79 protein-coding genes, 1 tRNA gene and 3 rRNA genes (1 of these 83 only partly in view) are annotated in these 102,075 nt (G+C 60.2%); 59 read left to right on the plus strand and 24 right to left on the minus strand.

All coding sequences use genetic code 11. From position 1 onward, the window contains the following. Both DWV58_RS02470 and DWV58_RS02475 read right to left on the minus strand, forming a co-directional pair. Window positions 1-798, minus strand: partial view of a tRNA (guanosine(46)-N(7))-methyltransferase TrmB gene (locus DWV58_RS02470; protein ID WP_117776066.1) — the 5' portion only. 42 nt of this gene lie to the left of the window's left edge; only the first 798 of its 840 coding nucleotides appear in the window; its start codon is at window positions 796-798; the stop codon falls past the left edge of the window. A 118-nt stretch (window positions 799-916) separates the two neighbouring features. Continuing rightward, window positions 917-1,837, minus strand: a complete 921-nt coding sequence (locus tag DWV58_RS02475; RefSeq protein WP_158564507.1) for a hypothetical protein — start codon at window positions 1,835-1,837, stop codon at window positions 917-919. A 220-nt stretch (window positions 1,838-2,057) separates the two neighbouring features. Between DWV58_RS02475 and DWV58_RS02480 the strand changes: the two genes are divergently transcribed. The 4 genes from DWV58_RS02480 (at window position 2,058) to DWV58_RS02495 (ending at window position 6,554) form a co-directional block, all read left to right on the plus strand. After that, on the plus strand, window positions 2,058-2,774 hold the full coding sequence (locus tag DWV58_RS02480) for a helix-turn-helix domain-containing protein (RefSeq protein WP_117776068.1): 717 nt from the start codon (window positions 2,058-2,060) through the stop codon (window positions 2,772-2,774). Continuing rightward, window positions 2,771-3,670 (plus strand): DUF4097 family beta strand repeat-containing protein, encoded by a 900-nt coding sequence (locus DWV58_RS02485; protein ID WP_117776069.1) that lies wholly within the window; start codon window positions 2,771-2,773, stop codon window positions 3,668-3,670. Before DWV58_RS02480 ends, DWV58_RS02485 begins: the two co-directional genes overlap by 4 nt. Before the next feature lie 97 nt (window positions 3,671-3,767). After that, window positions 3,768-5,675 (plus strand): elongator complex protein 3, encoded by a 1,908-nt coding sequence (locus DWV58_RS02490; RefSeq protein WP_117776070.1) that lies wholly within the window; start codon window positions 3,768-3,770, stop codon window positions 5,673-5,675. Further along, window positions 5,676-6,554 carry a spermidine synthase gene (locus DWV58_RS02495; protein WP_117776071.1) on the plus strand — a complete coding sequence of 293 codons (879 nt, stop codon included), beginning with the start codon at window positions 5,676-5,678 and terminating at the stop codon, window positions 6,552-6,554. It abuts the gene before it with no gap. A gap of 27 nt (window positions 6,555-6,581) precedes the next feature. Here DWV58_RS02495 and DWV58_RS02500 read toward each other — a convergent pair whose 3' ends face one another. The 9 genes from DWV58_RS02500 to DWV58_RS02540 form a co-directional block, all read right to left on the minus strand. Then, entirely contained in the window at window positions 6,582-9,026 is a 2,445-nt protein-coding gene (locus DWV58_RS02500; protein WP_117776072.1) for a DEAD/DEAH box helicase, read from the minus strand. Window positions 9,027-9,142: 116 nt separating this feature from the next. Then, on the minus strand, window positions 9,143-10,447 hold the full coding sequence (locus tag DWV58_RS02505; RefSeq protein ID WP_117776073.1) for an ATP-binding protein: 1,305 nt from the start codon (window positions 10,445-10,447) through the stop codon (window positions 9,143-9,145). Further along, complete coding sequence (locus DWV58_RS02510; RefSeq protein WP_233540483.1) at window positions 10,440-12,200, minus strand: TerB N-terminal domain-containing protein; 1,761 nt, start codon at window positions 12,198-12,200, stop codon at window positions 10,440-10,442. Before DWV58_RS02510 ends, DWV58_RS02505 begins: the two co-directional genes overlap by 8 nt. An 87-nt stretch (window positions 12,201-12,287) precedes the next feature. Beyond that, on the minus strand, window positions 12,288-13,004 hold the full coding sequence (locus tag DWV58_RS02515; RefSeq protein ID WP_172622415.1) for a DUF554 domain-containing protein: 717 nt from the start codon (window positions 13,002-13,004) through the stop codon (window positions 12,288-12,290). A 118-nt stretch (window positions 13,005-13,122) separates the two neighbouring features. Beyond that, window positions 13,123-14,553: a hypothetical protein gene (locus DWV58_RS02520; RefSeq protein WP_117776074.1), complete on the minus strand. Its 1,431-nt coding sequence runs from the start codon at window positions 14,551-14,553 to the stop codon at window positions 13,123-13,125. Between the two features lie 19 nt (window positions 14,554-14,572). Beyond that, on the minus strand, window positions 14,573-14,851 hold the full coding sequence (locus DWV58_RS02525) for a hypothetical protein (RefSeq protein WP_117629647.1): 279 nt from the start codon (window positions 14,849-14,851) through the stop codon (window positions 14,573-14,575). After that, complete coding sequence (locus DWV58_RS02530; RefSeq protein ID WP_089573324.1) at window positions 14,835-15,434, minus strand: hypothetical protein; 600 nt, start codon at window positions 15,432-15,434, stop codon at window positions 14,835-14,837. Before DWV58_RS02530 ends, DWV58_RS02525 begins: the two co-directional genes overlap by 17 nt. 90 nt (window positions 15,435-15,524) lie before the next feature. Continuing rightward, a complete protein-coding gene (locus DWV58_RS02535) occupies window positions 15,525-16,034 on the minus strand; it encodes a hypothetical protein (protein WP_117629648.1) in 510 nt (169 codons plus the stop codon). After that, window positions 16,031-16,327: a hypothetical protein gene (locus DWV58_RS02540; RefSeq protein ID WP_089573322.1), complete on the minus strand. Its 297-nt coding sequence runs from the start codon at window positions 16,325-16,327 to the stop codon at window positions 16,031-16,033. Before DWV58_RS02540 ends, DWV58_RS02535 begins: the two co-directional genes overlap by 4 nt. 345 nt (window positions 16,328-16,672) lie before the next feature. Between DWV58_RS02540 and DWV58_RS02550 the strand changes: the two genes are divergently transcribed. From DWV58_RS02550 to DWV58_RS02560, 3 genes are read left to right on the plus strand one after another with little or no spacing between them, the layout of a single operon-like run. Next, window positions 16,673-18,274: an FAD-binding oxidoreductase gene (locus DWV58_RS02550; protein ID WP_117776075.1), complete on the plus strand. Its 1,602-nt coding sequence runs from the start codon at window positions 16,673-16,675 to the stop codon at window positions 18,272-18,274. A gap of 2 nt (window positions 18,275-18,276) precedes the next feature. Further along, complete coding sequence (locus DWV58_RS02555; protein WP_089573320.1) at window positions 18,277-19,092, plus strand: electron transfer flavoprotein subunit beta/FixA family protein; 816 nt, start codon at window positions 18,277-18,279, stop codon at window positions 19,090-19,092. After that, a complete protein-coding gene (locus DWV58_RS02560; RefSeq protein ID WP_117776076.1) occupies window positions 19,093-20,298 on the plus strand; it encodes an electron transfer flavoprotein subunit alpha in 1,206 nt (401 codons plus the stop codon). On the opposite strand, the gene DWV58_RS02565 is transcribed toward DWV58_RS02560, so the two are convergent. Further along, window positions 20,295-21,107 carry an HD domain-containing protein gene (locus tag DWV58_RS02565; protein ID WP_117776077.1) on the minus strand — a complete coding sequence of 271 codons (813 nt, stop codon included), beginning with the start codon at window positions 21,105-21,107 and terminating at the stop codon, window positions 20,295-20,297. The two genes, DWV58_RS02560 and DWV58_RS02565, sit on opposite strands and share 4 nt — an antisense overlap. Before the next feature lie 162 nt (window positions 21,108-21,269). Between DWV58_RS02565 and DWV58_RS02570 the strand changes: the two genes are divergently transcribed. From DWV58_RS02570 to DWV58_RS02585, 4 genes are all read left to right on the plus strand, one after another. Next, a complete protein-coding gene (locus DWV58_RS02570) occupies window positions 21,270-21,926 on the plus strand; it encodes an AzlC family ABC transporter permease (RefSeq protein WP_255413157.1) in 657 nt (218 codons plus the stop codon). Beyond that, on the plus strand, window positions 21,916-22,239 hold the full coding sequence (locus DWV58_RS02575) for an AzlD domain-containing protein (protein WP_035137063.1): 324 nt from the start codon (window positions 21,916-21,918) through the stop codon (window positions 22,237-22,239). The genes DWV58_RS02570 and DWV58_RS02575 overlap by 11 nt, the downstream gene beginning before the upstream one ends. Window positions 22,240-22,389: 150 nt before the next feature. Then, window positions 22,390-23,412 (plus strand): 2-keto-3-deoxygluconate permease, encoded by a 1,023-nt coding sequence (locus tag DWV58_RS02580; RefSeq protein ID WP_117776079.1) that lies wholly within the window; start codon window positions 22,390-22,392, stop codon window positions 23,410-23,412. Window positions 23,413-23,600: 188 nt separating this feature from the next. Further along, window positions 23,601-24,743 carry a diguanylate cyclase gene (locus tag DWV58_RS02585; protein WP_117776080.1) on the plus strand — a complete coding sequence of 381 codons (1,143 nt, stop codon included), beginning with the start codon at window positions 23,601-23,603 and terminating at the stop codon, window positions 24,741-24,743. 62 nt (window positions 24,744-24,805) lie between these two features. On the opposite strand, the gene DWV58_RS02590 is transcribed toward DWV58_RS02585, so the two are convergent. Then, window positions 24,806-25,741, minus strand: coding sequence for a DMT family transporter (locus tag DWV58_RS02590; RefSeq protein ID WP_117776081.1), 936 nt, complete (start codon window positions 25,739-25,741; stop codon window positions 24,806-24,808). Window positions 25,742-25,840: 99 nt separating this feature from the next. Beyond that, the gene (locus tag DWV58_RS02595; protein WP_117776082.1) at window positions 25,841-29,587 is read right to left on the minus strand and encodes a phosphoribosylformylglycinamidine synthase; all 3,747 of its coding nucleotides are present in this window, start codon (window positions 29,585-29,587) and stop codon (window positions 25,841-25,843) included. Between the two features lie 184 nt (window positions 29,588-29,771). Between DWV58_RS02595 and DWV58_RS02600 the strand changes: the two genes are divergently transcribed. Continuing rightward, on the plus strand, window positions 29,772-31,334 hold the full coding sequence (locus DWV58_RS02600; protein WP_117776083.1) for a cation:proton antiporter: 1,563 nt from the start codon (window positions 29,772-29,774) through the stop codon (window positions 31,332-31,334). Window positions 31,335-31,614: 280 nt separating this feature from the next. Here DWV58_RS02600 and DWV58_RS02605 read toward each other — a convergent pair whose 3' ends face one another. Next, the gene (locus tag DWV58_RS02605; protein WP_117776084.1) at window positions 31,615-32,364 is read right to left on the minus strand and encodes an SDR family NAD(P)-dependent oxidoreductase; all 750 of its coding nucleotides are present in this window, start codon (window positions 32,362-32,364) and stop codon (window positions 31,615-31,617) included. A gap of 221 nt (window positions 32,365-32,585) precedes the next feature. Next, on the minus strand, window positions 32,586-33,929 hold the full coding sequence (locus DWV58_RS02610; RefSeq protein ID WP_117776085.1) for a homoserine dehydrogenase: 1,344 nt from the start codon (window positions 33,927-33,929) through the stop codon (window positions 32,586-32,588). 497 nt (window positions 33,930-34,426) lie between these two features. Between DWV58_RS02610 and DWV58_RS02615 the strand changes: the two genes are divergently transcribed. The 5 genes from DWV58_RS02615 (at window position 34,427) to DWV58_RS02635 (ending at window position 39,288) form a co-directional block, all read left to right on the plus strand. Beyond that, window positions 34,427-35,614, plus strand: coding sequence for an ABC transporter substrate-binding protein (locus DWV58_RS02615; RefSeq protein ID WP_117776086.1), 1,188 nt, complete (start codon window positions 34,427-34,429; stop codon window positions 35,612-35,614). Between the two features lie 139 nt (window positions 35,615-35,753). Further along, window positions 35,754-36,635: a branched-chain amino acid ABC transporter permease gene (locus DWV58_RS02620; protein ID WP_117776087.1), complete on the plus strand. Its 882-nt coding sequence runs from the start codon at window positions 35,754-35,756 to the stop codon at window positions 36,633-36,635. 9 nt (window positions 36,636-36,644) lie between these two features. Further along, entirely contained in the window at window positions 36,645-37,724 is a 1,080-nt protein-coding gene (locus DWV58_RS02625; protein WP_117776088.1) for a branched-chain amino acid ABC transporter permease, read from the plus strand. Beyond that, on the plus strand, window positions 37,714-38,574 hold the full coding sequence (locus DWV58_RS02630; protein WP_117776089.1) for an ABC transporter ATP-binding protein: 861 nt from the start codon (window positions 37,714-37,716) through the stop codon (window positions 38,572-38,574). The genes DWV58_RS02625 and DWV58_RS02630 overlap by 11 nt, the downstream gene beginning before the upstream one ends. 12 nt (window positions 38,575-38,586) lie before the next feature. Beyond that, complete coding sequence (locus DWV58_RS02635) at window positions 38,587-39,288, plus strand: ABC transporter ATP-binding protein (RefSeq protein WP_035137222.1); 702 nt, start codon at window positions 38,587-38,589, stop codon at window positions 39,286-39,288. A 325-nt stretch (window positions 39,289-39,613) separates the two neighbouring features. Here DWV58_RS02635 and DWV58_RS02640 read toward each other — a convergent pair whose 3' ends face one another. Genes DWV58_RS02640 through DWV58_RS02650 form a run of 3 tightly spaced genes read right to left on the minus strand, consistent with a single transcriptional unit; the run spans window position 39,614 to window position 40,831 of the window. Then, on the minus strand, window positions 39,614-39,877 hold the full coding sequence (locus tag DWV58_RS02640; RefSeq protein ID WP_117776090.1) for a hypothetical protein: 264 nt from the start codon (window positions 39,875-39,877) through the stop codon (window positions 39,614-39,616). A gap of 14 nt (window positions 39,878-39,891) precedes the next feature. Further along, entirely contained in the window at window positions 39,892-40,524 is a 633-nt protein-coding gene (locus DWV58_RS02645; RefSeq protein WP_117776091.1) for a DUF1700 domain-containing protein, read from the minus strand. Next, window positions 40,511-40,831 (minus strand): PadR family transcriptional regulator, encoded by a 321-nt coding sequence (locus tag DWV58_RS02650; RefSeq protein WP_187361915.1) that lies wholly within the window; start codon window positions 40,829-40,831, stop codon window positions 40,511-40,513. Before DWV58_RS02650 ends, DWV58_RS02645 begins: the two co-directional genes overlap by 14 nt. A gap of 283 nt (window positions 40,832-41,114) precedes the next feature. Between DWV58_RS02650 and DWV58_RS02655 the strand changes: the two genes are divergently transcribed. Both DWV58_RS02655 and DWV58_RS02660 read left to right on the plus strand, forming a co-directional pair. Beyond that, the gene (locus tag DWV58_RS02655) at window positions 41,115-41,792 is read left to right on the plus strand and encodes a copper homeostasis protein CutC (protein WP_117776092.1); all 678 of its coding nucleotides are present in this window, start codon (window positions 41,115-41,117) and stop codon (window positions 41,790-41,792) included. 3 nt (window positions 41,793-41,795) lie between these two features. After that, window positions 41,796-42,596 (plus strand): DUF4931 domain-containing protein, encoded by an 801-nt coding sequence (locus DWV58_RS02660; RefSeq protein ID WP_117776093.1) that lies wholly within the window; start codon window positions 41,796-41,798, stop codon window positions 42,594-42,596. Window positions 42,597-42,623: 27 nt separating this feature from the next. Here DWV58_RS02660 and DWV58_RS02665 read toward each other — a convergent pair whose 3' ends face one another. Continuing rightward, a complete protein-coding gene (locus DWV58_RS02665) occupies window positions 42,624-43,622 on the minus strand; it encodes a bile acid:sodium symporter family protein (protein WP_117776094.1) in 999 nt (332 codons plus the stop codon). 274 nt (window positions 43,623-43,896) lie between these two features. Between DWV58_RS02665 and recJ the strand changes: the two genes are divergently transcribed. From recJ to uvrB, 15 genes are all read left to right on the plus strand, one after another. Beyond that, window positions 43,897-47,184 carry a single-stranded-DNA-specific exonuclease RecJ gene (gene recJ, locus DWV58_RS02670; RefSeq protein ID WP_117776095.1) on the plus strand — a complete coding sequence of 1,096 codons (3,288 nt, stop codon included), beginning with the start codon at window positions 43,897-43,899 and terminating at the stop codon, window positions 47,182-47,184. A 15-nt stretch (window positions 47,185-47,199) separates the two neighbouring features. Then, a complete protein-coding gene (locus DWV58_RS02675) occupies window positions 47,200-49,560 on the plus strand; it encodes a bifunctional (p)ppGpp synthetase/guanosine-3',5'-bis(diphosphate) 3'-pyrophosphohydrolase (protein ID WP_117776096.1) in 2,361 nt (786 codons plus the stop codon). Window positions 49,561-49,644: 84 nt separating this feature from the next. Further along, window positions 49,645-50,328: an MBL fold metallo-hydrolase gene (locus DWV58_RS02680; RefSeq protein ID WP_117776097.1), complete on the plus strand. Its 684-nt coding sequence runs from the start codon at window positions 49,645-49,647 to the stop codon at window positions 50,326-50,328. 194 nt (window positions 50,329-50,522) lie between these two features. After that, window positions 50,523-51,389: a class II fructose-1,6-bisphosphate aldolase gene (fba, locus tag DWV58_RS02685; protein WP_035137086.1), complete on the plus strand. Its 867-nt coding sequence runs from the start codon at window positions 50,523-50,525 to the stop codon at window positions 51,387-51,389. Between the two features lie 256 nt (window positions 51,390-51,645). Further along, the gene (locus tag DWV58_RS02690) at window positions 51,646-53,079 is read left to right on the plus strand and encodes a transglutaminase-like domain-containing protein (RefSeq protein WP_117776098.1); all 1,434 of its coding nucleotides are present in this window, start codon (window positions 51,646-51,648) and stop codon (window positions 53,077-53,079) included. A 39-nt stretch (window positions 53,080-53,118) separates the two neighbouring features. Beyond that, window positions 53,119-53,205 (plus strand) — tRNA-Leu (locus tag DWV58_RS02695). Window positions 53,206-53,636: 431 nt separating this feature from the next. After that, window positions 53,637-54,206, plus strand: coding sequence for a translation initiation factor IF-3 (infC, locus tag DWV58_RS02700; RefSeq protein ID WP_089573296.1), 570 nt, complete (start codon window positions 53,637-53,639; stop codon window positions 54,204-54,206). 32 nt (window positions 54,207-54,238) lie between these two features. Further along, the gene (gene rpmI, locus DWV58_RS02705; protein ID WP_006234422.1) at window positions 54,239-54,430 is read left to right on the plus strand and encodes a 50S ribosomal protein L35; all 192 of its coding nucleotides are present in this window, start codon (window positions 54,239-54,241) and stop codon (window positions 54,428-54,430) included. A 46-nt stretch (window positions 54,431-54,476) separates the two neighbouring features. Continuing rightward, complete coding sequence (gene rplT / locus DWV58_RS02710) at window positions 54,477-54,836, plus strand: 50S ribosomal protein L20 (protein ID WP_022094123.1); 360 nt, start codon at window positions 54,477-54,479, stop codon at window positions 54,834-54,836. A 538-nt stretch (window positions 54,837-55,374) separates the two neighbouring features. Next, window positions 55,375-56,880 (plus strand): 16S ribosomal RNA (locus DWV58_RS02715). Between the two features lie 400 nt (window positions 56,881-57,280). Further along, window positions 57,281-60,254, plus strand: a 23S ribosomal RNA gene (locus DWV58_RS02720). A gap of 146 nt (window positions 60,255-60,400) precedes the next feature. Continuing rightward, a 5S ribosomal RNA gene (gene rrf / locus DWV58_RS02725) occupies window positions 60,401-60,516 on the plus strand. Together the 16S, 23S and 5S rRNA genes form the textbook arrangement of a ribosomal RNA operon. A gap of 194 nt (window positions 60,517-60,710) precedes the next feature. Next, a complete protein-coding gene (gene coaE / locus DWV58_RS02730) occupies window positions 60,711-61,352 on the plus strand; it encodes a dephospho-CoA kinase (protein ID WP_117776099.1) in 642 nt (213 codons plus the stop codon). Beyond that, complete coding sequence (locus tag DWV58_RS02735) at window positions 61,345-61,926, plus strand: lytic transglycosylase domain-containing protein (RefSeq protein ID WP_117776100.1); 582 nt, start codon at window positions 61,345-61,347, stop codon at window positions 61,924-61,926. The genes coaE and DWV58_RS02735 overlap by 8 nt, the downstream gene beginning before the upstream one ends. Before the next feature lie 51 nt (window positions 61,927-61,977). Further along, on the plus strand, window positions 61,978-64,218 hold the full coding sequence (gene uvrB, locus DWV58_RS02740) for an excinuclease ABC subunit UvrB (protein ID WP_117776101.1): 2,241 nt from the start codon (window positions 61,978-61,980) through the stop codon (window positions 64,216-64,218). 65 nt (window positions 64,219-64,283) lie between these two features. Here uvrB and DWV58_RS02745 read toward each other — a convergent pair whose 3' ends face one another. From DWV58_RS02745 to DWV58_RS02760, 4 genes are all read right to left on the minus strand, one after another. Then, window positions 64,284-65,924, minus strand: a complete 1,641-nt coding sequence (locus tag DWV58_RS02745) for an NAD(P)/FAD-dependent oxidoreductase (protein ID WP_117776102.1) — start codon at window positions 65,922-65,924, stop codon at window positions 64,284-64,286. An 80-nt stretch (window positions 65,925-66,004) separates the two neighbouring features. Continuing rightward, the gene (locus DWV58_RS02750; protein ID WP_117776103.1) at window positions 66,005-67,276 is read right to left on the minus strand and encodes an NAD(P)/FAD-dependent oxidoreductase; all 1,272 of its coding nucleotides are present in this window, start codon (window positions 67,274-67,276) and stop codon (window positions 66,005-66,007) included. Then, window positions 67,277-68,107 carry an Mrp/NBP35 family ATP-binding protein gene (locus tag DWV58_RS02755; protein ID WP_022094864.1) on the minus strand — a complete coding sequence of 277 codons (831 nt, stop codon included), beginning with the start codon at window positions 68,105-68,107 and terminating at the stop codon, window positions 67,277-67,279. 145 nt (window positions 68,108-68,252) lie between these two features. Next, window positions 68,253-70,406 (minus strand): LTA synthase family protein, encoded by a 2,154-nt coding sequence (locus DWV58_RS02760; RefSeq protein WP_158564508.1) that lies wholly within the window; start codon window positions 70,404-70,406, stop codon window positions 68,253-68,255. Window positions 70,407-70,599: 193 nt separating this feature from the next. Between DWV58_RS02760 and uvrA the strand changes: the two genes are divergently transcribed. The 25 genes from uvrA to DWV58_RS02885 all read left to right on the plus strand — a co-directional run bounded on the left by uvrA (window position 70,600) and on the right by DWV58_RS02885 (window position 101,951). Continuing rightward, the gene (uvrA, locus tag DWV58_RS02765; RefSeq protein ID WP_117776105.1) at window positions 70,600-73,479 is read left to right on the plus strand and encodes an excinuclease ABC subunit UvrA; all 2,880 of its coding nucleotides are present in this window, start codon (window positions 70,600-70,602) and stop codon (window positions 73,477-73,479) included. Between the two features lie 132 nt (window positions 73,480-73,611). After that, complete coding sequence (gene ybaK, locus DWV58_RS02770) at window positions 73,612-74,112, plus strand: Cys-tRNA(Pro) deacylase (RefSeq protein ID WP_006236166.1); 501 nt, start codon at window positions 73,612-73,614, stop codon at window positions 74,110-74,112. 3 nt (window positions 74,113-74,115) lie between these two features. Continuing rightward, window positions 74,116-75,798, plus strand: coding sequence for a murein biosynthesis integral membrane protein MurJ (gene murJ / locus DWV58_RS02775; protein WP_233540484.1), 1,683 nt, complete (start codon window positions 74,116-74,118; stop codon window positions 75,796-75,798). A gap of 6 nt (window positions 75,799-75,804) precedes the next feature. Then, window positions 75,805-77,745: an excinuclease ABC subunit UvrC gene (uvrC, locus tag DWV58_RS02780; protein WP_324249369.1), complete on the plus strand. Its 1,941-nt coding sequence runs from the start codon at window positions 75,805-75,807 to the stop codon at window positions 77,743-77,745. A 365-nt stretch (window positions 77,746-78,110) separates the two neighbouring features. After that, entirely contained in the window at window positions 78,111-79,724 is a 1,614-nt protein-coding gene (locus DWV58_RS02785) for an ABC transporter substrate-binding protein (protein WP_035138897.1), read from the plus strand. A gap of 157 nt (window positions 79,725-79,881) precedes the next feature. Continuing rightward, window positions 79,882-80,838, plus strand: coding sequence for an ABC transporter permease (locus DWV58_RS02790; protein ID WP_055251823.1), 957 nt, complete (start codon window positions 79,882-79,884; stop codon window positions 80,836-80,838). Between the two features lie 3 nt (window positions 80,839-80,841). After that, entirely contained in the window at window positions 80,842-82,857 is a 2,016-nt protein-coding gene (locus DWV58_RS02795; protein WP_035138893.1) for a dipeptide/oligopeptide/nickel ABC transporter permease/ATP-binding protein, read from the plus strand. Further along, complete coding sequence (locus DWV58_RS02800; protein WP_089573612.1) at window positions 82,858-83,685, plus strand: ABC transporter ATP-binding protein; 828 nt, start codon at window positions 82,858-82,860, stop codon at window positions 83,683-83,685. It abuts the gene before it with no gap. Between the two features lie 80 nt (window positions 83,686-83,765). Beyond that, window positions 83,766-84,743, plus strand: a complete 978-nt coding sequence (locus tag DWV58_RS02805; protein WP_117776106.1) for an acetylxylan esterase — start codon at window positions 83,766-83,768, stop codon at window positions 84,741-84,743. Next, window positions 84,736-85,587, plus strand: coding sequence for an acetylxylan esterase (locus tag DWV58_RS02810; RefSeq protein ID WP_117776107.1), 852 nt, complete (start codon window positions 84,736-84,738; stop codon window positions 85,585-85,587). The genes DWV58_RS02805 and DWV58_RS02810 overlap by 8 nt, the downstream gene beginning before the upstream one ends. A gap of 68 nt (window positions 85,588-85,655) precedes the next feature. After that, window positions 85,656-86,576, plus strand: a complete 921-nt coding sequence (locus DWV58_RS02815) for a dihydrodipicolinate synthase family protein (protein ID WP_117647503.1) — start codon at window positions 85,656-85,658, stop codon at window positions 86,574-86,576. A gap of 171 nt (window positions 86,577-86,747) precedes the next feature. Further along, complete coding sequence (locus tag DWV58_RS02820; RefSeq protein ID WP_117776108.1) at window positions 86,748-87,713, plus strand: ROK family protein; 966 nt, start codon at window positions 86,748-86,750, stop codon at window positions 87,711-87,713. Window positions 87,714-87,783: 70 nt separating this feature from the next. Beyond that, window positions 87,784-88,470: an N-acetylmannosamine-6-phosphate 2-epimerase gene (locus DWV58_RS02825; protein ID WP_117776109.1), complete on the plus strand. Its 687-nt coding sequence runs from the start codon at window positions 87,784-87,786 to the stop codon at window positions 88,468-88,470. A 101-nt stretch (window positions 88,471-88,571) separates the two neighbouring features. Next, window positions 88,572-89,492, plus strand: a complete 921-nt coding sequence (rapZ, locus tag DWV58_RS02830; RefSeq protein ID WP_022094878.1) for an RNase adapter RapZ — start codon at window positions 88,572-88,574, stop codon at window positions 89,490-89,492. A 6-nt stretch (window positions 89,493-89,498) separates the two neighbouring features. Continuing rightward, the gene (whiA, locus tag DWV58_RS02835; RefSeq protein WP_117770486.1) at window positions 89,499-90,428 is read left to right on the plus strand and encodes a DNA-binding protein WhiA; all 930 of its coding nucleotides are present in this window, start codon (window positions 89,499-89,501) and stop codon (window positions 90,426-90,428) included. A gap of 193 nt (window positions 90,429-90,621) precedes the next feature. Then, the gene (gene gap, locus DWV58_RS02840) at window positions 90,622-91,647 is read left to right on the plus strand and encodes a type I glyceraldehyde-3-phosphate dehydrogenase (RefSeq protein WP_022094880.1); all 1,026 of its coding nucleotides are present in this window, start codon (window positions 90,622-90,624) and stop codon (window positions 91,645-91,647) included. A gap of 140 nt (window positions 91,648-91,787) precedes the next feature. Then, window positions 91,788-92,978, plus strand: coding sequence for a phosphoglycerate kinase (gene pgk / locus DWV58_RS02845; RefSeq protein ID WP_099431437.1), 1,191 nt, complete (start codon window positions 91,788-91,790; stop codon window positions 92,976-92,978). Then, the gene (gene tpiA, locus DWV58_RS02850; protein ID WP_022094882.1) at window positions 92,971-93,738 is read left to right on the plus strand and encodes a triose-phosphate isomerase; all 768 of its coding nucleotides are present in this window, start codon (window positions 92,971-92,973) and stop codon (window positions 93,736-93,738) included. The genes pgk and tpiA overlap by 8 nt, the downstream gene beginning before the upstream one ends. A 5-nt stretch (window positions 93,739-93,743) precedes the next feature. Beyond that, window positions 93,744-95,297, plus strand: coding sequence for a 2,3-bisphosphoglycerate-independent phosphoglycerate mutase (gene gpmI / locus DWV58_RS02855; protein ID WP_117776110.1), 1,554 nt, complete (start codon window positions 93,744-93,746; stop codon window positions 95,295-95,297). 164 nt (window positions 95,298-95,461) lie between these two features. Then, a complete protein-coding gene (gene secG / locus DWV58_RS02860; protein ID WP_117776111.1) occupies window positions 95,462-95,716 on the plus strand; it encodes a preprotein translocase subunit SecG in 255 nt (84 codons plus the stop codon). 290 nt (window positions 95,717-96,006) lie between these two features. Next, complete coding sequence (locus tag DWV58_RS02865) at window positions 96,007-97,683, plus strand: ABC transporter substrate-binding protein (RefSeq protein WP_117776112.1); 1,677 nt, start codon at window positions 96,007-96,009, stop codon at window positions 97,681-97,683. A 157-nt stretch (window positions 97,684-97,840) separates the two neighbouring features. After that, entirely contained in the window at window positions 97,841-98,878 is a 1,038-nt protein-coding gene (locus tag DWV58_RS02870; RefSeq protein ID WP_117635931.1) for an ABC transporter permease, read from the plus strand. 14 nt (window positions 98,879-98,892) lie between these two features. Next, window positions 98,893-99,828, plus strand: coding sequence for an ABC transporter permease (locus DWV58_RS02875; RefSeq protein ID WP_117776113.1), 936 nt, complete (start codon window positions 98,893-98,895; stop codon window positions 99,826-99,828). 2 nt (window positions 99,829-99,830) lie between these two features. Beyond that, window positions 99,831-100,922 (plus strand): ABC transporter ATP-binding protein, encoded by a 1,092-nt coding sequence (locus DWV58_RS02880; protein WP_022094887.1) that lies wholly within the window; start codon window positions 99,831-99,833, stop codon window positions 100,920-100,922. Then, a complete protein-coding gene (locus DWV58_RS02885) occupies window positions 100,923-101,951 on the plus strand; it encodes an ABC transporter ATP-binding protein (RefSeq protein WP_006236139.1) in 1,029 nt (342 codons plus the stop codon). The last annotated feature ends 124 nt before the right edge of the window (window positions 101,952-102,075 follow it).

The raw sequence follows: 102,075 nt of genomic DNA on the forward strand, positions 1-102,075 counted from the left end.
GTTTCTAAAGTTCTCGACGGCCTCTTCCATGCCCAGAGGTACATAGGTGAGCTCATCGAGGTTTTCGGGCAGGTAGCAGGCAAGGCTTTGCTCCTGCGCGCGGCCCGCCGCGAGCTGTTCATTGCTGGGCTGCGCGCCGGGTGTGGCGCAAATGCCATAGACGACGGCACCCATCTCGCGCGTGCGGCATTCGTACTCGGTCTCGGGATGCTCGGGATAGTCGCGGCGGACGTCGTCGCTTACCCAAAGCGTGTCGTAGCCGGCCGCGGCAAACTGCCCCAGGGCGTAGTCGCGCAATGGCTTACTGTCGGTTCGCAGTGTGACGGTGGCGCCGGCTGAAAAGAGCGGGCGGTAGAGCATCAGATGGTCGACATGGACGAGTCGTTTTTTGGCGTACTTGGCCTTGGGCTGCGGCGTGGGAAAGTTGATGGTTATGGCGTCGAGCTCGCCTGCGGCAAACAGCTGCGGCAACGTTGCGGCGCCTCGGGGCAGGACGAGTGCGTTGGATAGCTCCTGCTCGCAGATTTTCTGTGCGGCATAGGCGATGCAGATGGGCTCCTGGTCCATACCGATAAAGAGCGTGTCGGGCTCACGGCGAGCTTGCTCAACCAGATAGGTGCCTTTGCCGCAGCCCAGATCCAGATGAAGGCGGGTGAAGGGTGCGCCGCCGGCTGGCGCGCAGGCTTCGCACCAATTCCCGGCATAGGACTCGGGGTTCGTCTCAATCGCATCGGCGTAGCGCTCCAGGCGCTCCTCGAGCACAAAGTTCTTAGGCGTGCGAACGTGGACGGCTCCCATGAGGCTCCTTGGTCATACGTATGGAACGCATGGCTGCGCGTTCCGTCAATGGGTTGGAAAAGGGTGGGCATAGTTTGCCCGAAGGTTACGGTGCGGCTCGGCGGCGAGTCGTTGATGCCTACAGGCGCTTGAGGATTACATAGCGGTTGAGCTCGCCGCTACGGCCGTCGGCGTGGAAACGCTCGAGCTCGCGCACGGGGGCCTCGCCGCTTTTGTAGAACGTGCGGACGCCGCGCACCAGGTCGGTGATCTGCTGATCGTCAAAGTGATGGCAATAGCGGTAGGCGTGGCGGTCGTTTTGCCAGCCGATGAGGTGATCGCCGGCCTCGAACTGTGCGGAATCGTATCCCTCAAACGGCGGGGTGAGCTCGGCGCGGGCCTCGGCGCGAACGGCCTTGCGCGCCATGCGCTCGTCGTTCATAAACTCCCAAAAGCTGATAGCGATGATGCCGCCCGGGCGCGTCTGGCGCACCAGGGCGTCGAGCACGCGCACGCGGTACTCGCATGACGGCACGTGGTGCATAAAGCCAAAGCAGACCGAGATATCGGCGAGCGGGGCATCGAAAAGCACATCGGGCGTCTCGGCGGGGTTGAGCTTCATGAGGGCGTCGAGCGCATCGAGTTCCTGGAAGTGCAGGTTGGGAATGCGCAGGGCGTGGCCGTGGGCGTCTATTGCCAGATCTTGGCACGAGTCGACACCATAGAACTCAAACGGGCAGCTGGCATCTGCCGAGGGGTTTGCGCCGTCGACGCCCTTGGCGGCAAGTGCCCCGCCGGCGGCAAAGTTCTCGAATCGCATATTGCCGCAGGCAAGGTCGAAGACGCGGACGGGATGCTCGATCGTGGCCACATCGAGCTGCTCAAGCGCGATGTCCATGGTGCGCACCCAGCCGGGCCACGGGGCTTGGCGCGTATCGGAAAAGGAAGCGGAGTGCTCGCGATAGAACGTATTGTTGAGCTGGATGAGCGATGATGCGAAATCGCGGTTCACGGCGCGGAACTCCCTCCGATGGCGGTGCGGAATAAACAGTACGACCATACTACCGTTAACGCCGCAACGGGGACAACCGAGCTGTGGGTCATTGCTTTGTTTGGACACATTTCCGCAGCTCATATGTGCCCGCAACCGCCGGTTGTCAAAAATCTCACTAGAATAGGTAGCATGATTTTGGCGGTGGCGGATAGATTTTTAACTGTGCAAGGCGCCTTAAGAACAAAAACGGTCCGGCGGCACGGCTGGCAAAAGCATAGGAGGAACCATGAATGTAGAAACTGCTCAGCGGCTCGCCGACCTTCGCCGCAGCAAGGGCTTTAGCCAAGAAGGATTGGCGCGAAAGCTGGGACTGTCACGCCAAGCGGTCAGTAAATGGGAGCGCGCGGAGAGCTCGCCCGATACCGAGAACCTGATTTCGCTCGCCAAGCTCTATGGTGTGAGTCTGGATGAGCTGCTCAATCCGAGCGATGAGATCGAGGACGATATCGAGTTTGAGAACGAGGACCGCGCCCGTCAGCGCGAGGCCGAGGCGGCGGAGCGTGCCCGTACCCACGAGGCGGCGGCACGCGCTACCGAGGCGGCAACGCAGGCGAGTGATGCCGCCGCCAAGGCGGCGCAAGCGGCAAGCTGGAGTGCACAGGCCGCCAATGCCGCTACGGCGCAGGCGACGAGTGGCGGTGCGGTTGGCTCGACTCCGGTGAAGGGCCCGTTCCAGTCGTTCCCGTATTGGGCTGTGTGTTGGCTGCTGTTCTTTTTGCTGATGTTCCCGTTTGGTGCCGGCCCCTTTGCCGCGCTGATCTTCTTTACGATTCCCATCTATCACTGGGTGGCGCGTGCACTCGATGGTGATTGGGCGCGCGGGGATATTCAGGTTGGTCCGGCGCCGGTGGCAGCCAGGGCTCAGGATGCTTCCGCTGCGGCTGATACTGATGCGGCCGCTACGACCGCCGCTGAGCCGAGTGCCAAAGAAGGTGATGAATGATGAAGCTCTCGCATGAATCGAAGGTGCGCCTGGGTGTTGGTATCGGAGCGTTTGTGCTCATCATCGGACTTGTCTTTGGCACTTCGCGGCTATTGGCTCATTCCGATACTGTGCGTACGACCGGTATTCTATCTGGCAATTTGTCTGATTTTGACGATATGTTTGACGACGATGATCTCTTGGATAGCGGTAACTATTCCGCTCGGCCTCAACAACTTTCGAGCGAAACGTTTGATGCCGACGCGTTCACATCGCTTGACTTGGACGTGACGTCGGGCACGGTCGAGGTCAAACACGTCTCCGGTGGCCCGGTGCGTGTTATCGAAAGCGGCCGCGTTGCGAAGGGAACGTCTGCTTCTGATGCGGCTACCCGGAACCTTGCTGAGGTCAAGGGCTCTACGCTCAAGATCGGTCAGTTCGACTACGATGATAAGCGCGCGATTGACCGCACAATTACCATTGAGCTGCCGCGAGATGTTGCGGATAGCCTGGTGGGCATTACGGCGAATGTAGGGTCGGGCGACCTGGCGGTCGCGGACATTGTGTGCCATGATCTGGATATAACGTTGAATTCGGGAGACGTTGAGTTTACGGGCACCGTGACCGACACCCTGAATGCCAAGGTCGGTTCGGGCGACATGACGTTCGAGCTCTACCAGGCGCCCGCGAAGTCGATGGACGTGAGCGTGGGCTCGGGCGACGTGGAGATGACGGTTCCGAACTCTACGGGCTTTAAGGCGAGCCTCACCTTGGGCAGTGGCGACTTCGAGAGCGATTTCCTTCCGCTTGGCTACGATGGGGAGACTATTTTGAATCTTGAATTCGATAACGGTGACAAGTCTGCTACGTATCGATTTGAGATTGGTTCGGGCGACATGTCGTTTGATTCGGAGTGACGGGTGGTTTTAGGAGACCCGCAAACGTAGACGCGCTGTTTGATGGAGGCGCCGGAACCGTGACGGACTCCGGCGCCTTTGCCTTTACAATGGGGGCATGGAACAGATTATCTTGAACATACTCGAGGCTCTGCGCCGCGGCGAGACCGTGGACGACAAGGCGCTCGTCAAACTGATACATGCCGAGGCGCGCCGCGAGGGCGCCGACAAACGCGACCTGGCTAAGCGCCGTCTGCTGCCGTTCTACCAGCGGGTTAAACGTGAGGAGCCGGCTCGGTGGGCTGCGTGGAATGTCGATGCCGAGTTGGAGCGTCAACTGCTGCAGGTGCTGCGCATGAAGCCGCGCCGCACGGCTTCGGGCGTGGCGACCATTGCCGTCATCACCAAGCCCTGGCCGTGCTCGGGCGATTGCCTGTTTTGCCCCAACGACCTGCGCATGCCCAAGAGCTATCTGCACGCTGAACCGGCGTGCGCCCGTGCGGAGCAAAACTGCTTCGATCCGTATCTGCAGGTGAGCGCTCGCCTGACGGCGCTTTCGCAGATGGGTCATGCGACCGACAAGATTGAGCTCATCGTGCTCGGCGGCACCTGGAGCGACTATCCGCAAGGGTATCAGGCATGGTTTATGTCGGAGCTTTTCCGTGCGCTCAATGACGATGCCGTGGCCGGCGTGGCGGCCAACCCCATGCTGGCGCGTCCGGGCATCAGCCGTGCCGAGGCGGGACGCCTGCTCGATGACGCTCCTGCCGATGCCCTGCCGGCGGTGGTGGCGGAGCGTCGCGAGCGCTATCGGGCAGCGGGCATTACGACCGACGAGGTCGAGCTCGCTGCCGGCGTTGCCGACGAGCAGGGGCGTGTGGATGCTGCCGTGGGCGGCTATAACCGCGCAGTGCGTCGTCTGTACGGCCCCGGCACGCCGTGGGGCGAGGTCGCCGAGTGGCAGACGGCGACGATGGAAGAGCTTGAGCGGCAGCAGCGCATCAACGAGACAGCGAAGCATCGCGTGGTGGGGCTCGTTATCGAGACGCGCCCCGATGCCGTAACGCCGCAGGCGCTCACGCTCATCCGTCGTCTGGGCTGTACCAAGATTCAGATGGGCATCCAGAGCCTCGACCAGCATCTGCTCGATATCAACGAGCGTCGCATTTCGGTGGCGCAGATCGAGCGCGCGTTTTCGCTTGCGCGCCTGTTTGGCTTTAAGATCCATGCGCATTTTATGCTCAATTTGCTGGGCGCCACGCCCGAGGGTGACAAGCGCGACTACGAGCGCTTTATGACCGAGGGCGCCTTTATGCCCGACGAGGTCAAGGTCTACCCGTGTGCGCTCATCGAGGGTTCGCGCCTGGTGGGCTGTTACGAGCGTGGCGAGTGGCGCCCCTATACCGAGGAAGAGCTGCTCGATGTGTTGGCCGACGATATCGTGGTGACGCCGGCGTTCTGCCGCATCAGCCGCATGATTCGCGACTTTAGCTCCGACGACATTATGGTGGGCAACAAGAAGCCCAACCTGCGTCAGCTCGTTGAGAACCGCCTGGCTGCTCGGGGTGACGGTGCGACGGTGCGTGAGGTTCGCTATCGCGAGATCAGCACGGCGGGTGCCGACCTGGGCGAGTTGACCCTTGACGAAGAAGTGACGTACGAGACGCCGGTGACGCACGAGCGCTTTTTGCAGTGGGTGACGCCGCAGGGCAAGATTGCGGGCTTTTTGCGGCTGTCGCTGCCCGATCGCGCATTTGTTGCCGCGCATGCGGACGAGTTGCCGACGACGCCGGACGAGGCGATGATTCGCGAGGTGCACGTGTATGGCATGGCGGCACGCGTGGGCGACCAGGGACAGGCGGCGCAGCATCACGGGTTGGGGCGTTTGCTCGTAGAGCGTGCATGCGAGATTGCCCGGGATGCGGGTTATGCGCGTATCAACGTGATTAGCGCGATTGGCACACGCGAGTACTATCGCCATCTTGGATTTTATGACCATGGTCTCTATCTGCAAAAGGAGCTCTAGATGAACAAGCCGAGTGTTTCCGCTGGCGTTGTTGCCGGCGTTGCCCTGGGAGCCGCGGCGCTTGGTGCGGCCGCCGTCGCTGTTCGTGCTGCCTGTTTGCAGGTCGCACGTACCCGCAACGGGTTGGCACGTGTGAAGCGTGTGCACGACGAGAGCGGTGACGAGGTCCGCGTGCTCGTACAGGGCGGCGTCTACCAAAGCGCGAGCTATGTTGGCGATCGTTGGGCGGAGCCAGTCTTTGCGTACTATCGTGCATTTGACGATGTGTTTGAGGCCGAGGACGCAATGCGTGATGCTTACGGGCATGGTATCGACCGTATGCTCATGCTGGGCGGCGGCGGGTTTGCCTATCCAAAGTTTGCGCTGATGTCGCACGAGAGTTTGCGCATGGACGTCATTGAGTACGATGCCGAGATTACGCGCCTGGCGCGCCGTTGGTTCTACCTGGACGAGCTGGAGCGCGCGGTGGGTGACCGCCTGCGGGTGATTACCGCCGAGGCTCGCTCGTATCTGGGTGTGACGAGCGTGGGCCATCGTCGCTACGACGTGGTCGTGAGCGATTGCTTTGGCGGTGCCGAGCCCGTGCGCGAGCTGGCGACCGTTGAGGCGCTGCGCCTGGTGCGGGGCAGCCTGAACCCCGGGGGTATCTACGTTGCCAATATCGTGAGCGCAAACGAGGGGAGCGATGTGACGTTCCTGCGCGATTGCGTTGCCACGGCACTTGAGGTGTTCAACCGCGCTTGGGTGGCGCCTTGTGGCGATACGGAGTTCGGCGGCGAGGAGAACTACCTGCTCATCGCCAGCGACGGCGACTACGCCTTTGCCGAAGCCGTGCCCTTCGACACCGACTTCCTCGGCACCGTCCTTCACGACAAGTAAGTCTCCCCGTCCCAAAAAAGACTGGTCTTAGGCGTGGTCGCGCCAGCCGAGAACGCGCTGCTTCATACCCTCGATGTCGAGCACGCCTTCGGCAAAGCCCTTGCGCACGAGCTCTTCGGGAACAAACTCGTCGTAGCGGTCAAAGTAAGGCACCTCGCCAGGATAGACGAGCTCGATGGGATCGAAGTCCTTCTCGGCCTCGGCGGCGAGCACCTCAAAGAACGTCTCCTCATCGGCCTTCATCTTAAACTGCATAAAGTACGGGCGTGACGGATCGAGCCCGCGAAGGCCCAGCTCCGCGGCACATTTAATCTTGAGCATGCGCTCGAGCGCCAAAAAGGCGTAGCTGCCCAGCCAGGGGAAGAGCACCCAGGTATCGCCGCCCAGGTTAATGAGCGGCTTGGTTCCCGCCCCCGAAATCTCGGTCGTATGACGAGCCTGCGCCAAGCGGGCCCGTGCGTTACCCATAAGGTACGGATATGTCGCGTGCTCGTTGAGCGCCTTGCGCATGCGCTCGAGCACATGCGTGTTAATGTCGCCGGGGCAGTCGCCAAAGTAGGCCGGCACCCGGCCCTTGACCTGCGTGGCAAAGACAGTGTGGCGCTTCCAGTCCACTTCCTCGACAATCCAGCAGTGTCCGGCGATGGCGATGCGCTCACCGGGCGGGGGCGGATTAACGATCGTGCCCAGCTCGGCCGATTCGCTCCGGACGGTAAACTCCTCGTTTTCCTGGAACACGGCGTAGAACTTAAAGTTGTTGATGATGCGCTCGCCCGCGAGACCCACGATGAGCCCGCCACCTTCGGTGACCTGGATATGGTCGATCTTAATGAGGTGACGTAGCAGCACGCGGTAATCGTCTGCCGAGACACGGTGGAAATAGCTGAGCGTGAGCACGCGCTGGGCAAGTTCGGCCGGCGTGAGCTCGCCGGTGCTGGCGAGGGTCGACATAGTCTGGTGATAGAGCAGGCTGTAGGGGAGACGATCGAGCTCGGGTGGCTCGACCCACTTTTCCTCGCGATAGAGTTGTACGAGCGCGATACCCTGCAGGAGCTTCCAGGGAATGGTTTCGGGCATCATCGTGCGCGGCTCGGGCTCTTCCTCGCGCATGACAAACCACATCTCGGGCGGAAGATCGCGACGGCCCGTGCGCCCCATGCGCTGCAAAAAGGAGCTAACGGTAAACGGCGCGTCAATCTGGAAGGCGCGCTCCAGGCGGCCGATATCGATACCGAGCTCCAACGTAGAGGTGGTGACGGTTGTCTGCGTCTGCTCCTCGTCGCGCATGAGCTCCTCGGCCGTCTCGCGTAGCGATGCCGAAAGATTGCCGTGATGGATGAGAAAACGGTCGGGCTCGTGCCGGCTCTCGCAGTAGCTGCGCAGCATGGAGCACACGGCCTCTGCCTCCTCGCGCGAGTTGGCAAAGACCAGGCACTTGCGGCCGCGCGTATGCTCAAAGATATAGCCCATACCGGGGTCGACGTTGTCGGGTGCCGTGTCGGTGGGGTTGAGAAGCGCCTGCTCGGTCGCACGTGGGATGTCGACTTCGCCCTCGGGGGCCGAGGAAGTGCGACGGTCTTTGGGAGCGGCCTTGCCCCGCGCCTGCTCACGACGTTGACGGTGTTCTTCCTGTGTAAGCTGTCCGCTGTGGCACATGTCTTGTCCGGATGCGGGCAGCGCCGCGGGCGCCGCCGTCTCAATACGCTCGCAAGCAAGCACCTCGGCTTCCTGCGGACCTGTGCCTACGAATCCCCGCTGCTGTGCCTGGGGGCCCGAGTTGTAGAAGTGCTCCATGGAGATGCGCCACACGCGGCGCGGTTCTTCAAAGCGGGGGATAACGCAGTCGCGCCCCGTTCCCTGTGAGAGAAAAGCGCCCGTGCGCTCGGGGTCGCCGATGGTAGCGGAAAGGCCAATGCGTCGAGGCTGCACGCCGGCCATGCGCGAGAGTCGCTCGACAAGGCAGAGCGTCTGCCCGCCACGGTCGCCGCGCATGAGCGAGTGAACCTCGTCGATGACCACGTAGCGCAGGTCGCAAAACATGCGCGGGATCGCCATGTGCTTATGGATCAGGAGCGCCTCGAGTGATTCGGGCGTAATCTGCAAGATGCCGCTCGGTTTTTTGATGAGCTTGGCCTTGTGCGACTGCGAGACATCGCCGTGCCAGTGCCAGACAGGGATATCGGCCTCTTCGCAGAGGTCGTTGAGGCGAACGAACTGGTCGTTGATGAGTGCTTTGAGGGGGCCAATGTAGAGGGCGCCCACGCTCGCGGGCGGGTTCTCCCAAAACTCGGTCAGGATGGGAAAGAAGGCCGCCTCAGTTTTGCCAGATGCCGTGGATGCCGTCAGGAGCACATTGTCTTGCGTGTTGAAGATGGCATCTGCCGCCGCAACCTGGATGGAGTGCAGGCTCTCCCAATCGTGGGAGTAGATGAAGTCTTGGATAAACGGGGCGTAGCGGTCAAAGGCGTTCACGGGGCCTCCTCTCAAAAACGAATTTCTCAACGCTGCCGACAACGGCTTGCTGCATTACAGTCTCAACGTTTGCCCAGATAAAACCTGCCAAAATAAACCTGTCCCTTATTGGCAGGTTAGATGGTGAATTCGGCGAAGTTACGGTCGCCGCCTGCGGTATCGGTGTCGCCTGTTGCGGTTGCCGGCGCCAACGCGTCGCCGCCGACGCTTTGCAGCAGCTCGGCCACGTTGGCGTCGGGGTTTTGGCATAGGATGTCGAGCAGCTCGATAAAGTCACGAATGACTTCACGCGGCGTCAGATGCGTGTCGGCTCCCACGCGACCGAACTCGATCTTGAGGAAGTCCACCAAGTCGTTCTCGGCAAGCGTGGGCGTCCAGCCAAAGTAGCCGGCATGGATCTGCATGAGTTTTTCGATGAGCACCAGCAGCTCCTCGTAGGTGAGTGGCTGCAGGCGGATGATGGGCGCGAGCATGTCCTTAAAGTCTTCGCGCGCAAAGCGGCCCTGAGCGAGTCGGCTGCGCAGGGCCTCGTAGGAGAACACGCCGCGGCGGCGGTCCTCGATGGAGGTCGGCGTGCCGCCCATGATCATGCCCAGGTACTGCGCCTTGCCTTGGAGCGTGTCGTTGTACATGGTCAGGATCTTCTCGTAGTTGTATTGGCGCGTGATGGCGTTGGGAATCTTATACAGATTCACGAGTTCGTCGATGAGCACCAGCATGCCCTTGTAGCCGCTGCAGACCAAAAAGCGCGCAATGAGCTTAACGTAGTCGTACCAGTCGTCATCGCTGATGATGGTCGAGGAGCCCAGCTCGGCGCGTGCCTCGCTCTTGGTGCGGTATTCGCCGCGAATCCATTTGGTCACGCGGCTCATGGCCTCTTCGTCGCCCCCGGATGCGGCCATGCGATAGCGGCGGAGCATGCGGGTGAAGTCGAAGCCGTGGACCATCTCCTCGAGCGGGGCCAGTTGGGCATTGACGATCGACTCGTCGACGTCGGCACACGAGGCGACCCAGCGATCCAGAATAAGGTTGAGCGCACCGCCCTCGGGGCGCGTCTTGGTCGATATATTGCGGATGAGCTCGCGGTAGGTGGCAAGGCCCTGTCCCTGACCGCCCTGCAGGCGGCGCTCGGGCGACAGGTCGGCATCAGCGACGACGAATCCCTCGCCCATGGCGTGCGTGCGGATAGTCTGGAGCAAAAAGCTCTTGCCGGCGCCGTAACGACCGACCAGAAAGCGGAAGCTCGCGCCACCGTCGGCGATGAGACTCAGGTCGGTGAGCAGGGCGCGGATCTCGACCTCGCGCCCTACGGTGATGTAAGGAAGGCCGATGCGCGGGACCACACCGCCCTTGAGCGAGTTGAGAATGACGGCAGCGACGCGCTTGGGCACGCGAGGTGCTGCGGATGCGGTATCACTCATGGTCTAGGTATCCTCTCACGTCTGCTTCGTAGTCCTCGATAATCTGCGGCCCTGCCGCGCTAAATTCAATTACGGTGTCGCCCACCAGGTCAAAGAGCGCCTCGTTGATGGTATCGACGAGCATGTCCTCGCTCTGCTCCGATTGCACTACCGCCGATTCCGCCTGTACTGCGTTGTGCTCGAGCAGCGCGCGGAGATAGGCGTCTGCGGCGGGCGCGAGTTCGTTCGTGGCGTCAGCGGGCGCAGCAGCTGCGAACGCGGGCGTCGGTGCGAGAAGCGGTGCTACGACACCAAACTGTTCGGTGGATATGGTCGGCTCGTCGGACTCGTCCTGCCCTGCGGCCGCCGCGACCGCCTCGACCGTCGCGGCGGCCGCAGGCTCGGCTTCCGGTTGCCCTGAGTCCGCTGCCTCGGCTTCTGCGGACGCGCCGTCCTCGCGTTCCTCGTCGATCAAAAGCGCTTCGCGCGTTTGTGCGGCAGCGCTCCGAATGTGCCCCAGCTGGCTCAAATCGATATCGATCTTGACGGGCTGGTGTGCGGCGTCCCACGAAAGCCATGCCACAATCTCGTCATCGATAATCTTGGCCAGATATTTGGGGACCTTTTCTTCCTTAAGGGGATGGGCGGGGTCCAGCGCCAGGCGCAGGCGTTGGTCGCAGGCGCGCATCATTTCACCGAGCTTGCTGCTCTTTTGCCTGCTACCGTGAATCCGCATGCATTCCCAAAAACCGTTTTGGCAACGGTAGATATGGATGGGGTCCAGACGGTATTCGCAGTCCTCGTGGCGCTCGGGCGCAAAGAATACGGCCGAGGCAAACATGGTGTAGGGCATGGCCGTCTCCTCCCCAAATAAACTTGCCACGATGCCGGTCTTTCGGTGCGTGTCATAGTAGCGCGCCATGCGGACATACACGGCGCACGCCACGTGGCGCAGATCGCGGTGGTGGCTGCGGTCGAGCCGCGAGTTACTTAGGTTGTACGTGGAGAGGGCGTTGATGGCGGCCATGAGTCGCTCCTCGCGCACCTCATCGGGCGGAAGGGGGAGCGTGGGCTCGGAGGTTTTGCGACGCTTGGGTGCCGGGTCAGACGGCGTCGGTGCTGGTACAAGGTCTCGTGCCGCGCGCCGCAGCTCGATAAGGGCGTTATCGAATATGACGGTTTTAGAGTCGCGAAGCAGCTTGGGGTCGAGCCCGTGGAACACGGCGTAATCTTGCAGCCACACGCGCGCAAACCGGTCGATGCCGGGCTCGAAGGCGCGATAGACATCCCAAAAAGCCTTGATCTTGTTAAAACCATCGAGTGGATTATCTACGCCAATGCCGCAGATCAGCTCATAAAGATACAGAAAGGCAAAGGACGTAGACGTTTCCTCGACGGTTCCGCGGCGCACTTGGGCACGCCAGGTAAAGTAGCCGCGCAGCTGCCGGTCGCTCATGGCGTTGTAGGTGGGAAAGTACGACTTAAAGGTGCCGTTGTAGGGACAGTCGTCCTCAAAGTCGGCCATCAGCAGGCCCTGGCGGTAAAAAAGCTCGGCTTCCGAAAGCCAGCGGCCCGCACCGCCCTTGGGGTCATCCTGCCAGCGCGATATCTCGCGCATTTTACGGTACTGGTCGGGGAGGAAATTCTGCATCTGTCGGCCGGTTTTGAGAATCGGCTCGTCTGCGTAGGTTTCGTTTGAGAAGCGGGCGGACTGATGGGTCCGGGCCTCGGCCATGATGCGCTCGATGAGCATCTTGATGTCCTGGTCGGCCACCGCTCCTCCTCTCGAACACAGCTACGGTGACCTCATATCATAGCACAGCATCAAACAGATGTTCGAGATACCGCTGCGTTGATAGATTTAGAACAGGAGGGCGTAGATGACGGCGATGACGACGGAGGGAAGCATATTGGCCGTGCGGAAGGTCTGAGGACGGATGAGGTTGACGCCGACGCAGAAGATGAGCATGGAGCCTACGAGCGAAAGGCTGTTGAGGGCAGCTGTGGTCATGATGGGGGAGAGCGCGCCGGCAAACAACGTGATCGTCCCCTGGAACACGGCGACGGGCAGGGCGGAGAAGATGCAGCCGCGGCCAAGCGAGGCCGTCATGGTGCAGACGATGATGCAGTCCAGTGCGCCCTTGAGGGCAAGCGTTGACCAGTCGCCGAGCAGGCCGTCCTGGATCGATCCCACAATGGCCATGGCGCCGATGCACACGGTGAGTGAAGTCGAGACAAAAGCGTTGGTGAACTCGTTATCGCCCTCACTGCCAGTCTTGCGCTTGAGCCATTCGCCAAGGTTCTCGATGGCGGCCTCCAAGTTGATGGCCTCGCCGATGAGCGAACCGAGCGCAAATGAGACGATGAGCATGGTGGTACCGGTGGTCGCTAGCGCCTTTCCATCGATGATGAGCATCTTTTGCATGGTGCCGCCCAGGCCGATAAACAGGACGCACAGCCCCGATGCTTTCATGAGCGTGTCTTGGATGCGCGGTGTAATGAAGCGGCCGCCCGCTAATCCCAAAAGACCGCCCGCAACTAAAAGCGCAACGTTGATGATTGTTCCCAAGCCCGGCATGAGCCCTCCTGTATTGATGCCAACGTGGCAATCGTAGCAGAACGAAATGCGAGGCACATCGCGACTCATCTAATACGTTATATAAGTGGTATTAGGAATGATGCGCAGCATTTAAGCCTCAGGTGGTTGTCGGGACATAGGGGTAGTAGTCAAAGCGCAGTGTCATAAGCCGCTGCGGGGATTCAATAGCCGCGGCGATGATATTGGCATCGCGGGCACGATCAAACCCTTCGAGTTCGATCTGATACGAGACGTCTTGCATAATGTCCAGACGTCGCCAGGCTAGAAGTGTGTCGCCATCGAATTCCAAGGTCTTGCCTCCGTCTGGGGCAACGGCGTATAGACGCAGTTTAGCGGTGGTTGCAGGGTCGACAACCGTGACCTTTTTAATTTCGTTTCGAGTATTCTTGGCGCCCAACAAGGTGAGCAGTGTTGGGGCCACGACCTCGCCCGATGGCAAAAAGACGACTTCGATGGATTCGGGAAATGCGATGATGGCCGACTTGCGGACGGGCTGATTGACGGCGGCAACTTCGATGTTTGCAGCATCGATGACCTCTGTGTGGTCGAGGGCGGCAAGCACGCAGCAGTTACCTTCATCGATCTCCTGAGGATCAGCAAGCCCCAGACTGCCCGCGAGCTCTGGATCGTTTGGACCGGTAGCGGGCTCATTCGGTGCTTCGAAAGAAGCTGGGACGCTGTTTGTCGGCGACGGCGTGTCGCCCGCACCTGCTTCTTTGTCCGTGCTCTCTTCTTGTATGGTTGCGTTGATGGGTTCGTCGTTTGAGGGGAGCGTCTTGGCGTCAAGCGCGGAGGGGACAATCCCGACGGCTCCGGATCCGTTCCACTCCATCTCGAGAAGCGCCGGGTCGGCAAGAATGCGTTGCCTGCCTAGCGTGTGGGTATCGATCGCAATAGGGCCTGCCTCCGTCCCGCGCGTAAGGCCGAGCGATCCGGCCGGCTTCTCGAAATGAATGTCTGTGTCCTCGGTACTGGCGGCGTAGAACAGCAGGGATGCTTCTCCCGCCGCGATGGCATCGGTGCCCGCCTTGGTCAGCCGCAGCGATGCCGTGAATGAGAGGGTGGGCTGCACATCGTCTGCATTCGCGGCGGCGCAGCCCAGACATATACCGCCTCCTTTCTCGAAAAACGCACCGTCGAAGGCGACCTTCGCTCCGTTCGCCGAGTCATCGACCGAAGCGATATCGATGCGCAACCCCAAATCGCACGGATCGCCATCTGCATCGAGCACAATCGAGCGCCATGTGCAGACGGCGCACCCCGCCTGGGAGCCGTTTGCCTTGTTCGAACGATTGATATCCACGACTATCGAGCCGTCCGTATTACGACGAAGGCATCCCGAGGTTGAGATTGCGGCCTGTGCGAACGAAAAACGCTTGCACGCAATGGCGCTCGACGGATTTGGTGCGGAGCTTAGGGCTGCTGGTAAGGAGTCTGCCATGACGGGAGTCGCCCAAGCGGCGACAGGCGTTCCGGTTGCGAGCGCGCCGCAGAGTGCGACGACGGGCAAAAGGTTCTTCGATGCCATGGGGTCTCCTTAGCTAAATTTAGTGCGGCCTGTCCGTGTTTCGTTTCTGGCTGCGTTTGATGTGCAGACCGAGGCCGGCGGTTCCCGCACCTGCTGCCGTGGCGCCTGCTGCCAAGAGCCATCGTCTGTCGTCTGTCTGTGCCAACGGTTCCTTGCAGTTGCCGCGGTCGAGCTCCGAGAGGTCGACCGTCACTTGCGTGGCGGCCTGCGCCTGTTCTTGCTGGGCAAAGGCCATGGCTGGCCCAAACGCTAGGATACTGACGGCGGCCAGGGCGACGGCCTTATGCCGTGTGCGCACCGGGCTCGACCGTCCAGGTGATCGTTGCAACCTGATCGCCTTCGCCGGTTACGCGGAAGATGTCGCGCGTGACGCGGGCGACGTTTCCGCTTGTCTTGAGCTTAATTTTGTCCGTGCCGCCGGCAATGCCCTGGTAGCCCATGTCGAAGGCTGCATTCTTGGAAAGATCGAGGCCCGTCTCCTGCATTGCGGCGCTGGCGTTCTGGAGTGCGCCGTCGGGGCCGACCTTAAAGTCGATGGAATTCTGCGCGGTTCCGGCCTTGGCGTCGGCGGCAATGGTCCAGGTGTTCATGGCGTCGATCTTCATGTTGGTGACATGGATGCCGTAGGCCGAATGATTGTCGATGGTGGTCGCGTCTTCTGAGGGGCCCTGAAGCGTGCCGTCGGCCTTGGCGACGAAGGGAATAACCGTCGGAACTTTGAACTCTACGTTGTCGATCTCGGTCCTGACCATTACTTTCGTGGTTCCAACGCGCCCGGCTGCCAGAGCTGGCGTCGGGGCGGCGCCCATTGCGAGCGCGAGCGCGAGCCCTGCGCCCACGACGAGCGCTCTGGCTCCGTTCATGTTCCTGGTGATGTCCATGGTCGTTCCTTTCTATTCGCCGCGGGCCGTCCCCGCGATGATTGGACGAATGCTGGTGAATTGCGTGCGGTGTCGCGTCGGCCGAAAAAGCTAGTTCTCGGCTTGCTCAACCCGTACCTTGACACGTGTCGGATTGCCGTGGCTGTCGAGGGTCTTGGCATCGAGTGCCTGGATCTCGATGTATGCCTCTCCTTCTTTGATGTCGCCGGCGGGGCACGTCTCGATTGTCTTGCCGGTCTCGACCACACCGGATTCGTACATGGTCTCGTCGTTTTGGATGACGCGGAATCGCTGGGGAAATTTATTGTCTTGGACGTTTTGCACGTTGACGCGCAGCTTGCCGTCCTCCTGTAGCTGAGCGACCGGCGCGACCGAAATCGTCATCATGTTGTCGCGGACGATGGCATCGAGCTCATCTTGGATTTCTTGTCGCGATTTACCCTCTGCCGTCGTGACTGAGGCGCCCGCTTCGGGCACGGGCTGCGACTGCCAGGCGTATAGCCCTACGGCGATGAGGGCGCAGGCGATAGCCAGGCAGACAACGACGAGTTTCTTGCGACGCCCCAGTCCTGCGAGGCGGGGCGGCTTCTTCGCACTCATGCGGCGTCCTTGGTGGTGTAGACACGTGCGAACGTGGACGGGTCCGCTCCAAAGAGCATGTGAAGCATCAGGCGGCGCGAGTAGATGAGCTCGTCAAAGTCGTGAGGGAGCTCGATGTCGTGGATACGCGCGATGTGGTGGGCGAGCGCCGAGAACGACTCGGGGTCGCAGATAACATCGGTGGTGACGTGGTAGACCGCCGTATCGGGGAACGCCTCTTCGTCGAAAGGCAGGAGATAGGGATCGTCGTCGACCTCGATGGCGACGCCGTACTGGGGCCAGTAATATGCCATGGGAACCTCCCTGCTTCTGGGGCCAAAACTTCTATCGGTTTTGGCTGTCGACGCCGACCGTATCAGCCGCTACTTGACCAATTTCTGACCAAATGCTTGACGGATTGACATCTCCGCAGGTAAAAGGTGGAAAAATTACTTCAACTTTTTTCGAGCGACAATCGAGCGGTCGGCGACGGCGGGGCGATATGTGTCAAAAGCATCGTCTGCCGAGGAAGCCTTGCCGTTCGCCGAATTGCACAAACGTAAAAATCGCCAATTATGGAGACGGTCTCGAACACGTCGACGAAACGATGCGGTAACATCTCCCTGCAAACACTGTAGTTAGCTAAAGGGGGAGTTCGCGTGTCTGCAACCATTAAACCCTTCACCGATGAGTTCGAAGAGTATGGCCGCGATGAATCTCGTGCATCGGGCGAAGCATCGAGCATCTCGTTTCCGACAACGGAAGACGAGGTCCGTGCCATTTTGGAAACGCTCCATGCCGAGCGTGTCCCGGTAACGGTTCAGGGCGCCCGAACCGGCCTTGCCGCCGGTGCCGTGCCCCACGGTGGGCATATCCTCAATACTTCCCGTATGAATCGCTACTTGGGCCTTCGCCGCGATGAACAAGGCCAATTTCTGCTGCGCGTGGAGCCGGGCGTTGTGCTCTCGGAGCTGCGTAAGCAGCTGAGCAAGAAGGTACTGCCGACCGCTGGTTGGGACCAGGCATCGCTTGAGGCCTACGAGGAGTTCCAAGAGTCCCCCGAGCAGTTCTTTCCCACCGATCCCACCGAGGCATCTGCCTGTCTGGGTGGCATGGCGGCATGCAACGCCTCCGGCGCCCGCAGCTACGCTTACGGCCCCATGCGCCCGCATATCACGGGACTCCACGTCGCGCTGGCTGATGGCGATTTGCTTGAGCTTCAGCGCGGCGAGGCTTTTGCCCAGGGCCGCCACCTGTCGCTCGTGACGGCAGAGGGTCATACATTCGAGCTTGATCTTCCTGACTACACCATGCCCAAGACCAAAAATGCCTCGGGGTATTTTGTTGCGGACGATATGGACGCCATCGATCTTTTTATCGGTGCGTGCGGCACGCTCGGCGTCATTACCGAGCTCGAGATCGCCCTGCAGGCGGCACCTTCGGTCGTATGGGGTGTGAGTTGCTTTTTCGATAGCGAAGACAAGGCCGTGTCCTTTACCGATTCCGTGCGTCCCGTGCTGTCCCATGCCGCCGCTATTGAGTATTTCGATGCTGGCGCCCTGGATATCCTGCGTCGCCAGCGCGAGCAGTCGACAGCGTTTGCCTCGCTGCCGGCGCTCGACGACGAGGCAAAGGTCTGTGTCTACGTGGAGCTCGACTGCGATGACGAGGCGCAGGCGACCGAGGAGCTGTACCACCTTGGATGGGTGCTGGAGTTTGCGGGCGGCCGCGACGATGCGACATGGGTCGCCCGCACCGAAGTCGATCGCGAGTGCCAGCGGTTCTTCCGCCGCGCGGTGCCCGAGAGCGTCAACATGCTCATTGACGAGCGTCGCCGCACCGACCCCACCATTACCAAGCTGGGATCGGATATGTCGGTGCCCAATGCACGCCTTGCCGATGTCATGGCCCTCTATCGCCGCACGCTGGCCGAAAGCGGGCTTGAGTCTGCTGCCTGGGGACACATCGGGAACAACCATCTGCATGTGAACATCCTGCCGCGCGATGCGCAAGACTACCGTCGTGGTGGAGAGCTCTTTGCCCAGTGGGCTTCCGAGGTCACGGCCATGGGCGGTGCCGTTTCTGCCGAACACGGCGTCGGCAAGATCAAGGCGGGCTTCTTGGAGACGATGTACGGCCACGAGGCCATGGTCGAGTCGGCGCGCCTCAAACTCCAGCTCGATCCTGCCGGCCAGTTGGGTCGCGGCAACCTGTTTACGGAGAAGCTCTTGGATGAACTCGTCCAGAAAGGGGGCGCGTGAAGATGAGTGATTTCCATATGGTGGTGTGCGTCAAGGCGGTGCCCGGAAGCACCGAGGTCAAGATGGACCCCAAGACCAATACTATCGTGCGTGATGGCAAGCAGGCGGTCATTAATCCCTTCGATGCAAGTGCCCTCGAATGTGCGCTAGCGCTGAAGGACGACTTTATCGGCTTTGGCATGGACGTGCGTGTGACGGTGGTGTCGATGGGCATCCCCGCGACCGAATCGCTGCTGCGCGACTGCATCGCCCGCGGTGCCGACGACGCGCTGCTGCTGACCGATCGCGCCTTTGCGGGCGCCGATACCCTAGCCACCACCTATGCCCTCAAATGCGGCATCGAGGCACTCGATGAGGACTTTGACCTGCTCATCTGCGGCAAGATGGCGGTGGACGGCGATACGGCCCAGATCGGCCCCGAGCTGGCCGGCGCCTTTGGGGTCCCCTGCGTGACCGACGTGAGCTGTGTGCAGAGCGCGGGATTTACGACGTGTGGCTCGCTGGCGCTCGTTCACGGCTGCGATGCCGGCGAGGAGACGGTGTACCTGGAGATGCCGTGTGCGATGACGACTGCCAAGGAGATTGGCCAGCTGCGCATGCCGAGTATTGCCGGTATTCGCGCGGCCGAGGATGCAGACGTGCGCGTGGCCAGCGCTGCCGACGTAAACGCCGACCCCTCGCGTTGCGGCCTTGCCGGATCACCGACGCAAGTCGTGCGCTCGTTTGTGCCCGACCGTGACCAAACGTGCGAGGCCGTCGAGGGAACGGCGTCCGAGCAGGCGGTAAAACTTGCCAAGATTATCGAGGGGATGGCATAGATGAGCGGGCTGATTATCGATAGCGAAGCCTGTATCGGCTGCGGTCGCTGCGTTCGCGCCTGCGCCTCGGGCGGCATTGTGGTGGAGGGTGAGCGCCCCAATCGCTGTGCCCGCGTAACCGACGGCTGTATCCTGTGCGGTGGGTGCGTCGACGCCTGCCCCGTCAACGCCATCTCGATTGAGCGCGACGGGGCCGCCGGCGCGGCAGACCTTGACGCATATCGAGACATCTGGATCTTCGTGCAGACTGACGAGCACGATGCCGTTGCATCCGTGGCCTTCGAGCTCATGGGCAAGGGGCGCGAGCTTGCCGATGCCCGCGGCTGCCGTCTGGTGGCACTGGTCGGCATGAGCCCCGAGGGCTCACTCGGGGACCTGGAGCATCTGATTTGCGCCGGTGCGGACGAAGTTCTGGTCTGTCGTGACGAGCGCCTGCGTCAGAACGACGCGGAGGTCTACGCCCGCTTGATCTGCGATTTGGTAGCCGAGCGCAAGCCCGAGGCCATTCTGTACGGCGCGACCGCCTTTGGTCGCGAGCTGGCGCCCAGTGTGGCCGTGCGCTTGCAGACGGGCCTTACGGCCGATTGCACGGTGCTTTCGATGGATACGGAGACGGGTCTGCTGCAGCAGACGCGCCCGGCGTTTGGCGGCAACCTGATGGCCACCATTATCTGCCCCAACCACCGTCCTCAGATGGCAACGGTGCGCCCCGGCATCTTTAAGGCGCCCGAGTTTGACTATAGCCGCTCCGGCACGATTGCCCAGGTAGTGCTAGCGGATGACGTTAAGGCCCGTGTCGAGATCTCGATTCCCGCCGAGGAGTGGGGACAGCAGGCCTCAATTGCCGATGCCGAGCGTCTAGTCGTGGTGGGCCGCGGCATCGGCTCCAAGAAAAACCTACCGCTGATGCGAAAGCTTGCCGAGGCTCTGGGTGCCGAGCTTGGCTGCACGCGCCCCGTGGTGGAGGCCGGCTGGCTGGAGTATCGCCACCAAATTGGCCAGACGGGTGTATCGGTCTCGCCCAAGCTCCTCGTGAGCATCGGTGTCTCGGGCGCTATCCAGCATCTCGCCGGCATCGGTGGGGCGGAGTGCATTGTCGCCATCAATGAGGACCCGGATGCCCCCATCTTCGGTGCCGCCCGGTACAAGGTCGTCGGCGATGCCGTTGAGATCGTTGAGGAACTGCTGGCTCAGCTTGAGCGCTAAGCGCGCGTCAGCCAGTCGCGCATCTCGTCCTTTAGGCGGCTCCAGGTTGCCTGCGTGGCGGGGTCGGTAAAGGGCCGCGTAATGCCAAAGGGCGCGTCGAGCAGGCGGTGGATATCGCCCTGTTTGCGCGCCAGCGCGCGGCTCGCTGGATAGACGAGCTCAAACATAAAGCAGATGAGTCCCACCAGGTAGTCTGCGGGCTCATCGCGCTCATCGCGTGCGACGCAGCGGTGCTCGTCAAAGGCGGTAAGCGCCGGTGTCGAGAAGTGGCTGGCGAGAAACGTGTCCTCATCCACCTTGAGGATGGTGTCGACGGTGCTGTCGGCGATGGTGCGCATAATGTCGATCTTGTCGCCATCGCGCACGATCTCGCAGAAGCTCCGTGTACGGGTGTCGAGTTCCGTGGGCAGGCGAAAATCACTGTGGTGGGCGATGCTCGCGCGGATCAGTTCGTCCTCTGCCGGGTCATCGATAAAGTCGCGGATGCTCGTTACGGCGGGTGCATCGGCGGGATTCTCGCCAAAGAGGACCTCGATGCCCAGCGCTGCATGGCTCATGCTCTCGGCGTCCTTAAAGGTGTCCCAGTGCCGCAACTGCTCAAAGCGGCCCATATCGTGTAGCAGGCCGCAAAGCCATGCCAGGTCAATATCTTCTGACGACCAGCCCTGCTCGCGCGCTACGGCATCGCATGCCTCGGCCACGTGGTACGTATGCTCGATTTTGAGCGCGATGCGTGGGTTGGTGGCGTCGTAGGCATCGGTGTAGCTTTTGAAGGCCGCGCGCGCCCGGTCTCGATCGATAGCTGTCATAATGACTTCCTAAAAAGTTGTGTCTTTCGATCCGGTGGCAATTGTAGGTGAACTTTATTGCCACCGGTTGATATTTCTGCTGCGTTGCAAGGCGCGCTGCAGACGACTTACCAGAATGGGAGTGGCATGGTCCTTAGGATCTTTAAAATCGTCTGGCCAGTGATGCTTACCTATATTGCAATAGGCGCGCCGTGCGGAATGATCATGGGGCAGACGGGAATGGAGCCCTGGATGGTCTTTGCTCTGAGCAGCACGTTTGTGACGGGCAGCGGCCAGTTTATGATCTGCAATCTTTGGCTGGCGGGCGTGCCTGCAGCATCGATCGTCGCGAGCGTTGCTGCCATCTCCTCGCGCTTTGCGCTTTACTCGGCATCGATCGCGCCGCATCTGACGGGTGCCTCGAAGCGTCAGACGCTGGCTGTTGCCGCGACACTTACCGAGGAGGCATATGGCATCTCGCTTGCCAAGTTGGTTGAAGGGGAGGATTGGGGCCCGCGCGAGTCCTTCGTGCTCAACGTGATCCTTATCGCAACATGGGGCGTTTCGTGTACGATGGGCGCCATCGTCGGCGCCGTTGTCGATGTTCCCACCGCCATTGCAGCCTTTGTCTGCACCTCGCTCTTTATCTGCCTGCTCTTTTCGCAGCGGCTGTCGCGCGGCAACGTTGTCGCGGCGGTTTCGGGCGCGGTGTCCGTCGCCGTATGCAAGTTCTTGGGCCTCACGAATATTGCCGTGCCGGCAAGCGTCGTGGCCGGCATTGCCATTGCGTTGGCGTGCGATGCTGTATTTGACGGAAGAGGTGCCCGCGATGCCCGTTAACGAGTTCTTGGTTCTGTGGCTGTCGTCGTGGGCTGCTATCGCGTTCTTTCGCATCGCGCCGGCGTTTGCCTTGCGCGGGAGAACGCTGTCGCCCCGCATTACCGAGGCCCTGGGTTATATCCCGCCCGCTGCCTTTGCCGCGCTGGTCGCCAACGACTTGGTGAGCCCCGGCGCGTTCGACGCGGGGCTCTGGCCTGCCTTGGTTCCCTGGATTGCGGCCGCCGGCGTCGTGGTCGTGGCGGTCAAGACAAAATCGATGCTGTGGTGCTGCGTCTCGGGCATCGTACTCTATATCGTCTTGAGCCTTATATAGGGGTGGCGTCGCGGGCGCCGAATCTCGTTCCATCCCAACTTGTCGAGTTTTTCACCGAGCTGGTCTATTTCTTCTGGTACCATGGTCAAACTTTACTGTAGCAAAGCGTGACGTGGGCTTTTGTACCCCGTCAGCGGAAATGGGGGTTTCATGGCACAGGAAGCGACTGCCAACGAGCAAAAGAAATTCAAGGTCCCGCGCATCCCGGGCGACATCATGATCTATCCGATGATCGTCGGTCTTTTGCTCAACACCTTCTGCCCGCAGGTTTTTGAGATCGGCGGCTTCTTTACGGCTGCCTGCCGCGGTGGCTCCAATGCCATCGTCGCCGCGATCCTGCTGTTTGTGGGCGCCGGCATCAGCTTTAAGTCCACGCCGGGTGCCATCAAGACCGGTATCGTCGTGCTGATCCCCAAGCTGGTCGTCGCAGCGGCTCTCGGCCTGGGCGTGGCATATTTCTTTAACGACAACTTCCTGGGTCTGAGCTCCGTGTCTATCATCGGCGGCATCACGTTTTGCAACATGGCGCTCTATACGGGCATCATGGGCGAGTTCGGTGATGAGTCTGAGCAGGGCGCCGTCGGTATCCTGTTCTTTACGGCTGGCCCCGCCGTCACGATGATCATCCTCGGTGTTTCCGGCCTCGCCAACATTCCCATTGGCACCATTATCGGCTCCATCTTGCCACTCGTTATTGGCATGGTTCTGGGCAACCTGTTCCCGTTTATCAAGAACCTGCTGGTTCCCGGTGCCAATCCCGCGATTGCCGTCATCGGATTTCAGCTCGGTGCGTCCATGAGCCTGTCGAGCTTTATCACCGGCGGTATTTCCGGCATCTTGCTGGGCCTTGTCACGCTGTTTGTCGTCGGTCCCATCACCTTTGCGTTCGAGCGTCTGTGCGGCGGCAATGGCAAGGCCGCTGTGGCTTGCTCCACCATTGCCGGCACGGCTATGACCACACCGGTTGCCCTCGCCGAGGTCGCACCGCGCTACGCCGAGCTTGCGCCCATCGCGTACGCTCAGATCGCCACCGCCGTTATCATCACGGCGATCATGGCTCCGATTCTGACTGGCTGGGTCGACAAGAAGTTCTGCCAAGGCAAGGAGGATCTGTCGCCTGTCGGTGTCGAGGCCATAGAGGAGGCCGTCGCAACCGATATCGACGGTGAGTAACGGCCGTTGCCGATAATAGATTCCGGCGTGCAATTCGCGCCGTTCGAGCGCCCGAACGAAAGCTGTCTTGCGGTAACGTTCGGGCGCTCTGCTATTATTCCCATTACCCCTGCGGAGTAGGGGGTGTTTGTTGCCCAGACACGAATCGGACGATTCTGACCACTTGGATATTGAAGGGATGGCGTCTAGTGGTTAAGGCACTCAAGATCGAGATATTCCTGCTGTGCATGATTGTTCTTATCGGGCTTGCCGCGCGAAGCCGTCGCTCCCTGTTCTCGAGCACCCAGCAGCTCTTGTTTAGCATGCTCGGCTATACGTCTGCGGCGTACGTTTTCTTCGATATGATCTGGACGCTTTCGGACGGTTTGGACGGCACGTTGGGCATTGCTGTCAACTGGATTTCCAACGCGGTTTCGTTTTCGCTCTTTGCCATCGCGTGTCTCATTTGGTTTATCTATTCCGAGATGGTGCAGGGCTCTCGCCTTTTGACCGCGCGCTCTAGAGTGGCGCTTGTAACATTGCCTACGGTCTTGGTGGTCGCGCTGGCGTTTACCAGTTACTGGACCCATGCCTTGTTCTACATCGATGCGCAGGGCGTATATCGTCGCGGAGCGCTTTATATGATTCAGCCTATCGTTAGCTACTGCTACGTCATATATACGTCCTTGCACGCTTTTGTGCATTCCCTACGGGTTGAAAGCCTGCAAAAGAAGGCCATTTATCGTACACTGGCATTCTTCGCTATTCCCGCTCTGGTGGGTGGCACCTTTCAGGTCGCGTTCTCGGTGCCCGGCCTTTGCGTCGGCATAATGATTAGCATGTTGCTGCTCTACATCGTCTACCAGGAGCAGCTAATCTCGACCGACCCATTGACTGGCCTCAACAATCGCAACCGTTTTGAGACCTATATGCTGTCGCTCTTCTCAAATGTGGATCAGGCCGAAGATGTGTATCTGCTCACGATGGACGCTGACGGCTTTAAGCAGATTAACGATCGCTATGGACATGTGGAGGGCGACCATGCCCTCCAGGTCGTATCTGCTACGCTCAAAGAGGTCTGCTCGGCGTCTGGTGGCTTTATCGCACGTTATGGCGGCGATGAGTTCGTGGTGCTTCAAAAGGCAGCGGCGGAGCAGGACATCATGGACCTGTGTTCGGCGATTAACGACGAGCTCGCTCGTGCCGAGGTGCCGTATGCATTGCGGATGTCCATTGGTTACGCGCGGGTCGGCGATAGTGTTGATACCTGGCAAGACTTACTTCGCGCTGCCGATGCGGAGCTCTACCGCGTAAAGCATGAAAAGAAGAAAGCCGGCATCCAGATTCGCTAGAAAATGAGGGGCGACCACGCGAACGCCCGTTGCGAGCGCGACATACGCAAAGGCCTGGTTTGTCAGGCCTTTTTAGGTTTGTTGACGATGATGATGCCGCCGCAGACCAACAGCAGGGCAACAAGTACGGTAACAGGGCTCGTGCCAGCGCCCTCGCCGAGCAGCAGCGCGCTCAACAGTACGCCAAAGACTGGATTCATAAAGCCAAAGACCGACACACGGCTGACGGGGTTGAGGGCAAGCAGACGCGACCATAGCGAGTACGCGACGGCGGAAATGAGTGCCATATAGATAATGAGCGTGATGGCGGGGATGATCGCGGTGGGGGAGAGCGCGCCGCCCATCAAAAACCCGATGGCGGTAAGGACCAAACCTCCGACTAAAAACTGCCAGCCGGCGAGCAAGACGCCGTCATGCTCGCGCGAGAATATGCCAATGAAGCAGGTCGATAGGGCACCCGCAACGGTGGAAGCCAAGATAAATCCCTCGCCGCCGAGTGTAAAACCAAAGGTGCCGTCCGCGCCCGAAAGGTTGACGAGCGCGACACCGGCAAAGCCCAGTACGCAGCCGAGCACCTTGGCTGCATCGAGCTTTTCGGTGCGAAACGCCAAGGCGGCAAAGAGGATTGCGAGGAAGTTGGCGCTGGCCTCGATGATAGAGCTCGACATAGCGCTTGCACGGGAGAGACCAAGGTAGAAAAAGAAGTACTGGCCGATGGTCTGGAAGAGCGACAAGATGCAGATGGGCTTGATATCACGCGCTTGCGGAACGAGCGGTCGGCGCTGGGCCACGCTCATGCCAACAATGACCAGCATGCCGGCAAGGGTGAAGCGCAGACCCGCGAAGAGCAGCTGCGAGGCGCTGTCGTGCGCGGGAATGCCAAAGAGGCCGTAGCCGATCTTGATGCAGGGGAAGGCGGAGCCCCAGAGCGCGCAGCAGACGAGGCAGCCCAGGATGAGTCCGGGCAGGGTGGCGAGATATGGCTTGCGGCTTTCCATGATGTCCTTCCTACATGCGCGAAGCAAAAAAGAACCCGCCACCGGGTGTGCCGGTGGCGGGTGTTGTTACCCGAGGGGATTGTACCCGATGGGAAAGGTTTAGGCGAAGTAGGCTACGCCGCTCTCAAAGATCGGCATGAACTTGTCGCCGGGGACATGCTCGGGCACGTTGCGGTACAGGTTGTCGCCGCGACGCTCGGCATGGCCCATCTTGCCCAGGACGCGGCCGTCGGGGCTCGTGATGCCCTCGATGGCGAGTGCGGAGCCGTTGGGGTTGACGGAAAGGTCCATGCTGGGCTTGCCGTCCTCGCCCACGTACTGCGTGGCGACCTGGCCGTTGGCGATCAGCTGGGCGAGCACCACGTCGTTGGCGACAAAGCGGCCCTCGCCGTGGCTGATGGCGACGGTGTAGGGGTCGTCCAGGCTGCACTGCGACAGCCACGGGGACAGGTTGGACGAGATGCGGGTGCGCACCAGGCGGCTCTGATGGCGGCCGATGGTGTTGAACGTCAGCGTGGGTGCATCGGGCGTGGCGTCGACGATGTCACCGTAGGGCACCAGGCCGAGCTTGACCAGAGCCTGGAAGCCGTTGCAGATGCCCAGCATCAGGCCGTCGCGGGCCTTGAGCAGGTCGCGGACTGCCTCGGTGACCTCGGGAGCGCGGAAGAACGCCGTGATGAACTTGGCGGAGCCGTCGGGCTCGTCACCGCCCGAGAAGCCACCGGGGATCATGACGATCTGGCTTGCACGGATGCGGCGGGCAAGCTCGTGGGTGCTCTCGGCGACGGCCTCGGGCGTGAGGTTGTTGATCACGAAGGTGTCGGCCTCGGCACCGGCGGCACGGAAGGCGCGGGCGCTGTCGTACTCGCAGTTGTTGCCGGGGAACACCGGGATAATCACGCGCGGACGGGCGATCTTGGCGCCGCCGTACACGTGGATATCCTTGGCGCGATAGTCGATGGTCTCGACCTCGGGGGTCTCGCCGGTGCTGCGGTAGGCAAAGACACCCTCGATGCCGCTCTCCCAGGCCTCCTGGAGCTCGGAGAGCTCGATGACCTCGGAGCCGGTATCGATGACATAGCCCTCGACGGTGGTGCCCAGGGGCTCGACGACAACGCCGTCGGCGACCTCAGGCAGCTCGGCGTCATCGGCGAGCTCGACGATAAAGCTGCCGTAGAGCGGGGTGAAGAAGCTCTCCACGTCCACATCCTCGGCAAGCTCGATACCGATCTGGTTGCCGACGCACATCTTAAAGAGGCTCTCGGCGCCGCAGCCGTAGCCGGGCGTGGAGACGGCCAGGGCGTCGCCGGTAGCAGTGAGCGCCTCGACGGCGTCAAACGCGGCGAGCAGCTGCTGGGCGTCGGGGCGGTAGTCTTCGCCATAGGTGGCGGGGGCGATACGGACGACGCGGTGCGTCAGACCCTTGAACTCGGGCGAGACGGCACGGGCGGCCTTGCCCACGGCCACAGCGAAGCTGATCAGGGTCGGTGGAACGTTGAGCTCGCCGGCCTCGTCCTCAAACGAGCCGCTCATGGAGTCCTTGCCGCCGATGGCGCCGGCACCCAGGTCGACTTGGGCCATGAGGGCGCCCAGGACGGCTGCCGTGGGCTTGCCCCAGCGCTCGGCCTCGGTGCGCAGGCGCTCGAAGTACTCCTGGAAGGAGAGATAGGCGCGCTTGTGCTCAAAGCCGGCAGCCACGAGCTTGGCGATGGACTCGACCACGGACAGGTAAGCGCCCGCAAACTGGTCGGCTTCCATCAGGTAGGGGTTGAAGCCCCATGCCATGGCGCTTGCCGTGGTGGTCTCGCCGTCCACGGGGAACTTGGCGACCATGGCAGAGCTCGGAGTGAGCTGCGTCTTGCCGCCAAAGGGCATGAGCACGGTCGCGGCGCCGATGGTGGAGTCGAAGCGCTCGGAAAGTCCCTTGTTGGAGGCGACGTTAAGGTCGGTGACAAGCGAGGTCATGCGCTCGGCAAGCGTGGTGCCGGCCCAGCTGGGCTGCCACACGCTGCGGGCGCACACGTGGGCGACCTGGTGCTTGGGCGCGCCGTTGGAGTTGAGGAACTCGCGGGATAGGTCGACGATGGCGACGCCGTTCCAGGCCATACGCATGCGCGGCTCGGCGGTAACCTCGGCGATAACGGTCGCCTCCAGGTTCTCCTCGGCGGCGTAGCTCATGAACTCCTCGACGTCACTGTCGGCGACGGCGCAGGCCATACGCTCCTGGGACTCGGAGATGGCGAGCTCGGTGCCGTCCAGGCCGTCATACTTCTTGGTTACGGTATCAAGGTCGACATACAGGCCGTCGGCAAGCTCGCCCACAGCGACCGAGACGCCGCCGGCGCCAAAGTCATTGCAGCGCTTGATCAGACGGCAGGCGTCGCCGCGGCGGAACAGACGCTGCAGCTTGCGCTCAACCGGAGCGTTGCCCTTCTGGACCTCGGCGCCCGAGGTCTCGATGGACTCGGTGTTCTGGGTCTTGGAGGAGCCGGTGGCACCGCCGATGCCGTCACGGCCGGTGCGGCCGCCCAACAGGATGATCTTGTCGGTGGGGGCGGGGCACTCGCGGCGCACGTGGTTTGCCGGGGTAGCGCCCACGACGGCGCCGACCTCCATGCGCTTGGCCACGTAGCCGGGGTGATAGAGTTCGTTGACCTGACCGGTGGCAAGGCCGATCTGGTTGCCGTAGCTGGAGTAGCCGGCGGCAGCGGTGGTTACGAGCTTACGCTGCGGCAGCTTGCCCTCGAGCGTCTCGGAAACCGGGACGGTGGGGTCGCCGGCGCCGGTGACGCGCATGGCCTGGTATACATAGCTGCGGCCCGAGAGCGGGTCACGGATGGCGCCGCCCACGCAGGTGGCAGCACCGCCGAAGGGCTCGATCTCGGTCGGGTGGTTGTGGGTCTCGTTCTTAAACAGGAACAGCCAGTCCTGGTCCTCGCCATCGACATCGACCTTCACCTTGACGGTACAGGCGTTGATCTCCTCGGACTCATCGACATCGGTCATGACGCCGGTCTTCTTAAGGTACTTGGCGCCGATGGTGCCCATGTCCATGAGGCAGACGGGCTTGGCGTCGCGACCGAGTTCGTGGCGCATCTCCATGTAGCGGTCGAAGGCCTGCTGCACCACGGCGTCATCGATCGTCACATCATCCAGGACGGTGCCGAAGGTGGTGTGGCGGCAGTGGTCGGACCAATAGGTGTCGATCACGCGAATCTCGGTGATGGTGGGGTCGCGATCCTCATCGCGGAAGTACTGCTGGCAGAAGGCGATGTCCGCCTCGTCCATGGCAAGACCGCGATCGGAGATAAAGGCGGCAAGACCGGCCTCGTCGAGCTCGCGGAAGCCGTCAAGCACCTCGACGGGCGCAGGCTCGGGGGTCTCCATGTGCAGCGTCTCGGGTAGGTCGAGCGAGGCGATGCGGGCCTCGACGGGGTTCACCACGTAGTGCTTGATGGCCTCGATGGCGGCCTCGTCCAGGGCGCCCGAGATTATATAGACCTTGGCGGAACGCACGACAGGGCGCTCGCCCTGGCTGATGAGCTGCACGCACTCGCTGGCGGAGTCGGCGCGCTGGTCAAACTGGCCAGGCAGGAATTCGACGGCAAAGACGGCGCCATCGCTTGCGGGGAGCTCGTCGTAGGTCACATCGACCTGGGGCTCGCTAAAGACGGTCGGCACGCAGGAGCGGAACAGCTCCTCATCGATGCCCTCGACGTCGTAGCGGTTGATGATCCTCAGGGCCTCGATGCCCTTGATGCCGAGAATCTCGGTCAGCTCGCCCTTGAGCTGCTGAGCCTCGACGTCGAACCCGGGTTTCTTCTCCACGTAGATACAAGAGACCATTGGTTCCTGCCTTCCTGATCGGTTGGGCGTACGGTGCGGTATGCGGCAGCGGTCGGTTTGCGGGGCAAGCCTCGCGGTCGCCTTGAGCCGCATACTTTTAAACCTCACTATGATACGACAGCTCGTGGCGCGTTGAGGACGGCGAGGGTGCTACAGTGGAGCGCAAACAAGAGAAAGGCATCACATGGCATTTGTTTCGCTCGCCATCATCGCACTCGTGGCCTTTGCAAGCCCCTTCATCGCCTCGGCGATTCCCGGAAAACCCGTTCCCGAGACGGTCTTTTTGCTCGTGTTCGGCGCGGTGCTGGGGCCTCATATGCTCGGCATTATCCATGTGGATGCCGAGGTCTCGCTCGTGTCCGAGCTCGGCCTGGCCTTTTTGTTTCTGCTTGCCGGCTTTGAGATCGATCCCAAGAACATCACGGGCACCGAGGGGCGTTACGGCATGGCGACGTGGGTCGTCACGTTTGGCATCGCCTGGCTTGCCGTGCGCTTTACCCCGTGGTTTTCGGTCAGTCATTTTGATGGCATCGCCGTGACGCTGGCGTTGACCTCGACGGCGCTTGGGGCGCTTATGCCCATCTTGCGCGAGCGGTCGCTTGCCGGGACGCGCGTCGGCGATTCGATTCTTGCCTATGGTACGTGGGGCGAGCTCGGGCCCGTGCTCGCCATGTCGGTGCTGCTGTCCGCCCGTACGGGTGTCGAGACGCTGTTGATCTTGGGCCTGTTCGCCGTGGTGTGCGTGCTGCTTGCCGTGGTCCCCAGCCGCTCCAAGCGTATCGGCAGCCGCTTCTTTGCCTTTATTCAGGAGCGCGCCGATACGACTTCTCAGACGTTCGTGCGCCTCACAGTGCTCATCCTGGTCACGCTCGTGGCGTTTTCCGCCATTTTTAGCCTCGATATCGTGTTGGGCGCTTTTGCCGCGGGCTTTGTCCTGCGCTATATCATCCCCGAGGGCAACCATACGCTCGAGCTTAAACTCGATGGCCTTGCCTATGGCTTTTTAATCCCGGTGTTCTTTACCGTGTCGGGTGCCAAGATCGACCTGACGGCTGTAGCATCGCGCCCTGGCCTGCTCGTGGGCTTTATCGTGGCGTTGCTGGTTATCCGCGCCGTGCCCATTGTCGTCTCCATGAGCATCTGCCCTAAGACGCGCGATGTTTCTGCCCACGGCCGCATTACCGTAGCGCTCTACTGCACCACGGCGCTGCCGATTATCGTCGCCGTGACGAGCGTTGCTGTCAACGCCGGCGCATTATCGCAGGGCGTCGCTTCGGTTATGGTGGCAGCCGGCGCCATCACGGTGTTCCTGATGCCACTGCTCGCGCAGCTCTTCTACCGCGTGGTCGATGCCGCGCCGGTCGCCGCCGTGGCGGAGGTTGCCGAGCATCCTTCCGATGCGCTCAATATCCTGCGCGCCCATCACGACCTGGCAAGTCTTCTCGCCCGCGAGCACGAGCTGTTGACGTCGCATGGACATGGTCGTGTATTCGAGGGCCTGCCTACGCTCGATACGATTGCCGAGCGTCTTTCCGCCGAGGCGGCGAGCGGCCACATCGATGCCCGCATCGTGGACGCGGCGCATCTTCTTGCCGATAAGACCTATGGCGACGAGATAGATCCGTCCGAGCTCACCCCGCGTGAGCGTCGCCGCCTAGAGCGCGCCAAGCTCGCCGTGCATGAGTACCGCCGTCGCATGCTGGAGCTCTACGCCCGCGATGAAGCCCAGGACGACGACGGCAGGTAGCCAACGTCGCCGCGGAAAATGCATCCCGGAATTGGCGCCCAGAGTGGGATGCGGTTTCCGTGAGGGGACCGTTTCGGAAAGCGTGTCCCAGAATCCGCGCCCAGAATGGGACGTAGTTTCCGAAAGATGGGCCTGAGGGAAACTGCGCCCCGTTCTGAGCTGAAATATCGGGACGCAGTTTCCCCTATAAACAGAGCAAGGCGCGCTGCCTGCGGCTGATGCAGGCAGCGCGCCTTTTGCGTTGGGCCTCGTTGAGGTTTGAAGTCGTGGCTTGCGACCTTTAGGAGCGGGCGGCTCCGTCGACGGGGAGCACGGCACCCGTAACATAGGAGGACATGTCGCTCGCCAGGAAAACAAAGGCGTTGGCGACATCCTCGGGCTCGCCCATGCGACCCAGCGGAATGGTGGCGATGATGGGCTTAATAACCTCTTCGGGCAGGTTGGCGACCATGTCGGTCTTGGTCACGCCGGGTGCGACGGCATTGACGCGAATGCCCATGGGGGCGAGTTCGCGCGAGAGCGACTGGACCATGCCGTTGACGGCAAACTTGGACGTGGGATAGCCGACGCCGGAGGGCTGGCCATACTTGGCGACCATCGAGCTCGTGGTGGTGATGGTGCCGCCGTGGCCGGCCTCGGTCATGATCTTGGCGGCAGCCTGGTGGCCGTTAAAGACGGCGACGACGTTGAGGTCCATGACCTTTGCAAACTCCTCGGCCGTGTAGTCCAAAAGGGGAGAACGCTGGGAGATGCCGGCATTGTTGACGACCGTGTCCAGGCCGCCCATATCGGCGGCAGCCTGGGTAAAGGCCTCGGTTACGGCCTCGAGCGAGGTGAGGTCGCAGGAGCGGCCCCAAACCTTGGCCTCGGGATAAGCGGTCGTCAGTTTCTCAACGGCAGCGTCGGCAGTCTCCTGGCGCGAGCCAAAGACGGTGACGGCAGCACCTTCCTCGATAAAACGGCAGGCGATGGCATAGCCGATACCGCGCGTGCCTCCGGTGATGATCGCTTTCTTGCCCTCGAGCAACATGGTGCTTCCTCTCTTTGCGGGCGGATATACGCAGCACAGCGTAGCGGTAGCCGGAATCGGTCGCGTTTGCATATCGGTGAACGGTAGCCCCGGCTGTCAGGAGCGGCCAAGTCGTTCAAATGCGGATTGCGCCAATACGTCCCGTGTGCGCAAGCAAAGGGGCTCTCGTCCACTGCTGGACGAGAGCCCCTCACGCAATATGCCGTAAAGCGAAGACCGAATTAGTTGGCCATGACGCCTTCGGTCCAAACCTCGACGTCCTCGATGCGCAGGACGTTGGCGACCTCGGCCACGCAGTCGACGCTGGCAAGCTCGGCGGCGGCAGCCTGGACGTCCTTCTCGAGCGCGCGGTGCGTCAGGAAGATAACCGAGCAGGCATCGCTGACGCCCGACTTGCCATCCTCGACCTGATTGATGAGCGAGATCGAGATGTTGTGCTTGGCAAAGATGTCGACCGTCTCGGACAGGGCGCCCACGCGGTCGGCGACCTTCAGGCGCACGTAGTACTTGGTCTGGAGCTCGTTCATGGGCTTAAAGGCGAGGTTGTGGCCATAGGGCTCAATCTCGGGCAGCGGGGCTACGCCACGGCTGATCTGCTCGGAGAGCGACAGAATATCGCCCACGACGGCGCTCGCGGTGGGGAAGGAGCCTGCGCCCGCGCCGTAGAACATGGTCTCGCCCACGGCGTCGCCTACCACGTAGACAGCGTTCATGGCACCGTTGACCTTGGCAAGCATGTGGTCGGCGGGGATCAGCGTGGGATGCACGCGGACGTCGACGCCGGCGTCGGTGTTGCGGGCGATGCCGAGCAGCTTAATGGTGTAGCCGAGCTCGCGGGCCTGGGCGATGTCCTCGGCGCCGATGGTACGGATACCCTGCTGGTACACATCATCGGTGGTAACGCGGGTGCCAAAGCCGATGGAGGCGAGGATGGCCGTCTTGCTGGCGGCATCGAAGCCGTCGACGTCGGCGGACGGGTCGGCCTCGGCATAGCCCTTGGCCTGCGCGTCGGCAAGCACGTCGGCGTAATCGGCGCCCTCGGCGTCCATGCGCGACAGGATGTAGTTGGTGGTACCGTTGAGAATGCCGGCGATGGTCAGGATCTTGTTGCCCACCAGGTCGTGCTCGAGCGTGCTGACGATGGGGATGCCGCCACCGCAGCTGGCCTCGCACTTAATCTGCACGCCGCACTCACGCGCCTTCTCGGCAAGCGTCTCGACATGGCGGCCCAGCAGAGCCTTGTTGGCGGAGACGACATGCTTGCCGTTCTCGAAGGCAGTGGTAAAGATCTCGGTCGCGGGGTGCTCGCCTCCGATGAGCTCGACGACGATGTCGACGGCGGGGTCGGTGACGACGTCGTGCCAGTCACTCGTAAAGGCCTCGCGCTCAATGCCTGCCGCCTCGGCCTGCTCCCAAGCAAGCGCGCAGGCGCGGGTCAGCTTAAGGTCGATGCCGTAGGCTGCCAGGTACTCATCGTGGTGGCTCTTGATCAGACGGGCCACGCCGCCGCCGACGGTTCCCAGACCGATCAGACCGACGTTCACGGTGCGCAGGGGTTCGCTCATAGATAGCTCCTTCGTGCATCTTATGGATGGATTAACCGCTTAAAGGTTGAGTGCATTCTAGCGTGAACCGAGGGCGCGTGCTCGCCGGGCAACAGGAGTCGCACAAAACGGCACCCCCGAAACGCTGCGGAAACATTGGAAACACGCTCGCTACAAACGGAACTCCGTAACAAACTGTCAACGTTTGCACCATAAGGTTTGCCCCGTACCGCAAGACGGACGCGTCGCGGCCAGCGAAAAAAAGGGGGACACCATGTTTATTCAGAGCGGGAACGCTTGCAACAGAATGGAAACATTACTTTTACACAATAAAGTGGCATTACTGCATAAAATAATAGAAATACGCAGAAAAATGGATAAATGAACAAATCCAAAGAAAAGTTGAAATAATCGCCACTTTTCCTAACTAAAGCGTCTACTATTTTGCGAACGCCGAACACGGCGAAGGATGGCCTGTCGGGCAACCAAAACCCGACGAGATTTGAGAGGAGAGCCGCATGTCGAGCCTCACCGGTAAGTCATTGAACCCTGTTATGAATCGCAGGAGCGTTATCGCGAGCGCAGCAGGTCTGGGGGCGATGTCCATTCTAGCGGGCTGCTCCTCCAACGGCGGCGACGGTGGTTCCGCTTCGGGCGACGCTTCGTTTAAAATCGGCACCATCGGCCCGCTGACCGGCGCCGCCGCGTCCTACGGCAAGTCCGTTACCCAGGGCGTCGAGCTTGGCTGCAAGGATTTCTCGACCAAGGAGCTGCCGCTTGCCAGCAAGGCCGAGGACGACCAGGCCGACGGCGAGAAGGCCGTCAACGCCTTTAACACCCTGCTCGACTGGGGCATGCAGGCCCTTGTCGGCCCGACCACCACGGGTGCGTCGGTTGCCGTTGCCGCAGAGTGCGGTAACGACCCCAAGACGTTCATGATCACCCCGTCCGCGTCCTCCGAGGACGTCACTGACGGCAAGGATTGCGTCTTCCAGGTTTGCTTTACCGACCCCAACCAGGGCGTCAACGCTGCCAAGTTCCTGGCAGAGAAGTATGCGGACGAGAAGTTTATGCTGTTCTATAACGCTGCCGACGCCTATTCTTCGGGTGTCGCGGATGCCTTTAAGGCCCAGGCTGCTGAGTCCAAGCTCGAGATCGTCGTCGAGAAGACCTTTAAGGACGACTCCGCCACGAGTTTTACCAACCAGCTGACCAATGCTAAGGAGGCCGGCGCCACCATGATCTTCGCGCCGATCTACTACACCCCGGCCTCCGTCCTGCTCAAGAACGCCAAGGACATGGGCTACGACGTCAAGATGATGGGCTGCGATGGCATGGACGGCATCCTGGGCGTGGAGGGCTTCGATACCTCTCTTGCCGAGGGCCTGCTGCTTATGACCCCGTTCTCCGCCGACGACGAGAAGAACGCCGACTTCGTCAACGCCTACAAGGATAAGTACGGCGATACCCCCGACCAGTTTGCCGCCGACGCCTACGACGGCGTGCATGCTGTGGCCGAGGCCCTCAAGGAGGCCGGTCTTGGCGTCGACGCCGATCCGACCGAAGTCGCCGAGAAGCTGTCCAAGGCTATGCTCAAGATTACCGTTGACGGTCTGACCGGCAAGCTCACCTGGAACGATAAGGGCCAGGTCCAGAAGGACCCGACTGCGTACGTCATCACCGACGGCAAGTACGTACAGGCCTAATTTGCCGCCTTATATAGAGCGGTATTGATCCCAAGCAGGGGAGGTTTTGGCCTTCCCTGCTTGCTTGGTATCTAGGGACAACGTAACGTCCCTGTTTCATACATCAACTGGAAACCTATTCGAAAGGGGGATGTGGAACATGACGGTCTTTATCCAATACCTGGTCAACGGCCTGTCCATGGGCAGCGTCTACGCCATCATCGCGTTGGGCTACACCATGGTCTACGGTATCGCCAAGATGCTGAATTTCGCTCACGGCGACGTCATCATGGTCGGTGCCTATGTCTCGTTCTGCGCCACGTCGTATCTCGGCCTCCCGGGCTGGGCATCTGTAGTTCTCTCTTGCGTGGTCTGCACGGTTCTTGGTGTTCTCATTGAGGGTCTGGCCTATAAGCCGCTGCGCCAAGCAGGCCCGCTGGCCGTTCTGATCACGGCCATTGGCGTGTCCTACTTCCTGCAGAACGCCGCGCAGCTCCTGTGGGGCGCCACGCCCAAGAACTTCACTTCGCTCGTCACCTTCCCGGTGCCGGAGTTCTTGGCCAAGTTCAACGTAAGCGCCGTCTCGCTCGTCACCATCGTCGCCTGCCTGGTTATCATGGCCGGCCTGATGTTCTTTACAGGTAAGACCAAGATGGGCAAAGCTATGCGCGCCGTGTCCGAGGACAAGGCCGCCGCTCAGCTCATGGGCATCAACGTCAACCGCACCATCTCGATGACGTTTGCCATCGGCTCCGCCCTTGCCGTTATCGCCGGCGTGCTGCTGTGCTCCTACTCGCCGGTGCTGCAGCCCACGACGGGTGCCATGCCCGGCATCAAGGCTTTCGATGCAGCCGTCTTCGGCGGCATCGGCTCCATTCCCGGTGCCTTTGTCGGCGGCATTCTCATCGGCATCATCGAGGCGATGGCCCAGGCCTACATTTCCACGAGCCTTGCCAACTCCATCGTCTTTGGTGTTTTGATTATCGTCCTGCTCGTCAAGCCTGCCGGCCTCTTGGGCAAGTACGTCCCCGAGAAGGTGTAGGTGAGCGTTATGAAGTTCCTTAAAGACAAGCAGACGCGTCACGACTTTGTCACGTACGCCATGTGCATCGTGGCATTCGCCATCGTGTTCTTTATGCAGTCCAACCATATGATTCCGCGCATGATCGCCGGTCAGTTGGTTCCCATCACGGCCTACATCGTTATGGCCATCTCGCTCAACCTCGTCGTCGGCATCGCGGGCGATCTGTCGCTGGGCCACGCGGGCTTTATGAGCGTCGGCGCCTATACGGGCATCGTTACCGCGGTTGCCCTCGAGAGCGCCGTCCCCTCCGATCCAATACGTCTTGTCATCAGCATTGTGGTCGGCGCTATCGCCGCTGCCATTCTGGGCTTCCTGATTGGTATCCCGGTTCTTCGCCTGAGCGGCGACTACCTGGCCATCGTGACCTTGGCCTTTGGCGAGATTATCAAAGAGATCGTCACCTGCCTTATCGTGGGCGTCGATTCCCGCGGCCTGCACGTTATCTTTAACATCACGGGCAATTCTACGATCGACGACCTGCACCTGCTCGAAGACGGCACCGCCATCATCAAGGGCGCGCAGGGCGCATCGGGTGTGTCGACGTACTCGACCTTCCTCGCCGGTGCCATCCTGGTCATGGTCGCACTCGTGATCGTGCTCAACCTGGTTCGCAGCCGTACCGGCCGCGCCATTATGGCCGTGCGCGATAACAAGATTGCAGCCGAGTCCGTAGGCATCTCCGTCACCGAGTACCGCATGATCGCCTTCGTGGTTTCCGCTGCCCTCGCCGGTGCTGCCGGAGCCCTGTTCGGCGGTAACTTCTCGCAGCTCTCCGCCACCAAGTTTGACTTCAACACGTCCATCCTCATCCTGGTGTTCGTGGTCCTGGGCGGCCTGGGCAACATGCGCGGTTCCGTCATTGCGGCCGCGCTGCTCACGGTGCTCCCCGAGCTGCTCCGTCAGTTCTCGGACTACCGCATGCTCATCTACGCCATCGTGCTGATCCTGGTCATGATCTTTACCAACAACCCGCAGCTTAAGGCGTTCTTCGCACGCATCAAGGATCGCCTTGCTCCCAAGAAGGAGGTGGCAGCCGATGCCCAGTAAGTTTGAGTTCAACAAGGGCAAGATGGTCCCCTATCCTTCTGGCGCCATCGTTCCCGATCGCGACCTGGGCCTGCGCCCGGCGCTCGAGTGCATCCACCTGGGCATTGAGTTTGGCGGCCTCAAGGCGGTCGACGACTTTAGCCTGACCATCGGCAAGACCGAGATCGCCGGTCTGATCGGCCCCAACGGCGCCGGTAAGACCACGGTATTCAACCTGCTTACCAAGGTGTACCAGCCCACGCACGGCACCATCCTGCTCGACGGTGAGGACACCTCGGGCAAGTCGGTCTATCAGGTCAACCGCATGGGCATCGCCCGTACTTTCCAAAACATCCGCTTGTTCAACACTATGACGGTGGAGGACAACGTTAAGGTCGGTCTGCACAACCAGGAGCGCTACTCCGGTTTTGAGGGCGTGCTGCGTCTGCCGACGTATTGGAAGCACGAGAAGGCCGCCCATGAGCGCGCCATGGAGCTGCTCTCCATCTTTGATATGGAGCATCTGGCAAATGAGCAGGCCGGTTCGCTGCCTTATGGCGCCCAGCGTCGTCTGGAGATTGTCCGCGCGCTTGCCACCAACCCCAAGCTACTGCTGCTCGACGAGCCTGCCGCCGGCATGAATCCGTCCGAGACCGCGGAGCTCATGGCGAACATCGTTAAGATTCGCGACACCTTTGGCATTGCCATCATGCTTATCGAGCACGACATGTCGCTCGTCATGAATATCTGCGAGGGCATCTGCGTGCTCAACTTTGGTAAGGTCATCGCCAAGGGCACGGCAGAGGAAATCCAGAACAACGACGCTGTTATCGAGGCATATCTGGGCAAGCAGGATAAGGGGGAGAACTAAATGGCAGAGCCGATGCTTTCCGTCTACAACATCAACGTCTGGTACGGCGCCATCCACGCCATCAAGGACATCTCCTTTAACGTCAACGAGGGCGAGATCGTGGCCTTGATCGGCGCGAACGGCGCCGGCAAGTCTACAACGCTTAAGACTGTCTCGGGCCTGCTGCGTTCCAAGACCGGCTCCATCAAGTTTATGGGCGAGGACATTACCCATACGCCTGCCGACAAGCTGGTGGGCAAGGGCTTGGCCCAGGTGCCCGAGGGCCGTCGCGCCTTTTTGCAGATGACGGTCGAGGAGAACCTGGAGATGGGCGCCTATACACAGCCCAAGTCCACGGTGGCTCCGGGCCTGGAGCGCGTCTATGAGCAGTTCCCGCGCCTGAAGGAGCGCCGTCGCCAGGTCGCCGGCACCCTTTCGGGCGGCGAGCAGCAGATGCTCGTTATGGGGCGCGCCCTTATGAGTAACCCCAAGCTGCTCATGCTCGACGAGCCTTCCATGGGCCTGGCGCCGATTCTGATTGAGCAGATCTTCCAGATCGTCGAGGACCTGCATAAAGCCGGTACCACGGTGCTCCTGGTCGAGCAGAACGCGCAGATGGCGCTCTCGATCGCCACGCGCGGCTACGTGCTCGAGACCGGCAAGATCACCATGACCGGCACCGGCCAAGAGCTGCTCCACGACGATAACGTGCGTAAAGCATATCTTGGTGGCTAGGAGGTTCCGCCGTTCTACCGAACGGCGGACCGGCCGACGCTGCGCGGGCACCAGAGCGACAACTAGTCATTCAAAGAGGACGGCATGACCAGAAGGTCTATGCCGTCCTCTTTTCATGCCAATTTGTTCGCTCTGGTGCCCGCTCGCTGTCCGTCCTCTGCTTGCGGCGCTGCTTTGGTTCTGGCATTTGGGGTAGTTGCTGGGGACGTTCTTGAAAGACTAGTCGTTTAAGAACGTCCCCAGCAACTAGGTCAAAAGGCTTCGAGGGCGGCGTGCTTACGCCCGTCGTGGTGCGCCCGAAGGGGGATGGCTGCTACGAGCTCGATCATTTGCGAGGAGAAGACGAACCAGCCGTTGCAGATCCAATATGGATCTCGCCAACCTCGGCAAGCTGCTCGATGAGTGGAAGCCCTGTCGGGTCGTCTATTTCAACACCACCCAGAATGATGGTGTCATCGCGCAGGTCGATCTGTGTGTTGAACACAGCGAGGTTAAAGCCGGAGGCCACAAATCCGATAGCAGCCAGGACGAGCCCCGTGGCAACAAGCCCACCCGCTACGGCAAGGTAAATCTTTTTTACGCTGGACATGTTTGCACTCCTTCCTATGCCGTAAGCGGCGCCGCTTCAGCGCCCCTGCGGGTCTTACTGCCTCGATCTTTCCAGAAGGGCGAAACGGCTTTCTTCGCCCAAAGGGCAGAGAGGCGCGCGATCTGCTTGGACGCCGTCCAGGCACCGGCTCCCGCGAGGAGCGCCACACCGATGGAAGCGAATCCCATTCCCATCGAGGTTAAAACGTACGGAACATGCCCGATAATGATGCCGTCCACGGTGAACAGGAGCCCCACCACGCCCGCGCCCCCGAATGCCGCGGCCACGATCCACACGCAGAGCGCAAGAACCCAAATGCAGATGTAGACTGTAGCGGCAACGGCGACGAACGCGAACAGCAGCGGAATCCATACCGGAGAGCCCACGATGGCGAGCGCCCATAGAAGCGCCGTGCTCTTGCGCTTGGTCCTCGCAATTGCGCGCGGCACGGCGGGCAGTTCGTCGAGCGTTGCCTCGGCGACCTCACCGAGCGTGCCCATGGCGGCCACAGCCTCGGCCTCCGTCATGCCGTCCTCCATACGGTCGGCGATGGCCTCCGCGTAGAACTCCTGCGTTTCCTTTACCTGATCTGCCGGCAGACAGGCCAGAAGCTCGCCCAGCCGGTTCAAGAACTCATCGCGCGTCATGGTGCGCTCCCTTCACGTAACTGTAGATTTCCTGCACGGATGGCCATTCGGCGAGGAACTCGGCGATACGCTCATGCCCGGTGTCCGTGATGCGGTAGTACCTTCGCAGCCGCCCGTTGTGCTCGGCGGAGCGCGCCGTGATGCACCCTGCCTTCTCCAGGCGCTTGAGCAACGGATAGAGCGTGGACTCCGTGAGCCCCATGCTCGCGGGCACGTCCTTCACGATCTGATAGCCGTAGGATTCCTCGCCCGAGACGGCCGCGAGCACGCAGGCCTCGAGGAAGCCGCGCTTCATCTGTGCCTCCATCCGCACACCTCCTTTCGTAGTATACTGTGTAACACCTACTATATGACACATAGTATATGATGTCAACAGTTGTCGTATAGGGAGCCCGGTCTGTCTGTCCCCTGCGGGTACTCATTGGGGACGTACTTAAATGAGTATCCATCGCTCAAGGTGGCACCTGGGGACGTTCCTTATGTGCCGGCACTTTGGGACACTCCTTGTCAAGGTTTTGTTCCATCGTGCGGGTTGCTATTTAACGTGCGACAATGCCGTGTGGAAATCGAAATGTCTCCGGGGGCTATCTATGCTATACGAATTTTGCGCCGAGAACTTTGAGCGGGTACCGGTGGCCATCAAGGCCGGTGCGGGGCGTATTGAGCTGTGTGACAACCTCGCCGTTGGCGGCACCACGCCTTCCGCCGGCGTTATCAGCGCTACGGTCAGCTACGCTCACGAGCATGACGCGCGAGTGATGTGCATGATTCGCCCGCGTGGCGGTGACTTTCACTACAACCAGGACGAGCTGCGCATGATGGAGATGGACTTGGGTCTTGCCGTGAGCGCCGGCGTTGACGGCCTGGTCTTTGGCTGCTGCAAGCCCTGTGCCGGCGGCTGGGCGCTCGACGAACTCACCCTCGGCGCCCTCGTTATGGCTACGGGCTGCGCGACCGAGGAGTGCAAACGTGAGCCCATCGACATCACCTTCCACATGGCATTTGACCAGCTCTCGCCCGAGGCTCAGCTCGATGCGATTGATACACTTGCCGACTGTGGCGTTACGCGCATCCTCACGCATGGCGGCGCTGCCGGTACGTCGATCGAGGATAATTTCGATCACCTGGATCGTTTAATCGAGTATGCGGGCGATCGTTTGACCATCCTTCCCGGCGGCGGCATCACTACGGCAAATCGCGACGCGGTCGCGGCAGCGCTCGGCGTCTCCGAGCTCCATGGCACCAAGATCGTGCCGCTGGAGGTATAACCCGTGGCGCTGGTATTTGACGTTCAGCAGGCGAGCGGCAAGCCCGATGACAACCGTCGCCCTGGCACCGCGTGCCCCTTTTGCGACACGGAGGGACTCGCCAACATCATCCAGCGCGATGGTGACTGCATCTGGCTCGAGAATAAGTTCAAAACCTTGCGCGCCACCCGTCAGACCGTATTGATCGAGTCGGCCAATCACGACGCCGACCTGGTGACCTACGAACCGGATGAGCTGCATCATGTGATGCGGTTTGCCCTGGGCTGTTGGCAGCAGATGATCGATTCCCAACAGTACCGCAGTGTGCTCATGTACAAGAACAAAGGCCCGCTTTCGGGCGGCAGCCTGGTCCATCCGCACATGCAGATTGTGGGCTTGGAACAGGAGGACGGCTATGCGGCGCTGACTTCCGCCAATTTCGAAGGCATCAATGTCTGGCAGCAGGGGAGAATCTCGGTCAACATCTCAACCGAGCCCATCATGGGATTCTTTGAGCTCAACGTCTCGGCTCCACAGGGAATCGCCGCCAGCGACGACGCCCACGACCAAGCCGAAACGGACCTGTTTGCCGATGCGATTCAGGTGGCCCTGCGCTATATCCTGCACGAGCACCACGGCGGTCGCGCGGAGTCGTACAACTTGTTCTTCTACCACATGGGTGGTCGGACCATTGCCAAGGCGCTGCCGCGTTGGGTGGTTTCGCCCTACTTTGTGGGCTATCGTCTGGCCCAGGTCAATGCCGAAACCACGCTCGATGGCGATGCGGAGCGCCTGCGCATGCATTTGGAAACGTTCACGTTGTAATGCGAACATCCGCGTAATGCGGACAGCCTAGCGTGCCATGGCGTCGCGGCCGGCCTCGACCCGCTTGCGCTGGGCGGCGCGCTCCTCGCCGGTCAGACGCTCAAAGAGATGTCCGATAAGCGAGGCGAGTATCTGCTGAAACAGCGTTCCGCACATGACGGGAAACACGACTTCGCCCGGGAAGTACTGCGTGGCGATGACGGCGCCCGAAGAGATGTTACGCATGCCGCAGGTAAAGCACATGGTAGTCGTCTCGCTATATGGCAGATGGAGCGCACGGGCGACCAGAAAACCGACGACAAAGCCGCTGATGGCGAAGGTCAAAATAAAGAGGGCGACTTCTAGGCGCACCGCGTTCATGTGCAGCACGTACTCGCTCATGGCGGTGGAGTTGGACGCGATGACGCCCATCATCATGAACTTGCAGGCGGGCGAGAGCGCGGGGGAGAGTTTCTCGTGTCCCCATCCGCGCGTGAGCTCGTTGATCACGATGCCGAGCACGGCGGGGATGGCGATCATAAAAGCCATGTTCTGCATCATACTCGGCACGTCAATCGAGACGGTGGCGCCCAGCAGGAGCTTAAGCGTGAGCGGAATCGTCACAGGCGAGATAACCGAGGACGTCAGGATGATGGTGAGCGCGAGCGGGCCGTTGCCGCCGAACATGCTGATCCACATAAAAGCGGTGACGGCCACGGGCACGCTGTACTCGAGCACGATGCCGCAGACAAGGTTGGGGTTGGAGCCAAAGAAGAGTGACCCTATGGCATACGCCGCGATGGGAATAAGCACTGCCGAGACCAGCAGCGCCAGAATCAGGTGCAGCGGACGGTGGAACACCTCGGTTACCTGGTGGAAGGTGTTGCTGAGCGCACCCTGAAACGTCATAAAGGCAAACAGGGCGGGAACGATGGGCTTGAGCACGCCGATCTGCTGGGGAAAGAGCACGCCGAGCGCCACGCAAATCGGAACGATGATCTGCATATGCCCCGCGAGGAACTTTCCCAGTCCAGCCCATTGCTTCATATGTCCCGTGACTCCCTTTATCGGCGAACTCGTTTGTATGGATATGCTAGACGCTCGTATGCGTCCGTGCGGCTGAAACGCTCGATTATTTCGAGGCCATTGCCGCCATCGTTTGCCGAAACCGCGGCGTACCGCGGCGTTTTGCGTCCGCGCTGCACGGTATAATAAATCCGTTCAACAGATCTGCCTGCCGAAGCGGGCATACACAGAGGACTCATCGCTATGAACCGTGAGAGGTATCGCGGCGACCTGCCCCTATCAGGGGTGGGTGCCTATGTCATCGCTTAAGACGACGCATCGCTGGGCGGTCGCTCAGCAAAACCCCGAGCTCGAAAAGGAGCTTTCGGCTGGTCTGGGCATTCCCGGGCTGGTGGCGCGCATTATGGTCGCGCACGGCATTGGCTCCATCAAAGAGGGCCAATTGTTTTTGACGCCTTCGCTCGATCGCGACTGGGCCGATCCACTTATTATCCCGGGCATGTCGGTCGTTGCCGACCGCGTCGAGCGTGCTATTCGCAACCACGAGCACATTGCAGTCTTTGGCGATTTTGACGTTGACGGTATTACGTCGACCTGTCTGTTGACCGAGGCGCTGCGCACGTTTGGCGCCGATGTCACGCCGTTTATTCCGCATCGCTTTGATGAGGGCTACGGTCTTTCGCGCGCGGCACTCGACCGCGTTAACGAGCTCGCTCGCCCCCAGCTGATCGTGACCGTCGATAACGGCATTGCCGCCAAGGAAGAGGTTTCCTATCTGGAGAGCCTGGGGATCGATTTGGTGGTCACGGACCATCACGAGCCCTCCGACCAGGTGCCGCAGGGTGTGCCCCTGACCGACCCCAAGCTCGAAGACGAGGGCCCCTCGCGCGAGCTTGCCGGTGCTGGTGTGGCGCTCAAGCTGGTGCAAGTCCTGGGTGAGCGCCTGGGCAAGCCGTCGTATTGGCGTTCGCTAATCGAGGTCGCGGCGCTGGGCACCGTGTCCGACATGATGCCGCTCACGCCCGAGAACCGCGCACTGGTCGCCGAGGGCATCCAGCAGATGCGCGTGACGGCTCGTCCCGGCTACATCGCACTGGCAGCGCTCGCCAAGGCCGACCTCTCTAGCATTACGGCGGATGGCCTGTCATTCTCGCTCATTCCCCGCTTAAACGCTGCCGGTCGCATGGCCGATCCCAAGCTGGCGCTCGACCTGCTGCTTGCCCACAATCCCATCGAAGCAAGCGCGCTGGCGGCTGAGCTCGAGGAAATCAACCGCCAGCGCCGTGAGATCGAGGCGGAGCTCACGCGCGATGCCATGGCAAAGGTCGAGGAGACCTATGACGGCGGACGCGCGATCGTCGTGGGCGGCGAAGGCTGGCACGAGGGTGTCAAGGGCATCGTGGCAAGCCGTCTGACCAACCGCTATCACGTACCGGCGCTGCTGTTCTCGATCGAGGACGGTATCGCGCGCGGCTCTGGTCGCTCGGTGGGCAAAGTTAACCTGTTTGACGCCGTCGAGCGTTGTTCCGACCTGCTGATTCGTCGCGGCGGACATGCCGGTGCGGTGGGTGTGACCATCGAGGCATCCAAGCTCGATGAGTTCCGCCGCCGCCTTTCCGCCGTGCTATCGGAGCTTTCCGCCGAGGACTTTGAAGACACCGACGAGGTCGCCGCCACCGTCGACCTTTCCGAGCTGAATATCGAGACCATCGAGCAGATCTCCCGTCTTGAGCCGTTTGGCCAGGGCAACAAGGTGCCGCTGCTGGCTGCCGAGGGCGTGACGATGTGCGACCGCGCCGTGGTGGGCAAAACCGGCGAGCACATGCGCTTTGTGGCGACCGATGGCGCCGCGAGTGTGCCGGCCATTATGTTCCGCGTGCCGCAAATCGATAAGCTCATCAACTGCGATAGCGCTGTCGACTTGGTGTTCGAGGCCGTTGCCGAGCATTGGCAGGGGCGTGTGAAGCCCAAGCTCATGATCAAGGATGTTCTGGTTCGCGATACCACGCTGCCCAGCGTCGATGATCCGGCATGCGAGCTTCGTCGTGGCGTGCAGCCGGCGGATTCCGGCCTGCGCCTGGAGTCGCGTAAGCGCGAGACGCTCGCCCAGCTTTCCTATACCGAGCTCACGCGCTCGCTTATCCATAGCTTTATCGGATCGAACCAGCCGCACCGCGCGCAGGTTGAGGCGCTCGATGCCTTGGCCGACCACCAGAGCGTCTTGGCCGTTATGGGAACGGGCCGCGGCAAGTCTCTCATCTTCCATGTACATGCTGCGCGCGAGGCTGTCCTTCGCGGACGTGCGAGCATCTTTGTCTATCCGCTGCGCGCGCTTGTTGCCGACCAGGCCTATCACCTCTCGTCGACGATGGCAGCGCTTGGCATTGGCGTTGGCGTGCTGACCGGCGAGACCGTGGAGGCCGCACGCGATGATGTGTTCGCCGGCCTAGCTTCGGGCCGCACCGGTATCGTGCTCACGACGCCCGAGTTCCTATCTATCCACCGTGACCGCTTCGCGCGTTCGGGCCGCATCGGCTTTGTCGTTATCGATGAGGCGCACCACGCCGGCCTTGCCAAGGGCGGCGACCGCAGCGCCTATCTCGACATGCCCGATATCCTCAAAGCCCTGGGCGACCCGGTTGTTATGGCTGCGACGGCCACCGCGACGGCTCCGGTCGTGGCCGAGCTTGCCCGCATGCTGCCGATTACTCGCACGGTGGTCGACGAGACGGTGCGCGAGAACCTGCAGCTCGAGGACGACCGCGACCTTGCGAGCCGCGAGAACCGTTTGGTGTCGATCGTGGCGACGGGGGAGAAGACCGTCATTTACGTCAATTCGCGCGACCAGTCCGTGGCGCTCGCCAAGACGTTGCGCAAGCGTGTGCCCGATTGCGCAACCCATATCGCGTTCTATAACGCGGGGCTTGCGCGCTCCGATCGCCGCCGCGTGGAGGAAGCATTCCGAGACGGAAGCCTCAGCTGCATCGTCTCGACCTCTGCCTTTGGCGAGGGTGTCAATCTGCCCGATATCCGCCATGTCGTGCTGTACCACATGCCGTTTGGCGCCATTGAGTTCAACCAGATGAGCGGGCGTGCCGGTCGTGACGGACAGCCCGCCGTGATCCACCTGCTCTATTCGTCGCGCGACGCCCGCATCAACGAGCGCCTGCTCGACTGCTACGCACCCGAGCGCGACGAACTCGTCACACTCTATCGTGCGTTGCAGACCATGTGGCGCTCCAACCGCGGTAAGACCGGGGATGATTCATTCTGCGCAAGCGATATCGACATCGCGCAGATGTGCCTTGCCATCGATGCTCGCACGCCGGTCGACGAGCGCTCGGTGGAAAGTGGCCTGGGAATCTTCGAAGAGCTTGGTTTCTGTCGCGTTTCGGGGTTTGACGACACCCGTCGCATCGCGATGGCCGAAAACCCCGGCCGTGTGCAATTGAGCAGGTCAATTCGCTATTTGGAGGGCTTGCGCTCGCGCATGGAGTTCTCGGCTTTCCGGAGTTGGGCGCTCGATTCGTGCGCTTCTGATATGCTAGCCAAAGTTAACCGCCCGATCGTACCGCGGGCCTAGGGGAAGGGGACCTCGATGGATGCCGCAGCCCGTACCGCCCATGATTCCACCCTCCAGCCGTTCTCGGAGATGGAGCACTATAAGCATGCCGATGAGCTGCCGCCCGAGATTATGGCGGACAGCTACGACAAACTGGAGCGCCTGTGCCTCAAATATATGAATGAGGACGACTTTTCTAAGGTGGAGCAGGCCTATTGCTTTGCTGCCGAGAAGCACTGCAACCAAAAGCGCCGCTCGGGTGAGATGTACATCAACCATCCCGTCGAGGTGGCCATCATTTTGGCCGATCTCAAGATGGACTGCGATGTAGTGTGCGCCGCGCTGCTGCACGATACCGTCGAGGATACCGAGACCTCGCTTGCCGATGTTTCCGGCCTGTTTGGCGATACGGTGGCCGAGCTCGTCGATGGCGTGACCAAGCTCACCAACATCGAAGTCGACAGTATGGACGAGAAACAGGCGCTCACGCTGCGAAAGATGTTCCTCGCCATGTCCAAGGACATCCGCGTCATCATCGTTAAGCTTGCCGACCGTCTGCACAACATGCGCACCCTTGCAGCCCTGCGTGAGGACCGTCGCCTGTTTAAGGCTCGCGAGACCATGGACGTGTATGCGCCCCTGGCCGACCGTCTGGGCATGAGCTCCATTAAATGGGAGCTCGAGGACCTGTCCTTCTTCTACCTGGAGCCCGATGCCTACCAGCGCATCGCACGCATGGTGGCGGAGTCGCGCGAGGTCCGTGAGCGCTATCTGGCCGAGACCATCAAGACGCTCACCGACGAGCTCAACCGCATTGGCCTGGAAGACTTCCAGATCAACGGCCGTTCCAAGCACTATTGGTCCATCTACCAAAAGATGAAGCGCAAGGGCAAGGAATTCTCCGAGATCTACGACCTGGTGGCACTGCGCGTCATCACGCATTCGGTGCGCGATTGCTACTCCACGCTCGGCGCGGTGCACACGCTGTGGCACCCCATGCCCGGCCGCTTTAAAGACTATATCGCCATGCCCAAGGTCAATAACTACCAGTCGCTCCACACGACGGTCATCGGCCCCACGGCTCGCCCGCTCGAGATTCAGATTCGAACCTATGAGATGCATGAGCAGGCCGAGTACGGCATTGCCGCCCACTGGCTATATAAGAAGTCGGGCGGATCGTCTGCTTCCAAGACCAATGACGCTCAACGTTTGGACGACCAGATCAACTGGCTCAAGCATTCGCTCGATTGGGCGGCTTCCGACGAGATCACCGATGCCAAGGAATACCTGCATTCGCTGAAGGTCGACCTCTTCGATCAGGAGATCTTTGTCTTTACGCCCAAGGGCGAGGTCATGGCGCTTCGTGCCGGCTCCACGCCGCTCGACTTTGCCTACGCCGTTCACACCGAGGTGGGAAACCATTGCGTCGGCGCCAAAATCAACGGTGCGGTGGCTCCGCTCACGCACGAGATTAAGACGGGTGACCGTGTCGAGATTCTGACTAACAAGAGTTCCAAGCCGTCGCGTGATTGGCTCAAGATCGTTAAGACACCTTCCGCCAAGTCAAAGATCCGCCGCTATTTTGCCGCTGCGACCAAGGACGACGACGCTGCTGCTGGTCGCGATATGCTGGCTAAGGACCTGCGTAAGCGTGGCTATGGCATTTCTACGCCGCGTTCGACGCGTGCGCTCCACGCCGTGGCGGAGCAGTTTAACTTCAAGCAGCTCGAGGACCTGTTTGCCGCCGTCGGCGCCGGCAAGGTTGCCCCGCGCGCTGTGGGCAATAAGGTCGAGCAAATCTTGGACCCCAAGCCCGAGGAACAGCTCACCAAGGCCGAGGCTATCGCCGAGGTCGTGAAGCAGCCTGCTCGCGGCTCCAACCGCAAGCCGCAAAAGCGCGGCAAGAGCGCCAGTAACGGCATTATCGTCAAGGGCGAGAGCAACAGCGGCCTACTGGTCCGTCTGGCTCATTGCTGCAACCCCGTGACGGGCGACGACATCGTCGGCTTCATCACGCGCGGTCGTGGCGTTTCGGTGCATCGCGCCAACTGTCCCAACGTCAAGGGTCTTATGGAGCATCCCGAGCGCATGATCGAAGTGGAGTGGGACGGCGCTGCCGACACCCTCTTCCAGGTCGAGATCGTGGTCGAGTGCCTGGACCGCATGGGCCTGCTCAAGGATGTCACCATTGCCATTGGCGATGCGGGCGGCAATATCCTTTCTGCCGCCACGTCGACCAACCGCGAGGGTATTGCAACCCTGCGCTTTATGGTCGAGATCTCGGACGCGAGTGGTCTGGATCCGCTGCTGGCCTCCATCAGCAGCGTTGACTCGGTCTACGACGCGCGCCGCCTGATGCCCGGTGAGGGTGGAGCCCAGCTTAAGCGCCGCGTTTAGTCGCGACGAACGTGTCACATTATCGATATTCGCTACACTCGAGGCATCGTTTGATGCCTCGAGTTCTATAGAGAGGAGAGGGACATGAGTGCTGTGTCCTTGGATTTAACTCCCAAGGGATCGGTCGAGATCGAGACGCTCGTAAACGGTCCCATTCAGACCAATAGCTATGCTGTTATTTCGGACAATGAGTGCGTGATTATCGATCCCGCATGGGAAGGCGAACGCCTGGTGGAGCATATTCGAGCCGAGCATCCCGGCGTACGCGTGTTTGGCGCCGTATGCACTCATGGCCATGCCGATCATGTTGGTGGTGTTGCAGGCGTGCGAACCACCGTTGGCGAGGGCTGCCAGTATGAGCTGTGTGCTAAGGATGTGGCGGTGCCGCATGCGAACATCGAGGAACAGCGAGCTATGTGGGGCATTGAGACGCCTGACCCCGGGGAGCCGACGCACCTGCTCGCCGAGGGAGATGCTATCAAGGTGGGCGATATCTACCTGCAGGTGATCGAGACGCCAGGGCATACGCCGGGCGGGATCGTCTTGTTTGCCGCCACCGAGCAGGGGAACATTGCCTTTGTGGGCGACACCATGTTTCCGGGTGGGCACGGCCGCACCGATCTTTCTGGAGGAGACGAGGCGGCGATTCTGCGCTCGCTCTCCAAGCTCGCCCGGCTTCTCCCGCCCGATACCGTTTGCCTAACCGGTCATGGCGATTCGACCACCATGGCACGCGAGCTCATGCAGAACCCTTTCATGCAGATTTAGCTTAATAGTCGGCTTTTGAAGCACGAGAAGCGTCCAAACGTCAAGCTATTTTTCCCCAACGGGTCGATTTCGTAGGGCAAACGGTCAAAAAAGTCTGTTTGGACGATATTCGTGAACAAACGAACGTTTATGCTCGGGTGCGCCGTGGTAAAATCTCAGGCGTTATCGGAGCAACCTTACAGGAGGTTTCTTTTATGCTCGTCAACGCAGCAGACATGCTCAAGAAGGCCGAGGCCGGCAAGTACGGTCTTGGTGCCTTCAACACCAACAACCTCGAGTGGACCCTGGCTATTCTCCAGGCCGCCGAGGAGGCCAAGTCTCCGCTGATCCTTCAGTGCACCGCTGGTGCCGCTAAGTGGATGGGCGGTTTCAAGGTCTGCGCCGACATGGTCAAGGCTGCCGTCGAGGCCACGGGCGTTACCGTTCCCGTCGCCCTTCACCTCGATCACGGTTCTTACGAGGACTGCTTCAAGTGCATCGAGGCCGGCTTCACGTCCATCATGTATGACGGCTCTCACGAGGAGACCTTCCAGCTTAACCTCGACCGCACCAAGGAGCTCGTTGAGCTTGCCCACTCCAAGGGCATGTCCATCGAGGCCGAGGTCGGCGGCATCGGCGGCACCGAGGACGGCGTGACCTCCAGCGGCGAGCTCGCTGATCCTGCTGAGTGCAAGCAGATCGCTGACCTGGGTGTCGACTTCCTCGCCTGCGGCATCGGCAACATCCACGGCGTGTACCCCGCCGACTGGGCTGGTCTTTCCTTCGAGCGTCTGGGCGAGATTAAGGCCCAGACCGGTGACCTGCCCCTCGTTCTGCACGGTGGCACCGGCATCCCCGAGGATCAGATCAAGAAGGCCATCTCCCTGGGCATCTCCAAGATCAACGTCAACACCGACCTGCAGCTCGTCTTCGCCAAGGGCGTCCGCGAGTACATCGAGGCTGGCAAGGATCAGCAGGGCAAGGGCTTTGACCCCCGCAAGCTCCTCAAGCCTGGTCGCGACAACATCGTTGCCCGCACCAAGGAGCTCATGGAGGAGTTTGGCTCCGTCAACAAGGCGTAAGTAGCGGTTTAACTTCCCGCCGGAGGCCCCGTTTCCCCTACGCTGTTTCCCTCGCGCTCACCTGGCTTCGCCAGAAGTCGCGCGATGGAATCAGCTCCGGGGAAACGGGGCCTCCTTTGTTAACTTGCTACAGGGTTACTGGTCTGATTTTAGTTATATGGTTACCGTTCAGCGGTGTTGATGGCTCCCTTGTTGGGGCTTTCTTTTTATCTCGCTACAATGGGCTTCAAGCGTTCTAGTGACTTGGAGTTTTGGTATGGCTGTTATTAATGTGCTGCCTTCGGATGGGAAGGTTATTGACGAGGGTCCAGTTGGTTGCTCTGCTGATGTTTGCTGTGATGACTTTCGTCATCTCGATGTTGGACTGCCGCCCGAGATTCTTCGTCTTATGGATGCCGGGTATTTGACGCAGGCTGTTGCTGCCTGCGATCGCCTTTTGGAGCAGAACCCCGAGCCTTCGCTGGCTGCTTGTGTTCGTGCCGAGCGGTATCGCATGCTCGAGACGCCGCTTCATTTTTCGGTGTCGCGCGACCAGGCTATTGCGATGATTCGCGAGGAGTGGCCAGAGTTTACCGAAGAGCAGTTTGATGACCTGATTAATCGTAAGCGTATTGACTGGCGCTTTATCGATGGCGAACTGTTCGTTCTCGACAACTTCCTCGATTCGCTTCGCGTATATCCCAAAGAGGTTCCCGGCATGCGGCCCGATTCTACGGACGGAATAGCACTGCGCAACGAGATGCTCAAGGAGATGGAGTCACAAAACGGATTGGCTCGCGTCATTACGCTTAAAGCGTCCGTGTCTGTCCCCGGCGCTCTGGAAGGGGAGACCGTTCGCGCGTGGCTACCCGTTGCCGTCGCCTGTCGTCAACAGTCTCATATCGAGGTTCTCGATATGACGCCGGAGGGTGCTGTTGCCCCCGCGAATGCTTCGGCGCGTACCGCCTCGTGGTCTTCTTCGAGTGAGCGCTCATTCTCGGTGACCTATCGCTATCAAATTGATGCCGCTTATCGTGATGTCTATGGGGGTGCGCTTCCGGTGCATCCTTGCATGGACGCGCCACTGCCCGTGGACACCTCCGAGGACCGTCCGCACATTGCATTCACGCCGTATCTACAGCAGCTGACAGCCCGTGTCATTGACGGGCTCGAGGATCCGCTCGATCGCGCCCGTGCTATCTATGATTACCTGACGCAGTACATCGACTATCGCTATCAGCCGCCGTACTTGCTTTTGGGATCTATTGCCGATGACTGCGCGCATTCGCTCCGCGGCGATTGCGGCGTTATGGCGCTCACGTTTATCACCATGTGCCGTATCGCGGGCGTGCCTGCCCGTTGGCAGAGCGGCCTGTATGTTGCGCCCGATTCGGTGGGGTCGCACGACTGGGCAGAGTTCTATACGCCGCAGACCGGATGGCTCAACGCCGACGTGTCATTTGGATCTTCTGCTCGCAGGATGGGGGAGGAGTGGCGCCGCCGTCACTACTTTGGCAATCTCGACCCGTGGCGTATGGTGGCCAACAATCGATTCCAGGCAGAGTTTGAGCCCTCTTTCGACGGCATGCGCGAGGACCCTTACGATAACCAGATGGGTGAGGCTTCGGTCGACGGTCGCGGATGCCGTCGGCGCGAGATGCTCCGCACGGTCGAACTCATCGAAATGCTCGAAGTTCCATTTTCGGACTAATCGGTAGAAAGCTGTGATAAACTAACTCACGCATTGCGTGCCCGAGTGGCGGAATTGGCAGACGCAGTGGACTCAAAATCCACCGTTGGCAACAACGTGCGAGTTCGAGTCTCGCCTCGGGCACCATACATGCAAGTGAGCGTTCAAGGGGGTTGCGGCCCCCTTTTTCGTGCCGAACTCGCGTGAGCGCGCGAAGCGTTAAGCAAACAGGCCTGTGGCCTGTTTGTAGCGGAGCGTGGCGAGGGCGCCACGCGCCCGAAGCCCGGGGCTTCGCGAAGCGAAGGCCCTTCGAGTCTCGCCTCGAGCACCATACATGCAAGCGAGCGTTCAAGGGGGTCAAGGTCCCTTTTTCGTGTACGTAATGTGATAACGCGCTGTACGTGTTATTATTCGCAAGGCGTTGTTCCCGCAATGCCCTAAAGAGGAACCTGAGGGTTCCCACCTTTTGGCGCCAATGAGCAGCTGACTGGTCATACAACTTAGATTCCCTTCCTCAAATCGAGGAAGTCTATGTGTACGACCTGGTTGCTGAGAAGCGCCGGGTTATTTTTTTATGAATGGAGGTAGGGAAAATAGCTAAGTCTGATGACACCCGCATCAACGACGAGATCACTGCATCTTCGTGTCGTTTGATTGGCGTCGATGGCTCTCAGCTCGGCCTGTTCGCCATCCGCGATGCCCAGCGCGTCGCCGACGATCAGGGTCTCGACCTGGTCGAGATCGCTCCCAACGCGGAGCCGCCGGTCTGCAAGGTCATGGACTACGGTAAGTTCAAGTACCAGCAGGCCATGAAGGCCAAGGCTGCTCGTAAGAACCAGTCCAAGGTCGAGGTCAAGGAAATGAAGTTCCGACCCAAGATCGACGTTGGCGACTACGAGACCAAGAAGGGCCACGTTCTGCGTTTCCTCAAGAAGGGCGCACGCGTTAAGATCACCATCATGTTCCGCGGCCGTGAGATGGCTCACCCGGAGCAGGGCCTTAACGTTCTCGAGCGTCTCGCCGAGGATCTCAAGCCTTACGCTACGGTCGAGTCCAAGCCTAAGATGGAAGGCCGTAACATGCTTATGCTGCTCGCCCCGATTAAGGGCGCCTTCGATGAGGATAAAGCGGCAAGCGATAGCAAGTAACTAGTGTTCTGTAACCGATTAAGGAGTATTTCATGCCTAAGATGAAGTCCCACAGCGGCACCAAGAAGCGTTTCCGCAAGACTGGTACCGGCAAGCTTATGCGCGCCAAGGCTTTCAAGAGCCACATCCTGAGCAAGAAGTCCACCAAGCGTAAGCGTGGCTTCCGTCAGGAGACCGAGATCGCCGCTGCCGACCGCAAGGTCATCAAGTCGCGTCTCGCCTAAGTTCGCGTTCCCGTTTTTCGTTTTACCGTCTAGGAGTTGATAGAACATGGCACGTATTAAGCGCGCTGTTGCCGCCAAGAAGAAGCGCCGTACCGTTATGCACCGTGCGAAGGGTTACTACGGTGCCGCTTCGCGTACTTACAAGCATGCTAAAGAGCAGGTCCAGCACTCCCTGCAGTATCAGTATCGTGATCGCCGCAACAAGAAGCGCGAGATCCGTTCTCTCTGGATCACCCGTATCAACGCTGCTGCTCGCCTGAACGACATCTCTTACTCTCAGTTCATGCACGGCCTGAAGGTTGCCGGCATCGAGCTCGACCGCAAGGTCCTGGCTCAGATGGCTTACGAGGACATCGAGTCCTTCAACGAGCTGGCTGCCATTGCCAAGAAGGCTCTCGAGGCCTAATAGATTCTCTTGAATCGCTAGGGGAGTGTCGCGTTGTGCGCGGCGCTCCCTCTTTTTATCTGAAGCGCGGTTTACATTGCTAAAAGCGCGGGTAGATAGACACTTACAGGTGACCGATCTCTATATATTTCTAAACCAAAGGGTCATCATCTGATACGTGCGGAAGATCCGCACCAGTCTTTCTATTACCTAAAGAAAGCGATATGTTGTGTAGGACTTGTGAAGAGTGGAATTGACGACCCACAGGGCCCCTCCGGTCTGGCAATATATCTCCTTGCCGCGCGGCCCGGTCGGACCGGATCGGCCGCCAGGCGTGCACCTTGAGAACCGGATACTGCGAGGATGGACACTAACTTCAGTGTCGCATCCGGGCAGACATCGAACCATTTGAAATGGTCTAACTTGGATTTGTTTTTCGCAAGGCCGCCGAGAGGCGGCCCCGAGAAATTCCTTTTCCTATACTAAAACCATATGAATCGAACGGAACCGATCAGCGATGGACTGAGAGGACCGGACGGGCTCGAAGCCCAGAATATTTTGGACGGAGAGTTCGATCCTGGCTCAGGATGAACGCTGGCGGCGCGCCTAACACATGCAAGTCGAACGGCACCCACCTCCGGGTGGAAGCGAGTGGCGAACGGCTGAGTAACACGTGGAGAACCTGCCCCCTCCCCCGGGATAGCCGCCCGAAAGGACGGGTAATACCGGATACCCCGGGGTGCCGCATGGCACCCCGGCTAAAGCCCCGACGGGAGGGGATGGCTCCGCGGCCCATCAGGTAGACGGCGGGGTGACGGCCCACCGTGCCGACAACGGGTAGCCGGGTTGAGAGACCGACCGGCCAGATTGGGACTGAGACACGGCCCAGACTCCTACGGGAGGCAGCAGTGGGGAATCTTGCGCAATGGGGGGAACCCTGACGCAGCGACGCCGCGTGCGGGACGGAGGCCTTCGGGTCGTAAACCGCTTTCAGCAGGGAAGAGTCAAGACTGTACCTGCAGAAGAAGCCCCGGCTAACTACGTGCCAGCAGCCGCGGTAATACGTAGGGGGCGAGCGTTATCCGGATTCATTGGGCGTAAAGCGCGCGTAGGCGGCCCGGCAGGCCGGGGGTCGAAGCGGGGGGCTCAACCCCCCGAAGCCCCCGGAACCTCCGCGGCTTGGGTCCGGTAGGGGAGGGTGGAACACCCGGTGTAGCGGTGGAATGCGCAGATATCGGGTGGAACACCGGTGGCGAAGGCGGCCCTCTGGGCCGAGACCGACGCTGAGGCGCGAAAGCTGGGGGAGCGAACAGGATTAGATACCCTGGTAGTCCCAGCCGTAAACGATGGACGCTAGGTGTGGGGGGACGATCCCCCCGTGCCGCAGCCAACGCATTAAGCGTCCCGCCTGGGGAGTACGGCCGCAAGGCTAAAACTCAAAGGAATTGACGGGGGCCCGCACAAGCAGCGGAGCATGTGGCTTAATTCGAAGCAACGCGAAGAACCTTACCAGGGCTTGACATATGGGTGAAGCGGGGGAGACCCCGTGGCCGAGAGGAGCCCATACAGGTGGTGCATGGCTGTCGTCAGCTCGTGTCGTGAGATGTTGGGTTAAGTCCCGCAACGAGCGCAACCCCCGCCGCGTGTTGCCATCGGGTGATGCCGGGAACCCACGCGGGACCGCCGCCGTCAAGGCGGAGGAGGGCGGGGACGACGTCAAGTCATCATGCCCCTTATGCCCTGGGCTGCACACGTGCTACAATGGCCGGTACAGAGGGATGCCACCCCGCGAGGGGGAGCGGATCCCGGAAAGCCGGCCCCAGTTCGGATTGGGGGCTGCAACCCGCCCCCATGAAGTCGGAGTTGCTAGTAATCGCGGATCAGCATGCCGCGGTGAATGCGTTCCCGGGCCTTGTACACACCGCCCGTCACACCACCCGAGTCGTCTGCACCCGAAGTCGCCGGCCCAACCGCAAGGGGGGAGGCGCCGAAGGTGTGGAGGGTGAGGGGGGTGAAGTCGTAACAAGGTAGCCGTACCGGAAGGTGCGGCTGGATCACCTCCTTTCTAGGGAGATACATTCTTAGAGAGAAAACACTTTAACTCGAATAGAGGGCAGGAGCCCGTCCGGTAGATGTCCGCCAGGATGATTCCCCGCAGCACCCGGTCCCCGGGGTCGCACCCGCGTACCTTGAGAGCCGCATAGCGATAGGAGAGAGATGGAAGATCATTCTTCCAGACTCGATTCTTTTCTGCGATTTATCAGACAGAATGATAGCAATCATTCATCCGATCCAAACAAGAAGAATTCACTTATAAATGAGTGAGGAGCATCTGATCGCGAGCACAGTCAACTACTGTGCCGCGGTATGAGATACCCGAATTGCGACATACGAGCGCTATTCATGATATCGATTAATTTAACTTAATTAGCGACACGTGGATATCCCGCGGGCCCGATGCGGTCCCGCAAGATACCACGGGCGCACGGCGGATGCCTTGGCACAGGGAGCCGATGAAGGACGCGGCAAGCTGCGATAATCCCCGGCGAGGAGCACACATCCTTCGACCCGGGGGTCTCCGAATGGGCGAACCCATCCACAGCAGTGTGGATATCCCCACCCCGAACACATAGGGGTGGGGAGGACAACCCGGGGAACTGAAACATCTAAGTACCCGGAGGAGAGGAAATCAATCTCGAGACTCCCCGAGTAGCGGCGAGCGAAAGGGGACCGATGGCCAAACCGTCGAGCGGGCATACCCGGCAGGGGTTCCGCCGACGGGGTTGCAGGGCCGCGCATCCGGGGGCTGCCGCCCCCGGGCGCAGGTCCGGCTGGGGAGCGGAACGGCATGGGAGGGCCGGCCGCAGCGGGTGACAGCCCCGTACGCGAACCCAGACCGGACGGCGCGACGCGGTCCCTGAGTAGGGCCGGGCACGTGAAACCCGGTCCGAACCTGGGTGGACCACCATCCAAGCCTGAGTACTACCCTGTGACCGATAGCGCACCAGTACCGTGAGGGAAAGGTGAAAAGCACCCCGGGAGGGGAGTGAAACAGTACCTGAAACCGTGCGCCCACGAGCAGTCGGAGCACCCTTGTGGTGTGACGGCGTGCCTTTTGTAGAATGAGCCAGCGAGTCGCTGGCGCGGGGCGAGGTTAACCGAAAGGGAGCCGGAGCGAAAGCGAGCCTTAACAGGGCGACTTGAGTCCCGCGCCGCGGACGCGAAGCCGGGTGAGCTATCCGTGGGCAGGCTGAAGCGGGGGTAAGACCCCGTGGAGGGCCGAACGCACGTCGGTTGAAAACGGCGGCGATGACCTGCGGATAGGGGTGAAAGGCCAATCAAACCCGGAGATATCTCGTTCTCCCCGAAATAGCTTTAGGGCTAGCGTCGCGCGTTCACCGCCGGAGGTAGAGCACCGGATGGACGAGGGGGCTTCGCCGCCTACCGAATCCAACCGAACTCCGAATGCCGGCGGCCCAGAGCGCGGCAGTCAGAGCATGTGGGCTAAGCTGTGTGCTCGAGAGGGAAACAGCCCGGACCGCCCGCTAAGGTCCCCAAGTTCCAGCCGAGTGGCAAAGGATGTGCGTCCGCCCAGACAACCAGGATGTTGGCTTAGAAGCAGCCATCCATTCAAAGAGTGCGTAACAGCTCACTGGTCGAGTGGACATGCGCCGACAATACACGGGGCTAAGCTGGACACCGAAGCGGCGGGATTTTGATTTTCAGAATCGGTAGGGGAGCTTCCCATGGGCGGGGAAGCCGCCGGGCGACCGGCGGTGGAGCGCATGGGAGTGAGAATGCTGGCATGAGTAGCGAGAGACGAGAGAGTAACTCGTCCGCCGTGAACCCGAGGTTTCCTGGGCAAGGCTAATCCTCCCAGGGTCAGTCGGGGGCTAAGGCGAGGCCGGTAGGCGTAGCCGACGCGCAGCAGGCAGACATTCCTGCACCGCGCACGCGGCGCTACGACCGACGGGGCGACGGATGGGGGTGGCTCGGCGGGGTTCTGGACGTCCCCGTGATGGAGCGCGGCCCGCGGACCAGGGAAATCCGGTCCGCACGAGGGCGAGGCTCCGGACGAAGCGACTGAGCGAAGCGAGTGAGCCCGAGGTCCCTAGAAAAACCCCTAGGCAGGCGCGTGCGCGCCCGTACCGCAAACCGACACAGGTGGGTGGGTAGAACATACCGAGGCGATCGGGTCAACCATGGTCAAGGAACTCGGCACAATGGCCCCGTAACTTCGGGAGAAGGGGTGCCCGCGCGTACGTGAACCGGCTTGCCCGGGGAGCGGAGGCGGGCCGCAGTGGAGAGGCCCAAGCGACTGTTTACCAAAAACACAGGACTCTGCAGAAGCCGCAAGGCGACGTATAGGGTCTGACGCCTGCCCGGTGCCGGAAGGTCACGCGGAGGAGTTAGCGCATCGCGCGAAGCCCCGAAGCCAAGCCCCGGTAAACGGCGGCCGTAACTATAACGGTCCTAAGGTAGCGAAATTCCTTGTCGGGTAAGTTCCGACCTGCACGAAAGGCGCAACGACTTGGGCGCTGTCTCGACCATGGACCCGGTGAAATTGCACTGGTCGTGAAGATGCGACTTACCCGCGGAAGGACGGAAAGACCCCGTGAACCTTCACTGCAGCTTGGCATTGGCCGCTGGTCCCGCGTGTAGAGGATAGGCAGGAGGCACAGATCCGGAGGCGCCAGCCCCCGGGGAGCCGCCCTTGGAATACTGCCCTCGCGCGACCGGCGTCCTAACCCGAGGCCGTCAACCGGCTCGGGGACCGTGCCAGGCGGGCAGTTTGACTGGGGCGGTCGCCTCCTAAAGGGTAACGGAGGCGCGCGAAGGTCCGCTCGGGACGGTCGGCAACCGTCCTTTTGAATGCAAGAGTACAAGCGGGCTTGACTGCGAGGCCCACAAGCCGAGCAGGTGCGAAAGCAGGCTCTAGTGATCCGGCGGCCCCGAGTGGGTGGGCCGTCGCTCAACGGATAAAAGGTACTCCGGGGATAACAGGCTGATCTTGCCCAAGAGTCCACATCGACGGCAAGGTTTGGCACCTCGATGTCGGCTCATCGCATCCTGGGGCTGGAGCAGGTCCCAAGGGTACGGCTGTTCGCCGTTTAAAGCGGTACGCGAGCTGGGTTCAGAACGTCGTGAGACAGTTCGGTCCCTATCCTCCGTGGGCGCAGGAGAATCGATGGAGGCTGCCCCCAGTACGAGAGGACCGGGGTGGGCGCACCTCCGGTGAACCGGTTGTCGACCAACGGCACGGCCGGGTAGCCGCGTGCGGCGCGGATAACCGCTGAAGGCATCTAAGCGGGAAGCCGTTCCAGGGATTAGTTCTCCTTCCGGTAAGGGCCCAGGTAGACTACCTGGTCGATAGACGGCAGGTGCAAGGGCGGCGACGTCCTCAGCCGAGCCGCACTAATCGCCCGAGCTCTTCCGGAACCGCACCTCGCGGCCCGCGGGACTGAGCGCTCATGCGCGCGGTCCGGGCACGAGGATGCCCCCGAGTCACCTCCCCTATGCGCCATGCGGCCCCCAGGGCACGTAGATGAGACCCAGGACACCGTAACGGTGGGCGCCGCCCACCGGTCAGCGGCCAGAGCATGGGGGGCACGCCCGGTCCCGTTCCGAACCCGGAAGCTAAGCCCCATCGCGCCGAGAGTACTGCGGGGTCAGCCCGTGGGAGGCCAGGGCGCCGCTGACCGGTGGACGGCACCGAGCCGTACGCTTGACTTGAAGAAGGGGGAGGCCTCGCGGCCTCCCCCTTTTTTGCGTTTTATAGAGAGCTGTAATACAAGAACTCGCCTTCTTTTAGCTTGTCTTACTGTTTGGCTGTATTTTGAGTCCTTCTTTTGTATTTGCGCGATAATAACTCCCATTGGCGTTAGGGAGGACTTGATGTTTACCGTTTTTGTCTTGGGCAATATTGCTTCGGGTAAGTCGACTGCCTGCCGCTATCTCGAATCTCATGGCGCCATGCTTATCGATCTGGACGAGCTTGCCAAATCGCTGTATGTGCCAGGCTCCGATATCGTCAATGCCCTCGCGGAAGAATTTGGCTGGGATATTTTGGACGAGGAGGGCGGCGTTCGCCGTAACATCCTCGCTTCTCGAGCTTTTGTTTCTCCTGATGCGGTCGCGAGGCTCAATAGCATTGTGCACCCCGTTCTCATTGAGCAGCTGTCACTGAGGATTCTTGATCCGGTTTGCTGCACGGTTTCGTCCCCCCGTTATCCCTTTGCGGTTGTCGAGGTTTCTGCCCCGACTGGTTTTGAGGATGCTTTTGGCCTGGCTGATGAAATTCTGGTTATCAGCGCTCCTTTAGCAGTTCGTCGCGGGCGTGCTATTCATCGTGGTATGGAGCCCTCTGATTTTGATGCGCGTTCTGCATGCCAACCTGATGAGGCTTCGCTTTGCAATCTCGCTACGACGGTAATCGATAATGCGGCGGGCGACAACTCGCTCTTTGAACAACTGGACGCTTGGCTTGTGCGCCATGGCTTCGGGGATGTAGTGGATAAGGAGGAGGCCGATGCCTAGGACACGTTTCTTTACGTGGTATCGCGTGGCGCCACTTGCCGTTGTGTTCGTCTTTGGCCTTATTTCGCTCGTCTACTCGTATGCTCCTGCCGCTTTCTTTAAGCCTTTGTATCCGATTGACTACGAGGCGTACGTAAAGCAATCGAGCATTTCGCACAATCTTGATCCGTATCTGGTGTGTGCTGTCATAAAGTCGGAATCGAATTGGGATCCTGAGGCCGAGTCGAATCAAGGCGCTCGGGGATTAATGCAACTGATGCCCGAGACTGCCCAGGATATGATTGCCAAAGGTCTTGTCGATGGTAGCGAGTATTCAGCCGACAACCTTAACGATCCCGCTACGAACATCGAGTTTGGCTGTGCGTATCTTTCGTATCTTCTAACGTATTTCAACGGGTCGACGGATAGCGCTATTGCCGCATATAACGCCGGCATGGGCAATGTGGATGGTTGGGCGCAGCAGAGCACCTCGCTTCACAATGCGATTACCTTCCCCGAGACGCAGGCTTATCTGATTCGCGTCAATAATGCCTGGGTTCGCTATAAGACGCTCTATCCCGATCGGTTCGTATAGGACTAAGCCCATCTCCTGCGTATACTGCAGATGTATGAGTTAGGAGTATCCATGACGGAATTTGAAGTAGAACGCGTTGGTGGTGAACTTAAGCGCTTTGGCGTTGAGGGCGCTGAGGTGCCGTTTGAAGTCGTTTCTCCCTATGAGCCTGCAGGTTCTCAGCCTAAGGCCATTGAGTCGCTTGTGCAGGGTGTGAGGGACGGAGATCGCTATCAGGTTTTGCTGGGCGTGACTGGTTCGGGCAAGACCTTCACGATGGCTAAGACTATTGAGGCCCTGGGGAAGCCGACGCTGGTCATGGCTCCCAATAAAACGCTCGCCGCTCAGCTTGCGAGCGAGCTCAAAGAGTTCTTTCCCAACAACGCTGTGGTCTACTTTGTCTCGTACTACGACTACTATCAGCCCGAGGCGTATGTGCCGCAAAGCGATACATATATCGAGAAAGACTCCTCGATTAACGAAGAGGTCGAGATGCTGCGCCATCAGGCGACCGCGTCACTGCTCTCTCGACGCGATGTGATCGTCGTCGCATCGGTCTCGTGTATCTATGGCATTGGCTCTCCTGAGGACTATGCGGGTCTGGCTCCAAACGTCGACAAGAAGGTGCCGCTCGAGCGCGATGACTTTATCCATGCACTTATCGACATTCAATATGATCGCAATGACTATGACCTGGCGCGCGGCACGTTCCGCGTGCGCGGCGATGTTGTCGACGTGTATCCGCCTTATGCCGAGCATCCGTTGCGGTTTGAGTTCTTTGGCGACGAGGTCGAGCTGATTACCGAGATCGATGAGGTTACCGGTGAGATGCTTCGTGAGTACGAGGCCATCCCCGTATGGCCGGCATCGCACTACGTGACCGAGAAGCCGAAGGTCAAGGCGGCTCTGAAATCGATCAGCGAAGAGTGCGAGAAGCGCGTGGCGGAGCTCAAGGCGACTGATAAGTTGCTCGAGGCGCAGCGTCTGCAGCAGCGCACCGATTATGATCTTGAGATGCTCGAGACGATGGGTTTTTGCAACGGCATCGAGAACTACTCGCGTCATCTGGACGGTCGCAAGCCGGGTGAGCCGCCGTTTACCCTAATCGATTACTTTCCCAAGGATATGCTCTGCATCATCGATGAGAGCCATGTGACGGTGCCGCAGATTCGCGGCATGCACGAAGGTGACCGCTCGCGTAAGGTGACGCTGGTGGAACACGGTTTTCGTCTGCCCTCGGCGCTCGATAACCGCCCGCTTCGTTTCGATGAGTTTGAGGCGAGGATTCCCCAGTTCATCTATGTTTCGGCCACGCCGGGCGACTATGAGCTGCGGGTGAGCCAAAACGACGTTGAGCAGATTATTCGTCCGACCGGTCTGCTCGACCCCAAGATTGATGTGCGTCCGGTTCGTGGGCAGATTGACGATCTTGAGGACGAGATTCGCGAGCGCGTGGTGCGCAAGGAGCGCGTACTGGTGACCACGCTCACCAAGCGCATGGCCGAGGACCTGACCGACCATCTGCTTGATGCCGGCATTAAGGTCAATTACATGCACTCCGATACAGCGACGATGGACCGTGTCGAGATCCTGCGAACGCTGCGCGAGGGAAAGATCGATGTTCTCGTTGGCATCAACCTGCTTCGCGAGGGCTTGGATCTCCCCGAGGTCTCACTGGTGGCAATTCTCGATGCCGATAAGGAAGGCTTCTTGCGCAACCGCCGTTCGCTGATTCAGACGATTGGCCGCGCGGCCCGTAACGCCGATGGCGAAGTCATCATGTATGCAGACGTTATGACCGATTCGATGAAAGAGGCCATCGAGGAGACGCAGCGCCGTCGCGAGATTCAGATGGCATATAACGAAGAGCATGGCATTGTGCCCAAGACGGTGCGCAAGGCCATCAACGACATCTCAAGTTTTATTGCCGAGGCCGAAAAAACCGTGGGTTCCAAGGGACGCTCGAAGGGCGACTCTCTTGGCCATGGCGCATTCTATACGCCCGATGAGTCGGGCGAGGGTGGCGTGCCGGAAACGGTGGCGCCCGAGCAGACACTTGCGGAGCAGTTGGAAGAACTGCCGCATGACGAGCTCGTGCGGATCGTCGAAACCATGGAAGAGGATATGCGTAACGCTTCTGCTGCCATGGACTTTGAGGAGGCGGCGCGCCTGCGCGATGCCATCGTTCAGATTCGGGCGATGCTCGAGGGTGCGTCTGAGGACGAGACGATCGAGCGCTTACGTTCGCAGGCCCGCAAGGGTTCCACGTTCGCATCGGGCAGAAAACGCCAGGGTGCACGGTTTAAGAAATAGTGAACAGGCCCCGAGTTCCCTGTGGAGCTTGGGGCCTGTGTCTTTTGCGCGCTGGAATTCGTGCGTTAGAGGTCTGCGATCAGGGCTTCGGCACAACGGATGCCGTCGGTGGCTGCGCTCATGATGCCGCCGGCATATCCAGCTCCCTCACCACAAGGGTAGAGGCCCGGGGTCGACACGGCATGGCACGTTCGGTCTCGGGTGACAGTGACCGGTGAGCTCGAACGAGTCTCCACGCCGGTAAGAACGGCATCGGGGCGGTCGTAGCCGCGTAGCTTTTTTCCGAGTAGGGGAAGTCCCAGGCGGAGCGACTCGACGATATGCTGCGGCAGGGCTTCGTCAATTGCCGTCCAGGTCACACCGAGCGGATAGGTGGGCTTTACCTTTCCGGGCGCCTTGCTGGCGCGTCCTGCGAGGAAATCTCCGACGAGTTGTGCCGGTGCGTTCCAGTTGGAACCGCCCAGGCGATAGGCGGCCGCCTCGCAGGCACGCTGGAGCTCGACGCCGGCGAGCGGGTCATCGTTGGGAAGGTCCTCAGGCGTGACGTTAACGAGTAAGGCGGCATTTGCATTGCGTCCGTCGCGGGCATTGAGACTGGCGCCGTTGACGCACAGGTGGCCCTGCTCGGAAGAGGCGGCGACAACCTGCCCGCCGGGGCACATGCAAAACGAGAACACGCTGCGGCCGTTGGGAAGATGGGCGACGAGCTTGTAAGGGGCTGCTCCGAGGGCAGGATGTCCCGCCGAGGCTCCGTATTGGACTCGGTCGATGTCGCGCTGCGGATGCTCGATGCGAACGCCCATGGCAAAGGTCTTTTGTGCGAGGGCCACGTTGTGGCCCTTAAGGAGCTCAAAAATATCGCGAGCAGAATGCCCGCAGGCGAGGATGAGGTGCTTTGTCTCGATTGGCTCGCAAGCGGCGTCTTGGGACGATTGGACATCAATACCGGTGATGGCGCCAGACGCGTCGATGCGAATGTCGACGAGCTTCGTTCGATAGCGGACGACACCTCCGAGCTGCTCGATGCGCTGGGATATAGCGGTGACGACCGTGGGAAGGATGTCGGAGCCAATGTGCGGCTTGGCATCCCACAGAATATCGCGGGGCGCGCCCGCCTCGACGAAGGTTTCGAGGATAAGGCGATGGGCGGGATTTTTGGTTCCCGTATTGAGTTTGCCGTCCGAGAAGGTTCCCGCGCCGCCCAGGCCAAACTGGATATTGCTCTCGGGGTCGAGGATGCGCTCCTTTAGAAAGAGGTCGATCGCCTGCGAGCGGCGAAATGCCGGGTCGCCGCGCTCGATGAGCAAGGGCTTAAGACCTGCTTCGGCGAGCGTAAGCGCAGCGAAAAGGCCGGCGCATCCGGCGCCGACAACGACAGGGCGTTCTTGAGGCGCGTCGGAGGCGGGGGAGGGGAATGAAGGCTCATCGTCTTCTATCGCGCGTACGCGCGAGCGGTCACGCTCGGCAACGCTGTCGACCGCTTCTCGCTCGAGGTGGGGACTAGTCAGCTCAACACGAAAGCTCAGGATAAAATGGACGTCTCGTTTTTTGCGAGCGTCGATTGACTTGCGGTGGAGCTCGATGGACTTGATCTCGGAGTCCTTGCAACGTAGGACGCGCTTGGCGACTCGCTTGCCAACAATGAGACAGGCATTTTCATCGCCGGCTTCATCGAGCGACGCGTTGACTTGGGTGATTTCGATCATCGAGGTCTCCTTAGAGGCAAGAAAGAGGCCGTCCGGTATCCCAGACGGCCCGAATGTGTTTTTGATTATAGACTGCGCGGCTACAGGCTGCTTGCAGCGCGAATGCCCGAGAGCCAGGCCCACGCAAGGTTAAAGCCTCCGCAATCGGCGTCGATGTCGAGCGCTTCGCCGCAGACGTAAAGCGGGGCGTCGACAACGCTGCGCGCGCGTAGACTGGGTGTTGAGATGCTCTCGACAGATACGCCACCACGCGTGACCTGCGCCGAGCGCTCATCGGTCGTCCCCTCGGCAAACAGCTTAAAGTGCTTGAGGATCGAGACCAGATGGATGACATCGTTGGAGCCTGGATGGCACTGCTCGAACGCTGTGCAGACGACGCGGGAGAGTTGCGGGGCGAGCATGCCGTCGAGCCAACGGGGATCGCGGGGTGAAAAGTCACCGAACAGCTCAACGCGCCGGTTGAGCATATCGAGCAACTCGTCTTTGGAGAGGTCGGGGAAAACGTCGAGCAGGATCGTATCGCCGTGCTGGATACGACGAGAGAGGTTGAAGACAGCGACACCCGAGATACCGAAGGTTCGAAACAGCACTTCACCGTCTTCGTGCCAGAGCTCATTATGATTGCGGGCGAGCGTCAAGCAGGCGCGGACGCGCAGGCCATCCAACGTCTTGAGTGCCGCTCGATCGCCAACGACCGTTGCCGATACGGGACAGAGGATGGGGCGCAGCGAAGTGAGGGGAAGGCGAAACGTATCGGCGATACCGGTGGGGTTGCCGCCCGTAGCGATAATTACGGCATGTGCCTGCAGGGCCTCGTTCTTGCGAGGGACATCGGCGAGCGCCTTCCGAAGCGAGCGGAGCTCCGATTTTCGGTCGTCGTGCTTTTTTGCCTTGAGCGCCCGCGCTGGACGGTCTATTTGGAGTGCCCAGCCTTCGGAAGCTTTGTGCGCCGTGGCAACGTTGGCTCCGCAGATTAAGGTGATACCCAGGCGGTCGCAAACGTTGAGAAGCGCGTCGCGCACCGATTCGGCGCGAAGGGAGCGCGGGTACAGCCGGCCTTCCTCGGAGGTTGTCATGATGCCCAGCGAGGAGAAGAAGCCCATAAGCTCTTGTTCGGGCTGGGGGCCCATGACGGATTCGACGAATGCGGGGTGGTTATACCGCTGAGGATCAATCGATTCGTTGGAGAGGTTGCAACGGCCGTTACCGGTCGCAAGGAGCTTGAGGCCGCAGGCGACATCGCGCTCAACGATGCAGACGCTTTTGCCAGCGCGTGCGGCCGTAATGGCGGCGGCGAGGCCTGAAGCCCCGCCGCCGATTACCAAGACGTCATAGAGGGCGCTCGCGTTCACTTAGGCCTCGTCGGTCTCGTGCGGGGTAATAGCCTCGACGGCAGAGACTGCCTTGGGCAACATGCCATCGGGCAGCGCGGTCTCGACCTCGCCCTTATCGCAGGCCTCGGCGAGTGCCGGATTAATGGGAAGCTGGCCCAAGATGTCGAGGTTATAGCGCTCTGCGACCTCGGGGAGCTTGCTCTTGCCAAAGACCTCGATCTTCTTGCCGCAGTCGGGGCACTCAATATAGCTCATGTTCTCGACAATGCCCAGAATGGGGACGTTCATCTTCTCGGCCATGTTGACCGCCTTGGCGACGATCATCGAGACCAGATCCTGCGGGCTCGTGACGATGACGATGCCGTCGACCGGCAGCGACTGGAAGACGGTGAGCGCGACGTCGCCTGTTCCCGGAGGCATGTCGACCAGTAGGTAGTCGATGGGGCCCCACGAGGTCTCGCTCCAGAACTGCCTAATGGCGCCTGCGATGACCGGACCGCGCCAAAGGACGGGGTCGGTCTCGTTTTGGAGCAGCAGGTTGGAGCTCATGACCTTGACGCCGTGCTCGGAGATTTCGGGCAGCATAAGGTTGCCAAGGGCATGGACGTGGCGTCCACTCATACCGAACATCTTGGGGATAGAGGGACCGGTGATGTCGGCATCGAGGACGCCGACCTTGTGGCCGTGACGGGCAAGCTCGGTGGCGATGGCACCGGTGACAAATGACTTGCCGACACCGCCCTTGCCGGAAAGCACGGCGATGACGCGCTTGACCTCGGACAGCGTGTTCTCCTCAAATTGCGACGGCGACGTTTGTCCGCCGGCGGCCTGTGCGTGTTCGCAACCCATGTATGACTCCTTTGTATATGCTGGGGCCGGGGCCCCGCGATGTGACACGAGCGTCATTGTACCCTCGTTTGCGAGCGGGAGTCATTTGCGATGCGTTTGGGCCGAGCGTGCTTGCAATACGATGGGCCCAAGCGAATGGGCGGGCTTACTGAACTTTGCTGGCGAACTCGAGGTATTGCATGCGCTGCAGCTTGTCGATCGTCGAGGCGTAGGGGCTGTCTTTCGATTCCAAGTCGTAGCGCAGCCCGTCGGCACCGAGATAGCCGGCGACATTGATGGTGGGCACATCTGACCTTGTCGCAAGCAGGGCCTTTTGGTAATTGGTGAGCGGGGCGCCGATCTTATTAAGGGTAATGGCTGCAATCTCGTTTGCCCCGACGGTGTCGTAGACGTTGAGCTCGGTATTGCCGGCGATCTCATAGTTAGCCCAGACGAGATATGTCGACTGATAGATACGGAAAGCGTGGCTTGCCGTATCTTCCTGAGGGTACAGCTCGTCGTTGAGAGTCGTTGCGGCGCTCGGCTGATGGTCGCCAAAAAAGACAAGAACAACCGGTCTGCCGATATTGCGGAGCTCGTTGATAAAGTACTCGAGGTCCCGGTCGGATGCGTTGATGCAGGTGAGATAGGTGTTGAGCGCGCTGTTGGCACCCTCACTGGCTCCCTCGACCCAATAGTTTGTCAGCTCTTCGGCGGGAACGGTGCCATAGTCGTAGCCGCCGTGATTTTGCATCGTGACGTCAAAGATGAACTGCGGGGCTTCGTTAGTTCTAAGCAGGTCGAGTATCTTGTCGTAGGTGGCGTAGTCGCATACGCCGGCATGGTAATAGGGCGCACCTTCGAAATCGCCGATTGAAAGAAAGTCTCCAAAGCCCAGCTGCTGATAGATTTTATCTCGATGGTAGTTGACGGGGTTTTGCGGGTGCATAGCGGTAGCGGTATACCCAAGCTCTTTAAGGTCCTTTGCCAGGCTGTTGACGCCATTCATCTGATACAGCTGATAGGGGATTTTGCCTAATCCGACAAAGGCCGTTGTCGCTCCGGTCAAAAATTCGAATTCGGAGTTCGCCGTTCCGCCACCGGCGACCGAAGCGAGCATGGTGCCGCGAACAAGTGTGTCGGGAAGCGAGTTGTAGAATGCGGGGCCGGTGTACCCGTCCGTCTGGAGCTGCTCAAAGCACGAAAGGTCGCTAAAACTCTCGTTCATGACGGCAACAATCGTCGGCTTGATTTCATTGAACTGGGCAACGGCCGCCGCGCGCTGTTCGCTCGAGCCATATGTGCTGTCGTAGACGGCGGCGAGCTCCTGCTCGATGCTCTGCGCCTCATCGGGCGTATAGTCTTTGGGCTTCTCAATGGGCAACTCGTTGACCATTTCGGTGAACGAAGTGATAAAACCCTGAGACGCATACGTGGTGATGGGCTGCCAACGGTCAAATCCAAAATCCAGCGCCTGCTCCAAGTCGATGTTGGAAAAGCCTGAGAGCCCCACAACGGTCACTAGCAGAAAAGCACAGAGGTTAGCGGCGATAGCGGGGAAGACATGGGTGGGCGTACGGAGCTTTCGCGGTCGGATGAGCGAAAGAAGCCCCAGGGAAATCTCCAGCAGGGCGAGAGAGGTTACGATTCCGGCGGTAAAGGTAAACTCGTATCCCTCGCTCACTTCCATTGCGGTGCCAAGGGCCAAGATATCGCTTGGCAGGATGGCTTCGCCTTTAAACGTTATGACGAAGTGCTCGGCAATGCCAAGGATGCAGCAGACGACGGGCACGAGGGCCATGACGCCTCCATGACGCTGTCCCAGCAAATAAAGGGAGAGCAGAACCGTCGCGAGCAGCCCGACGGAAAACCCGAATGAGTTGGCGGGAATGCGATAGAACGTTTCGTTGCAGGCAATTTCGAGTGAAACGAACGAGAGCGCTGAAACAGCGGCGATGACAAGGATGTCACGGCAAATACAGGCAACCGTTCCCGTCGCAAGGTCGGTTTGGTCGATAAGTCCCGAAACCAAGGGCTCGACAAGAAGCATGACGGCGGCAGCACCGAGCGCCGAATAAGAAAGGACCCATAGAGAGCTGCCCTCATTTACGAGCAATTGATTCGTAACCCATGCAGCTGCCACGCCGAGCGGGATGAGGAGCGTCGCGCACCAAAAGACGCGGGCAATGGGTGGCTTTTCGTTGCGTTTGATTGAAAAATACACGCGCACGACGACGGCGGCCACGATAAGGACGGCGATGAATATGGGCAGATTGGCCATGTCGCTCGAAGTGATTTCAAAGGGGATATCTTCGGTCATGGACGTTCCTCTGTTACAGCAAATTAAGTTCAGTATTAGATTACTGTAACCTTTCCACGGCATTTCGAGAAACAAAGCGCCCGATACGCAAAGCTAAAGGTCTGCGAATCTTGTATTACGAACATCTGTGCGCGTCGAGTGCGCTAAACTCATCGGCAGTATGATTCGATGCAATAGGAGGCAAGGAGCTTCCATGTCTGATTCTTCTATCGTTATTCGCGGCGCCCGTGAGCACAACCTCCGTGATATCGATGTTTCCATTCCGCGTGACCAACTCGTGGTCATTACCGGTCTTTCTGGCTCGGGCAAGAGTTCGCTGGCATTTGACACTATCTATGCCGAGGGCCAGCGTCGATACGTCGAGAGTCTTTCGAGCTATGCGCGCCAGTTCTTGGGACAGATGGACAAACCCGACTTGGATTCAATCGACGGCCTTTCGCCGGCGGTGTCGATCGACCAAAAGACGACGTCTAAAAACCCTCGCTCGACGGTTGGCACCGTAACCGAGATTTATGACTATCTGCGCCTGCTGTTCGCCCGTGTGGGCACCCCGCACTGTCCCGAATGCGGCCGTGTCATTGAGCGCCAGACGACCGACCAGGTTGCCGACAAGGTCTTGACGGCGGGGGAGGGCCGCCGCGCGTTTGTGCTGGCACCGGTGGTGCGCGGGCGAAAAGGCGAGTACACCAAACTGTTTGAGGACCTTCGCGCCGAGGGCTTTAGCCGCGTGCGTGTCGACGGTGAAGTGCGCTCGCTCGACGATCCGATCGATCTGGACAAGAAGTTCAAGCACGATATCGAGGTCGTGGTCGATCGCATCGTGATCCGTGAGAACTCTCTGGGCCGTATCGCCGAGTCCGTTGAACAGGCGACTGCGCTGGCTCATGGCAATGTAAACGTGTACATGCTGCCCGACCGCGACGCTCCCGAGGGGACCGAAGGCGAGTTGCTGGAGTATTCGCTGGCGTTAGCGTGCCCGGAGCATGGACACTCCATCGATGACCTGCAGCCGCGTGATTTCTCGTTCAACGCGCCCTATGGCGCGTGCCCCGAGTGCGATGGCCTGGGCTTTAAGAAGACGGTCGATGCCGAGGCCCTAATCGAAGACCCCTCGAAGTCGATCGCCGACGGGGTCTTTGGCAGCCTGTTTGGCAACTCTAACTACTATCCGCAGATTTTCGCTGCGGTCTGCAAACACTTTAAGGTGAGCGTCGATACGCCGTGGGAGGATCTGCCTCCGCGGGTGCGTCACGCGTTTTTAGACGGCATGGGCGACCAGAAGATTTCGGTCGACTATCGAAAGCTCGATGGGCGCCGCAGCCAGTGGGACACCAAGTTCTCGGGTGTGCGCAATATCCTGTACGAGCGCTATACCGAGACGACGAATGAGAACACCAAGGCGCGCTTGGAGAAGTACATCCGCGAGGAGCCGTGCTCGAGTTGCCATGGTGCTCGTCTGCGCCCCGAGATGCTCGCCGTTACCGTAGGCGGTAAGTCCATTTACGAGGTCTGCTGCCTATCGTGCCGCGAGTCGCTCGAGTTTTTTGAGGGCCTGGAGCTCACCGAGCGCCAACATTTTATCGGCGGGCGCATCGTTAAGGAAATCCTGGAGCGCCTGCGCTTTCTGGTCGATGTCGGACTCGACTATCTGACCCTCGACCGTGCCTCGGCGACGCTTTCCGGAGGCGAGGCCCAGCGCATTCGCCTGGCAACGCAGATCGGCGCCGGCCTCATGGGTGTGCTGTACATTTTGGACGAGCCGTCGATCGGCCTCCATCAGCGCGATAACGAGCGCCTGATCAAGACGCTTGAGCGCCTACGCGATATCGGCAATACCGTCATCGTCGTCGAGCATGATGAGGATACGATTCGTGCTGCCGACTATGTGATCGACATGGGCCCCGGTGCGGGCGTGAACGGCGGACACGTGGTCGCCGCGGGAACGCCTGCCGATATCATGGCGTGCCCCGATTCGATGACGGGTGCCTACCTGACCGGCAAGCGAATGATTCGGGTTCCCGATGAACGCCGCAAGCCCGGTCGCGGCTGCCTTAAGATCACGGGCGCCCGCGCCAACAACCTCAAAAACGTTACCGCCAAGATCGAGTTTGGTACGCTTACGGTTGTTACCGGCGTGTCGGGATCGGGCAAGAGCTCCCTGGTTACCGACACCATTGCGCCTGCGCTTACGAATGCCATTCACCGTTCGACGCGTCCTGTGGGCCCGTACAAAAAGCTCGAGGGTATCGAGTGCATCGATAAGGTGATCGACATTGACCAGTCGCCGATTGGCCGCACGCCGCGTTCCAACCCTGCTACGTACATTGGCCTGTGGGATGATCTTCGCGCACTGTTTGCGAGTACGCCGGAGTCGAAGGCGCGTGGCTACTCGCCGGGACGTTTCTCCTTTAACGTGAGCGGCGGCCGCTGCGAAGCATGCAAGGGCGACGGACAAATTAAGATCGAGATGCACTTCCTTCCCGATATCTATGTCCCCTGTGAGGTCTGCGGCGGCAAACGCTATAACCGCGAGACGCTCGAGGTCACCTACCGTGGTAAGACCATCTCGGACGTGCTCGACATGAGCGTCACCGAGGCACTGGCCTTCTTTGGGAATATCCCGCAGATTAAGCGCAAGCTCCAGACGCTGTACGATGTAGGCTTGGGCTACGTGAGCCTGGGCCAGCCCGCCACGACGCTCTCGGGCGGCGAGGCGCAGCGTGTGAAGCTCGCCAAGGAGCTTCATCGACGCCAGACGGGCAAGACGTTCTATATTTTGGACGAGCCGACGACCGGCCTTCATTTTGAGGACGTCCGCCAGCTGCTCGATGTGCTGCAGCGCTTGGTCGATGCGGGTAACACGGTGCTGGTGATTGAACACAACCTTGATGTCATCAAGGTTGCCGACCGCCTGATCGATATGGGCCCCGAGGGCGGTAACGGCGGCGGAACCGTCGTGGTTTCGGGCACACCGGAGCAGGTTGCGGACTGTCCGCAGAGTTATACGGGCAAGTTTTTGGCGCCGTTGCTCAGGCGTGACCGGGAGCGCCAGGCTCAACTTGATGCTCAATAAATAGGCGATTCAGTTTATGGGCGCCATCGACTCCTTGTGATTCGATGGCGCTTGCTGTGTCGAAGTGACGTATGCAGCCAAATTGGACATATACTTAAACCTTGCGTCCGAATGCGAGGGAAAGGATATGCCATGGCAAAGGCTGTAAAGACGCCAAAAACCAATGCGATGCGCGAGCTGGAAAGCGCCGGCATTTCCTATGTTCTACATACGTACGAAGACGATGGCGATGAGTCGGTGGGCCTGGGGGTCGCGATTTCGGAGCAGCTTGGCGAGGAGCCCGGTCAAGGATTTAAGACCTTGGTCTGCGTGACGCCGTCCAACGACTATGTCGTGTGCTGCATCCCTGTTGCCGACGAGCTCGATCTAAAGTCCGCCGCGCGTGCCGCGGGGGAGAAGTCTTTGGCCATGATGCATGTGAAGGATTTGCTTGCGGCGACTGGCTACGTTCGCGGCGGCTGCAGCCCGGTCGGTATGAAAAAACGCTACCGGACGCTCATTGATGAGACATGTGTCCTTTGGGATACCATTTTTATTTCGGGAGGCAAGCGTGGTTATCAGCTCGAGCTTGCACCCGATGATTTAATTGCATTTTGCGGGGCGACGGTTGCCGCGATTACGAGAGAGGACTGAGCGATGCCGCAGGAAGAATTGAAGCGCGGAGCTCATTTTGCAAAAGAATCTGCGTCTCAGGCACCCTCATCCGAAGCCTCTTCGTCGCGAGATAACACTGACGACATGGGCTCGTCGGACTACTCCACGGTTGGTCGTTCCGCCGGGCTTATGACCATCCTGACCATCGTGTCTCGCGTCACCGGTTTTATCCGCACGTGGGCAATGGCGGCCGCTATCGGCATGTCGCTACTCTCGTCTTCCTATCAGGTCGCCAACAACCTGCCCAATATGCTCTACGAACTCGTGATGGGCGGCATGCTCGTGACGGCTTTTTTGCCCGTGTACATGGGCGTGAGGCGTGAGCAGGGTCGCGAGGCCTCGAACGAGTATGTGGGCAACCTGCTCGGCATTCTGCTTTTGGTGCTGGGTGGCATTTCGTTACTGGGGACCGTGTTCGCCCCGGGCTTTATCTGGACGCAATCGTTCCTTTCGGGTGACGGCGGCAGCATGGATACCGCTGCGTTCATGTTCCGTTTCTTTGCCATCCAGATTCTGTTTTATGGTTTGGGCTCGGTGTTTTCGGGGGTTCTCAACGCACACCGCGACTACTTCTGGTCGACGTTTGCCCCGGTCCTCAACAATGTGATCGTCATTGCGAGCTTTATGGGCTTTGCGCCCGTGTCCGCACAGTTTGGCGAACGTGCCGGCATCATCTTGATTGCGGCCGGTACGACCCTCGGTGTCTTTGTTCAGATGGCATGTCAGATCCCCGCGCTTGGCAAGCACGGCGTGCATCCCCATATCCATATCGACTTTAAGGACCCCGCACTGCGCCAGACGATTGCGCTCGGTATCCCGACGCTGCTCGCCACGGTGTGCATGTTTGTCTCGACTTCTATCACCAACGCTGCTGCGCTGGTGGTCCAGCCCGAGACTGGTCCTTCCGTCATCGCCTATGCGCGCCTGTGGTACACGCTGCCCTACGCGCTGATTGCCGCCTCGCTTTCGACGGCGCTCTATACCGAGCTCTCTCACGACGCACAGGAGAAGGATTACGACAGCGTCCGCACGGGCATTTCGCGTGGCGTCGCCCAGATGCTGTTCTTCCTGATTCCATTCGCGCTGTACCTGATTGTCTTCGCGCGTCCGCTCAACATGATCTACTGCGCTGGCAAGTTCGATGAGTCCGGTGTGGCGCTGGTGTCGGAGTTCCTTATCTACCTGGCACTTTCCCTGCCGCTCTACGGCGTGGTCGTGCTGATGCAGAAGAGCTTCTCTGCCTTGCTCGACATGAAGCCCTATAGCCGCTATTGCCTGTATTCCGCCATCGGCCAGGCCGGCTCGGTTCTGCTGTTTGGCGTTGTGCTGGGCTTCGGTATGCCGGCAATCGCGCTTTCGTATGTCGTCGACTACGTGATCTTGGTCGGTTGCTCGCTGTGGTGGCTGCGTCGTCGTCTGCGTGGTCTTCAGGTTAAATCTATCCTGCATGGCGGTTTCTTTGGACTTTTGCTCGGTGGCCTGGGTGCTGCCGCAGGCGCCGGCGTCATGTGGGCGCTTGAGCACTTTGTCGGGGCACTTGGCGGCTCGATTCTGATTACTCTTGGCTACGTTTGCGTTGCGGGTGTCGTCTCGCTTGCTGTTACCTTTGGCCTTGCCGTCGTCCTTAAGATGCCCGAGGTCTCGGCGCTGCTTCGTCGCAAGTAGGTGCGCGTGGCCGGTCACGACAACATTCCAACGCTTGCCGAGCAGGTTTCGCGCGTTCCCACGCAGCCCGGCTGCTACCTTTGGAAAGACGCCAAGGGCGATGTCATCTACGTGGGCAAGGCGAAAAACCTGCGCGCCCGTATGCGTCAGTACGTGACGCTGCAGGACGAGCGCCAGAAGATCCCGCTGATGATGCAGCTGGTGGCGAGCTTTGACTATATCGTGGTGGAGACCGAGCACGAGGCGTTGGTGCTCGAGCGCAATTTGATTGGTCAGTACCATCCGTACTTTAACGTCGACCTCAAGGATGACAAGAGCTACCCCTTTATCGCCATTACAAAGGGCGACCTGTATCCCGCTATCAAATACACGCGTGAGCGTCATAAGCCGGGAACGCGCTATTTTGGACCTTATACCGATAGCCGCGCGGCACGTGAGACGATAGATACGCTGCGCAAGGTTATCCCCATCTGCTCCGCATCCTGTGCGGAGTGGCGTCGTTGTCGCCGTATCGTCGAGTCCCACAAGGGCGAGGAAGACATCGTCAATATGATTTGCGCGCAAAACGGGCGCCCCTGCTTTGACTACCATGTCGGGCGCGGCCCGGGTGCGTGTGTCGGCGCGATTTCCCCGGCAGACTATGCCAAGAACGTCAAGCGTGTCGAGCGCTTTTTGTCGGGCCATCGCAAGGATGTCGTCGATGAGCTGACCTCCGAGATGACGGATGCCGCTGAGGCGCTCGACTTTGAGCGCGCGGCACGCGTCAAACGTCGTTTGGAGGTCATCAGGGGTCTGGACGATCGTCAGCAAGTCGTTTTTCCCTCCAGTGTCGATATAGATGTCATCGGTTTCTATCGCGAGGAGACCATCTCCGCCGCTTGCGTCTTCGTCGTTCGCGAGGGCCGAACAGTTCGCACCTGCGAGTTCATTCTCGACAAGGGTCTTGATGTTGACGAGGAAGAGCTCCAGTCGGGCTTTCTTAAGCGCTATTACGACGAGACGGCTGATATTCCAGCTGAGGTCAACCTTTCCGTCGAGCTTGAGGATGCGGAGGCGCTGGGGGAGTGGCTTGCGGGCAAGCGTGAGCGTTCCTGCCATCTCCATAGGCCGCAGCGTGGCGAAAAGCACCGTCTGCTCGATATGGCATCCAAAAATGCGCGCCATGCCCTCATGCGCTACATGATGCGAACGGGGTACGCTGACGACCGCACTAATCAAGCGCTCCTGGAGCTCGAAAGTGCGTTGGCGCTGCCATCGCCGCCGTTGCGTATCGAGTGCTTCGATATCTCTACACTGCATGGCACCTTTACGGTCGCCTCGATGGTGGTGTTTACCAACGGGCGCGCCGACAAGAGCCAGTATCGTCGTTTTAAAATTCAGGCCGAATTGGACGAGGCAAACGACTTCGTGTCGATGTCCGAGGTTTTGGGACGACGTTATGCTCCCGAGCGCATGGCCGACGAGCGCTTTGGCTCGCGCCCCGATTTGCTCGTTGTCGATGGCGGTAAGCCGCAATTGACCGCTGCGATCAAGCAACTTGAGGCTCTTGGGCTCGATATACCAGTTTGTGGCTTGGCAAAGGCCGATGAGGAGGTTTTCGTGCCTTGGGACGAGACTCCCGTCGTGCTGCCGACCGGGTCCGCGTCGCTCTATCTAATTAAACAGGTGCGCGATGAATCGCACCGTTTTGCCATCACGTTCCATCGCGAATTGCGCGATAAAGCCATGACGGTTTCGGTACTCGATGACGTTCCAGGCGTGGGACCCACCAGAAAACGTGCCCTTATGCGCCATTTTGGCTCGATGAAGCGTTTGCGCGCGGCGAGCGAGCAAGAGATCGCGGAAGTTCGAGGCATTCCTGCCGATGTCGCCAAAGCGGTTCACGAGGCGCTCGTTGCATGGAATGCCGAGCGCGCCGAGGCGGCGGCAAAGCAATCCGAAAACTAAACACGCCTCTAAACAACTGATATACATGATTGCGTGATTTTCAATCATTTATTTCACGGCGATTACCAGCCGATTTCGGGTTTAATTAACGCTAAAACGTTTGACTAGCCATGGTGAACAACCCTGCTATCCTGCGGGTTGACGAAGACTGATATCTCACCTCGTCGATACATACTGTCTGGCGAATCGTTTGTCAATGAATTCGGTGAACGGTAGCAAATACCGTTCAAGCGTATGTATGTATCGGTCGCCGAGCGCGGCACCTCAGTTGGGTTCGTCGGTAGGTAAGGTATATATCGTCCGCAAGTTGCGCGGGGGCACGTCTAGGCGCTCCCGGGTAAGATTCTCTATTGATAGGAGAAGACATGGCCATCATCAACAAGGGTATGTCCAGGCGTTCGTTCCTCGGCCTCACCGGCAGCGTCGCTGCTGTCGCAGGGCTTGGTCTCACCGGCTGCGGTGGCAGCTCTAGCGACGAGGGTTCCGCTTCCGGTTCCACCGATTCCGCCAACCGTGGCGGCGGCGTGATCACCGCTGGTTCCGCTTACGCTCCGTCCAGCTTCGATCCCGCCAGCACCGGCTCCGCTGTGGGCCTGGGTGCTAACTGGCACGTCGTCGAGGGCCTCTACGGCATCGATTACCACGACTACAGTACCTTCAACGAGCTCGCCACCGACGATCCCAAGTCTGTGGACGACACCACTTTCGAGGTCACCATCCGCAAGGGCGCCAAGTTTTCCGATGGCACCGAGGTCACCGCTGACGATGTCGTTGCCTCCTACACCGCTTGCGCCGCTTCCGCTACCTATGCTCCGTTCTTCCAGCCCTTCGAGTCCATCGAGGCCAAGGACGCCAGCACCGTGACGGTCAAGACCAAGGTCCCCAACTTCTCCCTGCTCAAGGATCGTCTGGCCATCGTCCGCGTTACCCCGGCCACCCAGACCGAGGAGGATCGCGCCAAGCAGCCGATCGGCTCCGGCCCCTGGATGTACGACTCTATCTCCGATACCGAGATCACCCTGGTTCCCAACCCCGAGTACAACGGTGAGTATGCTGCCGAGGATAAGAAGATCCAGTACAGCATCCTGACCGACCCCACCGCTCGCGTTACCGCTCAGCAGGAGGGCTCCACGCTCGTTATGGAGCTCGTTACCGCTGACGCCGTCGACCAGCTCGAGAGCGCCGGCTGCAAGATCGATAACGTTCAGGGTTTCGGCACCCGCTTCATCATGTTCAACGTCGCCAAGGAGCCTTGGAACAACGTCAAGGTCCGTCAGGCTGTCATGTATGCGCTCGACACCGAGAAGATGGTCAGCAACACCTTCGCCGGCCTTGCCACCGCTGCCAGCTGCTACCTGCCCAAGAGCTTCACCAACTATCATGAGGCTTCCACGGTGTACAAGACCGACGCCAAGAAGGCTAAGAAGCTCATCGAGGAGTCTGGCATCACTCCGGGTGCCATCACCCTGCGCACCACCGACAACGAGCAGATTAAGGGCATGGCCGCCCAGGTCAAGAATGACCTCGACGCTCTCGGCTTCGATGTGACCATCCAGACCGATACCTCGCCGGCCACCTACGCTGCCATCGACGGCGGCGAGGCCTACGATATCCTCCTTGCCCCTGGCGATCCTTCCTGCTTCGGCGCCGACCCCGACCTGCTGCTCAACTGGTGGTACGGCGACAACGTCTGGATGCAGACCCGTTGCCCGTGGAAGGAGTCCGCTGAGTGGCAGAAGCTCCACGGTCTCATGGACGAGGCTCTTGCCGCTGAGGGCGATGAGCAGCAGAAGAAGTGGAACGAGTGCTTCGACATCATTGCCGACAACGCCGTTCTGTATCCCGTTGTCCACGTCAAGACCGTCTCCGCTTCCTGGGACGATCCGTCCACTGCGCCCAACGGCGAGGCCCTCGATGGCTTCAAGGGCATCGGTACGACGAGCATGTCCTTCAGGGGCGTTGCGACCGTCAAGGCGTAAGACTCGCTTGAGTCTGTATGCAGGATGTCGGTCGTTGGGACCGTATCCTCATAGTTGAAACAAAGACCCGGGCGGCAACGATGTCGCTCGGGTCTTGTAATGAGTATCCGTACTCATATACCAGTTGGTCCTACCGACAAAAGAAAGGGGAGAGAACGTGAACAACTTGCTACGTTTGATTGGAAGGCGTCTTGTGGCGCTGCCGATCATGGCATTGGGCGTCACCGTCCTGGTGTTCTTCCTTATGTCGTTCTCCAAGACCGACCCCGCCTACACGGCGTTGGGTGACGGTGCCTCGCCCGAGGCGGTTGCCGAGTACCATGAGAAGTATGGTCTGGACGACCCCTGGCCCGTGCGCTACGTGCGCTATATGGGCGATTTGATCCATGGCGACATGGGCACCTATGGTGCTGCTCGCAACTCCGTTGCCAAGCGCATCTCCACGGCCCTGCCCGTCACGATGCAGCTGACCTTCATCGGCCTTGCCATCGGTGCGGTCGTTTCGTTTTTACTCGGCGTCATCGCGGCACTGTATCGCGACAAATGGCCGGACCAAGTGATCCGTGTCTTTTCCATCGCCGGCTTGGCAACCCCGTCGTTCTGGCTTGCCGTTCTGTTGATCCTGCTGTTCTCTTCCTACCTTAAGGTGCTTCCGGCATCGGGTGCTCTGCCTCACTTCACCACGAATCCGGCTGGCTATCTGGGACGTATGATCATGCCCGCTATCGCCTTGGCATTTCCGCTGACGGGCCAGATGACTCGTATCGTGCGTACCGCCATGGTCGAGGAGCTCGATAAGGATTATGTCCGTATGGCTCGCGGCGCCGGCGTTCCCGAGAAGGTCGTCGTCGGCATCAACGTTCTTCGCAATGCGCTGATCACCCCGGTCACCACCCTCGGTCTTAAGATCGGTTACCTCATGGGCGGCGCCGTCGTCATCGAGGTTATCTTCAACCTCCCCGGCATGGGCACCGCGATTCTGCAGGGCGTTCAGGGCAACGAGGCGAACCTGGTTCAGGGCGTCGTTATCGTCGTTGCTCTTGCCTTCATCATCATCAACATCGTGGTTGACATGCTCTACCTGCTCATCAACCCGCGCATCAGGACGGTGTAGATTATGGTAAAGATTCGAGAGAAGCAAACCGAGCAGCTCGAGAAGGCTGCCTCCAAGGGGCTCAAGCTCGGTGGCTGGAAGAAGATGACGCTGTCTTCTAAGATTGCCGCCGTCGTGTTGGTGCTGGTCGCCCTGACTGCGATTCTGGCGCCCCTTCTTGCCCCCTATAGCCCGGTCGAGATTTTTACGGCTCGCCAGGCTCCCGGCAACGGATTTATCTTCGGTACCGACGATAAGGGTCGCGACATTCTGTCGCGCATGCTCTACGGTGGTCGTTACTCGCTGATTATCGGCTTTGGCGCCACTGCCATGGCTCTGGTCTGCGGCTCGGTCGTGGGCGCCCTTGCGGCGGTTTCGCGCAAGGCCGTTTCCGAGACGATCATGCGTATCCTGGACATCATCATGTCCATCCCGGGCATCGCCCTCGCGGCCGTCTTCGTCTCCATCCTGGGCAACTCCGTGCCGTCGATCATCTTCGCCATCGGCTTTATGTACACTCCGCAGATTGCCCGTATCGTGCGCGCCAACATCGTGTCCGAGTACGGCGAGGACTATGTCCGCGCGGTCATCGTTTCCGGCGCCAAGGCTCCGTGGATTTTGATCAAGCATGTTCTGCGTAACTGCATCGCCCCGATCATGGTCTTCACCGTTACCCTGGTCGCCGACGCCATCATCTTCGAGGCCTCGCTGACCTTCATCGGCGCTGGTATCCAGGAGCCCACCGCTACCTGGGGCAACATCCTCGCCGACGCCCGCGGCGGCGTGCTCGCCGGCCGTTGGTGGCAGGCGCTGTTCCCGGGCCTGGCCATCATGATCACCTGCCTGGCGCTCAACATCCTCTCCGAGGGCATTACCGACGCCATGGCCGCTGCTCCCTCCGCCGCCCTGGATCCGACCGATTCCTCCAAGCGTCGCGAGGCCGACCTGCTGGTCTCCGACCCCGTTCGCGCCTACAAGGAGCAGGCCCAGTCCCTCTCCGCTCGCCTTGGCGCCCTGCGCGATGTCGAGCTCAAGCGTGACGATCGCCATGTGCCCGACGAGTCTGTCGAACCGATTCTCTCGGTCCGTGACTTCTGCATTCAGTTTGAGCATCACGGCGATATCAACGTCGTCGACCATGTCAACTTTGACGTCCGTCCTGGTCAGACCATGGGCCTGGTGGGCGAGTCCGGTTGCGGTAAGTCCATCACCACGCTGGCCATCATGGGCCTGACCGACGATGACGAGCACCTTTCCGGCGAGGTCCTTTGGGAGGGCCGCGACCTGCTCAAGATGAGCAAGAAGGAGTGGTTCGGCCTGCGCGGTACCGATATCGCTATGGTCTATCAGGACGCCCTGTCCTCGCTCAACCCCTCCATGCTCATCTCTGCCCAGATGAAGCAGCTCACCAAGCGCGGCGGCACCCGCAGCGCCGAGGAACTCCTGGAGCTCGTGGGCCTCGACCCCAAGCGTACGCTCGAGAGCTACCCGCATGAGCTTTCCGGTGGCCAGCGTCAGCGTGTCCTGATCGCTATGGCCCTTACCCGCGACCCCAAGCTGGTCATCTGCGACGAGCCCACGACCGCTCTGGACGTTACCGTCCAGAAGCAGGTCATCAAGCTGCTCAACGACCTTCAGGCCAAGCTCGGCTTTGCCATGATCTTCGTCTCGCATGACTTGGCGCTGGTCGCCGAGGTCGCCCATAACATCACGGTTATGTACGCCGGTCAGGTTATCGAGCAGGCGCCCACCAAGGAGCTGCTCACTAACCCGATCCACGAGTACACCCGCGGTCTTCTGGGCTCCGTTCTGTCCATCGAGAGCGGTTCGGGCCGTCTGCACCAGGTGCCCGGCGCCGTTCCGAGCCCGCGCGATTTCCCCAAGGGCGATCGCTTCGCGCCCCGCTCGAGCCATCCGCGCATTGGCCTGGACACCCGTCCGGTCTTTAAGCGCGTGCCCGGCACCGAGCACTTCTATTCCGAGCTCCCCGACGAGGTGCTCAAGGCAAATGGTTTGACCCCTCACGCGGAGGTGATGTAGATGAGCGAGACCGCAGTCAACGGCGTCGAGCCGATCATCTTCCTTGATGACGTCCACGTCACCTTTAGGACCCGTACCGGCTCGATTCTGCACCCCAACCTGGTTCACGCCGTCCAGGGTGTAACGATTAGGCTCATGCCCGGTCAGACGATCGGCATCGTCGGCGAGTCCGGTTGCGGTAAGTCCACCACCGCCAACGTCATGTGCGGCCTGCAGGCCCCCACGAGCGGCAAGGTCTACTTTAAGGGCAAGGACGTAACCAAGCGTACCGCCGAGGACCGTCGCCACATGGGCCGTGTCATCTCGGTCGTGTTCCAGAATCCGGCTACGGCGCTCAATCCCCGCATGGTCGTTCGCGAGCAGCTGCTCGACCCCATGCGCGTCCACAACCTGGGTACCGAGGCCGAGCAGGAGAAGCGCGTCAAGGAGCTCCTGGAGCTCACCGGTCTGCCCAGCTCCGCCGCCGAGGTTCTTCCCGGCCAGCTTTCGGGCGGCCAGCGCCAGCGCGTCGCAATTGCCCGTGCCCTGTCGTTGAACCCCGATGCCATCATCGCCGACGAGCCCACCTCGGCTCTGGACGTTTCGGTCCGTGCGCAGATTCTGAACCTGCTGACCGACCTTAAGAAGGAGCTCGGCCTGGCCATGGTGTTCATCAGCCATGACATCCAGACGGTCCGCTATATCTCTGACGACATCATCGTTATGAATGGCGGCAAGATCGTCGAGCAGGGCGAGGCCAAGCAGGTCTTCCAGCACCCTCAGGACCCCTACACCAAGATGCTGCTCGGTGCTGCGCCGTCGCTGCTGCATCCCAAGCTCGGCGAGTAGCCTCGCTTTCCCTCCCGTGCGCCCGGTTCCCTTGCCGGGCGCACCTCCGTTGCGATTTCGAAAGGTTGGGTTCACGAGCCATGCCAAGTGCTCAGGAGCTACAACAGCAATTTGGTGGGTATCGGGGCGCCATGCCCCGTCCATCAGATTTCGATCTCTTTTGGAAGGACCGCATGGCCGAGGCCGACGCCGTCGGGCTTGACTATGCGATCGAGACGGCATCGGTCACCGATGCCGTGACCTGCCAGCTTTTCGACCTCTGGTATACCGGCATGTGTGGCGCTCGCCTGCATGCCAAGTACCTTAAACCCGTCTCGGACGAGCCCGTGCCATTGGTACTTCAGTTCCATGGGTATCCGGGTGCAAGCCGCAGCTGGTTTGAGCAGGCGTCGTTTGCGGGCATGGGCATGGCACTCATCGCCCTCGACTGCCCCGGCCAAGGAGGTCCCTCCGAGGACATTGGTGGATTTGAGGGCACAACGGTCGCGGGCCATATCGTCGCCGGTATCGACGGCGATCCGGCCAACCTCTACTATGTCCGCTTGCACCAAGATATTCGCATCCTGTGCCACATCGTTCGCGAGCTCGAGGGCATCGATCTTGCCCGTGTGTTTGTGAACGGCGCGTCGCAGGGCGGCGGTTTGGGCATTGCGACCTGTGCACTTAACAGCGAGCTTATCAATCGCGCCGCCATCCTCTATCCCTTCTTATCGGACTTCCGCCTGGTTTGGGATCTGGACGCCGACGATATAGCCTACGAGGGTCTGCGCTATTGGTCGCGTTGGTTTGACGAGGACTCGACTCGTATCGAGGAAGCCTATGCCAAGCTGGCGTACTTCGATTCCAAGAACTTTGCCCCTATGGTCAAATGCCCCGTGCTGTTTGGCACCGGCACAGCCGATACCGTCTGTCCGCCAGCGACGCAGTTTGCGGTCTACAACAACCTGGCCTGTGAGAAGCGACACGAGTTCTTTGAGGGCTTTGGCCACGAGGAGATTCAGGACTTTGACGACATGATCATTCCGTTTTTCTGCGAGGGAGGGGAGGCTCATGTCTAAGTGCGAGAGCAATGTCGACGAGCTGATTGTCCCCAGGCTCGCGGGGATGCCTGGAACGGTTTCGTCAAGGCTCTCTGATTTCCGGGGTTGGCGCGGCGATGCTTCTGCGGATGTTTCCAAATTAGAGACAGCCGCCTCGGACTTTGAGGTTTGCGGCCTGACTGTTACGGCGATTGATTTCGTCAATCCGTGCGCGCGTTACTCCGAGGTTTCCTTTGAACTCGGCGGGTATGTCGTACACGGCCGTTTGATTGAGCCCTTAGGTCACGCCCGGGCATCCGAGCTTGTGCCGCTCTGTCTGATGTTTCACGACATCGACCGACCCGTGCGTGGATGGCATCACATGACGAGGTTTGCCGCCATGGGATATGCCGTGCTTGCGCTGGACGATGAGGCGATTGGATCCAGCGAGCTGCAGCAGGGGATTGCCTCTCCTGCTTTTGTCAAGCGCGTCCGTTGGGGTTGCGCGATGGCGAAGGTGGCGCGCAATCTTGATGGCGTGGACCCCGACCGCATCTTTGCATGGGGCGAGGGCCTTGGCGGCGGAGTCGCGCTGGCGGTTTCTGCTCTGGACGAGCGGGGCCTCGCCTGCACGGCGGTTGCCAATCCAATTCCCGGTGGCCTCGAGGCGTTGTCGTCTCGGGTGCGTGGATCGGTGCTCATGGGCACATCGCTCATGGATGCCGTGAGCGATCCCAAGGGCCAGTTTGCCGTATTCAACGGTCTTGAGTGTGACCGGAGGCATATCATCTATGCCAAATACGCTCATGAGCGCATCAATGCGTTCGAAAACGAAGTCATCGACTTTTTTAACCAAACGTTCTACCCGTGTTCTTTGGCCTAGACGGCCTGGACACTGCCAACAAGAGTGGGTGGCATAGGGCCGCCCGCCAGACAACTAAGGAGATTCTTGTGGCAACTCAGAAATTCACCGGCGTTATCCCTCCCGTCGTTGTTCCCGATACCGAAGATCACCAGCTCGATGTTGTCTCCTTTGAGCGCAGCATCAACCGCATGATCGATGCCGGCGTCGATGGCCTGTTCTTCCTGGGATCCTCGGGCGAGGTCGTCTTCTCCACCGACGAGCGCCGTCGCCAGATTATCGCCGAGGCCGTGCGCATCGTCGATCACCGCGTGCCTGTTCTGGTCGGCATCATCGATACCGAGACCGAGCGCATGATTGAGCACGGTAAGGTCGCTCAGGAGCTGGGTGCCGATGCCCTCGTCGCCACCTGCCCGTTCTATGCCCTGCAGGGCATGACCGAGGTCGAGGAGCACTTCCGAATTCTGCACGAGGAGCTCGATCTGCCCATCTTTGCCTATGACATTCCCGTGTGCGTTCACACCAAGCTCCCCTGGAAGCTCCTTGCCAAGCTCGGCGCCGAGGGCGTCCTTGCTGGCGTCAAGGATTCCTCGGGTGATGACATCTCGTTCCGCTACCTCGTTCAGGAGAACGAGAAGAATGGCCATCCGATGAGCATCCTCACCGGTCACGAGGTCGTTGTCGACGGCGCTTACCTCGGTGGCGCCGACGGCTCTGTCCCGGGCCTTGCCAACGTTGAGCCCGAGGGCTACGTGCGCCAGTGGAAGGCCGCTCAGGCCGGCGACTGGGCTACCGTCAAGGCCGAGCAGGATCGCCTCAATGAGATTTCGCACATCTGGGACGTCACCTCGGGCGTCCAGGGCTATGCCGGTGGCGTCGGCGCCTTCAAGACCGCTATGAACCTCATGGGTATCTTCGACAGCCCGACCATGCCGCGCCCGGTGAAGGCCATGACCGGCGAGAACGTCGAGGCGATTAGGAAGGTCCTTCAGGACAACGGTCTCCTGTAAAGCTTCCCAGGCACCCGACCTCGCCGTTCAACCGTGTGGCCATGACCCATTAGGTCAATGGCCACACGGTTTCTCGGCGATCTCGGACACCTGGAAAACCTTTACTGCGCTGTGACGGCTAGCCTGACGGCGCATTTCCTGTAGTTGTTTTTATCTCCGAAGGAGAGCGACATGGAGAACAAGTACGTCTGCTCTGTCGATATCGGCGGAACTAAAATTGCGACTGCCATCATGGAGTACCCGGCTGATGGCAGCGTGCCCCATCCGGTCTTTGAAGCCGAGGTTCCCACCGAGGCCCAAGAGGGCGGCGAGGCCGTCTTCCAGCGTATTGAGGCGTCCATCAAGGCTGCTCTCGAGGCGAATCCCGATGTCGAGGTCCTTGGCGTCGGTATCGGTGCCGCCGGCGTCGTCGATCCCAAGACGGGCGCCATCGCGTATGCCAATGAGATCATGCCCGGCTGGTCCGGCGTTCAGTTGGGGCCGCGTCTGCGCGAGGATCTCGGTCTTCCCGTTGCCGTTGTAGGCGACGTGCAGGCTCATGCTCTGGGCGAGGCCCACTGGGGCGTCGGCAAGGGCAAGTTCTCCGTCTTGTGTCTTGGCATCGGTACGGGCATTGGCGGCGCATATGTCGAGAACGGCCTCGTGATGCAGGGCTTCCATGGTGCTGCTGGCCATATGGGTCACATCGAGTGCTCGGCTGCCGCCGGCATTCCCTGCGCCTGCGGGCGTTCCGGCCATCTTGAGTCTGTCGCTTCGGGCACTTCCATTGGTCGTATGTACGATGAGCGCTTTGGCCGCGTCGACCCCAGCCGTCCTTCGGTCGGTCGCGATGTGAACGACCTGTGCCGCGCGGGCGACGCAAAGGCAACCGAGGTCATCCATGACGCCGGCTTTGCACTGGGTGCCAGCTTGGGCTCGCTCGCTAACATCCTGGACCCTGAGGTCATCGTGCTTTCGGGCGGTGTGATTCACCAAGGTCCCGATTGGCGTTCGCAGACGTGGAAGGATTCGGTGCACGAGGGCTATGCCAGCCAGGCGCTCGATCCGCTTCAGGACACGCCGATCCTCATCGGTTCTCTGGAGGGCGATGCTCCGCTCATCGGTGCCGCTGAGCATCTTCTTGCCTCGTTGAAGTAAACGTATCTGCTGTAGGAGCCTCCCGAGACAACACGCCTCGGGAGGCTGTTCTGAGAAAGGTTGCAGCCTTATGACCGTCGATCCTTTGATTCAATCCCTGAAGGGCAAGCTCGTCGTGAGCGTTCAGGCGTATATGGGCGAGCCGCTTCGTACGCCCGAGACCATGGCTCAAATGTCTCGCGCTTGCGAGCTTGGCGGCGCCGCCGCCATTCGCTGTCAGGGCCTTGCCGACATTGCCGCCATTAAGGGTCGCTGTGAGGTTCCTGTTATCGGCCTGTGGAAGGATGGGCACGAGGGCGTTTACATCACGCCGACGCTGCGTCACGCTCGCGCCTGCGTTGCTGCCGGTGCCGATATCGTGGCGATCGACGCCACCGATCGTCCGCGCCCCGATGGCAAGACGGTCGAGGATACCTTCCGCTCGCTGCACGAGGAGGGTGTGCTCCTGATGGCGGATTGTGCCACCATCGAGGACATTCGCCGTGCGGTTGATATGGGCTTCGACCTTGTATCCACCACGCTTTCTCATGGTGTCGCCGCCATCGACTGCACCATGGCCGATGGCCCCGATCTGCCGCTCCTGCGTCAGGCGACCGAGGAATTTCCCGGTCTTCCCATCATCTGCGAGGGCCGCGTTCACACGCCCGAGGAGGCTCGCGCCGCGATCGATGCGGGCGCCTGGGCCGTTGTCGTCGGCACCGCCATCACGCACCCCACGAGTATTACGAGTTGGTTCAAGGCTGCGCTTGAGGCGTAAGACAGGCCTCGTATCCGCTCGGGGCGGTATACTCAATATAGGCAATTGACCGCGCGGGATCCGGGTTGCTGGGTCCCGTGCTTGTTTTTAGGAGGCAGCACATGCAAAAGGGAGATGCCATGGATGCGGCGGAGCGCTCGGAGCGCATCCCCGATATCGTCATCATCACCGGAATGTCCGGATCGGGCCGCACGCAGGCCATGCACGTGTTCGAGGACATGGGCTATTTTTGCATCGATAACCTGCCTCCGCGTCTGATCGCCCAGCTTGCCGAGCTCGTCGGCATCAATACGGGCGTGGGCAGGCATCTCGCCGTCACCTGCGATTTGCGTAGCCAGGGCTTGTTCGATGAACTGCTCGATGCGGTCGCCGCGCTCGAAGAGCGCGAGATGAGCTGCGACATCGTGTTCCTGGAGGCTTCTGACGAGGTACTGATTCGTCGCTACAGCGAAAATCGCCGCCGTCATCCCATTGCCAAGCCGGGGGAGACTACGGCCGATGCGATTCAGCGCGAGCGCCTGCAGCTGCAGGGTGTGCGCGATCGAGCCGATATGATCATCGACACGAGCCGCCTACGTACCTCTGCGCTGCGCAACAAATTGCGCATGGCGTTCTCCGAGTTGTCCGACCAGCAGCTCATGGACGTTCACGTGTTCTCGTTTGGCTTTAAGCACGGTATGCCCGTCGAGGCGGACATTATGATCGACGTTCGCTTCCTGCCCAATCCGTTCTACGATCCCGAGATGCGCACCATGACCGGTCTCGATAAGAAAGTCTCCGATTTTGTTCTGGACCATCCCAAGACGCAGGAGTTCTGGAAGGCCTGGACGCAGCTGCTCGATACGGTCATGCCCGGTTATATCGCAGAGGGCAAGCCGCAGCTTTCTATTGCCATCGGCTGCACGGGCGGACAGCACCGTAGCGTCGCCATTGCCGAGGCCACGGCCCGTTACCTGGAAGGCGCCCAGTATCACGTGAGCATCTCCCACCGCGATCTGTCGCGCGCCAACACGAAGGCATAGGCCTGCATGTCGTTTACCGCTGAGGTGCGCGACGAGCTTGCGCGCTGCGAACCAGAATGTGAATACTGCGACTTGTCGACACTTGCCGCCCTCACGCGCGTGAGTGGTACGCTCTCGCTTACCGGCTCTGGGCGGTATCGTTTGACGGTTGCGACTGAGACGGGAGCCGTCGCGCGCACGATGATCACGCTGACACATCGCATCCTTAAGCTCAAAACGGAATTCACCGTTCGTAAATCGGTCTTGCATAAGGTCCGTAACTATCTCATTACCCTGCCCGATCAACCCGACCTGGACAAGGCTCTGGTGCTGCTGGGCATTCTAGACCGCAGGGGAGGGCTCGTCGCTGGTGTTCCCCGACACATCGTTGCCCGTCCCTGCTGCAGGCTTGCCTACATCCGCGGCGCGCTCATCGCGGGCGGCTTCGTGGCCGATCCACGCGGCGATTTTCATTTGGAGATCGCGGTGCAGGGCGAGCAATATGCTAAGGGGCTTTGCGACCTGTTGGGGCAGATTGGGGTCCATGCTCGTGTTAATGCACGGCGGGGGTCATATGCCGTGTACATTAAGAGCGCCGAGGAAATCGAGCATTTGTTAAAGCTGATTGGTGCCAAGCGCAGCGTTGCCGAGATTGAGGAGGCGCGCGCGGTCAAGTTGGTTAAGAACGATGTGAACCGTCGCGTGAACGCCGAGCTCGCCAACCAGACCAGAAGCGCCGGTGCTGCCCAACATCAGCTTGCGCTTATCGATGAGCTCGAGCAGCGCGGCCTTCGCGATGCGCTTCCGGATGCCTTGGCGGTCTTTTGCGACCTGCGCGAGCGCTATCCCGATCTGTCGCTGCGTGATTTAGGGGAGATGGCTGACCCTCCCTTGTCGAAGTCGGCCCTCTACCATCGTGTTTTACGTCTTGAAAAGCTCATTGAAGCAAACAAGTAGTTTAAAGTATTGACATATATACGGATTTAGCTGCTATTTTATTCTTTAAAACGTTTTAACGTAAATTTGATTTTCAATTTCGAGCATTCTCGTGAAATTCAAGTCAAAAAAAAGGTATATTAGGCGAGTGGTTAGTTTGTGGGCCTCAACGGCGGGCGCTGTAGCTTGCGGGGGCCTTACGAAAGGAGACACAATGGCAGTAAAGGTTGCTATTAACGGCTTCGGTCGCATCGGTCGTCTGGCTTTCCGTCAGATGTTCGGTCATGAGGGCTCCGAGATTGTCGCTATCAACGACCTCACCTCTCCCGATATGCTCGCTTACCTGCTGAAGTACGACTCCACGCAGGGCAACTACGCTCGCGATCACGAGGTCGTTGCTGGCGAGGATTCCATCACCGTTGACGGCAAGGAGATCAAGATCTACAAGGAGGCCGACGCCAACAACCTGCCTTGGGGCGACCTCGACGTCGACGTCGTTCTCGAGTGCACCGGCTTCTACACCAGCAAGGCTAAGGCTCAGGCCCACATCAACGCTGGCGCCAAGAAGGTCGTCATCTCCGCTCCGGCCGGCAGCGATCTGCCCACCATCGTGTACAACGTCAACCACGAGACGCTGACCGCTGAGGACAACATCATCTCCGCCGCTTCTTGCACCACCAACTGCCTCGCCCCGATGGCCAAGGGTCTGAACGACTTCGCTCCCATCGTGTCCGGCATCATGACCACCATTCACGCCTGGACTGGCGACCAGATGCCGCTCGACGGCCCGCAGCGCAAGGGCAACAAGCGTCGTAGCCGCGCCTGCGCTGTCAACATCGTCCCCAACACCACCGGTGCTGCCAAGGCCATCGGCCTGGTTCTCCCCGAGCTCAACGGTAAGCTCATCGGTGCCGCCCAGCGCGTCCCGACGCCGACCGGCTCCATCACCAACCTCTACGCTGTCGTTGACAAGAAGGTCACCGTCGACGAGGTCAACGCCGCTATGAAGGCCTACGCTGCCACCATCTCCGAGACCTTCGGTTACAACGAGGACGACATCGTCTCCACCGACATCATCGGCGAGACCCACGGCTCCATCTTCGACGCCACTCAGACCATGTGCTCTGATCTCGGCAACGGCCAGACCCTCGTTCAGGTCACCTCTTGGTACGACAACGAGAACTCTTACACCTCTCAGATGGTCCGCACCATCAAGTACTTCGAGAAGTTCGTTGCTTAATTTAGCTTTTAGCGAATAGCTCGTTGAGCGTCTAAAGAAGGGCGCGGCCTTATAGGGCTTACACCCTAGGGTCGCGCCCTTTTTATAGGAAATCGTCTGCCGTAATGGGAGGCAGACACGTACGAAAGGTAGAAGCAAACATGGCCTTTACCAAGAAGACCGTCCGCGACATCGATGTCGACGGCAAGCGCGTTCTCGTCCGCGTTGACTTCAACGTGCCTATCAAGGATGGCGTCGTTGGCGACACCACCCGCATCAAGGCTGCCCTGCCCACCATCAACTACCTCGTTGAGCACAACGCTCGCGTCATCCTCATGAGCCACCTCGGCCGTCCCGAGGGCACCGGCTTCCAGCCTGAGCTCTCCCTTGAGCCTGTCGCCAAGAAGCTCGCTGAGCTCTCTGGTCTCGATGTTGCCTTTGTCGCCGACACCTACGGCGAGAAGGCTGCTGAGGCTGTCGCCGCCGTCGAGCCGGGCAAGGTCCTCGTTCTCGAGAACGTCCGTTTCGACAAGCGTGAGAAGAAGAACGATCCCGAGATCGCCAAGAAGCTCGCTTCCTATGGTGACGTCTTCGTTCTCGATGCCTTCGGCACCGCTCACCGCGCCCAGGGTTCCGTCGTGGGCCCCGCCGCTTACCTGCCTGCCGTCGCCGGCTTCCTGCTCGAGAAGGAGGTCGACACGCTGACCGGCATCTTCGCCGAGCCCGAGCGCCCCTTCGTCGCTATCGTCGGCGGTTCCAAGGTTTCTTCCAAGATCGGCGTTCTCGATCACCTCATCGACTCCGCTGACACCCTGATCATCGGTGGCGGCATGGCCTACACCTTCTTCCTGGCTCAGGGCCTGACCGTCGGTCAGTCCCTCAAGGAAGAGGACTGGGTCGAGCGCGCCGGCGAGATGCTCAAGAAGGCCGAGGAAAAGGGCGTCAAGATCCTGCTCCCCATCGACAACCGCGTTGCCGATCACTTTGGCGAGGACGCTGTCCCCGAGGTTGTCGCTTCCGACGCTATCCCCGACGATCGTGAGGGCATGGACATCGGCCCCAAGACCGAGGAGCTCTACGCCGAGGCCGTCAAGGGCGCCAAGACCGTGTTCTGGAACGGCCCCATGGGCGTCTTCGAGTTCGACAACTTCGCTCACGGCACCCAGGCTATCGCCGAGGCCGTCGCCGAGGCCGACTGCACCTCGATCATCGGCGGTGGTGACTCTGTCGCGGCTGTCAACAAGTTCAACCTGGCCGACAAGATGAGCTGGATCTCCACCGGTGGTGGCGCTTCCATGGAGCTCGTCGAGGGTAAGGCCCTGCCCGGAGTGGAGGCGCTTCTCGATGCCTAATCGCACCCTTCTTATCGCTGGTAACTGGAAGATGAACAACGACGTCGCCGAGGCCGCCAAGCTCGCCGACGAGCTGGCTCAGGCTCTGCCCGAGGTTCCGGCTGGCGTCGAGGTGCTCGTCTGCCCTCCGACCATTGACATCACCACGGTTCATGACCGCATTCAGGCTGCCCCCATCGCCCTCGGTGCACAGAACGTGTACTGGGAGGCCAAGGGTGCCTTCACCGGTGAGTCCTCTTGCGACATGCTCAAGTCCGCTGGCTGCACCTACTGCATCATCGGTCACTCCGAGCGTCGCGACTACTTCCACGAGACCGACGAGGACCAGAACAAGAAGGCCAAGGCCCTCGTTGCCGCCGGTCTTGTTCCCGTCTTCTGCTGCGGCGAGTCCCTCGAGGTCCGCGAGGCTGGCACCTATGTCGAGCACGTCGTGAACCAGGTCAAGGCTGGCCTTGCTGGTCTTGAGATCACCTGCCCCAAGCAGGTCGTCGTCGCCTACGAGCCCATCTGGGCTATCGGCACCGGCAAGACCGCTACCGCCGAGGACGCTCAGGAGGTCTGCGGCGCTATCCGTGAGACCCTCAAGGAGATGTTCGGCGAGGAGCTCGCTAACGGCATCCGCGTTCTCTACGGCGGTTCCGCTAAGCCCGGCAACATTGCCGAGCTCGTCGCCAAGCCCGACGTTGACGGCGCCCTCGTGGGCGGCGCTTCGCTCAAGGCTGCCGACTTCGCCTCTATGGTCGTCAAGGCAGGCGAGTAGGACATATGGCACAGCGTCATCTTCCTGCACTCCTGATCATCATGGATGGCTGCGGCCTTGCTCCGGCTGATGGCGAGAACGCCGTCGCCGCTGCCAAGACGCCCTTCCTTGATAGCCTGTACGAGAAGTATCCTCACACCACGCTCGGTGCTTCGGGCGAGGACGTGGGCCTTCCCGACGGTCAGATGGGCAACTCCGAGGTGGGTCACCTCAACATCGGTGCCGGTCGCATCGTGTTCCAGGAGCTTTCGCGCATCAACAACGCCATCAAGGACGGCTCCATCGCCAAGAACGAGGTCTTCGTCAAGGCTATGGACGACGTCAAGGCCGAAGGCAAGACCCTGCACCTCATGGGCCTTATGAGCCCTGGCGGTGTTCATTCTCACATGAACCACGTCGAGGCTCTGGTCAAGATGGCTGCCCAGCATGGCGTCAAGACCGTTCGCGTCCACGCCTTCATGGATGGCCGCGACGTCGACCCGCAGTCCGGTGCCGGCTACATGAGCGAGTTCTGCGCCTTCCTGGCTAAGATCTCCGAGGAGACCGGTTGCGACGCTCGCGTTGCCACCGTTTCGGGCCGCTATTGGGCTATGGACCGCGACAACCGCTGGGAGCGCATCCAGCGTGCCTACGACGTCATGGTCAACGCGTCCGATGCCGATACCGACCCCGTTGCCGGTATCAAGGCCTACTACGAGAAGGATCCGCGCGGCGACGAGTTCGTCGAGCCCTTCGCTGCCCACAACGAGGGCATTCACGAGGGCGACGCGGCCATCTTCTTCAACTTCCGTCCCGACCGCGCTCGTCAGATGACTCGCGTGTTCACGGACAAGGAGTTCGACGGCTTTGAGCGCGAGCAGATTAAGCTCTCGCACTTTGTGACGATGACCGAGTATGATCCGACGTTTGACGTCGAGGTCGCCTTCCCCAAGACGTTCCCCGAGAACGTCCTGGCCGACGTTATCGCCGCCAATGGCCTGAAGCAGCTGCACACCGCCGAGACCGAGAAGTACGCCCACGTGACGTTCTTCCTCAACGGCGGCATCGAGGAGCCCAAGGAGGGCGAGGAGCGCGTGCTCGTCGCTTCCCCCAAGGTCGCTACCTACGATCTGCAGCCCGAGATGAGCGCTCCCGAGGTTACCGAGAAGCTTGTCGCCGCTATCAACGAGGATCGCGCTGATTTCTACATCGTGAACTTCGCGAACTGCGACATGGTTGGTCACACCGGTGTATTCGACGCCGCCGTTAAGGCCGTCGAGGCTGTTGACGATGCTCTGTCCAAGGTTGTCCCGGCGATTCTCGCCAAGGGCGGCTTTGCGCTGATCACCGCCGACCACGGTAACGCCGACCACATGTTTGACGTCGCTTCCGATGGTTCCAAGCATCCGTTCACGGCTCACACTACCAACCGCGTGCCGTTCATCATCGTTGATGATAAGGCCAAGCTCACCGGTATCGAGGACGGCCGTCTCTCCGATATCGCTCCGACCATGCTCACCATGGCTGGTCTTGAGCCTTCCGCCGAGATGACGGGTCGCGTGCTCGCCACCGAGGCCTAATAGAAAACAAATACCGTTTTCTAGTAAGGGGGTTGTCCACAACCGGACGACCCCTTTTTTGGTATTTCTGCCATTTCTACCCCGTCCCTAAATGGCGGATGGGGGAGTGTTGGAGGTTGTGGTACAGTACTGGAGTTTAAATTGTTCTATTAAGGAGCTTATCTATGGGTCCGTTCCAGATTCTTCTGTTTGTCGTTTGGGCTATCTCTGCCGTGGCGCTGACGATTCTCGTCCTGATGCACTCCGGTAAGGGTACCGGCGTTTCGGATATGATCGCTAGCTCGCTGTATAACTCCAGCTCTGCCACGGGCGTCATGGAGCAGAACCTCGATCGCCTGACGGTAATTATGGCCGTCGTTTTTGCTGTGTGTGTCGTTCTGTGCATGTTCTTCTTCCCGCAGGGCATCGTCGGCTACTAAGCATCGGCGTATATACGTTTGTAAAGGGTCCCGCATGTGCGGGGCCCTTTTTGTTTACAGACTTGTAATAGAGTCAAAATATCCCCACATACTTCGCCTAACTAAAGAAATTCTCGACCGTTAACCGGAATTAGCGCCATATTGTGCATAAAATGCGCTACTGTATTGCGAAACGTTGGTCCGCACTGCATAACCAGCCATAACGGCGGACCGCGTTTGAATGGTTCGATCGGGCTGTCTCGACGTTGCCCGGCCGAATTCACTTTGTCCTATCTCATAAGGAGGATGGCATGGCTGATTCTATGTTCCACCAGCCCGTTATGGGTCGTCGCGCCTTTGTTGGCGGCACCCTCGCTGCGAGCTCCATGGCTTTTCTTGCCGCATGCGGCAAGAAGGGCGGCGACGCTTCCGGTTCTGAGTCCGGTTCGACGCTGAACTTCTACATCAACAACCCGGTCTGCATCGACCCCTACAACGTCCAGGAGGATCAGGGCACTCAGGTCGAGTACCAGCTCTTCGACGCTCTGACGGAGTACGATAACGAGAAGGGCGAGATCGTTCCGCTGGCTTGCGAGTCCTTCGAGGCTAACGACGACGCCACCGAGTTCACCTTCAAGATCAAGAAGGCCAAGTTCCACAACGGTGACGACGTTACTTCCAAGTCCTTCAAGCTCGGTTGGGAGCGCCTGGTCAACACCAAGTCGGCCATCGCTACCGAGTATGGTCCTTCCGAGGTCTCCTACCACCTTTCCATGGTCGAGGGCTATGATGATCTGCTTGCCGGTAACGCTACCGAGCTGTCCGGCGTTACCTGCCCGGATGACGAGACCCTCGTCGTCAAGCTGACTTCCGCCTACGCCGACTTCCCGTTCGTCGCCTCTCACCCGGCTCTGTCCCCGGTTCCCGAGTGCGCCGAGTCCGATGTCAAGAGCTTCTACCTTGCCCCGGTCGGTAACGGCCCGTTCATGATGGACGGCAAGTGGGAGGATGGTCAGGAGATCAACCTCAAGAAGTTTGACGATTACTATGGCGACAAGGCAAAGATCGACGCCATCCACTTCCAGGTCATCAAGGACGTGGAGACCGCTTACAAGGAGTTCCAGGCCGGCAACCTCGATGTCTGCGACGTTCCCGTTGCTCAGATCGACGCCGCCAAGAAGGACCGCGGCGAGTCCAAGGATGGCTACACCATGGGTGACGGCGAGCGCATGCTGCTCGGCTCCGAGCCTTCCACGTACTATCTGACGTGCAACACCACGGCCGAGCCGTTCAACAACGCTGACCTGCGCAGGGGCATCTCCCTGGCTATCAACCGTGAGGCCATCTGCAAGACCATCTTCAAGGGCACCCGTACCCCCGCTGACGGCATCGTTCCTCCGGGAATTGCCGGCTACAAGGAGGGCGCATGGGAGTTCTGCGCCTATGACGTCGACAAGGCTAACGAGTACCTCGACAAGGTCGCTCCCGCTGGCGCTAACGGCGATCGTGGCATCAATGTGACCCTGTCCTACAACCAGGACGGTGGCCACAAGGAGATCATGGAGTCCATCATCGGCGACCTCGCCAAGGTGGGCGTCACCGCCGTCTCCGATACTCCCGAGTGGTCTGCCCTGCTCGAGCAGTATCAGAACTTCAACTATCAGTTCGGCCGTCTGGGCTGGATCGCCGATTACCCGATCATGGACAACTTCCTGTACCCGCTGTTCCACTCCGACTCCCTCGGTGGCGACAACCGCTCTGGTTACAACAACCCCGAGTTCGATGCCAAGGTCGATGAGGCCCGTGCCACGGTTGACGACGACGAGCGCATCGCCAAGATGCAGGAGGCTGACGCTATGGTCGCCGCTGACTGCCCGGTTATCCCGGTGATGTTCTACACGCACACCATCGTCGGCTCCGATCGCGTCAAGTACCTCTATGTCGATCCGCAGAAGCACGCCGATCTGGGTACCGCTGAGCTCGCCTAAGAGTTTTGCAGCTTCCATGAGGGTCAAGTATTTACGTAGACCTCATGGGAAACATACAGTTCTCCCTAACCTGGGGTAAACTGGCTGATGGTAATTTTGGGATGCCGGTCTGGCGATCGGCATCCCATTTAGGTTAATCCCTAGATAGGGGAGTGGTATGGGTAAGTACATCGTTAAACGTGTGCTTCAGTTCATCCCGGTATTTTTGGGCGTTACGTTGATTCTGTTCGCCCTCCAGAATATTGTGCCGGGAGACCCGATCAAGCTGATCGGTGGAGACAAGGCTCTGTCCCCCGAGGTAGAGCTTCAACTTCGCGTGCGCTATCACCTGGTCCAGGCGGACGAGGACGGCAACGCGATCCTTGACGAGAACGGCGATCCCGTTCCAACGTCGCTTGTGGACCAATACTTGAATTACATGAATGGTCTGCTTCATGGCGATCTGGGCAATTCGTATCAGCGCAAGCTGCCGGTTGCGGAAATCTTTGCCCAGAAGTATCCGTATACGGTTAAACTCGCCGCGTGCGCCATTGTGCTCGAGGCAATCATGGGTATCGGTGCGGGTATCATTTCGGCGGTAAAGCGCTATTCCTTCTGGGATATTTTGGTAACGCTGACCACGTCGATCCTCGTTGCCGTTCCTGCATTCTGGCTCGGTATGCTGCTGCAGCTGTTCTTTGGCGTCATCCTTAAGGATGCCACCGGCGGCGCATTCTCCATGCCGATCTCGGGTGCCGGCGGCTCCAGCTCTCAGTATCAGGATTGGATGCACTATGTGCTTCCGACCATTACGCTGGCTTCGGTTTCGACCGCCTATGCTGCCCGCATCATGCGCTCGCAGCTACTCGACGTCATGAATCAGGATTACATCCGCACGGCAAAGGCCAAGGGTCTCTCCAATCGCGCGATCATCGTCAAGCATGCGCTTAAGAATGCACTCATCCCCGTTGTTACCTATATTGGTGTCGACTTCGGCGGCATGCTTTCGGGCGCCATCCTGACCGAGACGGTCTTTAACTGGCCCGGTATCGGCTCTGAGGTCTACCGCGCCATTAGCATGCGCGACTGGCCCATCGTTATGGGCGGCGTTACGCTCATTGTTGTCGTCGTTATGGTGATCAACCTTCTCGTCGACATTAGCTATGCATTCCTCGACCCGCGTATCCGCCTCGGCGGTCCGTCGGATAAGGCCTAAGGGAGGTACGTCTCATGCAGGAAACTGATTCTCAGTCTCAGGAGCAGGCTACCGCCACTAAGGCCGCATCTGCTCCCGCCAAGTCCCGCACGCTGTGGGGCGACGCTTTCAAGCGTCTTCGCAAGAATAAGCTCGCCGTTATCGGTATCTGCTGGATTATCATCGTCGTTTTGGTTGCCTTGACCGCAGACCTGTGGGCTAAGCCCTGGCTCGGGTCGCCGACGGCTTCTGACTCGACGACCATGGCCGAGACTTCGCTGCTGGCTCCGTGTGCCGAGCACCCGTTTGGTACCGACGCCCTTGGCCGCGACATTCTCGTCCGAGTTATCTACGGCGCGCGCGTTTCGCTTTCCGTCGGTATTATGGCCACCGCCATCTCCACGGTGATCGGTCTGATCATGGGCGCCCTGGCCGGTTTCTATGGCGGCATCTGGGATACGATCATCATGCGCTTCGCGGATATCTTCCTGGCGTTCCCGTACGTGCTGTTCGTTGTCGCCATGATCGCCGTTATCGGCCGTGGTCTTCAGAACGTCTTTATCGCCATCGGTATTCTCGGCTGGCCCTCGATTGCGCGCGTCTTCCGATCCGCGATCCTGACGGTCAAGGAAAACGACTATGTTGACGCTGCGCGCGCGATGGGCGCATCCGATGCTCGTATCGTCGTGCGTCACATCTTCCCGAACTCCGTCGCCTCCATCGTGGTCTACGCGACCATGAACATTGGTGGTGCCATTTTGACCGAGTCCGCTCTGTCCTTCCTCGGCATGGGCGTTATTCCGCCTACGCCTTCGTGGGGCTCCATGATTCAGGACGGTCAGCAGTATCTTCTGACTGCTCCCTGGATGATGATCATGCCCGGTCTGGCAATTCTCTCGACGGTGCTCGCCTTCACCCTGCTGGGTGACGGTCTGCGCGACGCCCTCGACGTCAAGATGAAGGACGCATAAGGATGAAGAAGAACAAGAACTATGTGGACCTGAAGGACCAGCCGGTTCCCGAGGGCCAGCATCTGCTCGAGGTCGATGACCTTAAGATGTATTTCCACACCGAGGATGGCGTGGTTCGCGCTGTCGACGGTGTGTCCTACACGCTCGATCGCGGCGAGACCCTGGGCGTCGTCGGCGAGTCCGGCTCGGGTAAGTCCGTGACCGCCATGACCATCATGGGCCTTATCTCGATGCCTCCGGGAAAGATTGAGGGCGGTGACGTTCGCTATCGCGGTCGTTCTATCCTTGAGATGACCGAGGAAGAGATGCAGCACATTCGCGGTAACGATATCGCGATGATCTTCCAGGATCCTATGACCTCCCTTAACCCGGTCTATAAGATCGGTAAGCAGGTGGGCGAGGGCCTTCGTCTGCATCGTGGCTACTCCAAGCAGGAGGCGCTCAAGCGCGCCACCGAGCTCTTGGACCTCGTGGGTATTCCCGAGCCCGAGAAGCGCGTCAACGAGTATCCGCACCAGTTCTCCGGCGGTATGCGTCAGCGTGTCATGATTGCCATGGCTCTTGCCTGCGATCCCGATATCCTGATTGCCGACGAGCCCACGACTGCCCTGGACGTTACCATTCAGGCTCAGATTATTGAGCTTATGCAGGAAATGCAGGAGAAGAACGGCAACGCCATCATCATGATTACCCATGACCTGGGCGTTGTCGCCGATATGGCCGACAAAATCATGGTTATGTACGCCGGCCGTCCTGTCGAGTTCGGTACTGCTGAGGAAATCTTCTACGAGAGCCGCCACCCCTACACCTGGGGCCTTATCCGCTCCATCCCGGAGCAGGCCATCGAAGAGAAGAAGCCTCTTACGCCGATTCACGGCAACCCGCCTTCGCTCATGAACTTGCCTGAGGGCTGCGTCTTCTCTCCTCGTTGCCCCTATGCGACGGACAAGTGCCGCAAGCAGCGCCCCGAGCGCGTTGTTACCGAGTCTGGCCATTACTCTGCGTGCCACTACTCCGGTGACCCCGAGTTCCTTAAGAACGCTCCTGAGACGTCCCGTACGCGCAAGGATTCCAAGAAGGGAGGCGAGGCGTAAATGGCAGACAATAATGAGCGTACTCCGCTGCTGAAGGTTGAGCACCTCTCTAAGGAATTCCCCGCCGAGTCCGGCATGTTCGCCAAGCGCTTTTCCAAGCGCGTCGTCTCTGCTGTGAACGACATCTCATTTGAGATTTATCCTGGCGAGACCTTTGGTCTGGTTGGCGAGTCTGGTTGCGGTAAGTCCACCACGGGTCGCACCATCATGCGTCTGACCAAGCCGACTGCCGGTAAGGTGTTCTTCCAGGGCAAAGATGTTGCCGAGATGAGCAAGCACGAGATCAAGGATATGCGTCGTGAGATGCAGTTTATCTTCCAGGATCCTTATGCATCGCTGAACCCTCGTATGACCATCGGCGAGATCGTCTCCGAGCCCATGACCATTCACGGCGTGGGTACCAAGGAAGAGCGTATCGAGCGTGTCCGCGAGCTTCTCGACGTCGTCGGACTGAACCCCGAGCACATCAACCGCTATCCGCACGAGTTCTCGGGCGGCCAGCGCCAGCGTGTCGGCATTGCCCGCGCCTTTGCGCTCAAGCCCAAGCTGATTATCTGCGATGAGCCCGTCTCTGCGCTTGACGTATCCATTCAGGCCCAGGTTCTGAACCTTCTTAAGGAGCTCCAGGACAAGTTCGGTACGGCTTATCTCTTCATTGCTCACGACCTCTCTGTCGTGCAGCACATTTCTGATCGCGTTGCCGTTATGTATCTGGGCAAGATGGTCGAGGTTTCGGACTGGAAGACGCTCTACAGTGAGCCGCACCACCCGTACACGCAGTCGCTGCTGTCTGCCGTGCCGGTGCCCGATCCGGATATCCAGAAGACCCGCAAGCGCATCATTCTCGCTGGCGATCCGCCGTCGCCGCTGGATCCGCCGACCGGTTGCCGTTTCCACACGCGCTGCCCGATCGCGCAGGGCATCTGCTCCGAGAAGCTTCCCGAGTTTAAGGAAGTCGCACCGGGTCACTGCTGCGCCTGCCACTTCGCCGAGCCGTTCCCGATCAAGGAATCGCACATCGACCTGTAGTCGGTGTTCTCGTTCGGGCCCGCCCTGGTGTTGCTTTTCAGAACGTCCTCGGACATGTCGGAAGCCCCGCTGCGCGCTACGCGCTGCGGGGCTTCCTCCGTCCTGCGGAATGTTCTGAAAAGCA

Source organism: Collinsella sp. AF11-11 (assembly GCF_003465485.1).
Classification (GTDB): domain Bacteria; phylum Actinomycetota; class Coriobacteriia; order Coriobacteriales; family Coriobacteriaceae; genus Collinsella.

Coding starts and splice junctions, on each gene's coding strand:
- DWV58_RS02475 (WP_158564507.1), bottom strand. CDS start 1,837: ATGGTCGTACTGTTTATTCCGCACCGCCATCGGAGGGAGTTCCGCGCC.
- DWV58_RS02480 (WP_117776068.1), top strand. CDS start 2,058: ATGAATGTAGAAACTGCTCAGCGGCTCGCCGACCTTCGCCGCAGCAAG.
- DWV58_RS02485 (WP_117776069.1), top strand. CDS start 2,771: ATGATGAAGCTCTCGCATGAATCGAAGGTGCGCCTGGGTGTTGGTATC.
- DWV58_RS02490 (WP_117776070.1), top strand. CDS start 3,768: ATGGAACAGATTATCTTGAACATACTCGAGGCTCTGCGCCGCGGCGAG.
- DWV58_RS02495 (WP_117776071.1), top strand. CDS start 5,676: ATGAACAAGCCGAGTGTTTCCGCTGGCGTTGTTGCCGGCGTTGCCCTG.
- DWV58_RS02505 (WP_117776073.1), bottom strand. CDS start 10,447: ATGAGTGATACCGCATCCGCAGCACCTCGCGTGCCCAAGCGCGTCGCT.
- DWV58_RS02515 (WP_172622415.1), bottom strand. CDS start 13,004: ATGCCGGGCTTGGGAACAATCATCAACGTTGCGCTTTTAGTTGCGGGC.
- DWV58_RS02520 (WP_117776074.1), bottom strand. CDS start 14,553: ATGGCATCGAAGAACCTTTTGCCCGTCGTCGCACTCTGCGGCGCGCTC.
- DWV58_RS02530 (WP_089573324.1), bottom strand. CDS start 15,434: ATGGACATCACCAGGAACATGAACGGAGCCAGAGCGCTCGTCGTGGGC.
- DWV58_RS02535 (WP_117629648.1), bottom strand. CDS start 16,034: ATGAGTGCGAAGAAGCCGCCCCGCCTCGCAGGACTGGGGCGTCGCAAG.
- DWV58_RS02540 (WP_089573322.1), bottom strand. CDS start 16,327: ATGGCATATTACTGGCCCCAGTACGGCGTCGCCATCGAGGTCGACGAC.
- DWV58_RS02555 (WP_089573320.1), top strand. CDS start 18,277: ATGAGTGATTTCCATATGGTGGTGTGCGTCAAGGCGGTGCCCGGAAGC.
- DWV58_RS02560 (WP_117776076.1), top strand. CDS start 19,093: ATGAGCGGGCTGATTATCGATAGCGAAGCCTGTATCGGCTGCGGTCGC.
- DWV58_RS02565 (WP_117776077.1), bottom strand. CDS start 21,107: ATGACAGCTATCGATCGAGACCGGGCGCGCGCGGCCTTCAAAAGCTAC.
- DWV58_RS02570 (WP_255413157.1), top strand. CDS start 21,270: ATGCTTACCTATATTGCAATAGGCGCGCCGTGCGGAATGATCATGGGG.
- DWV58_RS02575 (WP_035137063.1), top strand. CDS start 21,916: ATGCCCGTTAACGAGTTCTTGGTTCTGTGGCTGTCGTCGTGGGCTGCT.
- DWV58_RS02580 (WP_117776079.1), top strand. CDS start 22,390: ATGGCACAGGAAGCGACTGCCAACGAGCAAAAGAAATTCAAGGTCCCG.
- DWV58_RS02590 (WP_117776081.1), bottom strand. CDS start 25,741: ATGGAAAGCCGCAAGCCATATCTCGCCACCCTGCCCGGACTCATCCTG.
- DWV58_RS02595 (WP_117776082.1), bottom strand. CDS start 29,587: ATGGTCTCTTGTATCTACGTGGAGAAGAAACCCGGGTTCGACGTCGAG.
- DWV58_RS02600 (WP_117776083.1), top strand. CDS start 29,772: ATGGCATTTGTTTCGCTCGCCATCATCGCACTCGTGGCCTTTGCAAGC.
- DWV58_RS02605 (WP_117776084.1), bottom strand. CDS start 32,364: ATGTTGCTCGAGGGCAAGAAAGCGATCATCACCGGAGGCACGCGCGGT.
- DWV58_RS02610 (WP_117776085.1), bottom strand. CDS start 33,929: ATGAGCGAACCCCTGCGCACCGTGAACGTCGGTCTGATCGGTCTGGGA.
- DWV58_RS02615 (WP_117776086.1), top strand. CDS start 34,427: ATGTCGAGCCTCACCGGTAAGTCATTGAACCCTGTTATGAATCGCAGG.
- DWV58_RS02620 (WP_117776087.1), top strand. CDS start 35,754: ATGACGGTCTTTATCCAATACCTGGTCAACGGCCTGTCCATGGGCAGC.
- DWV58_RS02625 (WP_117776088.1), top strand. CDS start 36,645: ATGAAGTTCCTTAAAGACAAGCAGACGCGTCACGACTTTGTCACGTAC.
- DWV58_RS02630 (WP_117776089.1), top strand. CDS start 37,714: ATGCCCAGTAAGTTTGAGTTCAACAAGGGCAAGATGGTCCCCTATCCT.
- DWV58_RS02635 (WP_035137222.1), top strand. CDS start 38,587: ATGCTTTCCGTCTACAACATCAACGTCTGGTACGGCGCCATCCACGCC.
- DWV58_RS02640 (WP_117776090.1), bottom strand. CDS start 39,877: ATGTCCAGCGTAAAAAAGATTTACCTTGCCGTAGCGGGTGGGCTTGTT.
- DWV58_RS02645 (WP_117776091.1), bottom strand. CDS start 40,524: ATGACGCGCGATGAGTTCTTGAACCGGCTGGGCGAGCTTCTGGCCTGT.
- DWV58_RS02650 (WP_187361915.1), bottom strand. CDS start 40,831: ATGGAGGCACAGATGAAGCGCGGCTTCCTCGAGGCCTGCGTGCTCGCG.
- DWV58_RS02655 (WP_117776092.1), top strand. CDS start 41,115: ATGCTATACGAATTTTGCGCCGAGAACTTTGAGCGGGTACCGGTGGCC.
- DWV58_RS02665 (WP_117776094.1), bottom strand. CDS start 43,622: ATGAAGCAATGGGCTGGACTGGGAAAGTTCCTCGCGGGGCATATGCAG.
- recJ (WP_117776095.1), top strand. CDS start 43,897: ATGTCATCGCTTAAGACGACGCATCGCTGGGCGGTCGCTCAGCAAAAC.
- DWV58_RS02675 (WP_117776096.1), top strand. CDS start 47,200: ATGGATGCCGCAGCCCGTACCGCCCATGATTCCACCCTCCAGCCGTTC.
- DWV58_RS02680 (WP_117776097.1), top strand. CDS start 49,645: ATGAGTGCTGTGTCCTTGGATTTAACTCCCAAGGGATCGGTCGAGATC.
- fba (WP_035137086.1), top strand. CDS start 50,523: ATGCTCGTCAACGCAGCAGACATGCTCAAGAAGGCCGAGGCCGGCAAG.
- DWV58_RS02690 (WP_117776098.1), top strand. CDS start 51,646: ATGGCTGTTATTAATGTGCTGCCTTCGGATGGGAAGGTTATTGACGAG.
- infC (WP_089573296.1), top strand. CDS start 53,637: ATGGAGGTAGGGAAAATAGCTAAGTCTGATGACACCCGCATCAACGAC.
- rpmI (WP_006234422.1), top strand. CDS start 54,239: ATGCCTAAGATGAAGTCCCACAGCGGCACCAAGAAGCGTTTCCGCAAG.
- rplT (WP_022094123.1), top strand. CDS start 54,477: ATGGCACGTATTAAGCGCGCTGTTGCCGCCAAGAAGAAGCGCCGTACC.
- coaE (WP_117776099.1), top strand. CDS start 60,711: ATGTTTACCGTTTTTGTCTTGGGCAATATTGCTTCGGGTAAGTCGACT.
- DWV58_RS02735 (WP_117776100.1), top strand. CDS start 61,345: ATGCCTAGGACACGTTTCTTTACGTGGTATCGCGTGGCGCCACTTGCC.
- uvrB (WP_117776101.1), top strand. CDS start 61,978: ATGACGGAATTTGAAGTAGAACGCGTTGGTGGTGAACTTAAGCGCTTT.
- DWV58_RS02745 (WP_117776102.1), bottom strand. CDS start 65,924: ATGATCGAAATCACCCAAGTCAACGCGTCGCTCGATGAAGCCGGCGAT.
- DWV58_RS02755 (WP_022094864.1), bottom strand. CDS start 68,107: ATGGGTTGCGAACACGCACAGGCCGCCGGCGGACAAACGTCGCCGTCG.
- DWV58_RS02760 (WP_158564508.1), bottom strand. CDS start 70,406: ATGACCGAAGATATCCCCTTTGAAATCACTTCGAGCGACATGGCCAAT.
- uvrA (WP_117776105.1), top strand. CDS start 70,600: ATGTCTGATTCTTCTATCGTTATTCGCGGCGCCCGTGAGCACAACCTC.
- ybaK (WP_006236166.1), top strand. CDS start 73,612: ATGGCAAAGGCTGTAAAGACGCCAAAAACCAATGCGATGCGCGAGCTG.
- murJ (WP_233540484.1), top strand. CDS start 74,116: ATGCCGCAGGAAGAATTGAAGCGCGGAGCTCATTTTGCAAAAGAATCT.
- DWV58_RS02785 (WP_035138897.1), top strand. CDS start 78,111: ATGGCCATCATCAACAAGGGTATGTCCAGGCGTTCGTTCCTCGGCCTC.
- DWV58_RS02795 (WP_035138893.1), top strand. CDS start 80,842: ATGGTAAAGATTCGAGAGAAGCAAACCGAGCAGCTCGAGAAGGCTGCC.
- DWV58_RS02800 (WP_089573612.1), top strand. CDS start 82,858: ATGAGCGAGACCGCAGTCAACGGCGTCGAGCCGATCATCTTCCTTGAT.
- DWV58_RS02805 (WP_117776106.1), top strand. CDS start 83,766: ATGCCAAGTGCTCAGGAGCTACAACAGCAATTTGGTGGGTATCGGGGC.
- DWV58_RS02810 (WP_117776107.1), top strand. CDS start 84,736: ATGTCTAAGTGCGAGAGCAATGTCGACGAGCTGATTGTCCCCAGGCTC.
- DWV58_RS02820 (WP_117776108.1), top strand. CDS start 86,748: ATGGAGAACAAGTACGTCTGCTCTGTCGATATCGGCGGAACTAAAATT.
- DWV58_RS02825 (WP_117776109.1), top strand. CDS start 87,784: ATGACCGTCGATCCTTTGATTCAATCCCTGAAGGGCAAGCTCGTCGTG.
- rapZ (WP_022094878.1), top strand. CDS start 88,572: ATGCAAAAGGGAGATGCCATGGATGCGGCGGAGCGCTCGGAGCGCATC.
- whiA (WP_117770486.1), top strand. CDS start 89,499: ATGTCGTTTACCGCTGAGGTGCGCGACGAGCTTGCGCGCTGCGAACCA.
- gap (WP_022094880.1), top strand. CDS start 90,622: ATGGCAGTAAAGGTTGCTATTAACGGCTTCGGTCGCATCGGTCGTCTG.
- pgk (WP_099431437.1), top strand. CDS start 91,788: ATGGCCTTTACCAAGAAGACCGTCCGCGACATCGATGTCGACGGCAAG.
- tpiA (WP_022094882.1), top strand. CDS start 92,971: ATGCCTAATCGCACCCTTCTTATCGCTGGTAACTGGAAGATGAACAAC.
- gpmI (WP_117776110.1), top strand. CDS start 93,744: ATGGCACAGCGTCATCTTCCTGCACTCCTGATCATCATGGATGGCTGC.
- secG (WP_117776111.1), top strand. CDS start 95,462: ATGGGTCCGTTCCAGATTCTTCTGTTTGTCGTTTGGGCTATCTCTGCC.
- DWV58_RS02865 (WP_117776112.1), top strand. CDS start 96,007: ATGGCTGATTCTATGTTCCACCAGCCCGTTATGGGTCGTCGCGCCTTT.
- DWV58_RS02870 (WP_117635931.1), top strand. CDS start 97,841: ATGGGTAAGTACATCGTTAAACGTGTGCTTCAGTTCATCCCGGTATTT.
- DWV58_RS02875 (WP_117776113.1), top strand. CDS start 98,893: ATGCAGGAAACTGATTCTCAGTCTCAGGAGCAGGCTACCGCCACTAAG.
- DWV58_RS02880 (WP_022094887.1), top strand. CDS start 99,831: ATGAAGAAGAACAAGAACTATGTGGACCTGAAGGACCAGCCGGTTCCC.
- DWV58_RS02885 (WP_006236139.1), top strand. CDS start 100,923: ATGGCAGACAATAATGAGCGTACTCCGCTGCTGAAGGTTGAGCACCTC.